This is a genomic window from Corynebacterium sp. HMSC071B10, assembly GCF_001814825.1.
In the GTDB taxonomy this organism is placed as follows: Bacteria; Actinomycetota; Actinomycetes; order Mycobacteriales; family Mycobacteriaceae; genus Corynebacterium.
Window position 1 is genome coordinate 1 of sequence record NZ_KV818006.1, and the last position, 110967, is coordinate 110967.

Here is a 110967-nt window from a genome sequence, read left to right on the forward strand (position 1 = left end):
GATGTGGCGCATTCACCCCTAGACCGGACGCCCGGGGTTCTCGTCATGCGGGTTTCGTCATTTACCGTTTCACCCGCCCCGTAGACTGACCCGTATGAAGATCGCGGCCTTTGACTTCGACGGCACCCTCCACCACCCCGGCGACCCCAACGGCGGCTTCAACCCCGCCGATATCGCCGCCATCCAGGCCTGGCGCGAGGCTGGCCACCTCGCGATCTCCGCCACGGGCCGCTCCCGCTCCGCCCTGGCGTACGGGATGCGCGGCAGCGGGCTTTCCTTCGACTACCAGGTCCTTTCCAACGGCGCGTCGGCCGCCACGGGCGATAACCGCGAGCTGATCTTCGGCTACACCATCGACACGGACGTGCTCCACAAAGCGATCGACGCCTTCGGCGAGCGAGCAGGCCTGGCCGTCTACGGCACGACTATCGGCCCCATCGACGGCGTGTTCGCCGACAACACCGGCGGCATCAGCCACTTCACCGAGCACTTCACTCCCATGACGCGGGCGGACATCCCGGAGCACGAGTTCGCGGTCGTGCCGCTCTGGATCCCAAACAACGAGCCGCTGCGCCGCGAGGTCGTGGCCTGGGCCGAGTCGCTCGAGGGGAACTACACGGTGGCGCAGAACCAGGAGTACGTGGACATCATGGCGCCGGGCCGCACGAAGGGCGCGGGCGTTATCGAGCTCATCGAGCGCCTCGGCTTTGCGCGCGCCGACGTGGAGCTCTACACCTTCGGCGACTCCTGGAACGACATGTCCATGCACGCCATCGCCGACCACTCTTACAGCTTCGCCCACTCGCCGGCCGACGTCCGCGCGGCCACGGACCACGTGATTAGTCGCGTGGCGGACGCGCTGTCACCGCGGTAGGCACCCAGCTCTCGTCGGCCTTCGCGGGCTTACCGCACGAGGGCACAACCCCGGTCACCTCTTTGCGTGCCAGTTCCACGGTGTATGAGGCCCCCTGCTTATCGACGCGCACATATCCTCCATCACCCGTCACCGCCACATCCGCAACTTCCAACTCGCCGTAGCGCACCTGCTCGCCCGCACGCGACAGTTCGGCGGCGACCGCTACCTCGGCCGCCTGGGCGGGTGCACTCAGCGTGCCGCGGCCACGGTTGCCGGGGACGAAGTACTCGCCGCGCAGCGCCGCGTCCAGCATGGCGTCGGTGGCCTCGAAGGTCATCCGGCCGAAGCTGTAGGCCCAGGGCAGCAGCAGCATCGTCGGGGCGAAGCGGTGGCCCTTGATGTGCGAGGTCTCCCACACCACGTCGTTGCCCTGGCCGAACGGGTACTTCTCTACCAGCTTGTTGACCAGGCTGCGGCCCTTGACCGCACAGCAGCGGTCGCGCTTGGCGTGCGTGCACACGAGCAGCAGCGGCTTAGTGCGCGCGACCGCGCCTTCGTTCTTGCCGGGGCCGGACAGGTCGAGACCCAGCAGTTCCTCGGGCGCGTCGATGTGCATGACCTCGGTCGCGCCCTCCTCGGCGAAGACGAGGTAGACGTGGTGATCCTCGATCTGGCGACCCTCCCGCGTCGGGTGGCGGATGAGCAGCAGGGAGGCGTCGTACGCAGCGAGGTGCGCCTTGAGTTTCTCAGTGAGCTCCTCGCCGAGCGTGCCGCCATCGAGGACGTCGTGGGTCCAGGCGTGCGGCCACTCGAAAAGCACGTACGTCGAACCCGGCTTCGCGGTGCCGGGCAGCGACTCAACCTGGACTTCGGAGCAGAACACGTCCGGTGCGCTGGTCAAAGTTTCCTCACTCATGCCCACCACCATACAACCTTTAGGGTGCCCTAATACACAGCCTCGACGCGCCAGCTGCGCCGGGTCCACACCAGCAGCCACGCCTCCACCCCACGGCCCGATTCACCCACGACCTGGAGGCGCGCCACGCGCTGCCCGGACGCGCCCCACCAGCCCTCGTCCACGGGCCAGGGCCCGGCCCAGCCTGTGACCAGGTACTTGTGTTTTCCCCAGGCCAGCGCGTAGGGGTCGGCAGACAGGAGGGCTTCGGCGGTGACGGTGATGGGGTGCGCGTGGGCGTCGATAAGCATGATGCGCGAGGCCGGGTGGTCGATGCCGCCGCCGAGGCGGGCGGGCAGCGGCGCGGGGATCGCGCCCGGCCACGGTTGGGCGGCGGTGGCGGGTGGCTGCTCGCCGAAGGGGGAAAACGCGATGCGTTCGGCGACGCCTCGGCCGCCGACGGCGCGCGGCTGCACCACCGCGTCGATGCCGAGCTGGGACTGCACGCGCTCGATGACGCGGCGGGCCCCGTCGCCTGCGCTGCTGCGGAAGAGCTCGCGCTCCTCTGGCGTGGCCAGCTCGAGCGGCTCCAGGATAAGCGAGGTGATCGCGCCGGCGCCGCCGCGGGTGAGCCAGCCGTCGAGCTGCCAGCGGACGCGGTCTGCGGTCGCGGACTCGGAAAGCGCCTCGCGGGTGCGCCAGACGCGCTCGACGCGCTCGCCGGTGGCCAGCTCCGCGATGACTTTCAGGCACAGACAGCTTGCGCCGCGCTCGGCGAGCTTTTCATGCAGCGTGGCGGCGAGCGCGCGGGCGGCGAAGGCGGCGGCGTCGACGCGCTCGATCGCATCCTCCGGGGTGAGCCCGACGGCGAGGTCAGCGGCCGGGAGCTCGGGCGCGACGCGGCGGTCCGGGGCGGCGCGCGCGATGCGGTGGATGCGCATTCCGCCAGCACCGAAGCGGGTGGTCACCGCCTGCGGCGGCAGCTGCGCGAGCTGACCCAACGTGCTGATTCCCAGCTGGCCGAGCGCGTTGACGGTCGCGATATCCGCCCCGAGTGCCACCTCCGCGACGAGCACGTGCAGCGACTGCTCGGCCAAGAACTGCGCGGACGCCCCCGGGGCGACGAGCTGGGAGCTGCGGGTGGCGATCACGGCGGTGGCCAGCTCGTCGGCCGCACCCACGAAGGCCTCGATGCCGCTGCGCTGGGCGGCATCTAACAGCATTTCCAGCGCCGTGTCCTCGTCCCCGTGGAAGCGGGCGGCGGCCTGCAGGTCCACGGCGACGAGTCCGGGGCGTAAGACCTCGATGGAGGCGGCGACGTCGTCAAGACTGCCGGCGAGCGCGGCGAACATGCGCCCGTCGCGGTCCGGGTTGTCGTCCACCACCGTCAGCTCGGGCGCGAGCGCCTGGGCGTTGCGCACCCGCATCCCGCGGCGCACGCCCGCCCGGCGCGCGGCCTGGGAGCAGACCTTGATCCGGTGCTGGGCGGCAATCGCCACCGGCTCGCGCAGTGTGTCGCCCGCGTCCAGGGTGGCGGCTTGCACGGGCCAGTCAGGGAACCACAGCGCCGCCACCCGCATTTAGGGCACCACCTTCAGGTGGCGTTCGGCCTCGCGCACCGGACCAATACCGAGCGTGAGCGTTGCCGTCGCGCCCGGCCAGCCCTTCGCGGTGGCGCGCACGCGCACGTCGATCCCCCGGATGCGCCCTGTGCCCCGGCCGATGCCGTGGAATTGCGCGACCTGCCCGCTGATGCGCAGCGCGGGCGAGGGCACGGCCACGTTGACCGCCACGAGCGCCGCATCCCCCTTGCGCAGCCGCGCGAGCAGCGGCCGGGCGCGCACGGGGCTTAACTGCAGTTCCGTCCGGGTGCGCAGCACCACCAGGTCGAGGCCCTCGGCGAGCACACCGGCAACGGCGAGGTCCTCGATGCCCGGTTCCGGCACCGCGATCACCCGCTCGAGCGCGCCTGCCGACATGCCCGCGTACGAGAGCTCGGGCCAGCCGATCACGCCCACGGTCCCGCCTGCCCCGGCGACGCGGTCGAGCAGCTCAACCACCAGCGCGGGCATGTCGCTCACCTGTGTGATGGCGCGGCGCGGCAGGCCTCCACCCGGCAGCACCCGCGCCAGCCCGCCGGGCACGGAAAGCACACCCTCGCCCGCCACGACCTGCGGCGCAGCCTCGCCGCCCAGCTCCGCCATCCGCGCGCGCAGCTGGGCGATCTGGGCATGCCGATCCCCGCCGGGGTCAGCAAGCTGTCGAATAGGTGTTCCGTTCACACCGAACAGTATGCACCCCACCCCGAACACGGGCAACCGCCAAGGTCGCAAGCACTTTCGAACATCAAGGCTGTCACCCACGCACACCCACCTGCTACAGTAACTGCCCATGATGCCCGCCGACATCCGCTCCCGTACCACCCCCATCCCGACCCCGCTCGCCGTCCGCGCCGCGGGCGCCGCCGGGGTGGCGGGCTCAGTCGCGATCATGGCCTCGGCTGCCCCGATCGCGGTCCGGGCAGGCCTTGCGCTCGTGTGCATCGCGGTCGCGCTCGGCGTGACGTTTGCGCACCCCTACCGGCGCGAGATGCGTGAGTACGCGGCGCGGAAGGGGGTGTCCACGGTGGCGTCGATAAGCATGCTCGTGCCACTCATCTTGTGGTGGCTGTTGCTCATGCTCGCGCCGCTGATGCTGTGGCCCGCGTGGGGCGCGCTGGTGGCGTTCGTGGGGCTGTTCGCGCTCGCGTGGCTGCTGTTTCCGCACGTCGACGGCTCGCGGCGGCTCGCCTACGCCTAATCCAAGTCGCGGTCCGCGGCCCAGCGGGTGAGCTGGTGGCGGTTGGAAGTCTGCGTCTTGCGCAGGATATTCGACGCGTGCGTTTCCACCGTCTTCACCGAGATGAACAGCTGCTTGCCAATCTCCTTGTAGGTGTAGCCGCGGGCGAGCAGGCGCAGCACCTCGAGCTCGCGGCGGGTCAGCGCGTCGACGGCTGGGTCCTCCACCTTGACCGGCTCGCCCGCCGGGTCTTCGACCACCCCGCCGGAGGCAAACGCGTCGAGGACGAAGCCGGCCAGGCGCGGCGAGAAGTACGCGTCTCCGCCGTGGACGCGGGCGACGGCCTCGGCGAGCTCCGCGCCGTCGATGTTCTTGGTCACGTAGCCGCGCGCGCCGGCGCGGATCAGGGCGATGACGTCCTCGGCGGCGTCGGACACGCTCAGGCACAGAAACTTCACGCCCGCGTCCTCCTGCTGCACCGCGCGCAAGACCGCCAGGCCGCCGCCGTCGGGCATGTGCACGTCGAGCAGCACGACGTCCGGCGAAGTGTCGCGGATGCCCTCGACCGCCTCGGCGACGGTGCCGGCCTCGCCGACGATCTCGACCTTGTCAGCCAGCTCGGCGCGCACGCCGGCGCGGAAAACGGAGTGGTCATCAACTAGAAAGACGCGAACCATACCCATAAGGCTAACTGCGTGACAGGGACAGCTCTACTTCTGTGCCCGCTCCCGGCGCGGAGGTGATCCGGGCCGTACCGCCGACGCGTTCCATACGACCGACGATGGAGTCGCGCACCCCATGGCGGTCGTCGGGGATCGCGTCCTGGTCAAAGCCCGCGCCGCGGTCGCGCACGAACACGCTGAGCTCGCCGCCGAGGTGCTCTGCGTAGACATCGATGGCTTCGGTGCCGCTGTGCTTGGCGGCGTTGACCATGGCCTCGCGCGCGGCCAGCGCCAGCGGCTCGTTGTCCTCCGTCAGCGTCGGGTCGTCGCCCACCGTGACGGGCCTGATCACCACGCCGAAGGCGTCCTCGACCTCGCCGGCCGCCAGGTTGAGCGCCTGGAAGAGGGTGGACGGTTGGGATGCGGCGTGCTCAGAGGCGTCGAAAAGCCAGGCGCGCAGCTCGCGCTCCTGGCCGCGCGCAAGGCGGGCGACCTCCTCGGGATTACCTGCCTGCTTCTGGATCAGGGCGAGGGTCTGCAGCACCGAATCGTGCAAGCGGGCGGCGATCTCCGCGCGCTGATCCGCCACCGCTTTCGCCTCGCGCTCCGCGAGCAGCGACGAGGTCAGGCGCATCAGCAGCGGGATGACCAGCACCGCCACGCCGCACACAGTCACCAGGACGGCGACCACCACGCCGGCGATCCCGGCGCTTTCGCCCAGCAGCGCGATCGCTACTACCCCGCCCATGACCAGCAGCGCGCCCACCGACAGGGCGAGCACGTTGGAGGTCGAGTTCATCTCCCGGTCGTAGGCCTGCAGCGCCAGCACCGCGCCGACGATGAAGAGCCCAACGACGAACACGACCGAGGTCCCCACGCCACTCGACGCCTTCAACGAGACGAGCGCGCCTGCGATCGCCACCGCCACCAGCACCAGGTTCACCACGCGCGACCAGCCCTTCGCCTTCGGAAGCTCAGGCGTAACCACGGGTTCATCGTCCGCGGGCTTCGGCTCCAGCGGGGTGGTCATCCACAGCGCCGCGTAGGCCAGCGCGCCGACACCACCTGCAAACGCGCTGAGGATGAAGAAGAGGCGCACCCAGCGCTCCTCTACCCCGAAATAGCGCGCCAGCCCGGAGGCGATGCCGGCGACCATGAGGTTGCGGCGGCTCCGGGTAAAGCGCGGGTACAGCGCCGGTGGCTCGGCTGCATATGGGGCGGGTTTCGACATGTCCCTCATTGTTCCACCCACACCCACAAAGCGAATCGGGGACAACCCTGAGTTTTACGCACACGCAAAGTTCAGGGCTTTTCCCGATGGTCGCGCCCACGTTTCCCGGCGATAATGGAGGCATGGACACGACGAACACCTTCTCCAAGATGTGGGCAACCCGCCCGCCCCGCATCCCGAAGGACCAGGGCGGCAAAGCGGTCATCGCCGGCGTTGCGGAGGGCTTCGGCGCACGCTTCAACATCGACCCCATCCTCATCCGCATCGCCTTCGTCGCACTCACCCTCTGCTTCGGCGGCGGTATCTTCCTTTACCTGTTGTGCTGGATCAACATGCCCCGCTTCGGCGTCCCATTCAGCCCTTTGTCCGCCCTGGCGACCGGCGAAGGCAATGTCGCTCGCGAGTCGGAAACGGGCAAGGATGAACGCAGCCTCGCCATCTGGCTTCTGATCGGCTTAGTCGTCTTCTTCCCCTCGCTGTCCTACGCCAGCGACGGCACCACCATCTACAGCGCAGCACTCACCTTCGCGCTCTTCGGCCTGGGCTGGTACCTGCTCTACCAGCGCTGTCCCGAGCCGCCCGCAGGTCTGCTCGTGCCCCAGCAGGAGCGCCCGCTTAACGACGCCCACCCGTCCCCCACCACCGACTACGGCACCAACGCCGGCGCCCCATCCGAGAGCCCCTACGCACAGTCCGCCACCGCGAACCTGAGCACGCCGCCGGACTTCCCGCACCCGTCCACCCCGCCGGAGTGGGACCCACTGGGCGCGGCGCCAGGTCTGTGGCACCTGCCGGATCCGGCCGAGCCGACGCCGGAACCTGCGCAAACTAAGAAGCGCTACTGGCTTTGGATCCCTGTCGCTATCGTCGCGACAGCAGCGACCCTGTGGACGATGGCCGTACTTAACTCACTGCGCATCGGCGCAATCGGAGACTACGGGGTTGCAAATGTCTCCGCCTACAGCGCGGAGGCTATGCGGGAATACAAGCACAACATCGGCGAGGCTCGGATCGACCTTTCGCGCATCGAGCCGCTCGATGAGCCCGTGACAATAGAACTGCGCAACGGCATCGGCAAGATCGACCTCAAACTCCCTAACGACGTCCCGTTCGTGGTCAATTGCGATGCCACCATTGGTAGCGCCAACTGCCCAGAAGGAAAGCAAAACGCGGACAAGGACGGCGAGCTTCTCACGATTAACGTGAAGCAGCGCATCGGTTCCGTGTCCGCGGATTACTAAGGGAGGCTCGCGGGAGTTACTCCCACTCGATGGTCCCCGGCGGCTTGGAGGTCACGTCCAGCACGACGCGGTTCACATCAGCGACCTCGTTGGTGATGCGGGTGGAGATCACCTCGAGCGTCTCGTACGGCAGACGGACCCAGTCCGCGGTCATCGCGTCTTCCGAGGCGACGGGGCGCAGCACGATCGGGTGGCCGTAGGTGCGGCCGTCGCCCTGGACGCCGACCGAGCGGACGTCGGCAAGCAGCACGACCGGGCACTGCCAGATCTGGTCGTCGAGACCGGCCTTGGTCAGCTCCTCGCGCGCGATTGCGTCCGCGGCGCGCAGGGTCTCCAGGCGCTCCTGGGTCACCTCGCCGATGATGCGGATGCCCAGGCCCGGGCCCGGGAAGGGCTGGCGGTTGACGATGACCTCGGGCAGGCCGAGCTCGCGGCCGACGGCGCGCACCTCGTCCTTGAACAGCAGGCGCAGCGGCTCGACCAGCTCGAACTCCACGTCGTCCGGCAGGCCACCGACGTTGTGGTGGCTCTTGATGTTGGCGGTACCGGTGCCGCCGCCGGACTCCACCACGTCCGGGTACAGGGTCCCCTGGACGAGGAAGTCGACCTTGTGGTCAGACAACACGTCCGCCACGGCGCGCTCGAAAGAGCGGATGAACTCCGCACCGATCGCCTTGCGCTTCGCCTCCGGTTCGGTCACGCCGGCGAGCTTGCCCAGGAAGGCCTCGCGCTCGTCCACGGTGACGAGCTTCGCGCCGGTGGCGGCGACGAAGTCGTTTTCCACCTGCTCGCGCTCGCCCTGACGCAGCAGGCCGTGGTCCACGAACACGCAGGTCAGGCGGTCACCGATTGCGCGCTGCACCAACGCTGCGGCGACGGCGGAGTCCACGCCGCCGGACAGGGCGCAGATCGCGTGCCCGTCGCCCACCTGGGTGCGAACCTGCTCAATGAGCTGCTCCGCGATGTTGGACGCGGTCCAGTTCTGCTCCAGGCCGGCAACCTCGGTGAGGAAGCGGGTGAGCACCTCCTGGCCGTGCGGGGAGTGCATGACCTCGGGGTGGTACTGCACGCCGGCCAGCTTCTTGTCCACACACTCGAAGGCTGCGACGGGCGCGCCCGGGGTGGACGCGGTCACGGTGAAGCCCTCCGGTGCCTCGGTGACGGAGTCGCCGTGCGACATCCACACCGGGTGCGCCTCCGGAGTGCCGGCGTGCAGCACGCCGCCTTTGACGTCCATGTTGGTGCGGCCGTACTCACGGGCACCGGTCTCGGCGACCTTGCCGCCGAGCGCCTGCGTCATGACCTGGAAGCCATAGCAGATACCGAAGATCGGCAGGCCCAGCTCGAAGATCTCCGGATCCAGCTGCGGGGCGCCCTCGGCGTAGACCGACGACGGGCCGCCGGAAAGCACCAGCGCGGCCGGGTTCTTCTCGCGCACTTCTGCGGCAGAGATGGTGGACGGAACGACCTCGGAGTACACGCGCGCCTCGCGCACACGGCGGGCGATAAGCTGCGCGTACTGGGCGCCGAAGTCGACGACTAATACGGGACGTGTTTGCGGTGTAGTCACGGGACAGATTCTAGCCCACCGGCCCGCCTGCGCGCGGCACCGCCCGGGTGAGCGCCTCACGCACCGCGACCAGTGCCGGGTGCCGCGTCCTCCCTTCCAGCACCGCGGTAAAGAGGGTGCGCGTGGGGTTGCCGGGCAGGTCGGTCACGCGCACGCCATCGACGTACTGCAAAAACATGTCGGAGACCACTGCCACCGCGTGCCCCGTGCGCACCAGGTGGGCCTGCAAGAACGGGTCCGGGGTTTCAAAGGCCACATTGGGCGAAAAACCGCTGCGCTTGGCCAGCGCGTGGACAAAGCGCCCGGTCACCAGGTACTCCGGGTCGACCGCGAAGGGCACGCCGGCCAGGTCCGCGAACTCGAGCGTGGACCACGGGCCCGTCTTTGGGGTGATCAGCACCTGCGGGTCCTCCAAGAGCGGCTCGCGATGCATCCGCTCCGAGGTGATCGGCATCTCGCCGTCGTACTCCTCGCCCAGCACCAGGTCCACCTCGCGGCGCAGAAGTTCTTCCATCGCCTGCTCGATCGGGCGCTGCACCACCTCCACGTGCAGATTCGGGTAACGCTCCCGCAGCTCGGTGAGCGCCTGCGGCAGCATCGAGGACAGCACGGTTTGGAAGCTCGTGACTCGAACCGTCCCCGCGACTTGGCTGGTGGAGGCGGCGAGTTCGGCCTGCGCTTCGTCGATAAGCGCGAGCACGCGGTGCGCATACTCGGCCAGGATGACGCCCTGCTCGGTCAGCCGAAGGCGGCGGCCGTGCTTTTCGTAGAGCGCGACGCCGGCCTCGCGCTCGAGCGCGGTGAGTTGCTGGGAGACCGCAGAGTGCGTGTAGCGCATCGATTCGGCGGCCGCGGTCACGGTGCCCAGCCGGTGCAACTCCGCGAGCGCGCGGAGCCGCTGCAGGTCATACATGCATCTCCCCTTATGTAAGCGCTGCTGACAGGTTATTGCGTGAAAGTTTAGCTTGTCCAACATAAAACCCCGGGTCACAATGTCCGCTATGACCAAACAGACAGAGACTCCCAATGGTTTTGCCATGCTGTGCATCCTGGGCTCCTGCCTCTCGCTCCAATTCGGCGCGTCGCTTGCCATCCAGCTTTTCCCGCACATCGGCACCTGGGCCACCAGCTCAGCGCGCCTGTGCATCGCCGCACTCATCCTGCTCGCCTTCTCCCGCCCCAAAGTCTGGAGGTTTAACCGCGAACAGTGGCTCGCCGTCGCCGCGCTGGGCCTGTCGCTGGGCGCAATGAACGGCTTCTTCTACGCCGGCATCGAGCGCGTCCCCCTCGGCCCCGCCGTGACCATCGAGTTTTTGGGCCCGCTGCTGCTTGCCGCAATCTTGTCGCGCTCGCTTCACGACGCCGCCTCCGTCGCCCTCGCACTTATCGGCATGCTCCTGCTCGGCTTCGAATCGCTCACCGGCGATCCGCTCGACCCGCTCGGCGTCGGCGCGCTCCTGGTCGCCGGGTTCTTCTGGGCGCTCTACATCCTGGCCAACAAGCGTGCTGGCGCGCTGGTCCCCGGCCAGGGCGGGCTCGCCGTCGCGCTCGCAATCGGCGGGCTGGCTACCTTACCCTTCGGCTGGGAAGGCACCCGCGTCCTGGTCACCAGCCCGGACCTTCTGCTCATCGCGGTGGGCACGAGTGTGCTCGCCTCGCTGATCCCCTACTCGCTCGAGCTGATCGCTATGCGACGCCTCCGCCCCCAGGTCTTCTCCATCTTCATCTCTTTCGAGCCCGCCTTCGCCGCGCTCATCGGCTGGGTTGTCCTCGCACAAACACCGTCGCCGCTCAAGCTCGTGGCGATCACCCTGGTCATCGCGGCGTCGGTAAACCAGACGCTCGCCGGGCGCTCCCGCGGCCTACTCCGCGGCCGTCGATCCTATCTGCCCCTGCGCCTGGCCCGCCGCAAGCACAACGCTCAGCGCAACAATGCTGCTGGTCACCACCACGCCGGCGGCGGCAGCCCCGCCGAGATTGAATCCTGAGCCAGCCAGCGCCTGATCCAGCGGGCGCACCACCTCGGGCGGCAGCGCGCGCAGCTGCGCGTCCAGCTGCTCTAACGCAGGCGTGAGCCCCGGCACCGCGGTCTGCTGCGCCAGCGCAATCGGGATGAGCAGCATGAGCGGGCTCACCGTGAGCGCGAGGGCCCTGCTTATCGACGCCCCACTCGACCCCTCCCCAGGCACCACCGGCAGTGACGTCTGCGCCTGGGTCGGCTGGGTTGTCTGGGTTGGTTGCGTCGTCGGCACATCCGAAGGCGCGGTCGGGGTGGTTGGGACGGTTGAGGCCGCAGTCGTTGTCTGCGGTGCCGCGGTGGGCGTCGCCGTGGTTGTAGACGTGCTCACCGTTGCCGACGTTTTCACCGTTGTCGACAGTGCCGGTGCCACACTCGTTGCCGCAGTCGGTGTCGCCGCAGTCGGCGCAGCAGTGGTCGCCGAAGTCGTCGCTGCGCTCGTTTCCGCGCTCGGCGCGGGCGCACTCGAGGTCGACTGCGGCGCCTCGCCGGGCGTGACCTTCGCGTTGAACTCCGCATCCGCGTGGCTGCCATCCGGGAACCACAGCGAGAGCTGCACCGCGGCGTGTTCGTCTACCTTGGCGTTTTCCGGTGGGGTGAGGGTGATGGTGCCGGTGCCGTCGATAAGCGCGATGCCCCACTCGGAAGGGCCGGAGGCGGAGATGGCCGTGCCCTCCGGCAGCGGATCGCCCGTGTTCGCGGCGCGCAGCAGATGCCCGCGCGGGCCGGCGACATCCTCCCAGTTCACCGCGAGGCTCTCTGCCAGCGAGCGTATCCGCACAGTCACCACCTGCGTGTCGGTGCTTTCGTCGCTATAGGTCGCGGTGATGCGCAGGCGCGCCGTATCGCCGGGCTTCGCGTCCGGGCCCGGGGTGACTTCGACGGTGTCGCCGTTGACGGCGGTGTGCCACGACGGAGCGTCGAGAAGCGCTGCCTCGACCACCGCATCGATGGCATCGCCGGAGTTGCGCACCGTGAGCTGCTCGCCCCACGGCGCGGAGGTATCCGCCCACGACGGGTTGAAACGCTCGCTGACCGTGCGCAACGTGACCGGGATTTCCACGATGCGAACATCGCCGCGGCCGTCCTCGGCGTGCACCGGCACCGTGGTCTCCCCGCGCGGCAGTTTCGCGCTCGGGGTGAGTACCACCGTGCCGTCGGGTGAAACCTGCGCCCATTCTGGCGTTGGCGTGCCGTCTGCATCCGTGGCCGGCGCGAACGTCACGTTGCGGACCTGCGGTGCTGGCACCGTCAACGACTCGCCGCGGGTGAGCTCCTGGGCCGGGTAACGCACCGCGTCGACGGTATCGCCCTCCGGCGCAACGACGGTGACGGTGAATTCGTCGGTATCGATGCTTCCAGGCACCGCCTCCGTGGAATCCGGGTACCGCGTGGTCACCGTAAACGTCGCGGTCGTGCCCACCCGGGCGTGCGCCGGGGCTGTGACCTCAATAGCGCCGTCTGGGCGCGCGACGGCTGCAAAGCCTTCCGCATCGGTGCGGGCCGTGACTTGCGCCCCGTCCAGCAGCGTGCCCGACTGCGGCACCTCCAGGCGCGTCGTGCCGCGCGCCACCTGCGCGTTGGCCCACGCGGGCTGCGCCGTGGACGCCAAGGGTGCCACGTGCACCGGCACGTGAAACTCAGGCGAGACGGTCCCGTCCTGGAACGTCACCTGCATCGGCACCTCGTGGTCCCCAAGGTGCTCCGCTGTGCGCGGGCGCGCCACGAGCTGGCCGCTGGCGGCATCCACGCTGACCCAATCGGTGTAGGTGGCACCGTCGCCGTCCAGCACCGAAAACTCCGGGTCGACGGGCTGCTCCGGCAGGCCGTCGATACCCGCGGAGTCGAACGTGGGCAGCGGGATTGCCGCCGTGCGCCCGGTGACCGTCGAGATGCGCTCGGCTGTGCGGACAATGTAGTTGTCATTGTCCGGCAGTCGGTTGAAGAAGACGTACAGCGGCACCACGTCCCACACGTCGCCTTCCGACCACGTGAACTGCTGTCCCTCACGCGGCGACCACCGGAAGCGGATCGGGACGTTGCCTCCGCGGTAGCCCTGGACATTCAGCTCTTCCAACGTCTTGTCCGCGTGGATCTTGAGCTCCTGGAACTCGCCCTCATCGTTGGTAATGACCTCGGTGGTCACGTAATCCAGCAGCGGGTTGTCCACGTGCGGCTGCGGCTCCACGGTGAGATCCGCATCCCACACTCCATTCGGCCAGAAGCCAGGGATTTCGCGCTCGATGCACTTCACGTCTTCGGCACCCGGCTTGTCTCCGCACGTGACCTGCGGGTCCTTCCAGGAAATGTCCTCGCGCGTGAGCGTAAGCGTCTGCCCCGGTGTCAGGTGTAGGGGGCCGCGGGGAAAGCGCGGTTCTTCCAGCGTGGCCGGGTTGTTGTACAGCAAGTAGCTGGTCCAGTTGTTAAACAGCGCGACGGAGATGTACTGCGTCCACGTCTTCCCGTCGGGGAAGTCCACGTCTACGGTCAGCGTATAAAGCTTCTCCGGCACCGCTTTCTTGCTGTAGCGCAGCTTCTTGTACTCAAGCAAATCATTGGTCACGCTCACCCGGCCGGTGTCCGGATCCACGTCCAGCCACTCCGGGCCGTCAACCTTCTTGTACGTAATACCCTTGGGCGGGGCGATCAGCTGGTACTCCGGGGAAAACTTCGCGTACACCGGCGGGCGAAACCCAATGCCCCGCTCCACCTCCGAACGGATCAGATACAGCCAATTGCCAAACTCGGGGCTGTAGGACGCGAACAACGGGTATGCAAAGGTGCCAGTCTGTTCGAGCAGGATGTCGGTGCCGCCGCTAGGCTCCTCCGACGCGATAGCCGTAAACGCAACACTGGTGGGGGCGCACAATGCGCAGGTCGTGAGCACGGCAAGTGCGGAACGGGCAACCCGGGAAACCATCTGCAATTCTCCTGCTCTTCTGCGGCAACGCCTTCACACGCGCGCGAAAAGGAGCTGACGTGTTGGCCACCTATACAAATTAGTAGCAGTTTGCCTAAAACACCATTAAGGGCTGCGGAGTCGACTCCACAGCCCTTAAACGTTTTTGTTGCGTAGACCCTTAGAACACCGCTTTACGCAGGCGCTCGAGCGCCTCGTGTACGCCGTCGACCGACGGGTCCTCGTCCAAATCCCGCGAGGACAGCTGCAGCTGTTCAATGGAGGCGTCGGCCGCCTGGATCGCGTGCTCCACCTGCGTGACCAGCGGATCGATGTTCTCGCCGAAGGGCTGCTTCGCCGTGGACTGCGACCAGCGGCGAATCATCTCCAGCGGCATCTTGGTCAGCTCGGAAATCGAGTTCACCTTCAGCTCGACGCGGTTGGCCAGCGAGGAGTGCAGGAAGACCGCGTTGTCCATGTCGCGCAACGCAACCTCCATCGCCTCGTACAGCATGCGCATCGACTCGATGCGGTCCTCCTCCGCGGAGAAGGTCGCCGTCTGCGCAGCCTGGAGACGCGCCAGCGCGATTGCGGTACGCGCCTTCGCCGCACGCGCCTGCAGCTCTTCGGCCACCTCGGACAGCGACTGCGCGTTCTCGTCGATAATGCCGCGCATCGTTGCCCAGACCTGCAGCGGTGCGAGCAGCAGCGTGCGCGACGCGCCCTCCGCCACCACGTTTTCCATCTCGCTCTTGACCTGGTTGGTCACAGAGTTCTCCTGCAGCAGCGTGTCGCAGGCAACCAGGAGCTCCTCAGCGGACTTCTTAATGGAGGTCTGGATGCCCATGAAGGTCTCCAGCTCCTTGTACAGCGCCGCAGTCGCCTCGTACACCTCGCCTTCGCCCTCCGGCAGGACGAAGCCAGCCTCCTCACGGGCGGCAACCTCGGCGGGGAGCACCTCCGACATGAACGCGTCGTAGTCCGGGACGAGCTCGCAGATCCGCTCCCAGCCCAGCTCCGCGCGGCGACGGCGGCCTACACCGTCGCGCTTGGCCTGGTGCTCGACAATGTTGGCTTCCTGGTACACCGCGGCGGCGGTCTGGAAGTAGTCCGTCATCGGACGGGTACGCACCGACAGGTAGCGCCCGCCCGACAGCGGCGTCACAGTCGCCAGCACGTCGTAGGCAGAACCGCTCTTGGCCAGGTTGCGCACGTAGCCAACGAAGGGCTTGCCTGCCTCGATCCAGTCCCACATGGCCTTGAACACGCCACCGGGCATCTCCACCTGGCGGATGAGATTGTGCGGCTTGCCGATCATCTCTTCCAGCGGATACTGGGCATAGTGCATGAACACTTCGTTCACGTCGGTCATGATGCCCTTGGCATCAGTGACCGAGAAGAAGATGTCATCAACCGCGACCAGGTGCTGCGGACCATCGGTCACATCCCGGTCAATAATCACTTCGTAGGCCATGATTACACAATCTAGCAGGAACTAACAGGATCTTTTTATTTTCGGACAGTCAAGCTTACCTTTTGGAAAGATTTGGCGTCCTCGTATCCGCACTTCGCCATGATCCGGCGCAGACCGCCAACCAGGTTCATCGTCCCGTACGGATCGTGCGAAGGCCCGTGCAGCACCGTTTGCAGCGACTCGCGTTGCTCGGCGGGCACCACCTGGCGCATCTCGCCGCGCGGGAAACGCGGGTGCGCGATCGCGGACTCCCAGTACACGCCCTCTCCCGAGGCCTCGCTGGCACGTGCAAGGGGCTCGCCCAGCATGACCGCGTCAGCGCCCACGCCGAGCGCAACCGCGATCAGCCCGGAGGTGTCCACCGGCGCATTAGCGATGACGTGCACGTAGCGCCCGCCGGTCTCGTCCAGGTAGTCGCGGCGGGCCGCGGCGACGTCGGCAATCGCGGTGGCCAGCGGCACGTCCAGCGACATGCTCTGGTTCGACTGCCCGGAGCCGACAATCACGCCGGCCGCGCCGGAGCGCATCAGGTGCATCGCGGTGCTGTAATCAAACACGCCACCGGCGATCACCGGCACATCCAGCGTGCCGATGAACTCCTTAAGGTTCAGCGGCTCGCCGCCCTGCTGCACGTGCTCGGCGGAGATGATCGTGCCCTGGATGAACAGGAGCTCCGCGCCCGCTTTGACCAACTGCGGTGCCAGCTCGCGCGCGTTCTGCGGGCTCACGCGCACCGCGACGGTCGCGCCCGAGTCGCGCACGCGCGCCATGTGCTCAGCAAACAGATCCATGTCCAGCGGCGCCTGGTGCAGCTCCTGCAGGATGGCGGTCCCGCTGGACTGGGACTTCAGCAGCGATTCCAGGTCATCCCACTCAATGCTTGCCGCGCCGATGACCCGCTTGATCGCGTCCGAGAAAGAGGCATGACGGCCCAACAGCCCCTCGGCGTTCAGCACGCCAAGGCCGCCCTGCTTGCCCATCTCAATGACAAACTCGGGGCTGGCCAGCGCGTCGGTGGGGTGCGAGACCAGCGGCACGTCGAAGCTGTAGGCGTCAATGTGCCAGGTGGTATCCACCACCTTGGAAGAACGCGTGCGGCGCGCCGGAACGAGCGAAAGATCGTGCAGATCGTAGGCGGCGCGGGCCTCGCGACCTTTACCTATTTCGACATATTCGTGCATGGTTGTTGCAGCTCACTCCTAGTGGCGGTAGTTCGGTGCCTCGACGGTCTGGGTGATGTCGTGCGGGTGGGACTCGCGCAGACCAGCGGTGGTGATCTGCACGAACTGCTTCGTCTGCAGCTCCTCGATGGAGGAAGAACCGGTGTAGCCCATCGCCGCGCGCAGGCCGCCGACGATCTGGTGGGTAATCGAGTCCAGGTCGCCACGGAAGGGCACGCGGCCCTCGATGCCCTCCGGCACCAGCTTATCCTCGCTAGTCACGTCTGCCTGGAAGTAGCGGTCCTTGGAGAAGGAGCGCTTCTCACCGGACAGGCCGCGGCCCTGCATCGCGCCCATCGAGCCCATGCCGCGGTAGCGCTTGTACTGCTTGCCGCCAACCACGACGATCTCACCCGGCGCCTCGGTGGTGCCGGCGAGCATGGAGCCCAGCATGACGGTGGATGCACCAGCGGCAAGCGCCTTGGCGACGTCGCCGGAGAACTGCATGCCGCCGTCGGCAATAATCGGGACCCCGGCCTTGTGCGCGGGCACGGAGGCCTCCAGGATCGAGGTGATCTGCGGCGCACCAACGCCGGCGACCACGCGGGTGGTGCAGATCGAGCCCGGGCCGATGCCCACCTTGATCGCGTCCGCGCCAGCGTCGATCATGGCCTGGGCGGCCGAGCGGGTAGCCAGGTTGCCGCCGATGACGTCGAGGCGATCGCCAAAGTCCTTCTGTACGCGCGCGACCATCTCAAGCACGCGGTTGTTGTGTGCGTGCGCGGAGTCAACCACGAGCGCGTCCACGCCCGCCTCGGCCAGCAGGCCCGCGCGGTCGTACGAGTCCTCGCCGGTACCGATGCCCGCAGCAACGAGCAGGCGGCCGTTCGCGTCCTTCGAGGCGTTGGGGTACTGCTCCGTCTTCACAAAGTCCTTGACGGTAATCAGGCCGACCAGTTTGCCGTCCTTAGACACGATCGGCAGCTTCTCCACCTTGTTGGCGGACAACAGCTCGAGCGCCTCTTCCTTGGTCACGCCCTCCTCGGCGACAACCAGCGGCATGGCGGTCATAATCTCGGCGACCTTGCGCTCGTAGTCGCGCTCGAAACGCATGTCGCGGTTGGTGATGATGCCGACCAGACGGCCTGCATCGTCCACGACCGGCAGACCAGAAATGCGGAAGCGGGCGCACAGCGCGTCCACGTCGTTGACGGTCATGTCAGGCGTCGCGGTCACCGGGTTGGTCACCATCCCGGACTCGGAGCGCTTTACCACGTCCACGTTCTCCGCCTGGTCCTGGGCGCTCAGGTTGCGGTGCAGCACACCGATGCCGCCCTGGCGCGCCATCGCGATCGCCATGCGGGACTCGGTCACCGTGTCCATCGCGGCAGACGCGATCGGCATGCCCAGGGTGATGTTGCGGCTGAACTTCGAGGTCGTGGAGACCTCAGCCGGCACGATGTGGGACTCTGCGGGCAGCAGCAGCACGTCGTCGAAAGTCAGGCCACGCAGCGCGACCTTGTTCGGATCATCCCCACCTGTCAGAATGCGTTCATTTGCCATAATTGCTGCTTCTCCTCTCCCGCGCGGGTCGCACCTTTTTACTTTCAGCCATGATATATCCTCACCCCGACTTGTACCTAGGCGGGGGAATTGGCAGGGACTGAAAAAGCACATAGTGTGGGTGGCGTGAACTTTGATGACATGATGCCCAAGGATCCCTTCGCGGACGATCCGAATGATCCGGCGTCGTTTATTGAGGATGACGCACTGCCGGAACCGCTCTCCCCGCAGGAGCGCACCGACGTGCTGCGCGACCTGCAGTACGTGCGCGACTGCCAGCGTCGCCTGCGCCCGCGCGGCATTCGCGGCATTTACTTCATGTGCGAGGACTGCGACCAGTGGCACTACTACGACTGGGACATCATGGAGCAGAACATGCTGGCTACCCTGCGCAACCAGCTCCCGGCCGTGCATGAGCCGAGCGCCGAGATTGCTTACGATGCCTACGTGTCCTGGGATTACGCCCTCGGCTTCCTCGACGGCCTCGAGGCGCGCTAAGGGCCCGCTTATCGACGCCGCGCTGACGGCGCACCCACGCACCACAGCCCCGCACACTTTCCCCAAAAGTGTGCGGGGCTGTTGTGTTACTTCACGCCGCTAGTAGTTCTGCGCCTCGCCCAGCGTGCCGCCACCCGGTGCGGTGTGCTCGGTAGACCCAGGCACGACCGTCTCCTGGGGCGTGTGCCCTTCGTTGCCAGTCTCCTCTGCCCCGCTTTCTTGGGCGGACGTAGGTGCCGAGGGGCTCTCGAGCGGGTTCGGGCGTACCGGCGCTTCCCGCGACTCGCTCGGCTGCTGCGCGGGCGGCTGCGCCTGGCTCGGCTGCGGACTCTGCTCTGCGGGCTGGCTCGGCTGCACCGTTTCCGTAACCACCTGCGGCTCGGGCGGCGGCGGGGTGACAGTCACGGTGCTAACCTTGGTGCGCACGATTGGCTCAGGCGCTTCCGCGTCGCGCCCCTCGCGGCTCTGGTTCGCCCGCGGCTCCATCGAGGCGAGCAGCTTGCGCGCCTGGTCGAACAGTGCGCTGGCCGCGTCGCGGTCACCGGAGTCGTTCGCGGCCTGCAGCTCGTCGAGTGTGGAGGCAAGCTCCACCGCCGCGGTGCGGTCGCCGAAGACCGCGGTCGCCGGGCCCCACAGCGGGGAGCCGGGCGTGGCGTTGTAGAGCGCCGCACCGCTGCCGGTGACCACGGCGGTCGCTGCGGCAGCCCCGACGAGCCCGGCAACCCAGGGGCTCGGCTGGGTACGGCCGCGGCGCGCGCCTGCACTGCGGCGGCCAAACAGCTTACGGCGCAGCGGCACCACGGTGGTGTCTTCTGCTTCTTCGGTGTCCCCTGCCGCTTCTCGTGCCGCCTCCACTCGCGGTGGTGCGGGCATCGGCCGGTCGATGTCCGCCTTCAGCTCAAGCAGCATCGCCGCGAGGGGGTCGTTCCCGTCGGAAGGGTCGACGCCAGCTGCGAGCGCGTCAAGGAACGCGTCCTCGTTCGCCACGGCGGCGAACTCTTCCGTCACGTTGTCCGCCTCGCCGTGCCCGTAGTCGTCTCCGTAGCCATGTCCGTCACTGCGCCGAGTCATCGTGCAACTCCCCTTCCTCCAAATGTTTGCGCAGCGTCGCAAGCGCACGGAACTGGGCGACACGCACCGCTCCCGCGGTACTGCCCACAATTTGCGCCGTTTCCTCTGCGGAAAGGCCCATGAAGACTCTCAGGATGATGATGTCACGGGCCTTATCACTGAGTACATCGAGCAACTCACGCACTCTGTTACTACCATCCGTGACCAGGGCAAATTCCTCTGGAGTTTCCCCGTGCGACTCGGTCTCAGGTACCTCTTCAGTGGGCGTAAGTTTATCCCGCGATAGCGCCCGGTGCGCATCGGCAACTTTGTTAAACGCGATCCCGTAGACAAACGCCATAAACGGCTTGCCCTGATCCCGGTAGCGGTCAATTGAGGTCGCCACTGCCAGGCACACGTCCTGGGCCACGTCCTCGGCGGTAGGCATGCGTCCGCCGCCGATGCGGGCGCGGGTATAACGCAGCACGAGTGGGTGGATCAGGCGGACTACCTGCTGCAGCGCCCGCTCGTCACCGTCGACGGCGAGGGGGACGAGCCGGGCTAACTCGTCATTGACTTCCGGCGTGGCCATCCGTCTCCCTTCCTCCCTCGCAGCTTCCTACATTAAACGCCGCAGCAGCGCTCGCGCCTTCGCGGCAATCATAGGGAGTCTAACCGCAGTCCACTGCACGGGCGACAAGACACCTGCCCAAAAGGAAGTGTTTTCCGTAACATTTCCAAGGTTCCCTTAAAGTTCATTCTCGGTTTACCTTCGGCATTTTCCCAGCTCACACGGGCCCTAAACACGAGCTCGCTGGCAAAGACAGACAGCAGTCACCCACAGGACACCTATCGTTTACCCACGGGGAGAACACTTCGGATTCGGCACCGGCACCGCTCGCCGGCACAAGCATGCACATGTCAATAGTTTCTACAAGGAGTCTCTACCACCATGTCCCTGCCGCAATATCTCCCCGGTCCGAACGCTGACTTCTGGGACTGGCAGCTGCACGGCGCGTGCCGCGGCGAAGCATCCGAGGTCTTCTACCACCCCGACGGGGAGCGCGGCCGCGCCCGCACCCAGCGCGAGAACCGCGCGAAGGCCATCTGCTACAACTGCCCCGTGCTTGAGCAGTGCCGCGAGCACGCCCTGCGCGTTGCGGAGCCCTACGGGATTTGGGGCGGCATGAGCGAATCCGAGCGCCAGGCCATCCTGCGCAGCGGCCACGGCGGTGCCGTGAAGGTCCCGGCCGCCGCTTCCGCGAAGTAAAAACCAAAAAGCGCTGCCGGAACCCTCTTGACAACAAGGGGTTCCGGCAGCGCTTCGTGCGCGAAGAAGAATTAGTGCGCGTGGCCTGCGTGGCTCGCAGCTTCTCCTTCTTCTGCCGGCTTGGTCACCACGGAAGCCTCCGTGGTGAGCACCATGCGGGCAACCGACGCGGCGTTGACCACAGCAGAGTGGGTCACCTTCACCGGGTCGATAATGCCCTGCTCGACAAGGTTGCCGTACTCCAGGGTCGCGGCGTTGAAGCCCTCATCGTTGCTCAACTCGCCGATCTTGGACACGACCACGGAGCCATCCAGGCCCGCGTTGTCGGCGATCCAGAAAGCGGGCTTGCGCAGCGCACGGGCAACGGCCAGCACGCCGGTCTTCTGCTCGCCGGTGAACTCCTCGGCGTACGCCTCGAGCTCCTTGGCAATCTGCACGAGCGCGGAACCGCCACCGGCGATCACGCCCTCCTGCACGGCAGCGCGTGCGGCGTTGATGGCGTCCTCGACGCGCAGCTTGCGCTCGTTGACCTCAGTCTCGGTCGCGGCACCGACGCGGATGACGGCCACACCACCGGACAGCTTGGCCAAGCGCTCTTCCGCCTTCTCGCGGTCCCAGGTGGAGTCGGTCGTCTCGATCTCGCGGCGGATCTGCTCGCGGCGATCCTCGATGGCCTCGAGCGTCCCCGCCCCGTCGACAAGCACGGTGTCGTCCTTCGTCACGGTGACGCGGCGTGCGCGGCCGAGGTGCTCCAGGGTGGCGTCCTTGAGGTTGACGCCCACCTCCGGGTCGATCACGGTGGCCTGGGTGACCACGGCAAGGTCGTCCATGAAGGCCTTGCGGCGCTCGCCGAAGTACGGAGCCTTGACGGCGACGACCTTGAGCGACTTGCGCATCGTGTTGACCACGAGCGTCTGCAGCGGCTCGCCCTCGACGTCTTCTGCGATGATCAGCAGCGGCACCGAGGACTCGGCGATCTGCTCCAGCAGCGGCAGGAAGTCCGGCAGGGAGGAGATCTTGTTGCGCACCAGTAGCACGCGCGCGTCATCCAGCACAGCCTGGCCGGCGTCCGGATCCGTCATGAAGTAGGGCGACAGGAAGCCCTTGTCAAAGGAAATGCCCTCGGTCAGGTCCACGTAGGACTCGATGGACTGGGACTCCTCGACGGTGAGCACACCGTCCTTGCCCACCTTGTCCATCGCGCCGGCGACCATCTCGCCGACCTCCGGGTCGCGGGAGGAGACGGTAGCCACGTTTGCGATCTCCGCGGAAGCAGACACCGGGGTGGCGCGCTCGCGCAGCTCCTCAACGACCTTTTCCGCAGCTGCGGAAATGCCCTTGTTCAGCTCGATCGGGTTCGCGCCCGCAGCGACGTTGCGCAGCCCCTCCGCCACGAGTGCCTGCGCAAGTAGGGTCGCGGTGGTGGTGCCGTCACCGGCGATGTCGTTCGTCTTCACAGCGACGGACTTGACCAGCTGCGCACCGAGGTTCTCAAAAGGATCTTCCAGATCGATGTCGCGGGCGATGGTCACGCCGTCGTTGGTCACGGTCGGCCCGCCCCAGGACTTGGAGAGGACCACGTTGCGGCCACGCGGGCCGAGGGTGACCTTCACTGCGTCGGCGAGGATGTCCACGCCGCGCTGGATGCCCTCGCGGGCCTCCTGGTCAAATGCAATAAGTTTTGCCATTGGTGGCTTCAGCCCCCTTCGCTTACTTTTCGACGACAGCGAGCAGGTCGCGAGCCGACAGCAGGAGGTACTCCTCGCCGTTGTACTTCAGCTCGGTGCCGCCGTACTTGGAGAACACGACGGTGTCGCCCTCCTTCACGTCCGGGGCGACGCGGTTGCCGTTGTCGTCCAGGCGGCCCGGGCCAACAGCGATGACGACGGCTTCCTGCGGCTTCTCTGCAGCGGAGTCCGGGATAACCAGGCCAGAGGCGGTGGTGGTCTCAGCCTCAGCGATCTGCACGAGGACCTTGTCTTCCAGCGGCTTGATATTGACGTTTGCCATAATCGTTTACCTTGGTGACCTTTCGTAGATGTTGCGTTGCAATCCTTATTTAGGATTTGCAGTTGTAACGATTGTCTCGATGCGCAGCCGTCGTCGCGGGTGAACAACTGTGCTCTACACAACCTGTTTAGCACTCTACCCACGTGAGTGCTAAGCCACAACATCACTCCCCCGGCAACGCCAGACTACTGGGTGTGCGTCGCATTGAGCACGGCGTTGCGCCAGAGCTCGTACTCCTCCGGGTTGTCCTCACGGTAGTTCTCCACGGCGCGGATCGCCTGGTCCACCGACGCGATGGTGCGCTCCTCCACGCTCTTGCCCTCGCGGTTGGTAAAGATCACCGGCCCGCAGATCGCGCGAGTGGGATCTGTAAGGAACGCCGGGTTGTTCGTATCCGCCGTATTGCGCGCCAGCGAGGCCACCGGGTTCGGCTCCGCGCCCTGGGCGCGGGCATCCGGGTTGAACAGGGCATGGAAGCGGTTGCCCTCCTGCTCAAACGCTACGTCCACAAAGTCGTCCTCAAAGCCGCCGAGGAAGTTCCGCGCCGTGTCCTCATCAAACACGATGCGGCGGTACGTCAGATCCGGGTTCACCAGGAAGCCGAAGCGCTCCCGGTCCGCCTGCTCCGCGTTCGTCGTGTACTCCGGGGTGTGGGAAAGCTCACTCATGGCCGCTGCAACCTCCGTGTTGTATCAAAAGGGCCTACTCGCTAGTGAACATAGCCGCTTCCACCCACGCTCGCAGTGCATGAAATTTTCCCGCACGTCACGGGCCTAGAGCTAGGCCCCGACGAGCGGCGTTTCCACCTCAAGCGAGGTATCCGTCGCCACCGACAGCGGCGAAGGCTCCGCCCCCTCATAGATAAGCTGGCCGGCCACCGCCGCGATCATCACGCCGTTATCCGTACACAGCCCGAAGCGCGGCACGCGCAGCTCGATCCCGCGGGCCTCGCAACGCTCGGCCGCAAGTGCGCGCAGCCGGGAGTTCGCCGCCACCCCGCCGCCGAGCAGCAGCGTCGACGCACCGGTATCCTCGCAGGCCATCACGGCCTTCGCGGTGAGCACGTCGCACACCGCCTCCTGGAAGGACGCGCAGACATCCTCCAAGCTCACCACGCGGGACTCGCGCTCTGCGGCCTCCACATAGCGGGCCACCGCGGTCTTGAGCCCGGAGAAGGAGAAATCGTAGCGGTGCTCGCCGCGCAAGTCTTGGGCCTTGGACAGCCCGCGCGGGAACGTAATCGCGTCCGGGTCGCCGGCTTGTGCCAGCTTGTCCACCACCGGGCCGCCGGGGTAACCGAGGCCGAGGAGACGGGCGACTTTGTCGTAGGCCTCCCCCGCGGCGTCGTCAAGCGTCGAACCCAGCTCGCGCATCGGGCGGCCGACCGCCTCGACCTCGAGCAGCTGCGTGTGCCCGCCGGAGACCAGAAGCGCCACCGAGTGCGGCAGCGCGGACTCGCCCTCCAGGTTCGCCACCGCGACGTGGCCACCGAGGTGGTTGACCCCGTAGAAAGGCACGCCCCACGCCGCCGCATACGCCTTCGCCGCCGAGGCACCGACCAGCAGCGCACCTGCCAGACCCGGGCCCACGGTGGCGGCTACCGCGTCCGGCTTCTCCACGCCGACTTCCTTGAGCGCGGCCTCCATCACCTGCGGCATGGCCTCAAGGTGCGCGCGCGAGGCGATCTCCGGCACCACGCCGCCGAAGCGGGCGTGCTGCTCCATCGAGGACGCGACCGCATCCGCGAGGACCTCCATCGTCCCGTCCTCATGCAGGCGAATGATGCCCACGCCTGTCTCATCGCAGGAGGATTCAATCCCGAGCACGATCATGGGTGGCACTTACCTTTCTGTCTCGTTGCTAGCGCTCTTGCGCGGGCGCATCATCGCGTACGCGTCCGCGCCGGAGGCCTGGTAGTAGTTCTTGCGCACGCCGGTGGTGACAAAACCGTAGTCCTCGTACATGCGCAGCGCGGGCACGTTATCGGTGCGCACCTCTAGAAACATGGGCCCGTCGAGCAGGTCCGCGGTGTGGACGAGCTGGTCCATCAGCGCGCGGCCCACGCCGCGGCGCTTGTAGGCAGGGTCCACGCCGATGGTGTGGATCTCAAACTCCGGATCCTCTTTCGGCCCCAGCATGGCCACACCCGCGTAGCCGACGAGCGTCTCAGTACCGTCTTCAAAGGCACCAACGTAGAAGGTGTATCGCTGGGAAAGCTCCGCGCGCACCATCGATTCCGTCCACGGCTGGTCGCCTTGAAACAGGAGCGCCTCTAGCTCCGCGATGCGCGGGGCGTGTGCAGGGCCAAGCTCGCGAAATTCCACGGCTAGCCCAGCTTCTTTACGTCAACGTCCGGCAGGGCGGGCGAGCGCGGCTTCTGCTTCGGCGGCACCGCGTCGGGACGGCGCAGGTAGTGCGGCACGAGCGGGGCAGGCGGCACCGAAAAGTCTGCGGCGGCGACCAGACCAGCCGTGTGTGGCGGAAGGTAGGTCACCTCGCCCGCGTCGACGCCCAACTGCGGGGCGAGCTGCTCCGGGACCGAGCACACGGCCACGGGCGGGCAGTCCAGCTCCGCGGGTTTGACAACCTCGGGTCCGGCGACGCGCTGGCCGCTCTCGTAACGCGCCCAGTACACCTCGCGCCGGCGGGCGTCGGTGACGATTAGCGCAGACTGTGCGTCCACGCCGTGGGCCACCGCGTCGTGGGTGACCACGCCGTAGACCGGGATCCCCAGCGCCTGGCCCAGCGCGGATGCTGTGGACATACCGACGCGCAGGCCGGTAAACGGGCCGGGGCCGCAGCCGACCACGATCGCCTCGAGGTCCGAAAAGGCAAGGCCCGCGCCCTCGAGCAGTTCCTGAATGGTCGGAATAAGCAGCTCGTTGTGGGCGCGGGTGGAGACGACCTTCTCGGCGATAACGTCGACGGCGTTTGGCTCGTCGACGCCACCGGATACGGTGGCGGAGACGTTGGCCAGGCCCGCGACAAGCTCGGTAGTGGCCGTGTCGAGGGCGAGCACCCGCATTACTGCGTCAGCCCCAGGACCCACTGGCCGTTCTGCTTCGCCACGATCAGCGGGCTCTGCAGCGGGTATGCCGCCATTGCGGGCTGCTGGCAGATATCGATGTTGCGCAGGTCGACCTTGTCAAAGTCGGCCTTGGCGTTCTCGTCGGCAGGCAGAAGCACCATGTAGCCGGTGTTCTCGTCCAGCTCGAGCTCGTCAGCGGTGGCGTGGAAGGCCTCCAGCTTGCTGTCGCGCAGCTCCTGCGGCTCGGCCGGGCACAGGGTGGTGAATCCGACGTACTTCTCCGCGTCGTACACCCGCGAGGCGTCGATCATCTGCGCAGCCAAGGCGTCGCCCTGCGGGTTGAGCTGGGAGACGGAGCGCGTCAGGGAGTTCGTCGGCGTGACGCCTGCGGCCTGCGCGTTCTTGTTGGACAGAGGAATGAAAATCATGGCGACGAGCAGCACGACCCACAGAGCGCAGGCAAGCGCTACCCATCCACGACTGGTGTTGGAGAGCTTTAGCATGGGCTAAAGCCTACATCCCCGTTGCCTTATCGCCAGTTTTCGGTGTGCCCTGCCACTGCCAGGTGATGATGCGACCTTCCGACTCCGGGTTCTCGCGCACCAGCGTTTCGCGATCCAGCGATACAAGAAGATACGCGGAGCTGAGCTGTTCGATCAGTCCCCCGCCCCACTCGGCGACCACCACCGCGTGGTCAAGCTCCGTGTCCAAGTCCAGCGCGTCGAGCTCGCCGAGCGGGTCGCCGCTGGAGCCCTCGCCAAGCAGCCGGTAGGCGTCCACGTGGATCAGCCCCGGGCCGCCGGTCCGCGAGGCGTGCTCGCGCGCGATCACGAAGGTCGGGCTGGTCACCCGCCCCTTCACCCCGAGCCCCTCGGCGATGCCCTGCGTCAGCGTCGTCTTGCCCGCACCCAGCGGCCCGTCCAGGATCACCACGTCGCCCGCGCGCAACGATTCGCCAAGCTCGCGGCCCAGGGCCTTCGTCTCGGCCGCAGTCTCACACACTCTTCGCACGTGTCCTCCTCGCTGTTCGCTTCTCGACGCCCCGTTTACCCCCGCCCAACATACTCCCGCACCGTCCTGCCCTTGGGCGCGCACAGCACCTCGTAGCTGATCGTGCCGGTAGCAGCGGCGAGCTCGTCGACGTGCATGCCGCCGGGGCCGAACAGGATCGCCTCGTCGCCGGCGCGCACCGGCGCTTCCGCGGTGCCCAGCCACACGACGATCTGGTCCATGCACACCCGGCCGACCTGCGGGTACCACTGCCCGCCGATAGTCACCCCGAAGCGGCCCTGCCAGGCGCGGCTAATCCCGTCTGCGTACCCGGCCGGGATGAGCGCGGTGTAGCCATCCTCCGGGGCCTGCCAGGTGAGTCCGTAGCTCACGGACTCGCCGCGCGAAATCGGCTTGACCGCCACCACGCGCGCCACCCAGCTCATCGCGGGGCGCAGCCCGTGGTCCTGGCCCGCGACCGGCTCGCTGCCGTACAGGCTCACCCCGGGGCGCACCTGATCCAGGTGCGCGTCCTTTCGCGTCCACACCCCGGGCGAATTGGCGATGTGGGTGACCTCCGGGCGCAGGCCCGCGCGATGCGCGGCCTGGATGGCGCGCTCGAAGGCATCGAGCTGCTCCTGGGTAAAAGGGTGTTCCGGTGTATCTGCGCAGGCGAGATGGCTCATTATTCCCTTTACCCACAGCGTGCCTGCGGCTTCCGCCTCTGCTGCGAGCGCAAAGGCCTCGTCCCAGGCTTCCTCGTCGATGCCGGAGCGGTTCATCCCGGTGTCCACGACGAGGTGGACCGGAATTGGGGTGGGGAGGGTTGACGCGGCGTCGATAAGCGAGCGCACATGCGCGATGCTTGGGGCACCGACCTCGATACCGGCGGGGATCTCCTCCCCTGGTGCCCACAGCCAGGCGAGCACCGGCTTAGTGGTGTGGCGGGCCACCTCGCGAGCTTCGGCGAAGGTCGCCACGCCGAAGGCATCGGCGCCGTTGGCCTCCATCACGGGCACGCAGGCGTCGACGCCGTGGTTGTACGCATCCGCTTTGATCACGCACATCAGCTGCCGGTCGCCGACGTGTGCTTTGATGCAGCGGGTGTTGTGCGCAATCGCGTCCAGATCAATCCGAGTAACCAGAGGGTGCATGGCCATATTGTGCACCATCGCGCGCCTAGATCAGGTGGAGCACACCCAGAAGGATCAGCATGGCAGCAACGGCCCAGGTAGCAAACAGGGTGACCGGACGCGGATTGTTGCGCGCCCACGCGAACCCGCGGCCTGCCGCGCTGTCCGGCTTCGCGCGCACCCAACCCACGAGCAGCGCCGAAACGGTCGGCAGGGACAGCGCCACCGTGGCGTACAGGATCAGGGAGGTGTAGCGCAGTGCCGGGTCGATGCCCGCGGCCGACAGCAGGGCGAGCCCGCCGTAGAAAGGAATGGAGGTGGCCGACTGCACCAGACCCAGGATGAAACCGGTGAGTACTGTCAGCGCGTTCGGCTTGCGCAGCGGGCGCAGCACTGCGGCGATGAGTTTGGAGTTGTCCCCACCCTTGAGCGCCAGCAGCCCGGTGAGCAGGCCCGTGACCAGCAGGAGGATGCCAAAGACGGGGCCTTCGACGAAGCTTTGGACGACGGGCCCGAGGCCGTCGAAAATCGCGAGCATAAGCAGCGCCAAGCTGGCCACCCCAAGCCAATCACCCGCGATCAGCAGCGCCACGGTAGCGGCGTATCTTGGCTGATGACGCGGGATGAGGATCCCCACCGCCACGATCACGCCGATGAGCAACAGATTCACCGAATCCACAAACGCTAGCGAAAGCGCACCAAGCATCAGCGATCCTCCAATCATTTTCCGGCCCACACTAACCTACGCGTTGCCCACGCGCCCAAGCGTGCTCGAGTAGCATTGTCTGCGTGTCTGCGAAGCTGAAGAATTTCTCCGAACTGTCCAAGCGCGGCCCGCACCGCGTCCTCGAAGGCGACCTGGGCTACACCGGGCTGCCCGGCAAGGTCTACACCCCCGCCGAGGGGCGCGACCTGCCCGCAGTCGCCTTCGGCCACGACTGGACGAAGAACGTCGACGATTACCACCGCTTCCTGCGCCACCTGGCCAGCTGGGGCATCGTCGCCGCAGCACCGAACACGGAGACGGGGCTGCGCCCGGACCACGCCGGATTCGCCGCCGACTTAGAAACCGCACTGCAGATCTGCGCGGGCGTACGCCTGGGCAACGGCAACATCACCGTCTCGCCGCTCAAACTCGGCATCGTGGGCCACGGAATGGGCGGCGGCGCTGCCGTCCTTGCCGCAGTGGACAACGAGAAGGTCCGCGCCGTGGCCTCCATTTACCCCGCCAACGTCGCCCCCTCATCTACGCAGGCGGCGCGCTCCCTGTTTGTCCCCGGCCTGATCATTGGTCCGGGCGCGGACGCGGATGCCCTGTTCAACCCGGGCAACCCGGCGAAGCTGGCCTACAACTGGGCCGGTGAGGCCTGCTACCGCACCATTAAGAAGGGCGACCAGCAGGAGTTCTCCGAGGACGGCCTGCTCAAGCGCGTCCTCGGCCTGGGCAAGTCCAACCGCGACGTGCAGGAAACCGCGCGTGGCCTGGTCACCGGCTTCTTACTGCACCAGCTCGCTGGCGAGAAGAAGTACGCCGCCTACTCCGACCCCGAGGCTGCGGGCAGCGGCGTCGAGTCGCTGGTGGGCGACGACTTGGCGGAGGCCGCCGGGCTGAGCCGCGACGACAGCGGGTTCTCGCTGTTTTAGGGTTTTAGGGTTTCGGTTTTCGCGCGGGTTTCTCGTGAGCCCGTGAAAGATTCAACATTTTTCTGGGCCGTTTTTGTATAACCCCAGCTCGCGAGAAACCCCTCGTCGAATCTTTCACGCCTCTACCGTGGACGCCTCCCGTTCGGTGGTTCCCTTCGCAGCACCGCACGGATCGGCTTCTTGCCGTCTTCCGGAGGCTGCAGCAGCTTCGAGTTCCGTAGCGGGTAGCTGTACTCGCCGCGCGGCACGACCAACGGCGGCTTGTCCGGGTTCGCCTGCGCCATCGCGTGGTACTTCGCGGTCTGGGCCATTTTGCGTTGGTTGTCACGAAGCATCGCTTCGAAATCCAGCATGCGCTTCTCTGTACGTCGCCGGTACTGCTCGGCAAACTCTGCGAAATCCATCACCATTCCCCTGTCTTCTTCATGGCCCACGGCTCCGCAGAGTCCGCAGCTGCCGGTGTGTCGTTGTCAGTGTGTTCGGTCTGCTTGGTGTCTTCGGTTGCATCGGCCGGTGCCGGATCCGGCGGCACCTGGGCCACCTCAGTCGCTGGGCTCTCGATGTGTTCCAGCTTCTTCGGCGGCGGAGCCGGTTCCTCTACCTGTGAAAGTTCAGGCGGCGGAGGGATCACACCATCCTTGGGAACAGGCTCGGGCTCCGGTTCAGGCTCCGGCTCCGGGCACTCCGGCTCGGGCTCAGGTGCTGGCTCAGGCTCAGGCTCTGGTTCCGGTTCAGGACATTCAGGCACATCGTGCGTGCAGCACTCAACCCCTGGGCACTCCACGACCGCTTCCAGCGAGGTGGCGAAGCAGTCCAGCCCCTCGAGTACTGCCGCCGCACCGGTTTGCACCAGCGTGCCCACCCACGCGGCGGTCTCAGTCTGCGGTGCCGGAGGCTGGAACTGCTCTACTGTCTCGCAGTCAACGGTTTCAAGACCTGCGTTGATTGCGCCGTCGATGTCGAAGTTGAAGTTGAGCTCAACATTGACCGGCGCGGGCTGTCCGACCAACCCCGCAACGGCGGAAGCGGCCGCGGTGCCAACACTTGCGGTGTCGACGCAGCGCGTTTCCAGCCGTGGGCACTCCGTCACCCGCGGCTCCGGCGCTGGCTTCGGCTCCGGTGCCGGAGGCGCAGGAGGCGGTGCTGGCGGATCAACAGGCGCAGCGGGCTTGGGCGGCGGCTCCGGCGCAGGCTCAGGCACTGGCTGCGGCGCTGGGTTCGGTGCGGGCGTCTGCGCCGGCTCGGTCGCTGCTGTACCGCCACCCTCGCACTCGCAGCTGCCGTCGTACTCCACCGGCGGCTCGGGCTGCTGCACGGCGACGTCTTCCACGCACTTCGCGATGGCCTCGAGGCAGTCCTCGATGACGCAGTTGCGGTCCTTCGCCGTGGCGTTCGCCTGGGTGAGTGCGCTGATTGCCACGTCGATGACCTGGTCGGTCAGCTGCGGGAACCCAAACTTCACAATCATCTCCAGCATCCGGCACGCCGGTGAGAGGATTTCCTGCATAGCGATGTCGCCGGTGGTGCAGACCTCCTCGATGGTTGTGCAGCACGCCTGGATCTGGCAGCCGACCTCATCGACGTGGTTGAAGTGCTCGGCCTCGCGGTTGGCGTCTTCGGCCTCGCGCTGTGTGATACCCAGCTCTTCGAACCAGCGCTCCTCGGCACCCGGGTTGGCCCCGGGCTCGCCGAAGATGAAGTCCGCGATCGGGCCGTCAGCCCTGGTTTTCGAGCGATCCAGGCCCGTGTATACCGAGCCGCTCCCGCTGAGCTGGAAACGACCTTGCAGCTGCGCGCCCGTGGAGGCGAACCCACTCAAGTTCTGACCGCGCAGCCGATCGATCTGTTGCAGGAGATCGTCGGCTATCCCCTGCGCCACCGCCTGCTTCCCCGGCGAGGCGGGAGCCGCGCAGATCAACGACATGACGCGCTGTACTTCTGCTTCAACGGCACTCACAGCTGCGCCTCCCCGAAAGCAAAGCTGGCGGCGTTACCTGTATCGGCATGCGCGACGTCACCGCTCAGCCGCACGATCTGTTCCCAGTTCCGCGCCCGCGCGGACAGGTAGGCAGCAGTCGTTTCGTCCATGCGCGACAGCGCCGCCGCGATCCGCGCGCCCTGGTGCGTAAAGCCTTGCCCGAAACTGTCCGGCGCGACCTGCGCCGGGTTCGCCGCGAGTTCGTCCCTGGCAGCGCGATAGGCACCGATAGCGCGTGTGTAGCGTGCGCGTACTGCGTCGACGTCGACATCAACGCCACGTTGCGATGCGCTCATAGTTCCACCCCCGATATTCCCCCGGCCCACCATTGTGGGCTCTATCTAAAATTTTTCCTGGCCCTTATTAGACGCAGCCAGACCCCCTGCGGTTCCCTCGTCCCCGAAAAATTTTTCTTACACCCCCCATAAACGCTTTACGGGGACGAGGTCCTTATGCCCGCAGACTACACTGCGGCGACGACCGCCGCGAGGCGACCGGCGACCTCGCGGGCGTGCTTCTCGTCGGAGGCCTCCACCATCACGCGGAACAGCTCCTCGGTGCCGGACGGGCGCAGAAGGACGCGGCCGGTGTCGCCCAGCTCAGCCTCGGCGGCTTCCTTCGCCGCGATGACCTCCGGGTCGCTCATGATCGCGGACTTATCGGAGACCGGTACGTTGATCAGCTGCTGTGGCAGGACCTGCATGACAGCGGCGAGCTCGGCGATCGTCTTGCCGGTTTCCGCCATGCGGGCCATGAGCAGCAGGCCGGACAGCGTGCCGTCGCCAGTCGTGGCGTGCGAGGGCACGACGATGTGGCCGGACTGCTCGCCGCCGAGCGAGAAGTCGCCGCGGTTGAGCGCCTCGAGCACGTAGCGGTCACCCACCGCGGTCTCCTCGACGTGGATGCCCTCGCGCTCCATGGCGAGCTTCAGGCCCAGGTTGCTCATCACGGTGGCGACCAGCGTGTTGTCGGTTAGCGAGTTGCGCTCCTTCATACCGGTGGCCAGGATCGCCATGATCTGGTCGCCGTCGACAATGTTGCCCTGCGCGTCGACGGCGAGGCAGCGGTCCGCATCGCCGTCGTGGGCGAGCCCGATGTCAGCGCCGTGCTCAACGACGGCGGCCTGGATCTGGTCCATGTGCGTGGAGCCGGAGCCGTCGTTGATGTTGAAGGCGTTCGGCGTGTTGTAAATGGCAACCACCTCGGCGCCCGCGGCTGCGTAGGCCTTCGGCGCGACCTCGGAGGCTGCGCCATTAGCGCAGTCCACCACGACCTTGATCCCGGTCAGGTCCGTGGTCATCGCCTCGGCCAGGTGCGCCAGGTAGCGCTCCTGCGCATCGGGGGCCTCTTCGATGACGCGGCCGATGCCGGTGCCGGTCGGGCCGGTCTCGTCGAGAGTAGCCATGGTCTGCTCGATCTCGTCCTCCACGGCATCGGGGAGCTTCTTGCCGCCGGCGGAGAAGAACTTGATGCCGTTGTCCGGCATCGGGTTGTGGGAGGCTGAGATCATGACGCCGATGTCGGCGCCGTAGTCGTCGGTAAGAAATGCCAGGCCCGGGGTGGGGATGACGCCGACGCGCAGCACGTCGACGCCCTTCGAGGCCATGCCCGCCGCCATTGCCGCGGCCAGCATCTCGCCGGAGACGCGCGGGTCGCGCCCGATCAACGCAGTTGGGCGGCGCTTGGTGGAGCGTCGGTCGCGGGTGAGCACGGTCGCGGCCGCCGCGCCGAGCTTCATTGCCAAAGACGCCGTGAGCTTCTCGTTTGCCAGCCCGCGGACGCCGTCAGTTCCAAACATTCGAGTCATAGGCACAATTATGCAGTACTGGCCGACACTGGTCAGGCACGGGGCCTGCCCAGGCAGCCCAGGAACGGCAAAACGCCGCCGACCCGGTAAGCGGGGCGGCGGCGTAGCACCTGGCAGTGGAAGCGATTAACGCTTGGAGTACTGCGGTGCGCGACGGGCCTTGTGCAGACCTGCCTTCTTGCGCTCGACGGCACGTGCGTCACGGGTGAGCAGGCCAGCCTTCTTCAGGGTCGGGCGCTCAGCCGGGTTGTACACGTTGAGTGCGCGGGCGATAGCCAGACGCAGTGCACCAGCCTGGCCGGTCGGGCCGCCACCGTTGAGGGTGGCCTTGATGGTGAACTGGCCCTCGCGCTCGAGCAGCGTCAGCGGGGACAGGATGTCCTGCTGGTGCAGCTTGTTCGGGAAGTAGTCCTCGAACTCGCGGCCGTTGACGGTGATGGGGCCGTCGCCCTCGGTGACGGTCACACGAGCGATCGCGCGCTTACGGCGACCCACGGTCTGGATCGGGCCCTCGTGCAGGTTCACCGGCTCGGCGACGGCCTCCTCGGACTCGTCAACCTCGGGTGCGACTGCATCGCCGATGGTGTAGTTGAACTCCTCGGTTGCGGCGGTGGCGGCGTCGATGTCGCCAGCGTCTGCAACGTTGTTCTCTGCGTTGGTGTTCGGCTCGGTCATTACTGTGCCACCTGCTTAAACTCGTAGGTTTCCGGCTTCTGAGCAGCGTACGGGTGCTCATCGCCGACGAAGACGTGCAGCTTCTTGATGGACTGACGGGAAAGCTTGTTGTGCGGCATCATGCCCTTCACAGCCTCCTCGATCACGCGGTCCGGACGCTCGTCCAGTGCGCGGCCCAGGGTCATGGACTTCAGACCACCCGGGTAGCCGGAGTGGCGGTAACGCATCTCGCGATCGCGCTTGTTGGAGGAGATGTGGATCTTGTCGGCGTTGATCACGATGACGTGATCGCCGGTGTCAACGTTCGGTGCGAACTGCGGCTTGTGCTTGCCACGCAGGATGTCAGCTGCGGTGGAAGCAAGCTTGCCCAGCACCACGTCGGTTGCGTCGATGACGTACCACTTACGGGTAATGTCACCGCTCTTCGGGTGGTAAGTAGACATGCATGACTCCTTAAAGTCTGTCTAGATGGCTGCCGGCCAGAGCTTGCTGCGCCCACACTCCCAACGGCGGCCGGTGGAGACCCGATGGACGTGGTGCCAACTTCGAAGTTGGCAGGACACACAGGGGCATAAGCTTACGCGATGTCCGCGCAAGCTCCAAAAAGGGCTTTTGCTTCTCGACGCCGCGCTGTCCCGGCAATACCTACCTGCGGACAGCCCGACGCCGCCGCGGGATCCCCCAATCCCAGCGGCGGCGCCGAAGCTATGTTTACAAACGATCAATCGCAGTAGTGTGTACCCGCGCTCTTCCCCCGCAGCAGCGCGAGTGTAGGCCTCACCTCCTCTCTACTTGTCCAGCCCGGCGAGCAGTGAAGGCGCTAGCCCCAGCTGTTCGCCGCGGCGTTGTTGACTGCGTGCATGGTGTTGTTGCCGTCCTCCACCGTGTTGGCGATCTGGTTGAGGATCTCGTTGAGGTCGGCTGCCGCCTGGTCCCACTTGGCCTGGTGTGCCATGTAGCTGGTGGCCGCCTCGCCCTCCCAGGTCTGGGTCATCGGACGGATGACCTCCTTGAGCTCGTTGAGCTGGCCGTTGATGTTGGCCGCGGAGCTGCGGATGTCTTGCGCAGTGTTGCCGATCTGGCCGAAGTCGTACTTGATGTGCATGTCAGCAGTGTCCTTTCGGTGCGTGTGTGTTCTTGGGTTACAGGGCCAGGCCAGCGGAGCCGGAGAGGCTGTCCAGGCTCTCGGTCGTAGAGACGTCGGCGTGCTCGTAGTGCTTGGCGTTGTCGCGGATGTTGTGCGAGATGTCAGTCAGTGCCTCCGTTAGACGACGCTGAGCGTCGTCATAACGTGCCATCAAGCCATCGAAGCTGCGCTGAGCGCTGCCCTGCCAGAAGGTACGGACAGACTCGGCGACCCCCTGGATGCGATCGATCTCACGGTTGACGTCGGCGTTCACGTTGTCGGCGTGGTCCGCCGTGGAGCGCATCACATCGGCTTCGGTCTGAAAATTGCTCATGGTTCCCCCTCATAGAAAGCGTGGAATGTGTGTGGTTGTAAACAGTGGCCGCCGGCGGCGGTTTCCCGTTCATATATTGGACGTTGAAAAACGCCCTGCGGTTCCCTCTCAAGGCGAAAAATTTTTAACCTTCCAAGGCAACCACCCCCTCATCGGCCTCTGAGCTGCGATTTTCCGGAGCAAAGCGGGCAGAATTCATCGCCATCGTGCACGTCGCCTGCTGCACTTTGGTGGGCTCGTACCGCGTATGGCAGCCCACCGAGAGCTGCACGGCACCGTCGGGCCACGTCTTCCACAGCGCCTGCGAGCCGTCCGCCGCGCGCTCCAGATAGGTCACTGCGTGCCCGTCGGTGCCTACTAGTTCCACCTCGGGGTCGCGCTCGATGTCCTCGCGCAACTGCTCCGCGAGCGCTTGGGCGGGCACGTTGTAGCGCTCGTCCACGCTCAGCTGCAGGCGGAAGTTGGGGTCCGGGCCTACCGCCCGCCACATGTCCCCGTCCTCCTCAATGTGGAAGCCGGCGGGCAGCTGCACGCTCAGCCCGTCCTGTTCGAGGACTTCCGGTTCCGGCTCCGGCTCAGGCACCGCTGAGCTCGGCGGAGCGGGAGCTGGCTCCTGGGCGGTCTCGTTATCGTCGCTAAGCGAAGGCCCGAACGTCCACCACAACACGAGCCCGCAGGCGGCCGCCACCACGACGACCAGGCCGGCGATGAGCCACCCGGCGCGCCTTGATTCGTGCTCCTCGCGGGTATCAAGCGGGCGCGCGACCGGCAGCGGCTCGGGCGTGTGCACGGCGGGCATCGTGGTGGTGGGTGCCTCGTCGCTGGGGAGCTCGGCGGTGAGGTGGATGCCGTAATCCGCGAGCGCCTGGTCGATGAGATGGATGACCTGCTCCTCGGCGATGAGGTGCACGTGCGCGCCGTGCGGCTCGTCGCCGAAGACGCTGCGGATATAGGTGGCGATCTCTAAAGGTGTGGGCGCGTCACAGCGGCGCAGGTTGGCGGCCCCGGAAAAGACGGTCGTTTCCTCAGTGACGCGCACTTGCAAAGTGGCTGTGTCATGGGTGGTCTCGGCGCGGGTCATAGGGTTGCTCCTTCCTCGTAGGGCGCGCACAGTTGCACGGTGCCGACTGTGGACCCGGCCTGCACGAGCGTCGCGCGGCCGGGGGCCTGCGGCTGCGGCTTCACGCCGAAGAGCGCGCCCTCCTCGCGAGTGCCGTCCATAATCAGCACGTCCGGGTGCGTGTCCTTGAGCGCACCGAGGAAGCCGCCGAACATCGCGCGCGCCACCCCGCCGAACTTGCGGGCGGCCACCACGTGCAGGCCGATGTCGCGCGCGTGCGGCAACAGCGCGACCACCTCACGCAGGTGTTCCTCGCCGACGAGCTCGAGATCGTCGATGACCAGAAAAATGTCGGGGCCGCTCCACCAGGAGCGCTCGGCGAGCTGGGCGGGCGTCACGTCCGCGCCGGGTAGCCGCTCGCGCATCGTGGTCACCAGTGCGCGGATCGCCTCGGCAATTGCGGTGGAAGAGGCGGCGTAGGCGGCAGTCATATCTTCGTCCGCGCGCCCAAGGTGGGCCCGGCGCGGGTCGCAAATGACCATGCGGGCATCGTCGCGCTCCATCGCCTCAATCGCGGTAATCGCGCTGGCGATCACGGTGGATTTGCCCGCCCCGCCGGACCCGATAGCCAGCAGGTGCCCGGACTGGCTGTGCAGCGGGGCGAGGCGCGGCCCGCCGATACCGATCGGCAGGGCGTGCGGTTGCTCCTGAAGCAACTCCGCGGTACGCACGTGCGCGGGCAGCACCTTGAGCTTCGGCACCGGCTCCTGCCCGGCGGCGGTGGCAGCGATGTGCGCGAGGTCCTGCGCGTTCGTGTGCGCGAACAGCAGGTGCGTGCCGTCGGGGGTCAACCCGTGGCCCGGCTTCGCGGACAGCTTCTGCTGCAGCTTGCGGTCGATCAGCGAGTCCATCGGCTCGGTCAGGTGCAGCTCGTAGCGGGTGCCGATCAAATCGCGCACGTTCGGCCGGATCGCGTTCCAGCGCTGCGTCGTCACCGCCAAGTGCACGCCCGCGGCAGGCCCCTCGGAGGCGATGCGCGCCAGCGGCTCCTTCAAGTCCTCGAATTTGGAATCGGGTGCGCACAGGGTGTGCCAACCGTCGAGAAGCAGCAGCGTGTGCTTCTCGACGCCACCACGCCCCTCCCCCGCGTCCAACAACTCCACCACCTCATCGACGACGCGGCGCACACGCTCTTCGTCCGTGCGCAGCGCAACGCCCGCAACGTGCGGGAGGCGCTCCAGGTCGTCGAGGCCACCGCTACCTGCGTCAATGCCGTAGATGGCGAGCTGGTCAGTCGTGTGTGCAAGCGCCAGCGCCGCGGCGATCGTGCGCAGCGCGGCGGACTTGCCGGTCTGCGGCCCGCCCGCAATCGCGATGTGTCCGCCAGACGCGCCGAGGTCGATGACCAGCGGATCCTGGCGCTGGCGGTAGGGCAAGTCGATGAGCCCGACGGGCGCGGTGAGCGCCTGACCTTCCGGCGCGTCGGGGCTCACCGCGTGCAGCGCGAGCGTGTCCGGCAGCGGCGGCAGCCACACCTGGTGCGCCCGTATCCCGCCTGCGGCGGCGAGCTCGCCCGCCTTGGCCACGATCGCCTCAAAGGTCGTGCTCGTCTCCACGGTTTCCACCGTGTCCACTTCGTCCACTGCCGCCGCTTCGGCGGCTGCCGTCTCCCAGCCGTCAAAGAGACGCACTGCCGGGGCTTCCGAGTGACCCCGCGCCGCGACGCGCCGGGTCAGTGGGCCGGAGACGTAGGAGGCGCGGAAGCGCACCAGGTCCGGCGAGCCCGCCTTGAGAAAACCCGAGCCCGGCTCGCCCGGCAGCTCGTAGGCATCCGGCACACCAAGGACCTGCCGCGACTCGCCGGCGGAGAAGGTCTTCAGGCCAATACGGTACGACAGGTGCGAATCCAACCCGCGCAGCTTGCCCTCCTCCAGGCGCTGCGAGGCCAGAAGCAAATGCACCCCGAGCGAGCGGCCCAGCCTACCCACGGCCACGAAGAGCTCCGCGAAGTGCGGGTGCTGGGTGAGCAGCTCGGAGAACTCATCGACGATGATCACCAGCGCGGGCAGCGGATCGAGGTCCTCGCCGCGCAAGCGGGCGGCGGTGTAGTCGGTGATGTTCGCGTAGTTGCCGGCGTTGCGTAGCAGCTCTTGGCGACGGTGCATCTCCCCCGAGATCGCGTCATACATGCGCTCGACAAGCACGGCCTCGTCCTCCAGGTTGGTGATCACCGCAGCAGTGTGCGGCAGGCCCTCGCAGCCTAGGAAGGTCGCCCCGCCCTTGAAGTCGACCAGCACCAGGTTGATCTCGTCTGGCGAGTGCGTCGCCACGAGCGCTGCGACCAGGCTTTTCAGCAATTCCGACTTCCCGGATCCCGTAGCACCAATACACAGCCCATGCGGTCCCATGCCGCCGTGGGCCGCCTCCTTCAGGTCCAGGTAGACGGGCTCGCCCTCGGGCGTCGCCCCGATGGGAACCGTCAACCGCTGGCGTGTGCCCTCTCGGCCCGGCCACATGGTGGGCGCATCGAGGACGTCGATGTCGTCGATGCCCAGCATGGCGAGCAAGTCGCCGCCGGTTTTGCGCGTGCTGCTGGTACCAGTAGGGCGTCGATAAAAGGCCAAATGGCGCGCGATCAGCGCCGCCTCCTCGGCACTAAAAGGATCGGGCACGCCCAGGTACTCACGGCCCGACTCGGTGACCGCGGCCAGCTCGTCCGTGCACACGACGTGGAAGGCGTGCTCGCTGACGAAGGCCTCCGGGTCCTCGTCCACCGTGATCACGCAGTCGGCGCTGGCATGCGCGGGCGCGAACGCCGCATCGTCCGCACCCCGGCGCGCCTCGGCGACCACCACGCGGAACTGGGCGCGCTCCGGCTCGCGCGTGTGCGGCAGCCACTTCGCCCACGGCATTGCCGCGTGCTCCAGCTCAAGACCGACAGCCTCCGGGCCGTGGAAGAAGGCTAGCTGCGACACCACAGCACTCGCCACATCGTGGGCGCGCGGGCCCGCGAGCGTAATCGCGGGGAAGGCGGCCAGCTGCACCACGATCGGCATCCCGGGCACCGTCCCCACCGCCGCGACCGCCCGACGCAGGCTCACCGCGCACACCGGGTCGAGGTCCTCCGGTGAGCCCGGATCCTCCACCTCCACCGGAGTACATAGCGCCATCGCACCGGTGCCGAGCCGCACCTGCAGCGCCTCTGGCGTGCCCGCGCCGCGCTCCCACACCCGGGCGCTGTCCACCCCGGTCAGAAGCATCGCTGGCTCCGGGTGCAGGTAGGAAAAGTGGGCGCGTTGCTTGACCGCGTTGGCGCGCGCCCGCTTGGTCAACGCGTCCAGGTGGCGCAGGTAGACCCGGCGCGTCTCGTCGATATCGCTCTGCTGCTCCTGCGGCTGGAACATGGCGATGAGACCGAAGGCCATCATCAGCGGGAAGATCAGCATCATCGGCCCCATCGCCCTGCCAGAGAGCAACATCAGCGCCATGACCGCGCCGACGGCCACGATCATCACGATCGGCAGCAGGATGCGCAAGAGCGGCAGCGGCTGGTGCTTCTGTGCATTGGGCACAGCTTCTGCATGCAGTGCGCCGCTGGGCAGCGGCGGGGCGTCGGCAAGCGGCATGCGTGTGGGCACGAGTACCGGATTGTGGTCGACTCCAAGCACGAAAAATTCCCCCCAAGGTCTGCCACAGCCGCTGGTTCCCCCGAACCAGACGTGCGAGCTGTGGACGTGCCCGGCAGTTTACGCCATACTTGGAAACACCGCGCGGCAAATGGGGGTTCGCGCACACACTTTTCGGGGGTTTTCCTTGGTAGCTACATCTGCCCATCACATTGTTCGCATGACGGTGCGCGTTTCCGCCGTGTCCTTCCACCGCGACATCGACCTGGTACTGCCCACCTCTTCGACCTTCGCGGAAGTGCTGCCTGAGCTGGCCACATTCGTCGACCTGCCGCGCATCCACCGCCCGTGGGAGGCCACCACCGTCGGCGGCGCGCCGCTGGATATGCACACCCCGCTGCACAAGCTCAAGCTTCGCGACGGCGCCGTGACCGTCCTTCGGCCTCAAGAGTCAATCGAGCCGCCAGTGGTTCGCGACGCCGCCGAGTCGCTTGCCGCGGCAGCCGCCGATAGTCGCGATACCACGGGCCTGGCGCACCTGGCCAGCTTCGCGGGAGTGCTCGGACTGACTGTCCTCGCCGGGATGTTCACCTCGCTTCCCGTCGCGCTCGGCGTGGGCGCGCTCGCCGTGTTCGCGCTGGCGGTGCTGTCGCGCTCCACCGCGCTGTTCGCCCCGCTGCCGGGGGTTGCGGCGATCGCGGTGGCCTGCTGGGTCGCGGGTGTGCCCGGCGCGTGGGAGCCCGCCGATGTGGCGCTCGGCGTCTTCGCGGGAGCCGCCACCGCCTGCGCGCTTGTCGTGCTCGGGGCCGTGCTCGGCTTGGCTGGTCCTTTCGCCTCCGCATGCACGGTCACGCTCAGCGTCCTGCTCAGCATCGGCACGAGCGGGGTGTGGCTGCCGAGTGCGCAGGCACCGGCAGCACTGACGGTGCTCGCCGGACTGCTCACCGTGCTGTCCACCCCGGCCGTGGCCACCCGCGCTGCGGGCCTGAAGGTCCCCCGCGTGCCCACCGCGGGCGAGGCCTTCGCAACTGCCGACGGCTACCAGCCAGATGTCGACGAGCGCAGCGCCCGCGCGATCACACTCGTCGCCGCCATCTCGTGTGCGGTGGCCGCCAGCATGCTGCCTGCACTTTTTGCCATAGCTTGGGCCGGCGGGGCATGGGTGTGCGCGCTTGCCGTGTGCACCGCCGGGGCGCTGGGCATCTACGCTTCTCGCCACCACTACCCGGTGCCGCGGGCGGCACTCGTCACCGCCGCACTCGGCGCGGTGTGCGCGTGCGCGCTCGCCGTGGCGCGCACCGACAACCCGCACCCCGTGGCAATCGCGGCGGCACTGCTGGTCACACTCACCGCCGCGACCGCCGCGATCTGGGTAGCGAAGGTCCCGGAGCTGGAACCCACCACCGTGGTGTGGTTCGAGCGTGCGGAGACCGCCGCCATCATCGCCGCACTCCCGCTCGCGCTCCACGTCGCCGGGCTCTTCACGCTGATCCGGGGGCTGTGAGCATGAAACGCTTCACCGCAATTGCCACAACCGCGCTGCTGTGTGCCCCGCTACCGCTTGCCACAACTGCGTACGCTCAGGACTACGCCTGCGCCGTGCCCGTTCACGCCAGCCCGTCGGCACCGCTAAGCGTCGATGAGCAGGCCCGGCAGGCGCGCACCGACCCAGTCGCCCGCGCGCACCGCTTCGCCACCGGCTCTGGGGTGCGCGTTGCCGTCATCGACACCGGCGTCCACCCGCACCCCGAACTCGCCCGCCTTGACCCGGGACGCGACTTCGTCGACCACGACAACCCCGACCCGTTTGCCGACTGCGACTCACACGGCACCGTCGTCGCCGGCATCATCGCCGGGAACACCCACGGCGTTGCCCCGGACGCGGAGCTCATCGCCATCCGCCAGACCTCCGCGCACTACCGCGACCGCGAAAGCGACGACCCCAGCGCAGGCTCGCTGGCCACGCTTGCCGACGCTATCCACAACGCCATCGACGAACGCGCCGACATCATCAACATCTCCGTCGTCTCCTGCCAACCGCCCGAGCTCGCTGAGGGCATCGACACCCAGCCCCTGGACATTGCTCTTGCCCGCGCTGAGGCCGAAGGCGTGGTGGTCGTCGCCGCAGCCGGCAACGAATCCGGCGAGTGCGCCCAGGGCTACACCGTCTTCCCCGCACACTCGCCCACCGTGCTCGCCGTCGCCGCCCGCGAGGGCTCACACGACATCGCGGGCTACTCCATCCGCGTGCCCGGTCCGGCGCTGTCCGCCCAGGGCACGGTCCCGCTCGCGCTGGCTTCCGACGGCACCGGGTTTGCCACCGGCACCCACAGCGACAACGGCCCCGCCCCGTACGCGGGCACGAGCTTCGCCGCCCCGGTCGTTTCTGGCACTGCGGCTCTGCTCATGCAGCGCTACCCGCACCTGCACCCCGCCGAGGTGCGCGCGCACCTCTACGCCGCATCCCAACCCAGCGGGGGCGCGCTCGACCCGTTCGCCGCGGTCACCCAGCTGCCGCCGACATCTTCTTCGGACGCGGAGCCGGTCACCTTGGACCCAGCCGCTGAAGCGGTGCCGGCGTCCATTGGCAAGCTGGGCAACGTGCTACTCGCCGCGGCGATGCTCTTGATCTGCCTGTTCGCAGCGCCGCTAGTGCGAGCCCGGGTGGCGGGGTAGCAACCTGTCCTATGAAGAGGTCGATTCCCGTTTTAGCTACCTCTAGTGGTTTTGCTGCGAGAGTGGTGCAGGTGGTGTGGTCTGAGCACCGTGTGCGGCTGCTACCTCTCGAGATTCGAGATCTCGCTGGGTGAAAGCCGAACGGAGATCACCCTCGCCTCGTCTTCGTCACGCGGTTTCCTCCCTCGACGACGAAGCGTGGCAACGTCGTAGCCTTTTTCGGCTTCGGCCACCCACGCATCCATTTGTTCTTTGCTGACTGGTCGCCCGTTGATGGTCTTCACACCCGGCAGCGTAATACGGATTAGCGACGAGTGGTTGGGGTCAAACGGAGCTAGCTCCATTTAGACCTGCGCCGGTTGTAAAAGCCCAGGTCGCGGGTCAACGATCTTCCTAAACGGAGCTAGCTCCATTTAGACCAGCACCAGATGTAAAAGCCCAGGTCGCGAGTCAACGAAGTTCCTAAACGGAGCTAGCTCCATTTAGACCAGCACCATCGGGTGTGCGCTGTTAACCGTTTCCGGCCGCGGAAGACCCCATAACCGCCCCAAAACTTCGGCACTAATTTGAGCCAAGTCAAGACTCAGTACGTCGCCGTAAGCGCCGCCGAACGTTCCAGCGCCTCCCCACGCGGCAGCAGCTGCACCAGCCGCCACGGCACCTGCTCCACCTTGGCGGCACCGATGGCCTCGAGGGTCGCCTCATCGGGTACCCCGTGGCGCAGCCCGGTCTGGTCCACCACGTGGTAACCGTTGCCGGTGTCCACCGCTACTGCGCCGGACGGCAGGCCGACAAAATACGACGCCGGGCCTGCACCGGAGAGGCGCACGTGGCCAGCCATCGCCTCCGGAACCGGCAGCATCGCCACCCCACCCGCTTCGGTCACACAGGTCGCTTCCGCTTCGTCTGTAGGCTCGCCCGCTGGGTCGAGCAGGCGCATACGGTGCTCGGGCAAGCGGATCGGCGCTGGGTTCTCCGCGTCGGGCTTCTCCGCCACAGCCTGGGCGGGCACCTCCGTGACTTGCGCGCCCGCCTCCAGCAGAATCTCCGCCTGCACGCTGGTAATCGGTTGCACGCCGCCGGAGGTCTCAGCCCATTCCCGCTCGCCGGTACGCAGCACGCGCGGCAGCGGATCCGGCAGCGCAAACGACGGCTGCTCCTGCAGCGCACCGAAAAGCTGCGCGGGCGGACGCCAACGCGGTGTGGACGCATTAATCCCTAAGACGCGACGCACGATCCGGCCGTCCGGGGTTGTCGACGGCGGCAGCTGGGTGCGCCCCTGCGCGGTGACCAGCCAGTCGCGATGATCCACCTCCGCCACGATCGCGGACTCCGGCCCGAGCGACGGCACCTGCGCGTCCACCGCGCGCACCACTACCTCGGGCTCCGCGTCCGACCCCGGCACCGTGCACGCCGACCAGTACGTCTCCGCCGCGTCCTCCGGCGCGAACACCGAAGGTGCCACCCCGATGCCAACGGGCACGCCGCGGGCGAGCGTCGCCAAGTGCTCATCGCCCGCCCGCACCGGATCCTCCGGCCCGCCCACGATCAGCCGCGCCGAGGTCAGGTTGGTGACCGGGTGCACGGTCTCGTCCACTCGGGCGAAGAGGCTCCCGTCTGCCGCGCGGATAATCGCCGCCTCGCCCGGGTTCGGGTTCGGCCGCATCCAAGCGAACAGCCCCATGACACCGGAGATCATCACCACCGCCACCACCCCGAAAATCATGGCGCGACGCCGCGAGGAAAGCGGGTCGTGAATCATGCGGATATCACCCAGGATCAGGCCGTGCTCCACCCTGCGTCGCAAAAAGCGGTGCCCGGAAACCTGTGTTTTTGTTGTTGGCAGCAAGCGCGCCATAGGTCTTGTCCCCCGATGCGTGTTGTGCGGTCACTGGCTCCCCCCGAGCCAGGCCGCTTCATTTTACTGCAGGGGCGCAAACTCCGCAGTGCCAGCAGGTGCCTCAACGAAGAGGTCGTCGGAGCCGTGCGAGCGGGCGTCGGCAAGCATGCGCTCAAGCTCGTCGTGGGTGAACTCCTTGTTCACCGCGAAGATCACCACATCGCCCTTGCGGTAGACCGGCGTGAGCCCGCGCGAGGTCCAGAAGCCGCGCTGCATCTGCAGCCGCTCGAGCTGGAACGGCCAGAACGCTGACGGGCTGACCATGTAGAACTTGATCCCCAGCTCGGCCGCGGCGCGATCCACCACGTTCTCCGCGTCCGCGTCGCCGCGCAGGCCCTCGCCGATCTCGCGCGCCTGCCAGTACGCAATGTCCGTATTCGACCCACGCCCGCCGGTCGGCCACAGGTAGTGCCGCGACAGCATCGGCAGCCCGTTGTAGGCGTACCCCCAGCTGTGCCCGTCGGCGGGGTCACCAAAGATCGTGCCCTCCCAAGCTGCAGGCTGCGTGGCCAGCCAGTCCCAGGCCGCCCGGTCGTCGTCGCTGACCATGCGGTCGACCACCCGTGCGTCCAGAAACGCCGACTGCGCGCCAGCCACAGCGGTGTCACGCACCGTCGGCGCGGCAATCATCGCCACCACAAGGGCCATGCTTATCGACGCCACACCTGTCCCCCGCTCCCACGCCTTGGACCCCAAGCGTGCAGCAACCGGCGCGAGTGTGAACAGGCGCACCATAGCGGCAACTCCGATCGCGGCAGCCACCAACACGCTGAGCACCACCGGGAAGATCAGGCGGTGGGCGGTGTTGTAGTGCAGGTTGCCCGCCAGCGTGAGCAGACCGCTGAGCGGGCCCGCCACGGGTGCGATCGCGTTGGCGGTAATGGTCAGCGACAGGGCGTAGAACAGCGCAGGCCACACCTGGCGGCGCCACAGCAGGCACACCAGCGCGCCGAAACCGGCCAGCCACAGCCACACGGTGGCGTCGTAGTCCGGGAAGAACTCGTGGACGTGGCGGGTCTGCATGGAAAAGGCGATGTCCCACCCGCTGTCGAAGTCCTTGCTTTCCTTCGTCGCCCAGCCGGAAACTTCCCCGGCCTGTTCCGAACCGGCGAACACCTGCGGGAGGTACACAAACGCGGCGACGGCACCGGGGACGGCCATCCACACGGTGTCGGAGAGGCGGCCGCGCTCCGGGCTGATGAGTGTCGAGGTCAGCCAGTACAGGCCCACGCCCAGCACCACGACGGTCAGCGCCGCCGGGTGCGCCGTGAGCACGCCGAGCAACCCAACGGTGGCCGGCAGGGCACCCGCGTGGCGGGCGGGCACGCGCGTGAACTGGTAGATCACCATGCCGGTCAGCGACATGGCGAACAGGTAGGGCCACATGCCGACGAAGTCGCCCACCCAGGCAAGCTGCGGCGCGCCGTAGACGAAGATGGCAGCGAGCCCGGCCGCGATCTGCGCCGTCAGCCCGCGTGAAGCGGTAAACGCGAACGCCAGGCACGCCGCGGTGATCGGCAGCGCGATGCCGGTGAGCACGATCATGCCTATGTTCAGCGTCGGGATCGGGTCCAGCCCAGCCGCTTCACCGAACAGCGCGATGCCGGTGTGGAACGCGGAAGGATACAGCAGGTTGGCGTGGGTCTCGACGTTCTGCAGCTCGCCCATCCGCGTCGGCGAAGCCACGCCGGTGTCCATGATGAAGCGCACCAGGTTCGCATGCCACTGCACGTCCCAGCCCTGCACGATGTTGTAGGCGCCGTGCGGCGAGCGCACCAACCAACCTAAACGGTCCGAGATAAGCATCCAGGATCCGCCGACGACACCGGCCGTCGGCAAGAGCCAGAAGGGGTCGAGGATACTGCCCTTCTTCCACTTGCCCGGAAACAGCGCGCGACGCCACGAGATGCGCCCGCCGCGCCGCGCCTTCCGCGCAAAGGCGTAGCGCCACGCCGCAGCCGCCGCGAGCGCGAACACCAGGCTCACCGCGTAAGTCCACAGGTTCAGCGGTGCAGAGGTCAGGCCCCATATCCAGGCGCTCATGCCGAAAATGCCAAAGCTGACCGGCAGCGCCATCGCCAACGCGTGCGGGCCTTTTACCCCGGCGACGAGGTTAAACGCCAGGCCCGGGAGGAGGAAGAACGGTATGGCAAGCACAGCTACTGCCGCAGGTGTCATTGTCCCTCCTCGGATATGTGTGCGTGAAAAGTATTCTAGGCCTTTAGTCCTCCGGCAACGTGCGTCGGTCGCGTGTCACGGCGGTCCGCTTCGCAAAGGCATCAGGGTGCGGGTACTCCACCCCGGTCAGCGTTAGTCCGCACGCCGGGGCGAGTGGCACCTGCGAGTCCCGCTTCGTCGCCTCGAGCAGCTGCGCGACCCATTCTTCCTGCCGCTTGCCCTCCCCTATCTTCAGGCAGGTCGCGACCAGAGCGCGGACCATGTTCCAGCAGAAAGCATCTGCGGTGATGCGGGCCTCGTAGACCTCGAGCTCGTGCTGCGTACTCACGTCGTGCCAGGTAAAGGCGTGGACGTCGCGGATCGTGGTCGCGTGCGGCTTCGGCTTGCAGAAAGCCGCAAAGTCGTGCAGCCCGACGAGCAGGTCCGCCGCCTGCTGCATGCGGTGAAGGTCGACAGGCTTGCCCCAGACGGCGGTGTCGGCGCGGCGCGTCGGCAGGGCACCGGCGGGGCTGGTGGTCACGCGGTAGGTGTACGACCTGTGCAGGGCGGCGAAGCGGGCGTCGAAGGCTGGTGGTGCCTCGTGGACGTCGAGCACCCGCACGTCGGCGGGCAAAAGTTTGGCTAGGCGGCGCACCAGTTTGGTGGGGTCGCCGTCGATGGAACGCTGCTCGAGCGCGGCCTGCGAAATATCCGTGTGCGCGACCTGCGCGCTCGCGTGCACACCGGCGTCGGTGCGACCGGCCACCGTGAGCGACACCGGGGTGCGCAGTACGAGCGCGAGCGCGTCCTCGATGGTCTCCTGCACGGTCCGCACGCCCGAGGTTTGGCGAGCCCAACCGTGGAAGTCCGTGCCGTCGTAGGCGATATCCAGGCGCAAGCGCATGTCCGTGCCCGATGCTGGCGGTGTGGTCATTCGGATAAGGCTAGCAGGTGGGGCATGGGATGGACCGGCTCACTGACGACACGGCTCAAGAAGTGCAAAAGCGAGACCATCGTGGTCTGCTTTTATGCACTCTAGTGCATAGAGTATCCCGAACATCAATAGAATTAGTAATCCCTTTAGCTATTCTTCAGCAATCAGCCCACTTCAGTAGCCATTTGTCAGCGATACTTAAGTGTTGCCAGGTGATTGCCAAGCAAATATAATGCATTGGCTGGAAGCCATGATTTTTCTCGCGCACCGCGCATTCTCCCCCGAAAGCTGAGTCCCATGACCACACGTGCCGCCCGTTCTCTCATCGCTGCTGTTGCCGCAACGTCGCTTTTCATCGGCGGCGTGGGCGTTGCCCCGACTGCACTCTCTCAGCCGGTTCCGCCGGCGAACTCCGTTGCCCAGGGTATCCCCGCTACCGGTAACCTGCAGATCCACAAGATCCTCGGCCTCCCGCAGAATACCCAGGCAGACGGTACCGAGAAGACCGTTGCCGGAGATCCGGGTGCGGGCATCACCTTCACCGTCTCACGCGTGAACAACGCCAACGGGCCGATCGACCTGACTAAGCAAGAAGGCTGGACGGCCATTTCCGGCATTCAGCTGCAGGACAACGGCTCCCTGCCTGACGGGTTCACCAAGGGCGAGACCACGACCAAGAAAACCGTCAACGACGGCACCGCCGCCTTTTCCGACTTGCCCGCCGGCCTCTACTTGGTAGAGGAGCCTGCCAACCAGGTGGACTCGAACGGCAAGGCCGTGACCCCATCCGCCCCCTTCCTAGTTACTGTGCCGATGACAAACCCGGGCGGCGACGGCTGGCTCGATACGGTGCACATCTACCCCAAGAACCAGGTCACGGAAGCGCCCACCAAGAAGATCAACCAGATCATCGATAGCAACACCGGTCCCGGCCTGCACGTGGGCGACTCCATCCAGTACCAGGTTGACTCGACCGTGCCGGTCATCTCCGCGCCTTCCCAGGGCCAGGATGGCAAGTTGCAGCCGGGGACGGCGCTGCCCAAGGCCTTCACGATCACCGATAAGCTGCCCGCAACGCTGGGTGAGCCCACCAACATCAAGGTGAACTTCGCTGGCACCGAGCTGCAGAATTCGCAGTTCGCCACCGAGGCCCACCAGGTTGATGGCCGCTGGGTGCTGCGCGTGCAGATCAACCCAGCCGAGTTGAACGGCACCAACGCCGTGGAGGCCAAGCAGCTCAGCGTCACTTTCGACGCGCCTGTCACCGAGATTCCGGAAACCCTCGACAACGTTGCCTGGGCCCTGCCGGATGAAATTACGGATCCCGAGCCGTGGGACCCCGAGAACCCAGGCGACGGCACCAGGCCGGGTACCACCACCAGCGCTCCGGCCACGTTGAATTTCGCGGACATCGCCGTCAACAAGCTCGACGCCGCCAATGCACAGACCAAGCTGGCTGGCGCCGAGTTCCAGCTGCACCGCTGCGACGCTGACGGCAAGGCGGTCGGTGATGCCCTCACGCTGGGGGCTACGGACACCTGGACCACCAGCGATCAAGGCACCTTGCTCATCAAGGATCTCACCTACAACCGCGTGGACTCCACGGGCAACGCCGATGACTTCTGGACCAGCATTAAGGGCTTTGAGAACACCACCCAGTTCTGCCTGGTGGAGACCAAGGCCCCCGCCGGCTACGCGCTGTCCTCCGCACCGGTGCTGCTGACTTTCACCGCTCCCGTTGCGGACGATGACACCGCAACCCCGGTGAACGAGGCCCGCTACAACGCCACCGCCGACATCCAGAACGCGAAGACCAGCGGCATCCTTGACCGCCTGCCGCTGACCGGTGGCTTGGGTGTCTGGCTCATCATCGCCTTTGGCCTCGCATTGGCCGCCATCAGTATCGCCCTGTCGCGCAAGAAGGCCTAAGCGCCTCCGCGTGGTCGGCGCTACGCGACAACATTATAGGAAGGAAAGGGAGGGGATTTCCCCTTGAGCAGCGCACTTGTTGCCGGATCCTCCCCTGCGGAGACATCGCGCGGCCGTGGCCGCTCGATGCTCTCCGTCCTGTTTCTCATCGCCAGCCTGCTCGTGCTGCTCTACCCCGTAGTCACCACCTACTACCAGAATGAGAAGCAGGCCAGTATCGCGGATGCCTACCGCAACTCGACGGTCAAGGGCAAGGATTTCACCGAGCTTATCGACGCGGCGCACGCCTACAACAAGGAAAATGCCGGTGCCCCAATCCTTGACCCCTGGCTGGCCCGTGTGGCCAAAGACAACCGCCCCTACCAGGACTACCTGGAGCAACTCAACGTCACAGGCGACCCGGAAGATCCCATGGGCGTGATTGCCATCCCCAGCATCAAGGTCAAGCTTCCCGTCTACCACGGCACAGAGCCCGAGGTGCTGGAGCGAGGCATCGGCCATCTTTATGGCTCCCCGCTGCCGGTCGGTGGTGAGGGCATGCATTCGGTGCTCACCGCCCACACGGGGCTTGCGCACGCCACGCTTTTCGACGACCTGGACAAGGTCATCGAAGGCGATCGCATCTACCTCAACGTGGCGGGTCAGCAGATGACCTATCAGGTCCACAGCATCGAGACCGTGTTGCCAACGGAAATCTCTTCCCTGCAGCCGGTTCCCGGCAAGGATCTCATCACGCTGATTACCTGCACTCCCTACGGCATCAACTCGCACCGCCTGCTCGTGCATGCCCGTCGCGTTCCCAACGATCCGGCCGCCGAGGATGCCTTTGACAGCAAGAACAGCATCCAGTGGTGGATGGTCCTGGTCCTCGTCCTCATCGTCCTGATTGTGCTGGCGTACTTTGCTCGAAGGAGGATGAATGCGCGCCAAGATTCTGCCGACAGCAGCACTCGTCCTGTTGCTTAGCGCTACTCCGGCCGCGGCCACCGTCGTCAATGTCGAGCTCGACCCCGGCAACCCTAATGGTGACGCTCCCCAAATCAACGTCGAGGACGTGCCCATTGTGCTTATCGACGCCTCCGGCAACCGCACCACTCTGCGCACCGTAGGCGGTGCCGTGGACTTTCAGGATGTCGTCGATGGGCATTACACGCTCACTTTCCCCGAAAACCCCGAGTACCGCTCCGTGGATTTCTCCGTGCCTGTGCGTGATCCCCAGACCGGTAAAGCGCTCGCCGGTGTGAAGGTCTACCCCAAACACAAGAACCTCCCTGGCGGCAGCGGCGGGGAGCAAAAGCCCACGCCAACCATCCCGTCGTGGGCGGAGCCTAGCTACCCACAACAACCAAGTTCCTCGAGGCCTGCCACCCCCCCCGCCTCTTCCACCACCAGTCTGGCGCAAACGCCACCCGGCACACACGGTGGTACGCGCTGGTCGGACCGGTTGGCTTCCACCGGCACCAACGTGTGGTGGCTGCTCGCAGCGGCAGGCCTGGCCATCCTTGTCGGTCTCGGCCTGGTGAGTAGAGGCACACGGGACACAATGCAGACAGGAGACCAACGATGAAACGCATACAGACGCTCAGCGCGCGGATGATGGCGTTGTTCGCTGTCATCGTCCTCAGTATTGCCGCTGTTTTCGTCGTCCTGCCCTTCCCCGGTAGCTCTGCTCCCACCGCACAAGCCCAGCAGAATCCCCCGGCAACCCCGGCTGCGCAGCCGTGGGACAAGCCGAATACTCGCTGCGGCACGTCCACCGCGGTGGTCATCGACGCTTCCCACAGGATCGGATTAGACTACCTGCACTTTGGCACTTTTGAGTACCCCCAGCTGTTTTCGCGCATGCTCGAGCCGGGTCTCGAGTCTCTTCTTCAGAAGGACCCGGCAGCCAAGGTCGGTATCTACACTTATGATTCGGTATCCCCGGCAACGCTGGTTAACTCACCCAACCTGAGCGAGACGCCTATTGCAGATCCCCACAATCCCGGCAAGCTCAATCCAACACTCGCGAATAGGCTGTCAGACACTCGGCGTCGCGGTTCCAATGAAACACACAACATGCACGCTGGCCTGGTAGCGGTACTTAATGACATCAACAAGGGCGCCCGCTATGACCAGGTCATGGTGTTCACCGAGTGGGGGCCTACCGCCATGCTCAACCCGGACGGCACTGTCAACGACGGCGGCAGCGCGCGCGGAGTGGATCAGCAGGAGCTCGACGCCACCAAGGACATCATTCGTAAGTTGGCCGCCAAAGGCGTGCAGGTGATCCCTGTGGGCTTCGGTAATCAGCACTATCCCGATGAGCCAGGTGTCGCGGTTCCTGGGTACTACGACCGCAGCCCCAGGGATGCGAACCCCAACAGGGGTGATTCCTACGGCTTCAAAATCTTCCAGTCCGACAATTCGGCGCTGTACTACCTCACTGGGCCTAGCTTGCTGAAGGAGTTGGCCTCGGCCTCCATCGATGGCAACGCCTACTACAGCGTGTGGGTTCCTAGTGATCCAAAAATCCAGACCAGCAACACCGGCCGCAAAGGCGAACAGTTCAGCATCGCGGACTTTGTCAGCCCGTGTCTTACCGCCAGCGTCAACGTGGTGGACAAAAACCAAAAGCTCGTCGAGCGTGTCTCGGGGCGCGACGTAGAGATCGTTCCCAACCCCACGAAGCCTTTTACGGCTATCGTTCCTACCGATCCCGCAGATGGTTTTGCCCGCGAGTCCATCCCAGGCAACCAGCCCGCCTCGCAGGCCACGATGTCCTACACGCTCAATGCGCCGCTGGAAATGCACGCGGACGCGCAGTGCTTCGCCCAGCAGCCGGGGCAGCCGGAATGGACTGAAGTCAGCGGTGAAAAGGTCGAGCGTAACGGCGACAAGCTCACCGTGAACTTCACACGCGAGCGCAACGTCAGCTATCACTGCGCTTTCCTACTCCGAGAAACCACGCAGCTATCCATCTCCAAGCTCATCCAGGCCACCGGACCGGTCAACCACGCACTCAATTCCGAAGAGTACGGGCAATTCCACTTTGCTTACCGGTGCACCGACACCGGCGCGCCTTACTCGGAAACACACCCCTTCACCCTCAAGGGAATACTTTCGCCCGCGTTTGCTGAGGACTCCCCGTTGGCTGGTGCCTTCGATGGAGGCACCACCTTGCCCTACACTATCGACGAGCGCATCCCAGTCGGCGCGAGCTGCACCGTCACCGAGCTCGAGCCACGCACCCGACCGGGATACTTCTCCAGCACGACCAACTGGGAACTCAACGGCAAGGAAGTCCCCGGGAAACTCACTCGCGATGTGGCTGGAGAGGGGTACCAGTGGTACGTCGATAAGCAGCTCCAGCCTTACTCACCGGCAGAGGCCGCCCAGCACCCGCAAACCGCCTTCGAAGCGATGCCCGCCCAGCGCGGCGGTGCCGTAGCGCTCAAGGCGACCAACGTGTATGACTCGCCCCACGTCACCCAGAAGGTCAACATCACCGTAGACAACCCCGAGGTTTTCCGGGGTGGAAACACCGACCTCGCACCGAGGAGTGTGTGGGTCAACTACCGCTGCCGCTATATTCCGGACGCCGGCGACCGCCCCGAAATCGCCGATAACCCGAGCCTGTCCCCCATCTTCGTGCCTGGCGACGGGGAGAACCCCATCCAAGTTCCGCTCAGCGAGTCCAACGGCACGCTCAGCGGCCGCGCCACACTCGGTTCCTTCCCCGTGGGGACGCAGTGCCTCTACGAGGTCACCGGCAAACCCACCGCAGACGGCTCCTCCGCAGCCCCCATTGCCCAGGGCTTTTCCCTCGCTAAGCCGCAGTGGTCCTCGCAGGCATGCATGAAGGACACCGCTGCGTCCCCGGGCTACACCCCGAACTCGCGCGAGTGCCCCGGTAACTACTCCTACGTCTACCCGGAGCTCAATGACAAGAGCGAAGCCCTCACCATGTCCGCAAACCTGGAGTTCCGCAGGAATCTGCGGCAGGTGGACGTGGCCAAGGAGCTCGCGGGCGCTGCGGGAGGTGAATTCCACGGAACCGACTTCCCGGTCACCATGGCCTGCACCCAGGCAGGTGACAGTACCTGGCAGGTCTTTGGCCCGAAGGACTTCGCCATCAACTCCGCCAAGCAAGTAGAGATCGCGGATGTCCCGGCCGGATCCACCTGCACCATCGAGGAGAAGATGCCGGAAGGCTTTGACTCCGAAGCCTACGACTTCACCCTGCCGGGACCCGTCACCGTCGACATCCCTGCCGACGCCGGGGCCGCATCCGCAGAGCCGATCACGGCCACCGTGAAAAACACCATCGAGGATAACTACGGCCAGCTCACCCTCAGTTACAGCGTCAACACCGACAACGTCAATGCGAGCAACACCAACGACCTCACTGGTGTGGAAGGCAACGTCAACGCAGTGTGCACCTTGCCCGATGGCAACCCCCTCAAGCTGGTGAAATCGCTGCGCCACGGCGACTCCTGGGAGGTGCAAGCCCAGGATGGAATGAGCGAGCGCTACGACGCCGCCCGCGGCCTGCCCGTAGGCACCAAGTGCAGCATCAGCGTGACCCCCACGGAGGACCTCGAGGATCTCGAGGTGGAACAGAAGCCGGGCACCGCGCTGCAGTACCCGGAATACACCGTGCACGCAGGACCCAACGACCTCGACGTCGAGCTGGTCCTGGCTGAGCCGGCGAAGGTGCTCGAAATTGCTTTCTCCCGGGCGCTGCTGCAGGCACCCGACGCCGACGTCTACCTGCCGCGTGAGTACACGGTGAACTACGTCTGCACGCCCAACGACGGCTCTGCACCTAATGTCGGTAGGGAAACCGTCTTTGCTTCTGCGGCCGACGGCCCCCAGTCCGTCATCGTGGACAACGTGCGCGGTGGTGACTACTGCACAGTGACCGTGGAAGAAGGCAGCGCTGACAAGCCGTACACGGACGTCTTCTCCCGCGAGGTGCTCTTCACCGCTGGTCCTCCGCTCAACACGGAGGAAACGCTCACCGCTGACGGGCCGGCCCGCTTTCACCTAACCGTTGGGAGCGGAAACCAGAGTGAGCTGGTTCGAGCGCAGTTCACCTATACCCCGGTTTTCGCGGAGATGAACCTGTTCAAGGCGCTTCACGTCACCCAAGATGGTGCCCCCTTGGCGTCGGATTCTCCGGTCTACCAGGCGATTTTCAAGGACCCGCTGTTCAGTTCCTCGGTCGTGTGTACTCGTAATACCCACACTGTGCTGCAGACCGCAGCAGAGTTTGGACCGGGTTCGCCTGCGGCGCTGAAGGTGCCGGCGGGCAGCGAGTGCACGGTCACCGAAGAGGCGAAAAGCACCGTCTACTCCGGGGCACCGGAGGTCAGCATCGACGTCGGCGGCACCACTACGCAGGGCAACGAGGCCACCGTGCAGGTTGGCACCGGCACAAGCGCCATCGCTCCTGCTGTTACTGTGACCAACGCCTACGACATCAAGTCCGCTTCGATGCACGTGAAGAAGAAGGTCGACGGCACCGGCATGCCCTCCGTCTCCGCCGAGAAGCAGTTCCCGGTGGCGTGGACCTGCACCCTCAACGGCGTGGAGGTCGGCTCCGGTGTGCTCCGCATGGGCCGCTTTTCCGCAGCCGCCGATAGCGCGATCGAGGGAATCCCGGTCGGCGCCAGCTGCCGCCTCAGCGAGGATCCCGCCAAGGTCAAGGACCCAGAAGCCAACGCCCCTGAGCAGCAAGGTGACGCCTTCTACTCCACCTGGCGTCCGCGCTGGGCGGTCGACGAAAGCGAGACCGGTTTTGCCACCGAAAACCGCTGTAGCGATGTCGATCAGTGCGCCGTCGTTCCGGGTACTCCGCACGCCGCGACCTATGAAATCCGCAACGCCGGTTTCAACTACACCGCCGTTCTGTGGAACAGCTACGACTTCTTCACGGTGCCGGTCAGCGTGCACAAGCAGCTGGACAAAAGACAAGGTCAGAAGCTGGCCCAAAACACTCAACTCGCGCCCGCAACGGGTACGCTGCGCTGCACGGATCCTTCAGCCCCGAAGCACCCCTTCATTGCAGACCCCACCCGCACCGCGTCCGTGAAGTTCCCGCCGGGTGGCGGTCAAGGCGAGCTGACGTATGTCCCGGCCTCCACTACCGACGGTGCTTCCCAGGTCACCAGTGACACCATGGAGGTGCCCGCCAATTTCGTCTGTACCTTCATCGAGGACGAGCCACAGACGCAGTTCGAGGTCCCCGGCGCCAACGGCACCCTCGTGACGGTGGGCAGCACGGTCGAAACCAGCTTTACTACGACGACCGTGGACAACGGAGCTGCACCGCAGCCTGGGCCGGTCCCCTCCCCTGCCGAGGGCAAGCGCGGTGCCACGTTTGCCGTCGACAGTGAACTGGTGCGCAACAACGCGGACCTCTCTGGCGAGGCGGAGGGTGACCGCCACACGCTCCAGGTGACCAACTCCTACACGCTGGACACCACGACCATCACCGCGGAATTTGCCAAAGACCGGGTAAGCAGTGGTGATGTTTCCGAGTGGCTGCCGAATATCTTGAAGCCTTCCGTGGTGTGCGCGGATCCACTACTCGGCACCAGGGAAGAAAAGTCCGTGACTCTGGTGTCCGGGGCGCCGGCCACCCCAATCGGTGACTTCACCGTGGGCACTGCCTGCGAGGTCACGTCGAATGCGGAGGCCCTGGCCGCAGGGTACGACTTCGTCAACGTGGACGGGCGCAGCGTGCACACCCGCGGCGATGCGACCACCGGGGTCATCGCCAGCGCCGCCGTAACCGAGCCGCTCCAGGTGCAGACCCAGGGCTCCGGCACTGATCGGGTCATCATTGCACCCACGTACACGGTGCTGCAGCTGGCTCCTGCGGTGTCCAAGGACTTCGCTGGGTACAAGGTGTCGGAAATCGTTACCGGCGCAGACTCCTTCGAGTTCACCTACGCCTGCACCTTTAAGAACCTCGTTGGCGGCCAGCCCGAGCCTTTCCCCTCCACGGGAAGCTTTACGCTCAGCCGCCAGGATGGCAACTGGGCTGCCCCTGCCACGATGCCCCGGGGCTCCGAGTGCATCGTTAAAGAGCAGGCCCCGCCACAGGAGGTACAAGAAAGGCTCGATGCAGAGAACCTGCGGATGACCCCTTACTACACCACCTATGACGATCAGGGCGAGGAATTCCTCCACGCAATCGGCGCGGAGGGCGTCGCGCTGAACGGCGAGCTGCCTACTGCCGCAATCACCAACGGCATCTACCGCAAGGACGCCGAAGTCCAGGTCCAAAAAGTCCAGGCAGACCTCATCACCGCCCTGGGTGGTGCAAAGTTCTCCATCTACGGCACGGCTGCCGACGGCTCCCTGGCTGACAAGGTCTCCGAGATGACCACCGTCGATGGCGCGGCCGGCGAAGCGAGCAACACGTTCACCACGCGCCTGGAGCCGGGAACCTACATCCTGGTGGAAACCAAGGCCGGCAATGGTGCCTCACTCCTGCCCGGTGCATGGAAGTTCACCGTCGCAGCGGCGAACGACCCGGCCCTCGCGGACCTGCGAATCTCCATCGCTGGCCTAACGGAGAATTCCGGACTCATCACCCTCGTCGAAGCGAAGCCGGAGGCTCACAAACCGGCCATCATTCAAGTGGCCAACGTGGAGCAAGGTGCTCTGCCCCTCACCGGCAGCAGGGCCTTGGTGCTGTGGTTGCTGGCCGGAATCGGTCTTGCTGGCATAGCGTTCCGGTTGAGGAAACGCGCCTAGAGCGGCAGCTAGGGCGAAGCGGGCAAGCGTGCTCGTTTCGCCCCCAACCCGCCGACCGGACGCTGGGCAACAGGCTCGCGGATTGCGCGCGGGCGTGGGTTGCGCGTTTTCGCCGCTGCGGCTTTACGGGCTGTGGCGGCGTTATTCTTTGCGCGCTGCCCGGGCTGTTCGAGTGTGTCCGCGCTAGATGTCGAGACCGGCAGGTCGAGATCATCGGTTTCTGCACGGGTGATCGACAACCCGGTCTCGACATTTGCGGTCGTTCCACGCAGTTAGCGCAAGTAGGACAGCGTTTATCCCTGTTTGGGGACCGACAAACGCTGTCCAACTTGCGCTATCTAGAGACGCACAAAGGCCCCACCCGAACGTGTCGGGTGGGGCCTAAGCCACAAGGCGAGAAGGAACTAGTCCTCCTTGGCCTCGGTTTCAGCCTCAGAAGCCTCAGCGGACTCGGCCTCCTCGGCCTTCTCCTCTTCAGCCTTCTTGGAAGCTGCGGCGCGGGCGGTGCGCTCAGCCTCGTTGGCGGCAGTCTGCTCGAGGACGAGCGAGATCTGCGTCATCGGAGCATTGTCGCCCGGACGGTTCTCCAGCTTGATCAGGCGGGTGTAGCCGCCCTCGCGGCCCTCGAACATCGGGGCCAGCTGGTTGAACAGGTAAGCGACGATCTCCTTGTTCGGCAGTTCAGCGGCAACTGCGCGGCGGTCCGCGATGGTGCCCTTCTTTGCCTTGGTGATCAGCTTCTCAGCGTAGGGACGCAGCGTGCGTGCCTTCGCATCGGTCGTGGTGATAGCGCCGTGCTGGAAGAGAGCCATAGCCAGGTTGGACAGAATGTGCTTCTGGTGGCTAGCGGACCCTCCGAGACGGGCACCCTTCTTCGGGGTAGGCATTTTCGTACTCCTCGTGTGCGTTAGTTGAGCGCGTGCTCTTTTATGGACTCGGCTTTACTCGGTCTCGTCCCCGCTCGGGTCAACGAAGTCGCCGGTCTCGGCGTCGTAGCCCTCGATCTGGGTCGGGTCGAAATCTTCCGGTGCATCCTTCAAGGTCAGGTTCTGCGAAGCGAGCTTGATCTTGACCTCGTTGATGGACTTCTGGCCGAAGTTGCGGATATCCAGCAGCTCAGACTCGGTGCACTCTGCGAGCTGACCGACGGTGTGGATCTCCTGGCGCTTCAGGCAGTTGTAGGAGCGGACGGTGAAGTTCAGGTCCTCGATCGGCGTGTTGTACGCGGCAATGTACTCGGACTCCTGCGGGGAGGGGCCGATCTCAATGCCCTCGGACTCCGTGTTCAGCTCGCGGGCCAGGCCGAACAGCTCCACCAGGGTGGAACCTGCCGACGCCAGCGCGTCGCGTGCTGCCATGGAGTTCTTGGTCTCCACGTCGATGATCAGCTTGTCAAAGTCGGTGCGCTGCTCGACACGGGTCGCCTCAACCTTGTAGGCGACGCGAGTGACCGGGGAGTAAATCTGATCGACCGGGATACGGCCGGGCTCCCCGCCCGAGTTCGGCATGGCCGGGACGTAGCCGCGGCCGCGCTCGACGACAAGCTCCATCTCCAGACGAGCGCCCTCGCTCAGGGAGGCGATGTGCAGATCCGGGTTGTGGATCTCCACGTCAGCAGGCGGCTCGATGGAGCCCGCGGTGACGTCGCCGGGGCCCTCAACCGACAGGTACATAACGACCGGCTCGTCGGAATCCGACGACAGGACCATGTCCTTGATGTTGAGGATGATCTCGGAAACGTTCTCCTTCACGCCAGCGATGGTGGTGAACTCGTGGAGCACACCATCGATCTTGATGGAGGTCACGGCCGCGCCCGGGATGGACGACAGCAGCGTGCGGCGCAGGGAGTTACCCAGGGTGTAGCCGAAACCAGGCTCGAGCGGCTCGATGACGAACTTCGAGCGGTTGGTATCGATGTACTCCTCGGTCAACTGCGGACGGTGAGAGATGAGCATGAACTTCTCCTTTGTCGGCTCCCGCTATATGAAGCCGGTAGGAACGGATGATGTTGGAAGTTTTCGCGCCACGCTTCGTCGATAAGCAAAGGGCGCGAGACGAAGTGATTACTTCGAGTAAAGCTCGACGATGAGCTGCTCCTGCAGGGGCACCTCAATCTGAGCGCGCTCGGGCAGCTGGTGCACGAGGATGCGCAGGGTGTCCGGAACGACCTGGAGCCATGCCGGGACGACGGCGTCGAGCAGGTTGTCCTGAGCATCCTCAAACCAGAGCATGCTGCGGGACTTCTCGCGGACGTCGATGATGTCGTACTGGGTCACCTTGAACGACGGGACATCAACGCGCTTGCCGTTCACGGTGAAGTGACCGTGGGAAACAAGCTGGCGAGCCTGGCGGCGGGTGCGAGCCAGACCAGCGCGGTAGACGACGTTGTCCAGACGGGACTCCAGCAGGATCAGCAGGTTATCGCCGGTCTTACCGGGGAGACGGTTGGCCTCCTCGTAGTAGCGACGGAACTGCTTCTCCATCACGCCGTAGGTGAAGCGAGCCTTCTGCTTCTCCTGCAGCTGGAGCAGGTACTCGGACTCCTTGATGCGAGCGCGGCCAGCCTGCCCCGGGGGGTACGGGCGACGCTCGAAGGACATGTCACCGCCGACGAGGTCGACGCGGAGGCGACGGGACTTACGGGTAGCAGGGCCGGTATAACGAGCCATGGTGTTTTACCTCTTTTCCTTTCTGCCTTAAACGCGACGACGCTTCGGCGGACGGCAGCCGTTGAACGGCTGGGGCGTCACGTCCGAGATCGAGGACACCTCCAGGCCAGCAGCCTGGAGAGAACGGATAGCGGTCTCACGGCCGGAGCCGGGACCCTTGACAAAGACGTCAACCTTCTTCATGCCGTGATCCATTGCCTTGCGGGCAGCGTTCTCGGCAGCCATCTGCGCAGCGAACGGGGTGGACTTACGGGAGCCCTTGAACCCGACGTGGCCGGAGGAGGCCCAGGAGATGACAGCACCGTTGGCGTCCGTGATGGACACGATGGTGTTGTTGAAGGTGGACTTGATGTAGGCGTGGCCTGCGGCCACGTTCTTCTTTACGACGCGACGGCGCGCGCCGGAACGAGTCTTCGGTGGCATAGGTTACTTCTTCTTTCCTGCGATAGTCTTCTTCGGGCCCTTGCGGGTACGCGCGTTGGTCTTCGTGCGCTGGCCGCGGACGGGCAGGCCACGACGGTGGCGCAGACCCTGGTAGGAGCCGATTTCAATCTTGCGGCGGATGTCTGCCTGCACCTCACGACGCAGGTCGCCCTCAACGGTGTAGGAGGACTCGATTGCGTCGCGCAGAGCTGCGAGCTGATCGTCGCTCAGGTTGTCCGTACGCAGGTCGGGAGAAATGCCGGTCTTTTCGAGCAGTTCCTTAGCACGGGTAGCCCCGATGCCGTAAATGTAGGTGAGAGCGATCTCCATACGCTTGTTGCGCGGGAGATCAACACCAGCGAGACGTGCCATGTGGCTACGTTCCTTTCGGGTTGTTACGGTGGTTTTCTCCCTACCCGTCCACGCCAAACAACGCTTTGTCCGGGCCGAGCCGGAGGATGGGTTGTGGTTCACGCGGCTCCAGCCACCGTGGCCGGAGGTAGACGACGCGACACTTCATGTGCCGCGCCTGGGTAAGGAGGCTTACGTACTTACTTGTAGCGGTACGTGATACGTCCCTTGTCCAGGTCGTACGGGGAAAGCTCCACGACGACACGGTCCTCAGGAAGGATGCGGATGTAGTGCTGGCGCATCTTGCCACTGATGTGAGCAAGGACGGTGTGCCCGTTATCAAGCTCAACGCGGAACGTTGCGTTCTTCAGCGGCTCGATTACGCGGCCTTCGACCTCAATTGCGCCTTCTTTTGCCATTCAATCCACTTCCTACTGCCCCGCATTTATGCAGGTACTAGTCGTTTTTCACGTCTGCTACACGGTGCCAAACATAGCGAAACATGCAGTGCTTGCACACCAAACGACAACTATAGCCATTTACCTGCGACAACACAAACCCCGCCTCCCGGTTGTGTCCGCGGGAGGCGGGGTTTTGCGTTCAGGCGCGATTAGTAGACGAAGACCTTGTCGCCGATCTGCAGATCGTTGAAGTAACGCTGCGCGTCAGCTTGGTACATGCGGACGCAGCCAGCGGACAGGATCGTCGGGTCGCCCTGGTGGAAGGCGATGCCGTTGTAGGTGAAGTAGGTCGCGTACGGCATCGGGGCGTTGTTGAACTCGTAGGAGATCTCGTCCTTGACCTTGCGGTTGACGTAGAAGGTACCGCGCGGGGTCTCCTGACCCGGGCGACCGGGGCCGACGAGGTCAGCGGTGTAGTAGACCTGGCCGTTGTTCTGCAGCCAGGAGCGGCGACCGTCAACGTCCACGCAGGCCTTGGCATCCTTCGGGCACGGGCCGTAGTCGAAGGCCGGGCGCTGCTGCTGGGCCGGAGCCTGCGCCGGGGCGGGAGCCGGCTGCGGCTTCGGCTTTGGCTTAGGCTTCGGCTTCGGGGTGCGCTCGGCGATAAGCCCCGGGAAGAGGCGCTCAACGGTCTGGTCGATCGACGCCTTGGCCTGCGCCGGCAGGTCCGGGTTGATCGCGGCGAGGCCGTCAGCCTGGGCGCGCAGGCTGTTGCGCAGGTTCCAGGCCGCGTCACGCACTGCCTGGTCGGTGCTGGAACCCAGGTTCTCCAGCTGGGTGTTCGCGCTCTTCAGGAACACGTCCAGGCCGGAGTTGGAAGACAGCTGGGCGATGGAAGACCCGCCGACAGGCTGCTGAGGTGCCGGCGCGGCTTCTGCGGTGGTCGGGTTGACAGCAAGCGAGGCAAACACGCCTGCGGCAGCGGCGAAGGCGGCGGCACGACGCTTGGTGGCCGAGGGCTTCGCGTGACGAGGTTTGTAAGACATAGACAGCAGTCTAACCACCTTCTGGCAGTTTTGAACAGTTAGGCGCGCGGAGAGTTTGCCTCGCGCGGGGTCAGGATGCGGGGACCCTGGGCAGTGGCGGCCACGGTGTGCTCCCAGTGCGCGGCGGGTGAACCGTCGGCGGTGACGACCGTCCAGTCGTCGGCAAGCACGCGCGAGTCGAACTCGCCGCCCAAGATGAGCATCGGCTCAATCGCGAGCACGGAGCCGTCCTGGATGACCGGGCCGCGGTGCGGTTTGCCCTCGTTGGCCAGGAACGGATCCTCGTGCATGGTGCGGCCGATGCCGTGGCCGCCGTAGCCGTCGAGGATGCCGAGGGTGACACCGAAGCGCTCCTCGGCACGGTAGGTGGCCTGCTCGAGCGCGTGCGAGACGTCGGTAAGCCGGTTGCCCGGCACCATTGCCTTGAGCCCCTCGTGGAGCACCCACTCGGTGGCGCGGTTGAGCGCGTCGACCTCGGGGGCGAGCGCACCCACACCGAAGCTCAGCGCCGAGTCCCCCACCCAGCCGTCGAGGGTGGCACCGCAGTCGATGGAGACCAGGTCGCCGTCCGCGAGCACGGTGTCCGCATGCGGGATGCCGTGGACGACAACCTCGTTGACCGAGGCGCAGATGGAGGCCGGAAAGCCCTGGTAGCCCTTGAACGTCGGGGTTGCGCCGTGCTCGCGGATCACGGACTCGGCCACCTCGTCCAGCTCGAGCGTGCTTACCCCGGGGCGGGCGGCCGCCTTGACTGCGTTCAGCGCCAGGCCGACGATGCGTCCGGCGGCCTCCATCGCGCCCAACTCCGCGGCCGTCTTCGCGGCAATCTTGCGCTTCCGGAATCCCATTGTCCTGCCTTCCTTTAAGTCGTGAAAACGAAAAACGGGGCCGGTGTAGGCGATACACCGGCCCCCTTCTTTGACGCTGCTACTTCAGCGCGTTCAGCTTGTCCATCGCGCGGGCGTTGATCTCGTCCACGTCGCCGACAGCGTCGATGGAGATGATCTCCTCGCCGTAGTGGTCGATCAGCGGGGCGGTCTCGTCGCGGTAGACGCCGAGGCGGGTGCGGATGGTTTCCTCGTTGTCGTCAGCGCGGCCGCGGGCGAGCATGCGCTCGACCACCACGTCCTCGTCAACCACGAAGTTCAGCACGCCGTCCAACTTCTGGCCCGCCTTGGTCAGCAGCTCGGTGAGGATCTCCGCCTGCTCCACCGTGCGCGGGAAGCCGTCGAGCAGGAAGCCGTCCTTCGCGTCTTCCTCCTGAAGGCGGGACTCCACCATGCGCGCGGTGACGTCGGTAGGCACGAGCTTGCCGGCGTCGATGTAGCTCTTGGCTTCTACACCCAGCGGGGTGCCCTCGCCGATGTTGGCGCGGAACAGGTCGCCGGTAGAGATGTGCGGGACGCCGAGCTTTTCGGAAAGAATTGCGGCCTGGGTGCCCTTGCCAGCACCAGGGGGGCCAAGAAGTACGAGACGCATTATCGCAGAAGTCCTTCGTAGTTGGATTGCAGGAGTTGGGATTCAATTTGCTTGACCGTGGTCAGGGCCACGGACACCATAATCAGGATAGCCGTACCGCCAAACGCGCTCATACCCATCTGGCCGGAGCCGGCCAGACCCGCGTCCAGCGCCAGGTTCGGCAGAACCGCGATGAAGGCCAGGTAGAGCGAGCCGACGACGAGCAGGCGGTTCATCACGTACGCCAGGTACTCGGCGGTCGGGCGGCCCGGGCGGATATCCGGAATAAACCCACCGTACTTCTTCATGTTCTCCGCCTGGTCGACCGGGTCGTACTGCACGGAGACGTAGAAGTAGGAGAAGAAGATGATCATGACGAAGTAGGCCACGATGTACTGCCAGGAACCCGGGTTCTGCAGCCACGCCATCACGTTGTTCATCCACCAATTATCCGGCGGGGTGGGGTCATTCATGGTGACGATCTGAGTGATCAGCACCGGCACGTACATCAGCGAGGACGCGAAGATGACCGGGATCACGCCCGCCTGGTTGACCTTCAGCGGCAGGTAGGTCGCGGACCCGCCGTACTGGCGACGGCCCACCATACGCTTGGCGTACTGCACCGGAATGCGGCGCTGACCCTGCTCGATGAAGATGATGCCGACAACCAACACGACGAGCGCCGCGATCACGATGGCGAGTGCCACGCCGCCGGAGTTCTGCAGAATGATCGCGCCCTCGGACGGCAGCTTGGTTGCGATACCGGCGAAGATGAGCAGGGACATGCCGTTGCCCACGCCCTTTTCGGTGATGATTTCGCCGAGCCACATGATGATGATCGCACCGGAGGTCATGACGATGATCATCATCACGAGGGTCCACACGTTGCGGTCCTCGATCAGCACCGGCATGCCCTGGCCGAGCAGCTGCTCGCGGTCCGCCAGCGCCACGATGCCCGCGGACTGCAGCAGCGCCAGCGCCACGGTGAGGTAGCGCGTGTACTGCGTCATCTTCGCCTGGCCGGCCTGCCCCTCCTTCTTCAGTTCCTCGAACTTCGGGATCACCACGGTGAGCAGCTGGACGATAATCGACGCCGTAATGTACGGCATGATGCCGATCGCGAAGATCGACAGCTGAAGCAGCGCACCGCCGGAGAAGAGTCCGATGATGGAGAACATCGTCGCCTGGTCGCCCTGGGAAATATCCTGCAGGCGGGACTGGATCAAGCTGTAGTCCACGCCCGGGGTGGGGATTTGGGCACCGACGCGGTAGAGAATCATCAGCGCAAGGGTGATCAGAATCTTGCGGCGCAGATCATGGTCCTTAAACGCCTGAAAGATAGCGGACACAAAGCCTCCTGGCTCCCACTGCAAACTTAAGCAGGAGATCGCGAACAGAATTCGTCACGAGCTGGCCCTACCTACCAAAAAGGCATGCAAAAGCTCACCCGTACATATTTGACCCCACTACCCTACCAGCCCGAACACGAAACCCAAGAGTCGAGTCACGGTTTAAGGCTGCTCCAACCTCACCCGAAGCGGGCTAGCACTTTTTCAGGTTGCGGCAAGGTGGGGCGTGTGGGCGTCGAGATGCAAAGGCCCGTGGTAGACCGAGCTGTCTTGAGTTTACATACCAAGAGGTTTATCATTCCGTATGTTGAGAATAGAACTTCCTTTGAAAGGACCAACATGCTGAAGAAAATCGCAGCACTGACCACCGTCACCGCACTTACGCTGGGCCTGGCCGCCTGCGGCGATGAGTCGAGCGACACCGCCGAGGGCGATTCGCAGACCATCCGCGTCGCCACCTCGCCGGGGCCCTACTCCGAGCTTTTCCAGGACGCCGTGGGCCCGATCCTGGAGAAGGACGGCTACACCGTCGAATACACCTCCTTTACCGACCTCACCCAGGCCGACATCGCGCTCAACGAGGGTTCCGCGGACCTGAACGTGGACCAGCACACCGCGTGGATGAACGTGTTTAACGAGGAAAAGGGCGGCAACCTCGCCTCCATTACCGAGGTTCCGACGGTCCCGGCGGGCCTCTACTCGGACAAGTACACCGATATCGAGGAGGTCGCCGACGGCCAGACCGTGGGCATCCCGATGGACGGTTCCAACAAGTCGCGCGCCCTGCACCTGCTTGTCGACGCCGGCTGGATCACCCTGCGCGACGACGCCGACGAGACCCTCCTCGCCGAGTCCGACATCGCGGACAACCCACACAACCTCGAGATCACACCGATGGACTCGGCCAACCTCTCGCGCTCCCTGCCGGACTTCGACTGGGCGGTCATCCCCGGCTCCATGTCGTACTCCGCGGGCCTGGACCCCAAGCTGCAGGTCTTCCAGGAGAACCTGCGCCCGGAGCTCATCCTCGTGGCCGTGACCACCGAGGACAAGGTCGACGAGCCGTGGACCGAGGCCGTCGCCGAGGCCTACCGCTCCGACGAGTTCAAGGAGTACTTCGACGCCAACAACGAGAACAACTACTGGTTCCTGCCGGAATCCCTGCAGTAGCCTGGAAAGGTAGCTCATGACGCACTCCCCCGGCACCGCGGTCGCCCTCGAGCACGTGTCCAAAGTCTTCGACACCGCGAAAGGCGAGTTCACCGCGCTGGAAGACATCACCTTCACCGTGCCCACCGGCGGCATCTCCGGAGTCGTGGGCACCTCCGGGGCGGGCAAGTCGACCCTGATCCGCACGGTCAACGGCCTGGAGACGCCCACCTCGGGTACCGTGACCGTGCTCGGCCGCCAGCCCGCCGAGCTGAGCCCGAAGCAGCTGCGCGAGCTGCGCCGCGAGGTCTCCATGGTCTTCCAGAACTACAACCTTCTGGAGACCAAGACCGTCGCGGAGAACGTCGCGACGCCGCTGCTGCTGTCCAAGACGCCGAAGGGCGAGGTGAAGCGCCGCGTCGCCGAGGTCCTCGAGATGGTCGGGCTCTCCGACCGCGCGGACCACAAGCCGCGCCAGCTCTCCGGCGGTCAGCGGCAGCGCGTCGGCATCGCGCGTGCGCTCGTGACCAACCCGAGCATTTTGCTTTGCGACGAGCCCACGTCCGCCCTCGACCCACTCACCACCACCCAAATCCTCGAGCTCCTGCGCGACATCAACGCGAAGCTCGGCGTGACCATCCTGCTGATCACCCACCAGATGGACGTGGTGGCGCGCCTGGCCGACTCCGTCGCCGTACTCGAGGCCGGCAAGTTGGTCGAGTCCGGGCCGGTGGCCGAGGTCTTTGCCAACCCGCAGGCCACACTTACCCAGCGCTTCGTGGAGACGGTGATCCCCCGCGCAGTCCCCGACAGCGTGCGCGCCACGATTCACCGCGGCGACTACGACGAGGTCGTGCAGCTGATCCACACCGGCAGCGCCGTCGCCGACGTCTTTAGTGAGCTAGCGCGCCGCTTCGACACCGAGGCGCACCTGTTGTCCTCTGCCGAGACGGAACTCGCCGACACCAGCGTCGGTGCCACCATCCTCGGCCTCCGCGCGGGCGGCCCGCTTAACGACGCGGTGGCTTGGCTGGAGGGCCTCGACGGCATAACCGTCAACCGCATCACCGGAAAGGACGCTTAAACCCATGGAACAGCTCAACTCCTGGTGGCGCGACACCACCGGCTCCCGCGTCACCCCATCGATGTACGTCGACTCGTTCGGCGAGACCGTCTACATGGTCGGCATCTCCCTGTTCATCGGCGCACTCATCGGCATCCCGCTGGCGCTCGCGCTGGTGATCACCCGGCCCGGGGGCTTAAAGCCCAACGCGGTGGTCTACGGCATCCTCAACGTGGTGGTCAACGTGATCCGCTCGCTGCCGTTTATCATCCTGCTCGTGGCGATTTCGCCGTTTACGCGCGTCATCGCCGGTACCGCGATCGGCACCACCGCCGCGCTCGTGCCCCTGACCTTGTACATCGCGCCATTTATCGCGCGACTGATCGAGCAGTCCCTCCTCGAGGTCAACCCCGGCATCACCGAGGCAGCCGACTCCATGGGTGCCAGCATGAGCCAGACCATCCGCTACTTCCTACTCCCCGAGGCGAAGTCCTCCATCATCCTCGCCGTGACCACGGCGACCGTCGGCCTGATCTCCGCCACGGCCATGGCCGGCACCATCGGCGGCGGTGGCGTGGGTGACCTGGCGATCTCGTATGGCTACCAGCAGTTCGACTCGGTCGCCATGCTCACCACGGTGGTCATCCTGATCATCGTCGTCCAGGCGATCCAGTCGCTGGGCAACAGGCTCGCGCACCGCGCGCGGGCGTAGGTGGGCTGCGGCGGCGTTTTGCTTTGCGGGTCTGCTTGGTCGGCGCTGCTTGACCGTAGCCGCGCTAGATGTCGAGAACGGGATGTCGAGTTCATTGGTTTTTGTAAGCGTTCTCGACAACCAGGTCTCGACATTTGCGGTCGTTCCACGCAGGTAGCGCAAGCAGGACAGCGTTTATCCCGGTTTGGGACCGACTAACGCTGTCCAACTTGCGCTGTCTAGCCGCGCCCGGCGACCCGACCCGCACGCGCCCACCCCGCGGCAACCTCACGCGCAATTCGCTACGCTGCAGGGGCATGAGCTCCCACGCCATGACCACAAGCAAATTCCCTCCCGCCGACGGCATCTACGAGGCCGACGAAATCACCAGCCAGATTTCTCTCATGCTCTGCCACGGATGGCACCCCGATGAAATCACCGCGTGGCTGGAGGACGACATGGACTCCGACCCAACACCCCTGGTAGAGGAAGTCAGCGCAGAATACGCCTGCCTCGTGCCGGAGGCCTCCGAGGACGCCAAGCGCATCGAAGCCCTGCACGAAGCGCTGGCAAAGCGCAACATCTCGTTCTCCTTCGACGAGGGCTACACCAAGGCCGAAGCCGTTGAGGGCGGCGGCAGGGCCGCCGAAGAGGACGGCCACCGTGGCTATGCCTACTGCACCCAGCAGGACGTAGACAGCCTCATCCACAGCGGGCTGCTCTACTTCGGCTTCGGGGACAGAGAAAACCCCAGCCTGGAAACGGATGCCGAGGTTGCCACCCTAGTCGTCGAAGCGCTCAAAGAGATTGGCCTCAACCCCGTGTGGGACGGCAACGCAAATGCACGTATCACGTGCGAGAACCTTGTCTTTGAGCTGCCACTCAACCACTAACCCCCAACGCAAAAAGCCCGCCACCCCTTACACAGGGGCGGCGGGCCTTAAAGCGTTCTCAGACCCTGAGAGGCGCTTACGCCTCAGTGATGGAGCCGCCAGCAGCCTTGATCTTCTCGGCTGCGGACTTGGAGAACTTGTTGGCGGTGACGTCGAGCTTGACGTCGATGTCGCCGTTGCCCAGGACCTTGACCGGCTGGTTCTTGCGAACCAGGCCAGCTGCGACGATGTCCTCGATGGACACGGCGCCGCCGTTCGGGAAGGCCTTGGCCAGGTCGTTGACGTTGACAACCTGGAATACGACGCGGTTCGGGTTCTTGAAGCCCTTCAGCTTCGGCAGGCGCATGTGCAGCGGCATCTGGCCGCCCTCAAACGCTGCGGAAACCTGGTAGCGAGCCTTCGTACCCTTGGTACCGCGGCCGGCGGTCTTGCCGCCCTTGCCGGCTTCACCGCGGCCAACGCGGTGCTTCGGCTTGTTCGCACCCTTTGCCGGGCGCAGATCATGAAGCTTGATGATGTCAGCCATGTGCTATCTACTCCCCTGCAACTTCTTCGACGGTGACAAGGTGACGAACCTTGAGCACCTGGCCGCGAGTTGCGGCGTTGTCCTTCTTGATCACGGACTGGCCGATCTTGCGCAGACCAAGAGCCTCGAGGTTCTTGCGGGTCTGCGGCTTCTCGCCAACCTTGCCGTGGTGCAGTGTGATCTTCAGTGCCATTGTGGTTTACGCCTCCTGTCCTGCACGTGCGCGCAGCATACGGGCCGGAGCGACGTCCTCGAGGTCCTTGCCACGCTTTGCGGCGACCTCTTCGGGGCGCACCAGTTCCTTCAGGCCGGCAACGGTTGCCTGAACCACGTTCAGGGCGTTGTCGGAGCCGAGGGACTTGGCCAGGATGTCCTGGACACCTGCGCACTCGAGCACCGGACGGACTGCGCCGCCGGCGATCACACCGGTACCGGGAGCTGCCGGGCGCATCATGACGACGCCTGCGGCCTCTTCGCCCTGGACCGGGTGGGGGATGGTGCCGGCAATCATCGGGACGCGGAAGAAGTTCTTGCGAGCCTCTTCTGCACCCTTCTGGATTGCGGCGGGGACTTCCTTTGCCTTGCCGTAGCCGACGCCGACCATGCCCTGGCCGTCGCCGACGACTACGAGCGCGGTAAACGACATGTTGCGGCCACCCTTAACGGTCTTTGCGACGCGGTTAATGGTGATGACGCGCTCGATGTACTTATCGCGGTCGTCGTTCTGGTTGCGGCGGTCGTCGCGGCGGCCGCGGCCACCGCGCTCGTTCCTGTTGCCCTTGTTGTTCTGGTTGTCGGCGGAGCGTCCGCCGTCACGCCGTTCACGTTCGGCCATTACGCGATCCTTCCGTTGATGGTGATGGTTGCGGTGATCATTAGAACTTCAGACCACCTTCACGAGCTGCTTGTGCAAGAGCTGCGATGCGGCCGTGGAACTTGTAGCCGCCGCGGTCGAAGACAATGGCTTCGATGCCGGCTGCCTTGGCACGCTCTGCGACGAGAGCGCCTACCTTGGCTGCCTTGTCCTTCTTGTCCCCGTCCAGGTTGCGCACGTCCGGCTCCATCGACGATGCGGCAACGAGGGTGTGGCCGGCGAGGTCGTCGATGACCTGGACGTGGATGTGGCGGGAGGAGCGGTGCACGACGAGACGCGGGGTCTCCGGGGTGCCACGCAGGGTCTTGCGAATACGGTTGTGGCGACGTGCGCGGGCCTCGCGGCGGCGGGACGAGATGTCCTTGCCGACCGGGGTGCGCTTGGTGTTCTCTGCAGTATTGCTCATGATTACTTACCCGTCTTTCCGACCTTGCGACGTACCTGCTCGCCTGCGTAACGGATGCCCTTACCCTTGTACGGGTCATCCTTGCGCAGACGGCGGATGTTCGCCGCAATCTGGCCAACCTGCTGCTTGTCGGTACCTTCGATCGAGAACTTGGTGTTGCCGTCGACAGCGAATGCGACGCCCTCCGGAGCCTCGATGAGGATCGGGTGGGAGTAGCCGAGGGAGAACTCGAGGTCCTTGCCCTTCTGCTGGACACGGTAACCAACGCCGAAGATCTCCATGTTGATCTTGTAGCCCTCGGTCACGCCGACAACGAGGTTGTTGATCAGCGAGCGCGACAGGCCGTGCAGCGAGCGGTTCTTACGGTGGTCATCCGGACGAGACACCACAATCTGGCCGTCCTCGACGGCTGCGGTGATCGGGGCCGGGATGTCGACGGTCATGGTGCCCTTCGGGCCCTTCACCTCGACGGTCTGGCCGTCAATCTTGGTCTCGACGTTGTTCGGGATTGCGATGGGTGCATTACCTACACGCGACATAGTCTATTCAACCTCCCCTTTACCAGACGTAAGCGAGGACTTCCCCGCCTACACCCTTCTCTTGGGCCTGTCGGTCGGTCAGGAGACCGTGGGACGTGGAGATGATGGCCACGCCCAGGCCGCCAAGGACCTGCGGCAGGTCGGTGGACTTTGCGTACACGCGCAGACCCGGCTTGGAAACGCGGCGCAGACCGGCGATGGAAGCCTCGCGGGTCGGGCCGTACTTGAGGTCCAGGGTCAGGGCCTTGCCCACCTTGGCGTCCTCAACCTTGTAGTCAGCGATGTAGCCTTCCTGCTTCAGGATCTCGGCGATGTTCACCTTGATCTTGGAGGACGGCATGGACACGGTCTCGTGGCGCGCGTTATTTGCGTTGCGCACGCGGGAGAGCATGTCCGCAATCGGATCAGTCATGGTCATAGCGAGTGACCGGTTCCTTTCTCGTTGCGGTTCCCTGCGATTTTCATCAACCCACCTGACCCATAAAGGTCGCGTTTTCCGCATGGTCTGTCGGGGGCTACTTCACGCTCCCCACGCTCAGTAACGTGGGGCGCTCGCCGCCTCCCTTGCACGCGGTCCGCAAATCGGGCGGGGGGCCTGCAACAAAGTTGGATGTACATTTGGTCTTGTCGGCTTGTGGTTTTCACACAAGTCCGACGGATAACCCTATACGCAGGCCACCGTGCAGGGCAAATCGCTTATCGACGCCCACGCGTACACTCTCCCACATGAGCCCCCAGCCCGCACTGCAACCAATCCTCAACCATCTCGACAGCACCCGCGAGGCACGCGAAGCGGCGTACCGGTGGTTCCACCAGCACCCGGAACTGTCGATGCAGGAAGTTCAAACCACGCAGCGCATCGTGCAAGAGCTCGAGGCTGCCGGAATTTCGTTCACCCAGCCGAGTGAGACTGGCGTCGTCGCCACCATCGAGAACGGCCCTGGCCCCGTCGTCGCGCTACGGGCCGACATCGATGCGCTGCCGGTCCGCGAGACCTCCGGCAAGGAGTACGCCTCCACCGCCACCCAGGTCGACGAGGCAACCGGGACGGAGTACCCGGTCGCGCACGCCTGCGGCCACGACGTCCACCTCATCTCACTGCTGGGCGCGCTCGAAGCCTTCCACGCGCACCGCGACGCGTGGTCGGGCACGCTTGTCGGCGTGTTCCAGCCCGGGGAGGAGACCGCCTCGGGGGCTCGCGCCATGGTGGAGGCCGGCATCGCCGAGGCCATCCCGCGCCCTGACGTCTACCTCGGCCAGCACGTGCTCTCCTCGCTGCCCGGCGGCACCGTCGGCACCCAGGTCGGGCCGGTGCTGTCACAGGCGTTCTCCGCAAAAGTCACGGTGCACGGGGCCGGCTCGCACGGCTCGATGCCGGAAAAGAGCGTCGATCCGGTGCTGCTCGCCTCCACCATCGTCACCCGGCTGCACCACGTGGTCAGCCGCGAGATCGCCGCGGCGGAGACGGCGGTGCTGACCGTCGGGGCGATCAACGCCGGCTTCAAGTCCAACATCATCCCGGACTCCGCCACGCTGCTCATCAACACGCGCGCGTACTCGCAGGAGGTCAGCGACCACCTCAAGGAGGCGATCGAGCGCATCGCGCGCGCGGAGTGCCTTGCTGCACGCAGCCCCCCGCGAGCCCGAGTTTGAGTACTACGACGTCTACCCGCTCACCAGCAACGACGAGGCTGTCACCGAAAGGGTACGCACAGCGTTCGAGGCCCACTTCGGCGACGAGGTCGCCGACCTGGGACCGGTGCCGGCCTCGGAGGACTTCTCTGTCATCCCCGACGCGCTCGGGGTCCCCTACAGCTACTGGGGCCTGGGCGGATTCGCCAGCTACCCAGGTGCGCCCGGCAACCACTCGCCCGAGTTCGCGCCCGACCTGCAGCCCACCCTGGACCGCGGGACGGAGGCGCTCATCGTCGCGGCGGGGGCCTGGCTGGCCCGAACCTAACGCCCGAAACTAGCGCATCAGAACGGCAGCGCAGGCCGCGCCGCCACCCGCTGCTGCCCGATGTCGGAGGCGTCGCCCGCCTCGTGTCCTTGCCGGTAGGCGTCCGGGTCGAAGGAGCGCTTCGAGGTGTCCGCGTGCAGGTGGAGGCCACGGTCTGCGGCGAAATTGGCGAGGGCGTTGCGGGCCTGCTCGGCATCGTCGATAAGCGCAAGCGCGTAGGCCTGCGAAGTGTCGGTGACGCGGCGCTCGGACTGTGCGAGGCGCTGGCCGATGCGGGTGGCGAAGCCGGTCATGTACGAGCGGCGGGTCACGATGATGGATTCGCCCAGGTGCGTCGCGTGCAGGCGGCGGGCGCCCGACATCATGACCGGAACGAGCAGGCTGTAGAGCGCGTCGACTCGCGCCAGGTGGTCGGTGTGGCCGAAGAGCGTGGCCTGCTTGACGCGCGTGGAGTTGTAGGCGCGGTGGTAAAAGCCGGTGCAGTGCAGGCTGTCGGCGATGGCGAAAAGCAGCTTGGCCTGCATGTCGGTATACGCGCCGCTGATGTCGTAGGTGCGGCGCTCGATCGCGTTGCCCTGGCCAACACTGGTCACGTCGCGCTCGCTCAGCCCGTAGGCGGCCATGAGGTCGAAGGCCTTGGCGTAAAAGGAGTCGCCTTCCGGTGTGCCTTCCCTATCGGCTGCCTGGCGCAGCAGCTTCTGGACGCGTGCCTTGAGCTTGTGAATGTCTTTCATGAGCTTTACCTTTCGTACGTTATGGTTGGTGCGTTTATTTTTACTACACATCGCCTATTCGCGCTACCCCTACGAAAAGCGCGCCGGTGGCTACTGTGGGAGACACACGATCAACGAAAAGGAGCACCCATGGCACGAGAGGAAAGCCTCCAATCCACCCACGCCTGGCTCGCGGCGCTGGCAGAGGAGTTCGACATCTCGCCGACGCTGGTGCGCGAGCTCGTCGGCGACATCCTGGAGCTGACTGCCGACGTCGCCCACAACGGCCCGTCGCGCCCAGCCGCGCCCACCACCGCCTTCCTCGTGGGTCTCGCCGCAGGCCAGGCCGGCCTACCCCAGGACGACACCGCGCAGGCAGAGCAGGTCCGCGCCCTGATCGCGCGCACCAGCGAGCTGCTCAAGCGCTACGACACGGGGAGCGCGGATGAGCAGGATTAACCGCCGTTTCGCCGTCACCAAGGTCACGGTCCCCGAAGAGGGGGAAGACGGGCCGAAGTTCTACACGGACACCCGCGCGGACACCGTCACGGTGGAAGAGCCCCTAGAGATCCGCGCGCAGGGAAAAACGCTGACCTCCACCATGCGCACCCCGGGGCATGACGTAGAGCTCGCGCACGGGTGGTGCTTCGCCGAAGGGCTGATCACCTCAGCGGAAGACGTGCGCACCGCCCGCTACTGCGCGGGCGCGGTCGGCGCGGGCGGGGAAAACACCTATAACCTGCTGGACATGGAGCTCGCCGAGACGGCGCAACCTGTCACGCCGGAATTCATCCGACTCACCCCCACCACCAGCGCGTGCGGGGTCTGCGGCACCCAGTCCATTAGCGAGCTACTCCACAAGGTGCGCACTCCGATTACACCAATCGAGCTGGACCCAGAGCTGATCGTCGAGCTGCCCGAGCGGCTGCGCGCCGAGCAGAAACAATTCCGCAAAACCGGCGGCATCCACGCCGCCGGGGCCTTCGACTTGAAGGGCAACCCGATCGTGGTGCGCGAGGACATCGGCCGCCACAACGCAGCCGACAAGGTCATCGGGCATTTGCTTCTCGACGGCGCGCTCCCGGCCCGCGACATGATCCTGGTCATGAGCTCACGTGCGTCCTTCGAGCTCGTGCAGAAGGCGGCGGTGGCGGGCTTCCCCGCGCTCGTGGCGGTCTCCGCGGCCTCTTCGCTCGCGGTGGAGCTGGCGCGCGAGGCGAACATGGCGCTCGCCGGCTTCGTGCGCAACCGCAGATTCAACCTGTACGCGGGCAACTTGCGTTCAGTAGAATCATAGGCATGACGCCCCGCCACGTACCCAAAGAAATCATCGAGATGTTCTACCCGCCTATGCAATTCTTGCGGGACAACACCGACCCGGACCACGCCCACCTGGTGTGCGTGCGGGCGACGGCGGTTAACGGGTGCCCGGTATGCACTGCGATTCACCGCCGCAACGCGCGCGAGCACGGCTGGAGCGAGGACTACATCCTCAAGGTGGAGCAGTGGACTCGCCACGCGCGCGAGTTCAGCGAGACCGAGGCGCTTGTCCTCGAGCTGGCGGACGCGCTGACGGAGTTGGAGGACACGCCTGAGTCCTTGTCCGAGGACCTGTGGGAGCGCGCGACGGAGGCTTTCGGCGAGGAGTACGTGCGCGCGCTGATCGTTGGCGCGGTCGGGGTCAACAGCTACAACCGCCTCGGCATCGCCTTCCAGCAGGACCCGAAGAAGGTCCTGCGCGTGACGGAGTTCGATTTGGTGCCGGCGGAGGAGCGTTAGGCGTCGATAAGCGGGCGGGCGCTTAGTCCTTGTAGACGGTGTTGGTCTTGTTCAACCAGGCGTAGACCGCGCCGATGCCCAGGCCGCCGCCGACGAAGTTGCCGACCCACACGATGATCCAGTTCAGGGCGACTGCGCCGAAGGTGAAGCTCTCTGCCTGCGGGTCAGCGAACAGCTCCATCCCCATCAGGCAGAAGTTCGCGATGACGTGCTCGAGCCCGAGGCCGACGAAGATGGCGATCATCGGCAGGATCACGATGAACTTGGAGATGACCTCCTTGGACAGCAGCGCACCCACGATAGCCATGTTGACCACGAAGTTCGCCAGGACCGCCTCGATGAACGTGCCCCACGGACCCTTGTTCAACTTGCCCTCCACGAGGGTGGAGATCAGGTGTGTGTCATCCAGCGAACCGAACTTGGCCGACTGGCTTAAGATCCAGGCGATCAGCAGCGCGCCCACCAGGTTGCCCACGGTCGCGACAACGACGATCCAAATGCCTTTCCCCCAGGAGAACTGTCGCACGGTGGCGGCCCAGGAGGAAAACATCATGTCGCCGGTGGCCAGCTCGGCCGCGAGCACGACGATGGCGAACAGGCCGAGGCCGAAGAGCATGGCGAAGACCACTGCGCCGGAGCCGGGGAAGAGCTGCTCGGTCATGTTGCCCACCACGGCAGCGAAAGCGGTGCCCACCATGAGGTAGATACCGCCGAGGATCGAGCGCACGAAGAAGCGGGCGGGCTCGTTGTCCAGCAATTCCTCCTTCTTGCCTGCACCGGCTTGAATTGTGTCGTTGAGCGCCATCGCTCCTCCTTAGCTCGCGTACGCCCCAGTTTGCGTACATATGCGTGTAATACAGTGCATGATGCTAACGCATCGGCCGCCGATCCTTCGCCCGCAGCAGGGGTATCCGCGGGGGTGATCCCACCAGCGTGACCGCGCGGGTCCGTGCCCGCGCCCCTGTGCCAGAATGGTGGGCGTGAGCACTCCCCAATCCCCCGCCGAGCTGATCGCCGCAGTGCGCGAGCTGCGCGAGGCACTCGCCGGCACCGCGCTGCCGAGCGATCCGGCCGCGGCTGCCGACGCCCGCGCCGTGGTCAACCAACTCGACGATTACATCCTGCCGCGTCTGAGCAACCTCGACGCCCCGCTGCTCGCCGTCATCGGCGGATCTACCGGCTCCGGCAAGTCCACGCTGGTCAACGCGGTACTGCGCGAGCGCGTCTCCAACCCGGGGGTGATCCGCCCCACCACTCGCCAGCCGGTGCTGGTGGCCAACCCCGCCAACGCGGACTGGTTCAACTCGCCCGAGGTCCTGCCAGGTCTTGCCCGCTCCCACGGCGCGGGCGACGAGCAGTCCACCACGCTGCGGGTGGTGGAAACAGCCACCATCCCCGCAGGGCTCGCGCTTGTCGACGCCCCCGATTTCGACTCCATCGACGACCACAATAGGGCCCTGGCCTCTCAGCTTCTCGCCGCCGCCGACCTGTGGATCTTCGTCACCACGCCAGCACGCTACGCGGATCAGCTGGTGTGGAACTTCCTCCACGACGCCGCCGGTCGCGGCATCGAGGTCGTCGTCGTGCTCAACCGTCTCGACGAGGCCTCCGCCGAAACCGTGCCGTCCGACCTGCGCCGCATGATGGACGAGGCGGGCCTGAGTGGTGCGACCGTCTTCGAGGTCCCCTTCGTCACCGACCTCGGCGGGCAGGCAGGCGGGGAGTTTCTGCCGGATGAGCTGGTTGCGCAGCTGCGCGACTACCTCAACCGGCTTGCCGGGGATACCGCAGCGCGCCGCGAGGTGGCGGGCAAGACGGTGGCAGGTGCGCTGGGCGGGGTGCTGGTGCGCGTCGAGAAGCTTGGGGCACGCCGCGAGCAGCAGGAGGCCTTCGCTGCGCAGATCGACACCGCGATCGACGCGCACTACCGCAGCGCCTGCGACCACGTCATCGACGCCACCAGCGACGGCAAGCTTCTGCGCACCGAGGTCCTCGACCGCTGGCAGGACGTGGTGGGCACCTCGGACGCCTTCCGCGGGGTGGAGCGCTGGTTTAGCCAGGCCGTGGACAAGGTGGGCAGTTTCTTTACGGGCCAGCCCGCGCCGCTGCGCGAGGTGGAAACCGAGATCGAGTCGGGCCTGCACGCCGTAATCGTCGACGCCGCCGAAACCGCCGCCGCGAAATCCTGGTCGCACGTGGGTGCCGTCGCCCCCGAGCTGCGTGCGCAGGCCGCGCCCGAGCTGGCCCGGGCGAGCGAGACGATCTCCGAGGACGCCGCAGCACTTGTGCGCCAGTGGCAACAGGCACTGCTGACACGCATCCAGGAGACCGCAGGCCAGAAGCGGCAGCGCGCCCGCGTGATGTCTTTCGGCCTCAACGTGCTGACCGTCGCACTGATGCTCGTGGTCTTCGCCTCCACCGCCGGGCTGACCGGCGGCGAGATCGCCATCGCGGGCGGCTCCGCCGTCGTCGGCCAGAAACTCCTGGAGACCATCTTCGGCGAGGACACCGTCCGCCGCATGGCTGCGGACGCCCGCGCCGATCTCAACGAGCGCCTCGAAGCGCTGCTTGGGAGCGAGCGCGAGCGCTACCGCGAGATCACCGCGCCACTGCACGCTGGTACCGACGCCGCCGAGCTGCGCGCGCTTTCCGCCGAGGCTCGCACACAGGCCAGCGCGCGTTTCCCCGAAACGATGCCAGCAGCAGCGGCCGTGCCCGCGGTTGCTTCCGCGCCCGCGCCCGCTGCAACGCCCGACGCCGAGGCCGACTCCAAGCTGCGCGGCCTACTCGACCAGCTGCGTGGCACGTTTACCCGCCCGGCCCCGGAGGGAGACGCCAATGGCACTGCTGAGCGCTAAGCCCACCCTCGGCGAGCGCCTCACCGCGCTCGAGGAGGCCGCTGAGATCGGCCGCGGCTACCTCTCCCCCGCCCAGCGCGAGCGGCTGGAAAAGGTCGCCCGCGCCGGTGCCGAGCGTCGCGCGCTGTCCGCAGAGCACACCGTCGTCGGTTTCTTCGGCGCGACCGGCTCTGGCAAGACCTCGTTGTTTAACGCCATCGCCGGCGAGGACCTGGGCAAGGCCGCTGCCCGCCGCCCCACCACGTCCTCCCCGCTCGCCGCGATTTGGCAGCCCGCCGGCTCCGAGGAACTGCTCGACTGGCTCGGCGTGGAGGATCGCCGCGCCCGTCCGGGCGAGTTCGCCCCCGACGCCGGCCCGCTCATCCTGCTCGACCTGCCCGACTTCGACTCGGTCGAAGCTTCCAACCGCGCGATCGCGGAGCGCCTCGCCGGCCAGGTCGACGTGCTCGTCTGGGTCTCCGACCCCGAAAAGTACGCCGACAGCGTCATCCACGAGCAGTTCATCCGCCCGCACGCGGGCCACGCCGCGGTCACGCTTGCCGTCCTGAATAAGTCCGACTTGCTGGCCTCCGGCGACGTCGACACCGTCAGCGCGTCCTTCAAGGAGCTTTTGCTTGACGACGGCCTGTCCAACGCCCACGTCGTCCCCACCTCCACCCGCACCGGCGCCGGGATCGATGACCTACGCGGCGCCATCACTCGCGTCGCGCGCGCCCGCACCGCGCAATCCGCCCGCATCGAGGCGGACATCCAGTCCGCGACCGCGGACTTACTCCCGCCCGCCACCGGTAAGCAGCTGGCCAAGCAGGAGAAGAAGACGCGCCCGGACAAGCAGGCCAAGCGCGACATGGACGCCACCCTCGCCGAAGCAGCGGGGGCCGACCGCCTGGCCAACAACGCCGCCGCCGCGTACCGCAAGCGCCTGCGCGAGCGCACCGGCTGGCTCCTGACCTCCTGGATCACCCGATTCCGGCCGGACCCGCTCAAGCGCATGGGCGTGCGCGAGCAGTCCGACGAGGTGGGCGTACACCGCTCGTCCATGCCTGAGCTGGACGCCGCGTCCAAGGCCGTGGCCAACCGAGGTGTGCGCGACTACGCGAAAGCCATCGCGGTCGGGCTGCCCGAGCAGTGGGCCGCGGCCGTGACCGACCGCGCGGGCCAGGCTTCCGAGCAGGTACCCGAAGCACTCGACCGGGCGGTCGCGCGCACCCGCGTCCCGGCGCAGCCGTCGAATGCCTGGTCACTGCTGACTATCGTGCAGTGGCTCGCCCTGGTCGCTGCGCTGATCGGCGTGCTGTGGTACTTGCTCGTGGCGTTTGTCCCCGGCATCCTCACTCCCCTGCTCGGCACCGACCTGGTCCCGGATGTCGAGGGCTGGCCCATCCCCACCCTGCTGATCATGGCCGGGCTCCTCACCGGGCTGATTATCGGCCTGATCAGCGCCGTTTTCGGCGGGATGCTCGGCTCCGGCGTGCGCAGGCGCACCAAGGCGGCACTACGCCGGGAGATTGCCATCGTTTCCGAGGAGACCGTGGTGGCCCCGCTCAGCGAGGTCCGCGAGGACTACGCGCGCTTTGCGCAGCGCCTCGCCTTCGCGCGCGGGTAGCGTGAAATTTTCCGCAGCGCGATCTTGCCGGTTCCTGCTGACCTGGGAAAATTGAATATAGCTAGTCTAACTATGCGAAATCTTTCACAGCCTGCGCCGATACCTTCCACTATCCGCACGGTGGGCGCAAAATATCTCTCGTATGCCAGACACCCAGTGGTAGGGTGGGCCGCACTTGGCAAGAAACCGAGGAGACCAACGGCAGAAATGTTTTACGACGAAGCAATCCAAAAGGCCGGTTCCGCCACCACGAAAGCCCTCGGTGCCCTCCAGACCGCGAAGGTGTTGCTCCACGGTTTCGCCCGCCCTTGCACGGCAAGGTGGCCGGAGGTCACCGCCATTATCAACAGCATCGAGTTCGATGAAGCGACAAAGGATTTCTCGCTTTCCGAAGCAGCCCAGGAGCGCATGGACGATTGCTATGAACAGCTCGACAAGGCGGCAGATGATGCATGGCCCGAAGACCCAGACCCGTCTGATCTCATAGCCACAAATGCGTTGGATGCCGTCGCAAATCTCGCTTCAAACACGGTGAAGTATTGGGAGCAGTTAGGGGTGGCATTGTCGCCCGATAAAGACGACCACCTCCACTTCCTTCGCCTGCTTGCCGCCGCACGCAGCCGGGTCACCGGGGAAACGCTCCACTTCGCTGAGATCGACAACGTGGGCAACGTGTTTGTCTTCGAGGAGTTCCTTCCCCCGGCACTGGCGGAGGCGGCTGGGGGCGGGAGCGCGACGTCGACAAGCACGCGCTTGGCCGACGTAATGATCAAGCGCGCAGACATAGAAGCAACCACCATCGCTGTCGCCGCTGAACCGGGAATGGTCTCCATCGTCGGAGACGTCAACACGGCGCGGGCCATCTACGACGCAAACTTGGAAGCCGAGGCAGCAGCACGCGCCAAACCCCCTGTTCAACCAGCCGAAGAGCGGGCGAACTACGAGCCACTCGTCGACTTCACCACCGACGCCCCGTTGAGTTTCAGGGACGTATTACACGCGATGGGAAATCCTGAGCCGAAGCCCATCATCGACCGTATGAATTGGAACACATTCCTCGGAAACGGATACCGGGCAAGCGTAACCGTCGGCGGGCACAAGTTTGCCGCCCAAGCAACCGAAAAGGACGGTGTGGTGGCTGAGTTGGAGATCAGCCCGGAAAACAACGCTAGTTTCCTCGGAATCCCGTTCCACATCCCCACGTCGAGGTTTACCGAAAAACTCGACGCCCTCGGCATACCGTGGGCCGACGATGGGCGATCAGGAATTGTCCTTTACGAGCACTGGGTAACGCTCTACAACGACGAGGGGCGGATCGAAGCCGTATTGTGGTACAACCCTGCAACGCTCACCGATATTGAACTGCTCGATATCGCGTTTCCGCCCGACTCGCAGAAAAGTTAAGTAAGCCGCATACACGAAAAATGCCCCCGGTTCTTCTAGTGAACCGGGGGCATCTGTGGAGCGCTCAAGCGAAGGCTTAAGCCTGCTTCATCTTGCCGTCCTTGTCCGCGAACGGGAAGCCGAGGTGGGTCAGCAGTGCGCGACCCTCTTCATCGTTCGTGGCGGTGGTGACGACGGTGATGTCCATACCGCGCGGGCGGTCGATCTTGTCAATGTCGATCTCGTAGAACATCGTCTGCTCGGACAGGCCGAAGGTGTAGTTGCCTGCACCGTCGAACTGCTTGTCGTTCAGGCCGCGGAAGTCGCGAATACGCGGGAGAGCAACCGTCAGGAGACGGTCCAGGAACTCCCACATGCGGTCGCCGCGCAGGGTGACCTTCGCGCCGATCGGCATGCCCTCGCGGAGCTTGAAGTTAGCGATGGACTTCTTTGCGCGACGGATCTGCGGCTTCTGGCCGGTGATCGCGGTGAGGTCCTCGAGTGCGCCGTTGATAACCTTGGAGTCGCGCGCAGCGTCGCCAACACCCATGTTGACAACGATCTTGGTCAGACCCGGGATCTGCATGACGTTGTCGTAGCTGTACTTGTCGTTCAGCTTGGTGCGGATCTCGTCCTGGTAGCGGGTCTTCAGACGCGGAGTGTAGTTCTCGCTCATGCTAGATGTCCTTCCCGTTCGACTTGGCAACGCGGACCTTCTTGCCGTCCTCGTCAAAGCGGTAGCCGACGCGAGTCGGGTTGCCGTCGGAGTCCAGGAGCATCACGTTGGACACGTGGATTGCTGCTTCCTGGGTGACGATGCCGCCGGACTCTGCGCCGCGCTCGTTGTAGGAGTTTGCGACGTGCTTCTTCACACGGTTGACGCCCTCGACGAGGACCTTGTCACGCTTCGGGTAAGCCTCGATGACCTTGCCCTGTGCGCCCTTGTCCTTACCGGCGATGACCTGGACCATGTCGCCCTTCTTGATCTTCATTAGTTAGATCACCTCCGGTGCGAGAGAAACAATCTTCATGAACTTCTTGTCGCGCAGCTCGCGGGCCACTGGGCCGAAGATGCGGGTGCCGCGGGGCTCGGTGTCGTTCTTAATCAGAACGGCAGCGTTCTCGCCGAAGGAGATGTAGGAGCCGTCCGGACGACGGGTCTCCTTGGTTGCGCGGACGATGACCGCCTTGACAACCTCGCCCTCCTTGACGTTGCCGCCCGGGGCAGCTTCCTTCACGGTGGCGACGATCGTGTCGCCGATGCCGGCGAAGCGTCGAACAGAGCCGCCGAGGACGCGGATGCACAGAATTTCGCGTGCGCCCGTGTTGTCGGCGACCTTCAGACGCGATTCCTTCTGAATCACAGTTGGTCTCCTGACCTGGATCGATGTGCGCCAGATTTCCGTCCTGTGCGCACGTGGTCATGTGCTCATTGTGCCTTCGCTTATCGACGAACCACGTAGATGGTCGAAGGGTCTCGGACTTTCAGCTCGGAAACGCGCTGCGAGCCCGACCAGCGGAAGACAACTGCAGTATTAAAGCATGTGTGGTGCGGAAACACCAAATCCCAACCGCCCCATTCTCGGTGGCAGAAATCACCAACACACGATTGGTACCCTCAATCAAGACCACGTATGGTGTTACCTATGAACTTTGACAGCACGTTGGCCGAATCAATCGGCTTTAAGGCGTACCTCTTCAACAACGAACTCCCCAAGTTCGCCGTACGCTCCATGCTCGCCGGGCTGTTCCTCACAATCATTACCGCGTTCGCCGCCGTCGCGGCCACAGCGGTCGAGGCTGAGGCACCTGGCTTCGGCAAATTCGTCTTTGCTGCCATCTTCGCCACGGCACTTTACGTGATGGTTGTCCTTGGCGCCGAACTGGCCACAGGCAATATGATGTTTGCCACGTACGGATCGACCACGAAGCGACTGGGCTGGCTTAATGGCTTCGTCCTCGTTGTTGTATGCACCCTGTTCAACTTGCTCGGTGTACTCCTCACCGCATACTTCATCACCAAATCCACCGCGTTTGAGGCAGTCGACCCCGAAAACTTCCTCGCCGGACTCACCAGCGTCAAGCTAGCCAAGGATCCCTGGCACCTCTTCTTGGAGGGCATCTTCGCCAACATCGTGGTGAACATCGGCATCCTCATGGCGGTACAGGCTGGCAAGGACTACACCGCCAAGCTCATCGCCATCGTTCTGGTAATCCCAGCTTTCGCTGCGATGGGTTACGAGCACTCGATCGCGTCCTTCGTCATCTTCTCCCTGTCCGGTTATGGCATCGGCCCGGAGCACTTCGAGGGCTTCACCTTGGTCAACGGCCTGTCTAACTGGCTGTTCGTATGGCTGGGCAACTACGTCGGCGGCGGCCTGCTCATGGGCGGCGTCTACGCCTGGCTGAACAAGGGTGCCGCGCCTAAAGTCCGTTCGAACTAACCTCAAAGCGCCTTAGACAAACTGCCGCACCAGCGCGACCAACGCAACAACGACGATAATGCCGCGCAGCACGGAGTTTGGAAGGCGCTTTGCTATCTGCGAGCCGCCAATCCCGCCGATCAGCCCGCCCACGGCCACAATCGCCACCCCGGCCCACACGATCTCCGCACCATAGAAGGCCCAGGCCACGAGGTAGACCACGGCCGCGGTGACGTTGACAAAGAGCGAGAGGAAGTTCTTCACCGGGTTGACGTCTTTGAGCGAGCGCCCCGTGGCCACCGACATGATCGCCATGTACAAGATGCCCTGGGCGGCGGTGAAATAGCCGCCGTAGATGGCGGCCGCCCCCATCGGCGCGATCAGCTGCGGGCGCTTCCATGCCTCACCGACCGGCTCCCCCGCCGCAGCCGCCCCCACGGTGGTGCGCCGCGACAGCCACGCCGTCAGCTTCGGTTGGAAGACCACCATCAGAAGCGCCACCACGATCAGCACCGGTACGACGAAGTCGAGCGTGCTGGACGGAGAAGCCAGCAGCAACAGCGAGCCCGTCGCCGAGGCCACGATGGTGACCACCACCATCGGCCCGAGGTAGGGCAGCTCCCGCGCAATCTCTTTGCGGTAGCCCAGCACCGAACCGACGGAGGCGAACACCATACCGGTCGTGTTCGTACGCACCGCCACTCCAGGCGGCAGCCCCACCGCCATGAGCACCGGCAGGGTGAGCAAAGAACCGGAGCCCACCGCTGAGTTGATCGCCCCCGCCATAATGGCCATCACAAACAGCAGCAGCGCGCTGACCGGTTCCATCTGTTCCTACTCCTTTGTTGCTCCCGCCGGTTTTTCGGCAGACTCAGCCGCCGGCTTGGGTTCTACGTTAAAGCACGCCTCACCAAAAGCGAGTTTCCCGGGGAGGTGGACCGCGGGGTTGATCGCGCCGACACGCTTGGTGTTGGACACCACAATTGGGGTGGTGACCTCGTAGCCTGCGTCCACGATCGCGTCGATATCAAAGGTGGCGAGCAGGTCGCCCGCGCGCACCTCGTCACCCTTCTTCACATGCGCCGTGAAGTGCTCGCCCTTGAGGTTCACGGTGTCGAAGCCGATGTGCATCAGCACGTCGACAGCCTTGCCGTCGGTGCCTGTACCGCGGATGGCGTAGGCGTGGCCAGAGGGGAAGGTCACGGCCACCTTGCCGTCGAGAGGCGCGCGCAGCTCGCCCACGGTCGGCACAATCGCGATGCCTTCGCCAAGCTTGCCCTGCGCGAACATCGGATCCGAGACCTGCGCCAGCGCCACTGCCTCGCCCGACAGCGGGGAGACCACGCGCAGCGCGTCCGCAGAGGGTGCAACCAGCGGGGTCTGCGCTGGCTCCGCCTGCTCCGGCGCATCCGGGTCGATGGTGCCGTTCTTACCCACCAGGTAGCGCCCGTAGCCGTAGGCCGCACCGAAGCTCAGCACGAAAGTCACCACCGCCAGGACGAGGAAGATGCCCATGTCGCTCGCGCGCATCGAGACCACGCCGATGAAGCCCGCGGCTCCGAGGGCCATGGCCTTGACGTCGAAAATCGCGATGAGCATTGCGCCTATCGACGCCGCGCCCATCCCCACATAGAACGGCCACCGCAAGCGCAGGTTCACACCGAAGATCGCAGGCTCAGTAATACCGAACACCGCCGAGATACCCGAGGAGCCCGCCAGGCCCTTGAGCTTCGCGTTGCGGGTGAGGAAGTACACGGCCAGCGCCGCCGCGCCCTGTGCGATATTCGCCATCGAGGCGGTGGCGAAGATGAAGGAGCCGCCCTGCTTAAAGAGCTCGAGCTCGATGGGCGGGAAGGACTGGTGCAGGCCGGTAATCACGATCGGCGAGTAGACCAGACCAAAGAGGAAACCGCCGATCGGACCGCCGACCTCGTACAGGTTGGCCAGGCCGTGGATGAGCAGGTCGCCGAGCCAGCGCACAGCCGGACCGACGGCGATGAAGGTGATAAACCCGGTGATCAAAAGCGTCGCCAGTGGGGTGACCAGGAAGTCGACCGTGCCCTTGAGGCGCTTGTGGAACCACTTTTCTATCGTGGCCAGGATCCACGCGACCGCCAGCACCGGCAGCACCGCGCCCTGGTAGCCGGCCTGGGCGACCGGGAAGCCGAAGAGGTCCCAGTAGGTCATCGAGCCGTCGGCCATGGCATTTGCCACGTCGTAGCCGTTGATCAGCTCCGGGTGCACCATCGCCATACCGATGCCCGCGCCGAGGTACTCGTTGCCGCCGAAGCGCTTCGTGGCGGAGAAACCAACAAGCACCGGCAGGAAGGCGAACGGCGCGGAGGCCAGCACGTTGATGATCTGGGTGAGCCCCTCGATCGCGGGGAACATGCCCACGAGCGACTCGGGTCCAAACAGCCCCTCGGCGGTGAGCACGTTGTTTAGCGCCATCAGCAGACCGCCGCCGACCAGGATCGGGATCAGCGGCACGAAGATGTCGGAGAAGACCTTGATGAATCGCGTGAACCAGTTGCCCTGGTTCGCCGCCACCGACTTCAGCTCCTCGGTGGACACCGCAATGCTTTTCGACGTCAGCGCGTCCAACTCTTTAAACACCAGGTCCACATCGCCGGGGCCGACGATGATCTGGAACATGCCGCCGGTTTCAAACACCCCCTTGAGGTCCGGGTCGTCCTCCAGTGCGGCGGTGTCCGCCTTGCTCGGGTCCTTCAGCACCATACGCAGGCGGGTGGCGCAGTGGGCGGCGCCGACAATGTTGTCCTCGCCTCCCACCCCCTCCAGCACCCGGCGCGCGACAGCAGCGTGCTCCATAGCGTGGTCCTTTCCGGCAGGGGCTTACCCCCTGCTCATCTGGGAAAAGTAGGTTCTTCCCCAGTCAACCACGCGAGTGTCATACCTTCGCTGAACAAACTATAAAGTTCCCCTATTCGGGGCTATACGGAACGAAACAATGCCCATTCGCTTCCGTTTGGCGCGAAAACGGCGGAGGAGAACGCCACTTCCCCGCCACCGGCGGTCAGCTCCACGGCCGCGCCGTCGGCCGTGCACACCAGCTCGCCAGGCCCGCACTCAGCCCAGCGCACCAGCCCGTCCACGGTCAGCGAAAGCGTGCCGCGCCCTGTGCCCTCCTGTGGGGTCCACGCAAGGGTCGCGCCGACGTTGTCTTCCACGTCAACCAGTTCGACCTCCAACGGATCGGACCCGAGCTCGCAGCGCCAGACCACCATCTCGTCCTGGGCTTTGGGGAGACAGAGGGAGGTGTGCAACGTGGCGTCGATAAGCTTGAGCTCCCGCGGCAGGGTGAGCTGGTGGACCCAGCCCTCGGCCTGAATCGTGGGGGTGTCGTCGCGCGCGGGCAGGCCCATCCAACCCAGCATCAGTGCGCCGGAGCGGTAAGGGATGAGCTGCGGGGCGTAGAACTGGTGGCCGTAGTCCAGCGGGGTGAAACCGGTGATGACTTCGAAGCGCAGGCCGTCGAGACGGCCGACGACGTAGCCGCACTCGTCGGAATCCAGGAATTGGGGACAAAACACCAGCACATCAAGTACTTCGCCGGTGGTCTGGTCCTCCATGCGCATAAGGTTCGGGCACTCCCACATGTAGGCCGAGGCCGTGTTGTAATCCAGCCCGATGAACTCGATTGGGCCTGCCAGCTCCCAGGTATCCAGGTCCTGGGAGGTATAGACCACCACCGCGCCCGTGTTGTTCTCCCGGCGCGCGCCGATGACCATGCGCCAGGACCCGTCCGGGGCCTGCGTCACATGCGGGTCGCGGAAGTCTGCGGTAAAGCCCTCCGGGAAACCCTCGATGACAGGATTGTTCTCGCGGCGGCGGTACACCCCGCCCAGCGGGCCCTGCACATCCTCCACATCGACGATGTTCTGGCTGGTCACTCGCTCACCGTCCACCTTCAGGTTGCCGGTGTAAAACAGCCGCATCCGCCCCTCGTGCACCACCGAGGAGCCCGAGTAGCAACCGTTCGCGTCATAGGGAAAGTCCGGGTAGAGCGCATCCGGCAGGTGAAAATAGCGGCCGTCGCCCAGACGCGTGACCGCGTGCCCCCACCCGGTGCGCTTCGGGGTGCGCGGGAACGAGGGGTCGTGCTGGTAGAACACGTGCAGCTCGTCGCCGATCAGGGTCAGCCCGTTCGGGTCGTTCAGGCGCCCCTGCGGCGGAGTGAGGTGGAATTTCGGCCGGTACGTCATGGTGCATAGTCTACGGTGGGAAGCATGATTACTGTGTACGGCGAAGCGCTCGTCGACCTCGTGCCCACCTCTACTGACCCGCTCGCCCCGCTGCAGCCCGCGCTCGGCGGCGGCCCCTTCAACGTCGCCCGCGCGCTTGGCCGCCTCGGCGCGGATGTGGAGTTCCAGTCCCGGCTCTCGTCAGACGCCTTCGGCACCGCGCTTAAGCGCTCGCTTCTCGACGCCGGCGTGCACCTTTCCAACTGCCCCACCGGCCAAGAGCCCACCACACTCGCCGTGACCGCCCTGGCCGCGGACGGCTCGGCCACCTACACCTTCTACGTCGACGGCACCGCCGACCGGCTCGCCACCCCCACCCCGGTAACCGGTGGCTACGCCGTCTTCGGCACGCTCTCGCTCGCGCTCGAACCGGCCTCGCTGCGCTACGCCGAGGCAGCCTCCGCCTCAGCTAAGGCGGGTGCCGTAGTTTGCTTGGATCCGAACATCCGGCCCGCCTTCGCCTCGGAGAAGCACCGCCTGTTCCTGCGCGGCATGCTCGACGACGTCACCGTGCTCAAACTCTCCGACGAGGAGGTCGACTTCCTGGGCGACACCTCGCGGGTGCCCGTCGTAGTGACCACCCTTGGTGGCGAGGGCATCAGCGTGCGCGCCCCCTTCGGCACGTGCACTGTGCCTGCGCCAAAAGTGCAGGTGGCCGACACGATCGGCGCGGGCGACACCATCATGGCCGCGCTGACCTACCAGTTCCAGCACCGCGGTCTCGACCGCGCGGGCCTGCTCGAGCTGAACGAGCAGCAGTGGGAGGAAATCCTTAGCTTCGCGGTACACGCCGCAGCACTGACTGTCTCTCGTACCGGCGCAGAAACGCCCCGCTTGGAAGAAGTACTTTCCTTCCAGCGGGGCGAGTAAAAGCTCGCGGCGAACTACTCCACGGTCACGGACTTCGCCAGGTTGCGCGGCTGGTCCACGTTCAGGCCGCGGGCCTCTGCTACCGCGCAGGCGAAGATCTGCAGCGGCACCGTCGACAGGATCGGCTGCAGCAGACCTGCGGACTCCGGAATGCGGATGACATCGTTGGCGTAGTCGGTGACGTCCTCGTCGCCCTCCTCCGCGATCACGATGGTCACGGCACCACGCGCGCGCACCTCCTGGATGTTGGAGACGACCTTCGCGTGCAGGTTATTGCGCGAGTGCTTGGACGGCACGATGATGAAGACCGGCTGGCCCTCCTCCACCAGCGCGATCGGGCCGTGCTTGAGCTCGCCGGCGGCGAAGCCCTCGGAGTGCAGGTACGCCACCTCCTTCAGCTTCAGCGCGCCCTCGAGCGCCACCGGGAACCCGACGTGGCGGCCCAGGAAGAGCACGGACTTCGAGTTCGCCAGGTCCTTGCCCAGCTGCTTGACCTGATCCTCGTTGTCCAAAACCGTCTGCAGCTTGTCCGGCATCGTCTGCAGCTCGTTCACGATGGTGCGGATCTCGTCCGCGTACTTGTTGCCGCGCACCTGCGAGAGGTACAGCGCCAGCAGGTAGGAGGCGACGATCTGGGAGATGAACGCCTTCGTCGACGCCACGGCGATCTCCGGGCCCGCGTAGGTGTAGAGCACCGCGTCGGACTCGCGCGGGATGGAGGACCCCACCGTGTTGCAGATCGCGATGACCTTCGCGCCCTGCTCGCGGGCGTGGCGCACCGCCATGAGCGTGTCCATGGTCTCGCCCGACTGGGAGACAGCCACCACAAGCGTCTGCTCGTTGACGATCGGGTCGCGGTAGCGGAACTCGTGCGCGAGCTCCACCTCCGTAGGAATGCGGCACCAGTGCTCAATGGCGTAGCGCGCCACCTGGCCCGCGTAGGAGGCAGTACCGCAGGCCACGATGACGATCTTGTTGATGGAGCGCAGCGTCGACTCGTCGATACGCAGCTCGTCCAGCGTCAGTGCGCCGTTCTCGTCGAAGCGGCCGTAGAGCGTGTCGCGCACTGCCGCGGGCTGGTCGTGGATCTCCTTTTCCATGAAGGAGTCGTAGCCGCCCTTCTCCGCGGCGGTGACGTCCCACTCCACGCGGAAGGGCTTGCCCTCCGCCGGCTCGCCGTCGAAGGTGGTGATCTGGTAGTCGTTCGCGGTCAGGGTAATGACCTGGCCGTTATCAATCTCAACCGCGTCGCGGGTGAACTCAATAAAACCGGAGACATCCGAGCCGAGGAAGTTGCGGCCCTCGCCCAGGCCAATGACCAGCGGGGAGTTCAGGCGCGCAGCGACGATGCGATCCGGGTGATCCTCCTCGATCGCCAACAGCGTGAACGCGCCCTCGAGGCGGTTGGCGGTCAGCTGCATCGCCTTGGTCAGGTCGCCTGCGGCCTCGTTGTCGTAGGTGTCCAGCAGCAGGGTGGCCGCCACCTCAGAGTCCGTATCGGAGATGAAGGTGTAGCCCTTGGCCTCGAGCTGGTTGCGCAGGGTGGCAAAGTTCTCGACGATGCCGTTGTGCACCACCGCGAGGCGGCCACCGCCCACCACGTGCGGGTGCGCGTTCGCATCGGTCGGCCCGCCGTGGGTGGCCCAGCGAGTGTGGCCAATGCCGAGGTGGGAGTCCGGCAGTGGAGACTTTGCGATCTCCGCCTCCAGGTCGGCCACCTTACCGGCCTTCTTGCGGCATTCAATGGAGCCCTGCCCCATCACCGCGACACCAGCCGAGTCGTAGCCGCGGTACTCCAGACGACGCAGGCCTTCAATGATGACGCCCAGCGCGTCGTGCTCACCCGACGCCGGGTCACCTACATATCCAACGATTCCACACATAACGACCACGATACACGGGGCAGACCTTTTCCCCGATTTCGCGCGCGCCTAATGGAACCTAATTGGACACGACCACCTTCGCCTCTTCCCCTTCGCCGTCCAGGCGCACCTTGAAGGTGGCAAGGGCGTGGTCATCGCCCTGCAGCGACGCCCCGTCGTCAAGGAAGAACTTCTGCTTCAGCAGCGGCGAAGCAATCGTGGGACGCCCATCAACCTCGCCGACGATCCCGCGCGAGATCACGCCCACGCCGGTGTAGGGGTCCACGTTGTCCACTGCGAACAGCTGCTCGCCGTCCGCCGTGTGCAGCCGGAAGATCGCCACTTGCTGCTCGCCGGGCAACAGCGCTGCCGCGCCGACGCCCACCGAGAGATCCCGCAGTGCGCAAATTACTGTGTCAGCCATTTTTCTTGTACTCCCTTGCTCTACTTCGCGCCGACGGTCGGGGTCATCAGCGGCACCTTGCGGCCGCCCTGCGGGTGCTCTTCGAACTGCACCGTCGGATCCGGCGTATCCGGCGCGTTGATGAAGGACACGAAGCGCTTGAGCTTCTCCGGGTCATTGAGCACGTCCTGCCACTCGTCCGAGTAGTTGGCCACGTGATTATCCATGAAGGCCTCCAGGTCATCGGCGATGCCCAGCGAGTCATCCACCACGACGTCGCGGATGTGGTCCAGGCCGCCCTCGACGTCCGCCTGCCAGGCCGCGGTGCGCTGCAGCCGGTCCGCGTTGCGGATGTAGAAGGCCAGGTAGCGGTCGATGTAGCGAATCAGCGTCGTATCGTCCAGGTCTTTGGCCAGAAGCTCCGCCTGCCGCGGCGTCGCACCGGCGTTGCCGCCCACGTACAGGTTCCAGCCCTGCTCGGTGGCGATCACGCCAATGTCCTTACCACGCGCCTCCGCGCACTCGCGAGCGCAGCCGGACACGCCCATTTTCAGCTTGTGCGGCGAGCGCAGGCCGCGGTAGCGCAGCTCCAGGTTGATCGCCATGGCCACCGAGTCCTGCTGTCCGAAGCGGCACCAGTCCGTGCCCACGCAGGACTTCACCGCGCGCAACGACTTGCCGTAGGCTTGGCCGGACTCCATGCCGACGTCGATCAGGCGACGCCAGATCTCCGGCAGGTCTTCCGTGCTCGCGCCGAACATGGCGATGCGCTGCGCGCCCGTGATCTTCAGGTACAGGCCGAAATCCTCTGCAATGCGCCCCATCTCCTGCAGCTGCGCCGGCGTGACGTTACCTGCCGGCTGGCGCGGAATGACGGAGTAGGTGCCGTTCTTTTGCATGTTGCCCAGCATGCGGTCGTTGGTGTCCTGCAGACCCGCGGTCTCGCCCTCCAGCACGTGGTTTTCCGTGTGCATGGAGGCCACGATGTTGGCAAAGGTGGGCTTGCACACCTCGCAGCCGCCGCCGGTGCCGAAGCGCTCGATGAAGGTGGGGAAATCCGTAATGCCGGTGGAACGGGCGATCTCGAAGAGCTCAGCGCGCGACTGGCTAAAGTGCGGGCACACCGCCTTCGACTGCTCAATCCCCTCGGCCTCCAAAATGCCCTTCATCAGCGGGATGCACGACCCGCACGAGGTGCCGGCGCGGGTGGCGCCCATCAGCGTTTCGACAGAGTGGCAGCCCTGCCCGATCGCCTCACGCAGGTCCCCCTTGGACACGTTGTTACACGAGCAGATCTGCGTGGCATCCGGCAGGTCGCCCGCGCCAATCGCTGTGGTGCCCGTGCCGGTCTCAGGCGCGATCAGGCTCACCGGGTCCCCCGGCAGCTCGGAGCCAACCATGGGACGCAGCACCGAGTAGTTCGACGCCTCGCCCACGAGGATGCCGCCGATGAGTCGCTTGCCTTCCGCGTCCAGGATGAGCTTCTTGTACACACCAGAGACCGGGTCCTGGATGTGCAGCTCCTTGTGGTCGGCGGCGGTAGAAAACGCGTCGCCGAAGGAAGCCACGTCCACACCCATGAGCTTGAGCTTGGTGGACATGTCCGGATCCTCGAAGTCAGGGCCTTCCTCCCCTGCGAGGCGCTTGGCCACGATCTCGGCCATGGTGTTGCCGGGCGCGACCAGGCCGTAGGTCTTGCCGTCAACGGCCGCGCACTCGCCGATCGCGGAGATGTGCTCGATCGAGGTGCGGCACTGCCGGTCGGTGAGGAAGCCACCGCGCGGGCCGAGCTCCAGACCTGCGTCCGGGCCCATCGTGTCGCGCGGGCGGATGCCGGCGGAGAAGATCACCAAGTCCGTCTCAATCACGCCGTCCTCACCCAGGTCCAGGGTCACCGCGCCTTCGCGCTCCGTGGAGGGCGTAATCGAGCGGGTCGTCGCGCCGACGTGCACGTCCACACCCATCTGGCGGATCGCCTGCGAGAGCATCTCGCCGCCCGCGTCGTCTACCTGCAGCGGCATCAGGCGCGGCGCCATCTCCACCACGTGCGTTTTTGCGCCCATGTGCTGTGCCGCACCAGCCGCTTCCAGCCCGAGCAGGCCACCGCCGATAACCACCGCGGTCGCCTCGCCGTGCTTGCCCACCACGCCCTCGATCGCGGCGCGGATGCCGTCCATATCGTCCAGCGTGCGGTAGACGTGCACCTGCGGCAGGTCATTGCCCGGCAGGCGCGGCACGAAAGCGCGGGAGCCGGTGGCGAGGACGAGTTCTTCGTAGGAGAACACGTTGCCGTCGGCAAGCACGAGCTCGCGCACCTCCGGCTTGATCGACACCGCGCGCCCCGGCACAACCGTGACGTTGTCCGGCAGTGTGTCAAGGTAGAGCGCCTCGCGGTCCCAGTTGCCCACATAGCTGGACAGCTGCACGCGGTCGTAGGCGTAGTCCTCAGTCTCGCGGTTGATGATGGTGATCTGCGCCTCCGGGCGGCGCTGCGCAAGCTCCTGGGCGAAGCGATGGCCTACCATGCCAAAGCCGACGACCAGGATCTCTGCGGGGTTGGTCTGCGTAGTCATGAATCTGTCCTTCTCGATGTCGGGGGACTTACTCCCGACTCTACCCAGGTAAATGGTCGTACGCTTGGGGGCTGCTTAGCCCACCGCGCCCGTGAGGCGGCCGTGGAAGGCGCTCGCCTGCTCGCTCATGCCGACAAACCGCACCCGCTTGTCGTACTGCGCGTAGCGCTGCTCAATGGAGTCCAGCGCCGCGATGGTCGAGGCGTCCCACAACGTGGCCTCAGTCAAATCCACTACGACCTCTTCCGGATCGGAGGAGTACATAAACAGCGTGGTCAGGTCGTTCGAAGACGCAAAGAGCAGCTGGCCGCGCACCGCGTAGTGGGCCACGCCGTCGATCTCCTCGCGCGTCACCTCCACCAGGTGCGCCACGTTGCGCACAAACACCACCGACGCGACCAGCACACCGACCACCACGCCGATCGCCAGGTTGCTGGTCACCAGCACTACCGCCACGGTGATCAGCATCGTGACGGTCTCAGAGACGGGCAACTTCCGCAGCGTCGCGGGCGTAACCGAGTGCCAGTCGAAGGTGCCCACGGAGACCATCACCATCACCGCCACCAGCGCGGCCATCGGGATCTGGCCGACCAGGTCGTTGAGCAGCAGCATGAGCCCCAGCAGGAATGCGCCGGCGAAGAACGTCGACAGGCGCGTGCGCGCCCCGGAGGCCTTCACATTGATCATGGACTGCCCGATCATCGCGCAGCCGCCCATGCCGCCGAAGAGCGCGGAGACGATGTTCGCCGTGCCCTGTCCGAAGCCTTCGCGGGTTTTGTTGGAATGGGTGTCGGTGATCTCGTCGATAAGCTTGGCTGTCATCAGCGACTCCATCAGCCCCACCAGCGCCACGCCCAGCGCGTAGGGCGCGATGATCTGCAGCGTCTCCCAGGTGAGCGGGACGTGCGGAATCACCAGCTCCGGCAGGGTGTCCGGCAGCTCGCCGCGGTCGCCCACTCGGGGCACGTCGATACCGAAGGCCATGCACAGCGCCGTGACCACCACGATCGCCACCAGCGGCGCGGGCACCACCTCGGTCAGCTTCGGCATGCCCACCATGATCGCCAACCCCAGCGCCACCAGCGGGTAGACGGCAAAGGGCACGCCGAACAGCTCGCCGAGCTGCGCGGAGAAGATCATGATGGCCAGCGCGTTGACAAAGCCGACCATCACGCTGCGCGGGATAAACCGCATGAGCTTCGCCACGCCGAGCACCGCCAGCACAATCTGAAACACGCCGGCGAGCATGATCGCGGCCAGCATGTACTCGTAGCCGTAGTCGCGCACGAGCGGCGCGATGACCAGGGCGACTGCCCCCGTGGCGGCGGTAATCATCGCGGGGCGACCGCCCGTAATCGCCACCACCATCGCCATGATGAACGAGGAGTACAGCCCCACCTTCGGGTCCAGCCCCGCGATGATGGAGAAGCTAATCGCCTCCGGGATCAGGGCGATGCCCACCACCAGCCCGGCCAGCACCTCTTTGCTCAAGATTCGCGGGTTTCGCAGGGCCTCGCGCACGGTGGGCCGTGGCGCGTAGCGCACGCCCTCCTGCGCAGTCAGCACGGTGGCAGCCATGATCTCCTCTTTGGTAGCGGGTACAACGACCCACATACTCTAGCCCCGCCCGCTTATCGACGCCCGCGCTCACCCCGCCTTACGCAAGTAGTAATGCGGAGACTCCGCGTAGAGCAGCGTGTTGCCGGTGAGCCCGCACCAGGCGCGCAGGTCGATGTCGATGGCCTCGTTGACCGAGCGCAGATGGAGCACCTCGCCTGCGGCAACCTGGTCGCGGAACAGCAGGAAGAGCCGCACAAGCACATCTCCGCACGCAATGTCTTGCGCGTCCCAATAGTGCTGCGAGGCGGGCGGCTCCTGCTGCGTTTTCACTGCTGCGCGTCCCCCGCTTGGTGCAGGTAGGTATCGCGGGCCTCGACGATCTGCGCCAGCTGCTGCTGCGCCAGCGTATCGGCCACGATCGGGTTATCCGCAAAGGTGGCGAACCCGCAGTCGGTGCTCAGCAGCACGCGCTCTTTGCCAAAAGCCTCCACGGCAGCTGCGATGCGGGCCACGACGTCCTCGGTCGGCTCCAGCACTTGCTGCTTCTGGTTGAGTACGCCGACGCAGACGCGCTGGTCCTCCCGGATCCCGTGCAAGGCATCCAGGCTGCCAGCGCGTGGTGTGGCCAGCTCGAGCGAAAGCGTGCCCACGTTCAGCGCCGCAAACAGGTCGACGAAGGGGGCGAAGTCGCCCTCGAGCGCGGCCGACTCGTCCGTGGTCCAGTTGCCGCGGCACACGTGCAGTGCGAGCCGCTCTGGGTCGAAACCCTCGGTGAGCTGGTCCAGCAGCGACTGCGCAAAGGCGAGCTCCTCGTCCACGCTGCCGGCAAGCTCGTCGAGCGCGCCGCACATGAAGGTGCGCCCGCCGCCGTCGTGGCGGCCGTAGACCACCTCGGTGAGCACCGGCTCGTCGATCTGGATCATGGCGGTGCCCAGCGAGTACAGCTCGTGGAGCTCCTCGCGCAGCACGCGCACAATGTCGGTGGCCATCTCCTCGCGGGTTTCGTACGCCCGGTCGGAGACGCACTCCATCCACATCGTGCGGGTCAAAAGGTAGGGCCCCGGCAGGCACACCTTCACCGGCGCATCGGTGATGGACTGCAGGAAGCGCACTTCGTGCGCCACGAGCGGCTTGTCGCGCCCGAGTGGGCCGAACACCGCGGGGTGGCGGACCTCGCCGGCGGGCACGTCCAGGGCACGCAACTCGCGCTCGAACTCCTCCGGGTCCTCCACGTACGGCAGCAGGTCCGTAATGGGTATGAGCTGGAGGTTTTGCAGCCTGCCCGCGACGAAGCTGGAGTAGTTGTCGCGGCGCATCTCCCCGTCAGTGACGACATCAACGCCCGCGCGCTTTTGCGCAGCGAGCACGAGCTCAACCGCGTCGTCTGCGGTGGCCTGAAACTCCTCTTCCGGCATCCGGCCCGCCAGGTGCTCGTGGACCGCGTGGAGCAGCCAAGGCTTGCGCGGCCACGATCCCATGGTCACGACCGAAAGCGGCGCGAGCTTCGGTGCGGGTGTAGGTGCCGGGAACTCGGTGGGCACCGTCGGGGTGACTACTTCTTGGGTCACCGGCATCTGCGGGCGCTTGCGCTGCTTCTTTGCGCGCTTCTTCGGCGCGGGCTCCGGCGTGGCCGGTGTTTCCGTGGGCGCTTCCGTAAACGCCCCCTTGCACACCAAAAAGCGCCAGCGAGCCTGGTCGGGTTCCTCGATCACGTTGACCAGCTCGTTGCCGGTGAGCCGGCACCACGAGGGCAGGTCGACGGGCACGGTCGGCTCGTAGGAAATGATCTCTAACAGCTGGCCCGGATCGAGCGGGTCAATGTGCTGGCGGATCAACAGCAGCAGGCCGTTGCCGCAGTCGAGGTCTCCCCCGTCAAAGCTCGTGTGTGGCGGGTACGGGTGTTGAGTCTGTGGCACTTGCTGCGCGCCCTAGTAGGAGACGCTCGGCGTACCGTCGGCGAGGAACTCGACAAGCTTCGCGCCGCCGACGATCTGTGCGCCCTCAATGAGCTGGTCCTCGGTGTAGCCGCGCTTCTTGATGCACGGTGCGCACACGTAGAGGGAACCGCCGGCGGCGATGAAGTTGTCGATGAGCTCCTTGAGCGGGGCGAAGCCCTCCTCGTGGATGTCGTCGGCGTAGCCGTCGACGGCCAGGTAGGCACCCTCGGAGGAGAGGAAGACCATGGTGTCCTGGGCAGAGCCGACCGCAGCGTTCGCTACGACGAAGCCGACGGTGGCCAGGTCAGTGTCGTTCTTGGCGTGGGCAATGGTGACGCAAAATTTTCCGGTAGACATGCGTCCCACCATACGCAGAAAACAAGGGACGTGTGGGCGTCGATAAGCATGCAAAAAGCCGCACCCCCAAAACTGGGGGTGCGGCTCGGGCTGGCTAGAAACTAGCGAGCCTTCTCGACGATGTCGACGAGACGGAAGTGCTTGTCCTTGGACAGCGGGCGGGTCTCCTCGATGAGGACGAGATCGCCGACACCGGCGGTGTTGTCCTCGTCGTGGGCCTTGACACGCTTGGTCGTACGGACGATCTTGCCGTAGAGGGCGTGGGACTTACGGTCCTCGACCTCGACAACAATGGTCTTGTCCATCTTGTCGGATACGACGTAGCCGCGGCGGCGCTTCTGCACTGCCTTCTGGGTGTTCTGTTCAGTCACGTTTGCCTCACTCATGATTAAGCCTCAGCTCCCGGGACGACGGACAGGCCGAGCTCACGCTCGCGCAGCACGGTGTAGATGCGTGCAATGTCGCGCTTCACGGTGGAGATGCGGCGGTTGTTGGTCAGCTGGCCGGTCGCGAGCTGGAAGCGCAGGTTAAACAGCTCTTCCTTCGCGTCGGACAGGCGGCTCTTCAGCTCTTCATCGGTGAGTTCGCGGAACTCAGATGCGGGGGTACCGTTCGCCATTAGTACTGGTCCTCCTTCTTGATGATGCGAGTCTTGCACGGAAGCTTCGCAGCCGCACGGCGCAGAGCCTCGATAGCAACCTCGTCATTCGGGTAGGACATCTCAAACAGGATGCGACCCGGCTTCACGTTGGCAACCCACTTCTCCACCGGGCCCTTACCGGAACCCATACGCACGCCGAGCGGCTTCTGGGTCAGCGGGCGGTCCGGGAAGATGTTGATCCAGACCTTGCCGCCACGCTTGACGTGACGGTTGATGGCAATACGGGATGCCTCAATCTGACGGTTGGTGATGTAGGCCGGCTCGAGTGCCTGCAAAGCCCAGTCACCGAAGTTGATGGTGTTACCGCCCTTGGACACGCCACGACGAGTCGGGCGGTGCTGGCGGCGGTACTTCACGCGCTTAGGGATAAGCATGTGTTTAGCCCTCCTTCTTCTCGGCGCGCTGGCGGCGCTGGCCGCCACGACGCGGGCGGCGGTCGCCGCGACCACGGCGCTCGTTGGACGGAGCGTTGAGCTCAGACTCGCGGACACCGCCAACGACGTCGCCCTTGTAGATCCAGACCTTGACGCCGATGACGCCGAAGGTGGTGTGGGCTTCTGCGGTGCCGTAGTCGATCTCCGCACGCAGGGTGTGCAGCGGCACACGGCCTTCGTGGTAGCGCTCGACGCGGGACATTTCTGCGCCGCCCAGACGGCCAGAGGTCATCACCTTGATGCCCTTGACCTGCGGGTTGCGCATAGCGGACTGGATGGCCTTGCGCATTGCGCGACGGAACGCGACGCGGTTGACCAGCTGCTCAGCGATGGACTGAGCAACGAGGGTCGCGTTGGCGTCAACGTTCTTGACCTCGAGGATGTTCAGGGCAACCATCTTGCCGGTGAGCTTCTCCAGCTCGCGGCGGATGCGCTCTGCCTCGCTGCCGCGGCGGCCAATCACGATGCCCGGGCGGGCGGTGTGAATGTCGACGCGGACGCGGTCGCGGGTGCGCTCGATGACGACGTCGGCGATGCCGGCGCGCTCGAGGCCCTTGGACAGGAACTCGCGGATCTTGATGTCCTCGTGGACGTAGTCAGCGTAGTTCTTGTCGGCGTACCAGTGGGACTTGTAGTTAGCGGTGATACCCAGGCGCAGGCCGTGTGGGTGGATCTTCTGGCCCATTACTTAGCCCCTTCCTTGGACTCGACAACGACGGTGATGTGGGAGGTGCGCTTCCGGATCTGGAAAGCACGGCCCTGGGCGCGCGGCTGGTAGCGACGCATGGTGGGGCCTTCGTTGGCCCAGCACTCGGACACGACGAGCGTGCGCGGGTCCAGACCGAAGTTGTTCTCAGCGTTGGCGGCTGCGGATGCAACAACCTTCGCGACGTCCTTCGCAGCACCCTGCGGTGCGTACTTCAGGATTGCGAGGGCCTCGGAGACGGACTTCCCGCGGACGAGGGCCAGCACGCGGCGGGCCTTCATCGGGGAGGTGCGGACGAACTTGGCAGTCGCGGATGCAGTGGTGATTGTGTCAGCCATTGCTTATCGACGTCCCTTCTCTGCCTTAACGTGACCCTTAAAGGTCTTGGTGGGTGCAAACTCGCCGAGCTTGTGACCGACCATGGACTCGTCGACAAACACCGGGACGTGCTTCCGGCCGTCGTGGACGGCGAAGGTGTGTCCGATGAAATCGGGGAGAATGGTCGAGCGGCGGGACCAGGTCTTGATGACCTGCTTGGTGCCGGCCTCGTTCTGAGCATCCACCTTGTTGAGGAGGTGCTCATCGACGAACGGGCCCTTCTTCAGGCTGCGTGGCATGTCTGTTTACCTCCTCTTAGCGCTTCTTGTTCTTCGAGCGACGACGGCGCACGATCATGTTGTTGGAGTAACGGTTCGGGTTGCGGGTACGGCCTTCCTTCTGGCCCCACGGGGAAACCGGGTGACGGCCACCAGAAGTCTTACCCTCACCACCACCGTGCGGGTGGTCGACCGGGTTCATGACAACACCGCGGACAGTGGGCCTCCAGCCCTTCCAGCGCATACGGCCGGCCTTGCCCCAACGGATGTTGATCTGGTCTGCGTTGCCCACCTCACCGACGGTTGCGCGGCAGCGGATGTCCACGCGACGAATCTCGGAGGACGGCATACGCAGCACGGCGTAGGAACCTTCCTTACCCAGCAGCTGGATGGAAGCACCAGCGGAACGGGCAAGCTTGGCGCCAGCACCGGGCTTGAGCTCCACAGCGTGGATGGTGGTACCGGTCGGGATGTTGCGCAGCGGCAGGTTGTTGCCAACCTTGATGTCCGCGTTTGCGCCCGACTCGATAACGGTGCCCTGCTTCAGGCCCTTCGGCGCAATGATGTAGCGCTTCTCACCGTCAAAGTAGTGGAGCAGTGCAATGTTTGCGGTGCGGTTCGGGTCGTACTCGATGTGAGCGACCTTCGCCAGCACGCCGTCCTTGTCGGAGCGGCGGAAATCGATCACGCGGTAGCGACGCTTATGGCCGCCGCCGCGGTGACGAGTGGTGATGTGGCCGTGGGTGTTACGGCCACCCTTCTTCGGGAGCGGGCGCAGCAACGACTTTTCCGGAGTCGAGCGAGTGATCTCCTCGAACTCGGAAACGGAGCTGGCGCGGCGACCCGGGGTTGTCGGCTTGTACTTACGAATAGCCATATTGTGTCCTTTTCTATCGAGTCTTCTTAGGCAGTTGCGCCGAAGATGTCGATGGAGTCGCTGCCCTCGCGGAGAGTGACGTAGGCGCGCTTGGTGTCCTTACGCTTACCGAAACCGGTGCGGGTGCGCTTGCGCTTGCCCTCGCGGTTGACGGTGTTCACCGAAGCAACGTCAACGCCGAAAATCTCTTCCACGGCGATCTTGATCTGGGTCTTGTTTGCAGACGGAGCGACGTAGAACGTGTAGGTGTTCTGCTCCATCAGCGCGTAGGTCTTCTCAGAGAGGACCGGAGCGATGATGATGTCGCGCGGGTTAGCAGTCTTAGCCATTTACTTCTCCTCCTCCGCTGCGGTGGCGGATGCCTTCGCCGCGTCGCGGTTAATGAAGGTGTGCAGTGCCTCGACCGAGAAGACCACGTCGTCTGCGTTGAGGACGTCGTAGGTGTTTAGCTGCCCCGGCTCAAGGATGCGAACGCCCGGCAGGTTCCTTGCGGAAAGACGGGAGTTGACGTCCTCACGGCCGATGACCAGCAGAACGGACTTACGGTCGGTCAGGCGCTCGATGAAGGCGCGTGCAGACTTGGTCGAGGGCTTCTGACCCGGGACCAGGTCCTCAACGACGTGGATGCGTGCGTTACGCGCGCGGTCGGTGAGGGCACCAACGAGAGCTGCCTTAATCATTTTCTTCGGGGTGCGCTGCGCGTAGGAACGCGGCTGCGGACCGTGAACGGTGCCGCCACCGGTGAACTGCGGAGCGCGGATGGAACCCTGACGGGCACGACCAGTGCCCTTCTGGCGGAACGGCTTCTTGCCACCGCCGCGCACATCGGCGCGAGTCTTGGTAGCGTGCGTTCCCTGACGTGCGGCTGCCAGCTGTGCGGTCACAACCTGGTGCAGCAGCGGGATGGAAGCTTCGCGGTCAAAAAGTTCTGCCGGAAGCTCTACGGAACCGTTGGTCTTTCCGTCAGCGGTGTGGACGTCAAGCGTCAGGTTCGTCATGCGTGAGCACCGCCCTTCACTGCGGTCTTGACGGTAACAACGCTGCCCTTGGCACCCGGGATTGCGCCCTTGACCAGGATCAGGTTGTTGTCGCCGTCGATGCGTTGGATCTTCAGGTTCTGGGTAGTAACGCGGTTACCGCCCATACGGCCAGCCATGCGCTTGCCCTTGAAGACACGGCCCGGGGTAGCAGCGCCACCGATGCCGCCGACGCGGCGGTGTGCTGCCTGGTTACCGTGTGCGGCACCCTGGCCGGCGAAGCCGTGGCGCTTCATAGCGCCGGCGTAGCCCTTGCCCTTGGTGGTGCCGACGACGTCGACGTAAGTGTCGCCGTCGAAGATGGTCGCGTTGTACTCCTGGCCGACCTCGTACTCGGAGGTGTCGTCCATGCGGATCTCCGCAACAACGCGGCGCGGCGTCACGCCAGCCTTCTTGAAGTGGCCGGTCTGCGGCTTGTTGGACTTACGGGGGTCAATGTCGCCGTAAGCAATCTGGATGGCGCTGTAGCCATCGGTCTCTTTGGTACGAATCTGGGTGACCACACACGGCCCAGCCTCGACGACGGTGACCGGAATTACACGGTTCTCCTCGTCGAAGACCTGGGTCATGCCGAGCTTCTTGCCCAGAATGCCCTTGATCTGGTTCTCAGACATGTATTGGTTCTCCACTACTTAAAAGTTCGGGGATCTCTACTGCTTACTGGATGTTCACGTCGACGCTTGCCGGAAGGTCGATGCGCATGAGCGCGTCAACGGTCTTCGGCGTCGGATCGAGAATGTCGATGAGGCGCTTGTGAGTGCGCATCTCAAAGTGCTCGCGAGAGTCCTTGTACTTGTGGGGAGAACGAATAACGGCGTACACGTTCTTCTCGGTGGGCAACGGCACCGGTCCAACGACGCGGGCACCCGTGCGGGTGACCGTAGCAACGATCTTCTTCGCAGATGCGTCGATCGCCTCGTGGTCGTAGGCCTTGAGCCTGATGCGGATCTTCTGTCCCGCCACGCTTACCTCTTCCTCGCATCCCCACGTTCAACTCCTCGCCCCGCTCGAATGTCGATCGGAGTGAGAAACGAAATCGAAGCGGTGGGGTTTGTAGCTTCTAGTTTCTCTATAACGTTGTCCGGGCTGGGCCCATGGCTCAACGCCAGTGTCGTTTCATTGACTTCTTGACACTTCCGGAAGATGAAAGGCACCGCAAATAACTGCTGCGCAATCAGTGCTTCCGCCGCGACCCAAAGGCCGGGGTGCAAGACTCGGAAGGGTGCGTGACCCTTGCGTACTGCCGCTGTTTATTTGCCATGGCGCCTTCTCCGGCCCTCCCCAAGGGGAAGGTCCTTCTACCGAAGGTGTCATGTTTGCCGGACCATCGCGCTTGCGCGCCATGTTTCGGCAACCCGAGTATTAAAGCACGTCGCGCTATAAAGCGCAAGCTCAGCTTTTCGACGCCCACCCGTTCCCCATCACCCGTCGAGAAGAATGTTGCGAAACGGTACCAATTCGCTGCCGGCACTGCTCCATCCCGAGCGAGGTGTAAGAATCTGTGTAGAGTTGATGAAAGCCCGGGTCCCCGAGGATTGCGGCGTTCGCAACGCCGATGTACCGGGCCCTTATATATAGGAACAAAATCCGCAGTGAAGGAAGGACCGTCATGGCCGATCACACTCTGAACGACAACACCCTCGCAACCACCGATTCCGCTACCGGCGTCGACGCTGAGCAGACCCGCCCGCGTAACGAGAACCTGGAGTCCGACAGCGGCACCACCGTCATCGACGACAACGTTGTGGGCAAGATCGCTGGTATCGCGGCCCGTGAGGTCTCTGGCGTGTACAACCTGGGCGGCGGCGCTGCCCGTATGTGGGGCGCAGTCCGCGAGTCGCTGACCTCCTCCACCAACGTCCAGCAGGGCGTCAACGTCGTCGTGGAGGACGGCCACACCTCCGTCGCCGTCGCCATCATCGCTGAGTACGGCGTGGCAATCCACGAGCTGGCAAACGCCATCCGCGAGAACATCACCGTCGCGCTGACCCGCATGACCGGCCTGATCGTCGACCGCGTCGACGTCACCGTGCACGACGTGCACCTGCCGGAGCAGGAGACCAACGCTGATCAGGACGAGTTCCAGCCGAACAACCAAGCACTGGGTCAGTAGTCATGGCGCGGACCCCCATCACCCTTGAGGTCGGGGAAGCCGTCCGCGACAGTGCGCTCGGCGTTCCTGGTGTCGCCGGTCTGCACCGCGGCCGCGTCGGCGAGGTGGCCCTGCTGCTCCCCAATGCCCGCATTGACGGGCTGCGACAGGCCTACCGAGACGGCGAACGGGGCATCGAAGTACACATCGTCTTTGATACCGCCTCGGGGCGCGACATCCAGTCCGTAGCTACAGATGTCCGCTCCGCGATTCTGGACGCGGCGGATCTCCCGTTCGTCGACATCGTCGTCGCTGACGCGCAGTAGGCACCCGACCCCACCCGCGGCTACGCGCCCCTCCCCTCTCTCCATTTGCGGGGGAGCCGCGCGCGGCCACCAATACCTCCGAAATGTGGTTTTAATATGAATGCTTTTTCCAATAAGGCGGTAACCGGTGCCCTTATCGGCGTGGTTATCGCGTTCTTTGTGACCTTCGGCGGTTGGCTGGGTCTTCTGTGGCTGCTGCTGTTTAGCGTGGTCGGCGGCGTCATTGGTGCGCAGCTGGACGGCCGCCTCGACATTGCCGAGATCTTCAACACCAACTCCGGCAAAGGCCGTAGCTAATGGGTACGACGTTCTACCACATCAGCGAGCGCGCGGTAGAGCGCGTTGCTGAGGTGGCGGCCTCGTCGGTGCCAGGCACCCTTGCGGTGGACGCGAAGCTGGCCGGACTTGCCGGCCGCAGCTTCCCCAGGATTGATGTCCACCTCGACCGACAGTCGGGTGTCGCGGCGATCGAGGCCGAGATCGCGACCGCTTACCCAGCACCCATTGCGGCGATTACCGACGCCGTTCGCGCGACCGTCATCTCACACGTGCGCACCCTGACCGGCCTCGACGTCTCGCGCGTGAACGTCTCCGTCGCCAGTGTTGAGGCCCAGGGCCTCGACGGACGTGTGACCTGGGACGAGGTGGCGAGCCACTCCGCGTTCGCCATCCCCACCCCGATCCGCGTCCACCAGTTATCGGTGGAGTCCCCGCGCACGAAGCAGCGTGCGCCGCTTACGGAGATCCACGCGCGCTCGCTGGCAGACGACATGTGGGAATTCAACGCCCCTCGTCCGGCTGCAGTGCAGAGTGTGAAGGCACCTCGTCCGGCGAAGGTGCGCACCGAGGGCTTCGCGCCGGACGCAGTCCGGGTGTCCTCCGTGGACACGCCCACTCCGGCCAAACCGTGGACGCCGCACACGCCCGAGCCGCGTGTACCCGCGCCGTTCACCGTCACGCCGACGCAGCTGCGCCGCGTACGCGTGCCGGAGCCCGCGGCAGTTCGCCGCGCCGAATTGCCGCCGCGCCGCCCGCTGACCAAGGTGTCTGCTACCGCCCCGGCGCAGCTCACTCCGGTGCGCACCGCGCCGAAGCGCCCGTTGACCAAGATCAAGGTCAACGCGACGCCGCTGCGAGAGGTTGCACCTCCTGCACCGGCACCGCTGGCGCGCCCGCGTGCACCGCGCCCGGCACCGCTCAAGCAGATCTCTATTATTCCGGTGGTGAATGACTATGACCGCACCCGCTAACGCTCAGCCCGCGGGCCAGCCGGAGCCAACGCAGCCGGTCGGCCCGCACCCGGGCGATGAGCCCCGCGCGAACCCGGCCGCCCGCTGGCTCACGATCCTCATCGCGATTGTGTTGCTCGCCTGCGCCGGCGTCGTTGGCCGCGACCTCTGGTACTACTTCCAGAACGACGACTCATCCGACTCCTGGCTACGCCCCGTCTTCGAGTTCGTTGGCCGTGCGGTTATCGACGTCCCCGCAGTCACCGTCGGCATCATCATCGCCATCGTGGGGCTGTTCCTGATCATTTACGCTTTCATGCCGCGGGCGCACACCCACGTGCGTGTGAACTCGCCGGCCTCGATCTGGACCCGCCCGGTGGACATCGCCCGCAAGGCGACGCACGTGACCCGCTCCGAGGTAGGCAACTCCCGGATCCAGTCCCGCGCGGACCGCAAGAAGCTGCGCGTCCAGGTGGAGGACGACGGCACAGGCGCATCCCTACAGGAGCGCCTCTCCTACACGCTGCAGAACGAACTCCAGGGGCTCAAGACGCCGCCGGCGATCTCGGTCAAGGTGCTCCCGAAGGCACAGGACCCAGCTGCTGCAGCCGGCGCGCCTGGCACGTCTGCCGGGGCTGATGCGGCCGGCACGCCTGCTGCAGCAGACGCAGGGTCCACCGCGGTCCAGCCGCTTCCAGAGCAGACCCAGGGGGTACAACGATGAGCAAGACACTTTCCTTCTTTGACCGGCTGGTCGTCTTCCTGACCGGTCTGCTGCTCCTGGTCGCAGGCCTGGTCCCCGTGGCCTACTACTGGGAGATCCCCTACGTCAGCGAATACCTCAATCGTTTCGATCGCGAATCGCTCGGTTATATCCCTGACGAAACCTGGTACCGCAACGCGCTGATCGCCGCCTTCCTGGTGCTGCTGGTGCTTGGTGCGTGGTTCTTCCTGGCCAACATTCGCAGCCGTGCCTTCAGCACCCGCGAGATCCTTACCGCGGACTCCCAGCACGGCGAAAGCACGATTAACGTCGCGCGCGTCGCCGCTGCCGCGTGCGAGTTCTTGGAGAAGTCCGAGATGATTAACCAGGCCAAGAGCAAGGTCGCGGTAGTGGGCAACCGGCCCACCGCCCGCTTCACGGTCACCGCAGACCCCAGCTACTCCTACGAGGACCTCACGCGCTTCCTGGAGGGCGCTGACGAGGACTTTCGCCTGGCCAACCACACGATGGAGATCGACACCGTGTGGGAGCTACAGCTCGACCGCATCACCGCCTAGAGGCCACCCCGCACTACGCGTGCTACCCGCCCCAGCGAGACCGGCTCCCCGCCGGCCGCTGGGGCGATGTGTTTCACAGGGTGCATGGCGCAGGCACATATCCCATGGCGTTTTCTTCTCGCTGGCTAGCGCGCCGCACACATTCCACCAACAGTCGCCTCAGTCACGCACGCTCACAGCTTCGCTGGGCAGCATGCGATCTCCAGGAGAGCGTGCCGCCAGCCGGGCCCCCATTGCCGGTGAGAAGACAAGAACAGGCCTGCGTCTCATCGCGAGAAACAGACCTGTCATGTTTGAGTCGACTATACACTCGTCAATATCTACGGGGCCAAGGGCCACCAATGGCTCTAGAGAGAATCCCTAGATGTAGACGCACACACAAGCCTCCTCAGCGTTAAGACCACAAGGCACTTTCTTCACGAGTGACTGAGACCAATTCCGCCCCATACGCGAAAAGCACGCTAAGCAGTAATGTTTCCTCCACCGCCCACCGTCTAGAGGTCAACCAGCACGACGTGCGCTACCCGCCCCAGCGAGACCGGCTCACCGCCGCCTGCTGGGGCGATGTACATCTCAGCCCCCTGCTCGCAGGAGAATATGCGTGCAAACTTATACGACTCCTGCGACGTCGCCCGTCGGCCCTCTGGCCTCCACAGGGTGATCCGCTGTCCAACAATCGCGCGGGATCCGTCTTCGAAGCCCACAAACCACCTAGCTCCACCGACGTCTGGCTGTTCCAGGCCTTCCAGCGGAGGCACCTCGTCGGGATCCAAAGCGTGCACAAGCGTGACGACACCTAACCTGTGCTCGATGCCTTCCGAGTCCGTCACGATGAGGCTTCGCCCGGGGCCGACTGCACGGAAGTGTGTCGCTTTCCACGCGCTCGGCATCCTTGCGTCCTCCCCCACAGGCCGCACGACGACGTCCGAACCGCTTAGCGTAACCCGCTGCTCTGGTGCAGTGGTTTGGACCGTCATAGGTGTCTCCGCGGGCCAGCGAACCAGCGATGGGTGCTCGGCCTCCATCGCGTTGAGAATCTCCAACATCTCTTCGTCGCTCGTCCCCCACCCGGCTCCGCGGTTACGCAGGGTGCCGAGTAGCGCGGAGAGGCTTAGATCCGGCTGGCCTTCCCAGACCCGCTGAAGCGCGTCGATAAGCTTCGGGATGCGTGTTGGGTCGTAGTTTTCCACGCCGGTGAATTCTAGCGGGCTCTCGTTGGCCCCAGACGCCGAGATCCAGGCATGCGAAAAGGGCCGCTCCCTCGCGGGAAGCGGCCCTGTTTCTATGCTCTGGTCAGTACCAGATCAGCGGCTGGAATTAGCCGAGGATCTTGGTGACGCGGCCAGCGCCAACGGTGCGGGAGCCCTCGCGGATAGCGAAGCGCAGGCCCTCGTCCATAGCGACCGGCTGGATGAGCTCAACGGTCATGTCGACGTTGTCGCCCGGCATAACCATCTCGGTGCCCTCCGGCAGCTTCACAACACCGGTCACGTCGGTGGTGCGGAAGTAGAACTGCGGACGGTAGTTGTCGAAGAACGGGGTGTGGCGGCCACCCTCGTCCTTGGACAGGACGTAGACGGAACCCTCGAACTTGGAGTGCGGGGTGTATGCGCCCGGAGCGATGATGACCTGACCACGCTCAACGTCCTCACGCTTGAGGCCACGGAGCAGCAGTGCAGCGTTGTCGCCAGCCTCAGCGGAGTCGAGGAGCTTGTTAAACATCTCGATGGAGGTGACGGTGGTCTTGGTGGCCTTGTCGCGGATACCGATGATCTCAACCTCGTCGTTGACGTTGAGGACACCGCGCTCGACACGGCCGGTCACGACGGTGCCGCGGCCGGAAATGGTGAAGATGTCCTCCACCGGCATCAGGAACGGCTTGTCGGTCTCGCGCTCCGGATCCGGGATGGAGTCGTCGCAAGCCTGCATGAGGTCAACGACGGACTGTACCCACTTCTCGTCGCCCTCGAGGGCCTTCAGAGCGGAGATCTGAACGATCGGAGCTTCCTCGTCGTAGTCCTGCTCAGCCAGCAGCTCGCGGACCTCCATCTCGACGAGCTCGATGATCTCCTCATCGTCAACCATGTCGCACTTGTTCAGTGCAACGAGGATGTACGGAACGCCAACCTGGCGAGCGAGCAGCACGTGCTCGCGGGTCTGCGGCATCGGGCCGTCGGTCGCAGCGACAACGAGGATCGCGCCGTCCATCTGTGCCGCACCGGTGATCATGTTCTTGATGTAGTCGGCGTGGCCCGGGGCGTCAACGTGTGCGTAGTGGCGCTTCGGGGTGTTGTACTCAACGTGGGAAATGTTGATGGTAATACCACGCTCGCGCTCCTCCGGAGCCTTATCGATCATCGCGTAGTCGAAGGCCTTGTTCTCCTCCGGGTACTGGTCTGCCAGCACCTTGGTGATCGCGGCGGTGGTGGTGGTCTTGCCGTGGTCGACGTGACCGATGGTGCCGATGTTCACGTGCGGCTTAGTGCGCTCGAACTTTTCCTTTGCCACTGATTGTCCTCCTGGACTTCATGGTGGCTACGACCTTCGCAGCCACGTAGTTTACATTTGCCCTGCCCTTGGCGGCGTTTTCACGCATCCGAGAGCAATGACCATTTCACAATGTGCCAGTTACCTGATCCTAGATAGTTCGTGACCGTTTTTCAAACCGGCCGACCCGAGAAAATCCGGATCCACCTAGTGCGTAACGGCCGGCTCAAGCTCCAACGCCGCAGCTCATAAGAGCGTTGAGAGCCTCAGCCCGACCGCTACCCACCGGCGAGTTGTGTCTACCCCCGTCACCCGGCCCTACCGCTGGCACGCGGTTGGGCCGTCAGGGAGTAGCACTTTCGGGCGAACGACTAGTTGCCGTTGCGCTCGTCGATGATCTCCTGCGCGACGCTCTGCGGAACCTCAGCGTAGGAGTCAAAGACCATGGTGAAGTTCGCACGGCCAGCGGTCGAGGAACGCAGGTCGCCGATGTAACCGAACATCTCGGACAGCGGAACCTTTGCCTTGACGACCTTCGCGCCGGAGCGGTCCTCCATAGCGAAGACCTGGCCACGACGCGAGGAGATGTCACCGTTAACGGTACCCATGTACTCCTCAGGGGTGACGACCTCGACAGCCATCAGCGGCTCGAGCAGGACCGGCTTCGCCTTGGCGACAGCCTCCTTGAGCACCTGGGAGCCAGCCATCTTGAAGGCCATCTCCGAGGAGTCAACCTCGTGGTAAGCACCGTCTTCCAGGGTGGCCTTGATGTTGACCAGCGGGAAGCCTGCCAGGTAACCGTACTGCATTGCGTCCTGGATACCAGCGTCGACCGACGGGATGTACTCCTTCGGCACGCGACCGCCGGTGACGGCGTTCTCGAACTTGTAGGAAGCGGACTCGCCCTCCTCCAGGGTCTCCGGGTCCGGGTTGT

General features: G+C 65.4%; 112 protein-coding genes and 2 pseudogenes (1 of these 114 only partly in view). 32 read left to right on the forward strand and 82 right to left on the reverse strand.

The annotated features are described in order from the left end of the window. Positions 1 to 94 precede the first annotated feature (94 nt). Positions 95 to 874: an HAD family hydrolase gene (locus HMPREF2990_RS05860; RefSeq protein ID WP_070763175.1), complete on the forward strand. Its 780-nt coding sequence runs from the start codon at positions 95 to 97 to the stop codon at positions 872 to 874. Here the strand turns inward: HMPREF2990_RS05860 and HMPREF2990_RS05865 are convergent. Genes HMPREF2990_RS05865 through HMPREF2990_RS05875 form a run of 3 tightly spaced genes read right to left on the reverse strand, consistent with a single transcriptional unit; the run spans position 840 to position 4033 of the window. Further along, complete coding sequence (locus HMPREF2990_RS05865; RefSeq protein WP_083317048.1) at positions 840 to 1772, reverse strand: sucrase ferredoxin; 933 nt, start codon at positions 1770 to 1772, stop codon at positions 840 to 842. The two genes, HMPREF2990_RS05860 and HMPREF2990_RS05865, sit on opposite strands and share 35 nt — an antisense overlap. Before the next feature lie 29 nt (positions 1773 to 1801). Then, positions 1802 to 3331 carry a Y-family DNA polymerase gene (locus HMPREF2990_RS05870; RefSeq protein WP_070763179.1) on the reverse strand — a complete coding sequence of 510 codons (1530 nt, stop codon included), beginning with the start codon at positions 3329 to 3331 and terminating at the stop codon, positions 1802 to 1804. Beyond that, entirely contained in the window at positions 3332 to 4033 is a 702-nt protein-coding gene (locus HMPREF2990_RS05875; RefSeq protein ID WP_246817461.1) for a hypothetical protein, read from the reverse strand. It lies immediately after the preceding gene. A gap of 109 nt (positions 4034 to 4142) precedes the next feature. On the opposite strand from HMPREF2990_RS05875, the gene HMPREF2990_RS05880 reads away from it, so the two are divergent. Next, a complete protein-coding gene (locus HMPREF2990_RS05880) occupies positions 4143 to 4550 on the forward strand; it encodes a hypothetical protein (RefSeq protein WP_070763183.1) in 408 nt (135 codons plus the stop codon). Here HMPREF2990_RS05880 and HMPREF2990_RS05885 read toward each other — a convergent pair. Beyond that, positions 4547 to 5206 carry a response regulator gene (locus HMPREF2990_RS05885; protein ID WP_070763436.1) on the reverse strand — a complete coding sequence of 220 codons (660 nt, stop codon included), beginning with the start codon at positions 5204 to 5206 and terminating at the stop codon, positions 4547 to 4549. The genes HMPREF2990_RS05880 and HMPREF2990_RS05885 overlap by 4 nt on opposite strands. Positions 5207 to 5216: 10 nt before the next feature. Further along, positions 5217 to 6422: an ATP-binding protein gene (locus tag HMPREF2990_RS05890; RefSeq protein ID WP_070763185.1), complete on the reverse strand. Its 1206-nt coding sequence runs from the start codon at positions 6420 to 6422 to the stop codon at positions 5217 to 5219. Between the two features lie 122 nt (positions 6423 to 6544). Between HMPREF2990_RS05890 and HMPREF2990_RS05895 the strand changes: the two genes are divergently transcribed. Continuing rightward, on the forward strand, positions 6545 to 7663 hold the full coding sequence (locus tag HMPREF2990_RS05895) for a PspC domain-containing protein (RefSeq protein ID WP_070763187.1): 1119 nt from the start codon (positions 6545 to 6547) through the stop codon (positions 7661 to 7663). Between the two features lie 16 nt (positions 7664 to 7679). On the opposite strand, the gene guaA is transcribed toward HMPREF2990_RS05895, so the two are convergent. Continuing rightward, on the reverse strand, positions 7680 to 9233 hold the full coding sequence (guaA, locus tag HMPREF2990_RS05900; RefSeq protein WP_083317035.1) for a glutamine-hydrolyzing GMP synthase: 1554 nt from the start codon (positions 9231 to 9233) through the stop codon (positions 7680 to 7682). Between the two features lie 10 nt (positions 9234 to 9243). After that, positions 9244 to 10146, reverse strand: a complete 903-nt coding sequence (locus tag HMPREF2990_RS05905; protein ID WP_070763189.1) for a LysR family transcriptional regulator — start codon at positions 10144 to 10146, stop codon at positions 9244 to 9246. 88 nt (positions 10147 to 10234) lie between these two features. Here HMPREF2990_RS05905 and HMPREF2990_RS12430 point away from each other — a divergent pair, with 88 nt between their 5' ends. Then, a complete protein-coding gene (locus tag HMPREF2990_RS12430) occupies positions 10235 to 11221 on the forward strand; it encodes an EamA family transporter (protein ID WP_141757818.1) in 987 nt (328 codons plus the stop codon). Between the two features lie 534 nt (positions 11222 to 11755). Here the strand turns inward: HMPREF2990_RS12430 and HMPREF2990_RS13240 are convergent. From HMPREF2990_RS13240 to guaB, 4 genes and pseudogenes are all read right to left on the reverse strand, one after another. Further along, positions 11756 to 14170: pseudogene (locus HMPREF2990_RS13240) on the reverse strand (Rib/alpha-like domain-containing protein); the annotation flags it as partial. A 160-nt stretch (positions 14171 to 14330) separates the two neighbouring features. After that, complete coding sequence (locus tag HMPREF2990_RS05920) at positions 14331 to 15623, reverse strand: PAS domain-containing protein (RefSeq protein ID WP_051904725.1); 1293 nt, start codon at positions 15621 to 15623, stop codon at positions 14331 to 14333. Positions 15624 to 15658: 35 nt separating this feature from the next. Next, positions 15659 to 16804, reverse strand: coding sequence for a GuaB3 family IMP dehydrogenase-related protein (locus HMPREF2990_RS05925; RefSeq protein ID WP_038588547.1), 1146 nt, complete (start codon positions 16802 to 16804; stop codon positions 15659 to 15661). 18 nt (positions 16805 to 16822) lie between these two features. Next, positions 16823 to 18346 carry an IMP dehydrogenase gene (guaB, locus tag HMPREF2990_RS05930; protein ID WP_070763195.1) on the reverse strand — a complete coding sequence of 508 codons (1524 nt, stop codon included), beginning with the start codon at positions 18344 to 18346 and terminating at the stop codon, positions 16823 to 16825. A 117-nt stretch (positions 18347 to 18463) separates the two neighbouring features. Between guaB and HMPREF2990_RS05935 the strand changes: the two genes are divergently transcribed. Next, positions 18464 to 18844: a DUF5319 domain-containing protein gene (locus HMPREF2990_RS05935; RefSeq protein ID WP_095066744.1), complete on the forward strand. Its 381-nt coding sequence runs from the start codon at positions 18464 to 18466 to the stop codon at positions 18842 to 18844. 99 nt (positions 18845 to 18943) lie between these two features. Here the strand turns inward: HMPREF2990_RS05935 and HMPREF2990_RS05940 are convergent, their stop codons facing one another. Next, positions 18944 to 19915: a hypothetical protein gene (locus tag HMPREF2990_RS05940; protein ID WP_070763197.1), complete on the reverse strand. Its 972-nt coding sequence runs from the start codon at positions 19913 to 19915 to the stop codon at positions 18944 to 18946. Then, the gene (locus HMPREF2990_RS05945) at positions 19899 to 20486 is read right to left on the reverse strand and encodes a sigma-70 family RNA polymerase sigma factor (RefSeq protein ID WP_070763199.1); all 588 of its coding nucleotides are present in this window, start codon (positions 20484 to 20486) and stop codon (positions 19899 to 19901) included. The genes HMPREF2990_RS05940 and HMPREF2990_RS05945 overlap by 17 nt, the downstream gene beginning before the upstream one ends. 360 nt (positions 20487 to 20846) lie before the next feature. Between HMPREF2990_RS05945 and HMPREF2990_RS05950 the strand changes: the two genes are divergently transcribed. Beyond that, positions 20847 to 21164, forward strand: coding sequence for a WhiB family transcriptional regulator (locus HMPREF2990_RS05950; protein ID WP_070763201.1), 318 nt, complete (start codon positions 20847 to 20849; stop codon positions 21162 to 21164). Between the two features lie 71 nt (positions 21165 to 21235). Here the strand turns inward: HMPREF2990_RS05950 and groL are convergent, their stop codons facing one another. The 10 genes from groL to HMPREF2990_RS06000 all read right to left on the reverse strand — a co-directional run bounded on the left by groL (position 21236) and on the right by HMPREF2990_RS06000 (position 29031). After that, on the reverse strand, positions 21236 to 22852 hold the full coding sequence (groL, locus tag HMPREF2990_RS05955) for a chaperonin GroEL (RefSeq protein WP_070763203.1): 1617 nt from the start codon (positions 22850 to 22852) through the stop codon (positions 21236 to 21238). Positions 22853 to 22874: 22 nt separating this feature from the next. Continuing rightward, positions 22875 to 23174 (reverse strand): co-chaperone GroES, encoded by a 300-nt coding sequence (groES, locus tag HMPREF2990_RS05960; protein ID WP_038588532.1) that lies wholly within the window; start codon positions 23172 to 23174, stop codon positions 22875 to 22877. A gap of 185 nt (positions 23175 to 23359) precedes the next feature. Then, positions 23360 to 23842 carry a hypothetical protein gene (locus HMPREF2990_RS05965; RefSeq protein ID WP_246817462.1) on the reverse strand — a complete coding sequence of 161 codons (483 nt, stop codon included), beginning with the start codon at positions 23840 to 23842 and terminating at the stop codon, positions 23360 to 23362. A 111-nt stretch (positions 23843 to 23953) separates the two neighbouring features. Then, positions 23954 to 25006, reverse strand: coding sequence for a tRNA (adenosine(37)-N6)-threonylcarbamoyltransferase complex transferase subunit TsaD (gene tsaD / locus HMPREF2990_RS05970; protein ID WP_070763205.1), 1053 nt, complete (start codon positions 25004 to 25006; stop codon positions 23954 to 23956). A gap of 9 nt (positions 25007 to 25015) precedes the next feature. After that, positions 25016 to 25498 carry a ribosomal protein S18-alanine N-acetyltransferase gene (rimI, locus tag HMPREF2990_RS05975; RefSeq protein ID WP_070763207.1) on the reverse strand — a complete coding sequence of 161 codons (483 nt, stop codon included), beginning with the start codon at positions 25496 to 25498 and terminating at the stop codon, positions 25016 to 25018. 2 nt (positions 25499 to 25500) lie between these two features. Further along, positions 25501 to 26199 carry a tRNA (adenosine(37)-N6)-threonylcarbamoyltransferase complex dimerization subunit type 1 TsaB gene (gene tsaB / locus HMPREF2990_RS05980; RefSeq protein ID WP_070763209.1) on the reverse strand — a complete coding sequence of 233 codons (699 nt, stop codon included), beginning with the start codon at positions 26197 to 26199 and terminating at the stop codon, positions 25501 to 25503. Further along, positions 26199 to 26705, reverse strand: a complete 507-nt coding sequence (locus HMPREF2990_RS05985; protein WP_070763211.1) for a hypothetical protein — start codon at positions 26703 to 26705, stop codon at positions 26199 to 26201. The genes tsaB and HMPREF2990_RS05985 overlap by 1 nt, the downstream gene beginning before the upstream one ends. Positions 26706 to 26715: 10 nt before the next feature. Then, the gene (gene tsaE, locus HMPREF2990_RS05990) at positions 26716 to 27213 is read right to left on the reverse strand and encodes a tRNA (adenosine(37)-N6)-threonylcarbamoyltransferase complex ATPase subunit type 1 TsaE (protein ID WP_070763213.1); all 498 of its coding nucleotides are present in this window, start codon (positions 27211 to 27213) and stop codon (positions 26716 to 26718) included. 35 nt (positions 27214 to 27248) lie between these two features. Next, positions 27249 to 28346, reverse strand: coding sequence for an alanine racemase (gene alr / locus HMPREF2990_RS05995; protein WP_070763442.1), 1098 nt, complete (start codon positions 28344 to 28346; stop codon positions 27249 to 27251). Positions 28347 to 28371: 25 nt separating this feature from the next. Then, positions 28372 to 29031, reverse strand: a complete 660-nt coding sequence (locus tag HMPREF2990_RS06000; protein WP_070763215.1) for a hypothetical protein — start codon at positions 29029 to 29031, stop codon at positions 28372 to 28374. Positions 29032 to 29114: 83 nt separating this feature from the next. On the opposite strand from HMPREF2990_RS06000, the gene HMPREF2990_RS06005 reads away from it, so the two are divergent. After that, a complete protein-coding gene (locus tag HMPREF2990_RS06005) occupies positions 29115 to 29969 on the forward strand; it encodes a poly(ethylene terephthalate) hydrolase family protein (protein WP_070763217.1) in 855 nt (284 codons plus the stop codon). Between the two features lie 122 nt (positions 29970 to 30091). On the opposite strand, the gene HMPREF2990_RS06010 is transcribed toward HMPREF2990_RS06005, so the two are convergent. The 10 genes from HMPREF2990_RS06010 to eccCa form a co-directional block, all read right to left on the reverse strand. Further along, entirely contained in the window at positions 30092 to 30373 is a 282-nt protein-coding gene (locus HMPREF2990_RS06010; protein WP_141757819.1) for a hypothetical protein, read from the reverse strand. After that, positions 30373 to 31926, reverse strand: a complete 1554-nt coding sequence (locus tag HMPREF2990_RS13115; RefSeq protein WP_210399965.1) for a hypothetical protein — start codon at positions 31924 to 31926, stop codon at positions 30373 to 30375. Before HMPREF2990_RS13115 ends, HMPREF2990_RS06010 begins: the two co-directional genes overlap by 1 nt. Next, entirely contained in the window at positions 31923 to 32243 is a 321-nt protein-coding gene (locus HMPREF2990_RS06020; RefSeq protein WP_070763221.1) for a hypothetical protein, read from the reverse strand. The genes HMPREF2990_RS13115 and HMPREF2990_RS06020 overlap by 4 nt, the downstream gene beginning before the upstream one ends. Before the next feature lie 167 nt (positions 32244 to 32410). Beyond that, the gene (glmM, locus tag HMPREF2990_RS06025; protein WP_070763223.1) at positions 32411 to 33754 is read right to left on the reverse strand and encodes a phosphoglucosamine mutase; all 1344 of its coding nucleotides are present in this window, start codon (positions 33752 to 33754) and stop codon (positions 32411 to 32413) included. Positions 33755 to 33880: 126 nt separating this feature from the next. Further along, the gene (rpsI, locus tag HMPREF2990_RS06030; protein ID WP_070763225.1) at positions 33881 to 34429 is read right to left on the reverse strand and encodes a 30S ribosomal protein S9; all 549 of its coding nucleotides are present in this window, start codon (positions 34427 to 34429) and stop codon (positions 33881 to 33883) included. Continuing rightward, positions 34429 to 34872, reverse strand: a complete 444-nt coding sequence (gene rplM, locus HMPREF2990_RS06035) for a 50S ribosomal protein L13 (protein WP_038588493.1) — start codon at positions 34870 to 34872, stop codon at positions 34429 to 34431. The genes rpsI and rplM overlap by 1 nt, the downstream gene beginning before the upstream one ends. Positions 34873 to 35249: 377 nt before the next feature. Continuing rightward, positions 35250 to 35534: a WXG100 family type VII secretion target gene (locus HMPREF2990_RS06040; protein WP_038588490.1), complete on the reverse strand. Its 285-nt coding sequence runs from the start codon at positions 35532 to 35534 to the stop codon at positions 35250 to 35252. A 37-nt stretch (positions 35535 to 35571) separates the two neighbouring features. Beyond that, complete coding sequence (locus HMPREF2990_RS06045) at positions 35572 to 35889, reverse strand: WXG100 family type VII secretion target (RefSeq protein WP_070763227.1); 318 nt, start codon at positions 35887 to 35889, stop codon at positions 35572 to 35574. A 124-nt stretch (positions 35890 to 36013) separates the two neighbouring features. Further along, positions 36014 to 36970: a type VII secretion-associated protein gene (locus HMPREF2990_RS06050; RefSeq protein ID WP_070763229.1), complete on the reverse strand. Its 957-nt coding sequence runs from the start codon at positions 36968 to 36970 to the stop codon at positions 36014 to 36016. After that, the gene (eccCa, locus tag HMPREF2990_RS06055) at positions 36967 to 40617 is read right to left on the reverse strand and encodes a type VII secretion protein EccCa (protein WP_070763231.1); all 3651 of its coding nucleotides are present in this window, start codon (positions 40615 to 40617) and stop codon (positions 36967 to 36969) included. The genes HMPREF2990_RS06050 and eccCa overlap by 4 nt, the downstream gene beginning before the upstream one ends. Positions 40618 to 40795: 178 nt before the next feature. Between eccCa and eccD the strand changes: the two genes are divergently transcribed. After that, on the forward strand, positions 40796 to 42079 hold the full coding sequence (gene eccD / locus HMPREF2990_RS06060) for a type VII secretion integral membrane protein EccD (protein WP_070763232.1): 1284 nt from the start codon (positions 40796 to 40798) through the stop codon (positions 42077 to 42079). A gap of 2 nt (positions 42080 to 42081) precedes the next feature. Next, a complete protein-coding gene (gene mycP / locus HMPREF2990_RS06065; protein ID WP_070763234.1) occupies positions 42082 to 43251 on the forward strand; it encodes a type VII secretion-associated serine protease mycosin in 1170 nt (389 codons plus the stop codon). 101 nt (positions 43252 to 43352) lie between these two features. Here mycP and HMPREF2990_RS12435 read toward each other — a convergent pair whose 3' ends face one another. From HMPREF2990_RS12435 to truA, 4 genes are all read right to left on the reverse strand, one after another. After that, positions 43353 to 43535: a CopG family transcriptional regulator gene (locus HMPREF2990_RS12435; protein WP_210399966.1), complete on the reverse strand. Its 183-nt coding sequence runs from the start codon at positions 43533 to 43535 to the stop codon at positions 43353 to 43355. A 299-nt stretch (positions 43536 to 43834) separates the two neighbouring features. After that, positions 43835 to 45109, reverse strand: a complete 1275-nt coding sequence (gene eccB, locus HMPREF2990_RS06070) for a type VII secretion protein EccB (RefSeq protein WP_070763236.1) — start codon at positions 45107 to 45109, stop codon at positions 43835 to 43837. Between the two features lie 63 nt (positions 45110 to 45172). Then, positions 45173 to 47329, reverse strand: coding sequence for a DUF6541 family protein (locus tag HMPREF2990_RS06075; protein WP_070763238.1), 2157 nt, complete (start codon positions 47327 to 47329; stop codon positions 45173 to 45175). A 43-nt stretch (positions 47330 to 47372) separates the two neighbouring features. Further along, positions 47373 to 48242: a tRNA pseudouridine(38-40) synthase TruA gene (truA, locus tag HMPREF2990_RS06080; RefSeq protein WP_246817463.1), complete on the reverse strand. Its 870-nt coding sequence runs from the start codon at positions 48240 to 48242 to the stop codon at positions 47373 to 47375. 297 nt (positions 48243 to 48539) lie between these two features. Here truA and HMPREF2990_RS06085 point away from each other — a divergent pair, with 297 nt between their 5' ends. The 4 genes from HMPREF2990_RS06085 to HMPREF2990_RS06100 all read left to right on the forward strand — a co-directional run bounded on the left by HMPREF2990_RS06085 (position 48540) and on the right by HMPREF2990_RS06100 (position 57920). Then, the gene (locus tag HMPREF2990_RS06085; protein WP_070763242.1) at positions 48540 to 50171 is read left to right on the forward strand and encodes a SpaH/EbpB family LPXTG-anchored major pilin; all 1632 of its coding nucleotides are present in this window, start codon (positions 48540 to 48542) and stop codon (positions 50169 to 50171) included. A gap of 63 nt (positions 50172 to 50234) precedes the next feature. Continuing rightward, complete coding sequence (locus tag HMPREF2990_RS06090) at positions 50235 to 51137, forward strand: class C sortase (protein ID WP_246817465.1); 903 nt, start codon at positions 50235 to 50237, stop codon at positions 51135 to 51137. Continuing rightward, positions 51091 to 51738, forward strand: coding sequence for a hypothetical protein (locus HMPREF2990_RS06095; protein WP_070763244.1), 648 nt, complete (start codon positions 51091 to 51093; stop codon positions 51736 to 51738). The genes HMPREF2990_RS06090 and HMPREF2990_RS06095 overlap by 47 nt, the downstream gene beginning before the upstream one ends. After that, a complete protein-coding gene (locus HMPREF2990_RS06100; protein ID WP_070763246.1) occupies positions 51735 to 57920 on the forward strand; it encodes a DUF5979 domain-containing protein in 6186 nt (2061 codons plus the stop codon). Before HMPREF2990_RS06095 ends, HMPREF2990_RS06100 begins: the two co-directional genes overlap by 4 nt. 404 nt (positions 57921 to 58324) lie before the next feature. On the opposite strand, the gene rplQ is transcribed toward HMPREF2990_RS06100, so the two are convergent. The 10 genes from rplQ to secY form a co-directional block, all read right to left on the reverse strand. After that, positions 58325 to 58807, reverse strand: coding sequence for a 50S ribosomal protein L17 (gene rplQ / locus HMPREF2990_RS06105; protein WP_070763247.1), 483 nt, complete (start codon positions 58805 to 58807; stop codon positions 58325 to 58327). Between the two features lie 54 nt (positions 58808 to 58861). Beyond that, a complete protein-coding gene (locus tag HMPREF2990_RS06110; protein WP_070763249.1) occupies positions 58862 to 59875 on the reverse strand; it encodes a DNA-directed RNA polymerase subunit alpha in 1014 nt (337 codons plus the stop codon). Positions 59876 to 59983: 108 nt separating this feature from the next. After that, positions 59984 to 60589, reverse strand: coding sequence for a 30S ribosomal protein S4 (gene rpsD, locus HMPREF2990_RS06115; protein ID WP_038588446.1), 606 nt, complete (start codon positions 60587 to 60589; stop codon positions 59984 to 59986). A 27-nt stretch (positions 60590 to 60616) separates the two neighbouring features. Further along, entirely contained in the window at positions 60617 to 61012 is a 396-nt protein-coding gene (gene rpsK / locus HMPREF2990_RS06120) for a 30S ribosomal protein S11 (RefSeq protein ID WP_038588443.1), read from the reverse strand. Positions 61013 to 61015: 3 nt separating this feature from the next. Beyond that, positions 61016 to 61384 carry a 30S ribosomal protein S13 gene (gene rpsM / locus HMPREF2990_RS06125; RefSeq protein ID WP_038588440.1) on the reverse strand — a complete coding sequence of 123 codons (369 nt, stop codon included), beginning with the start codon at positions 61382 to 61384 and terminating at the stop codon, positions 61016 to 61018. Positions 61385 to 61563: 179 nt separating this feature from the next. Then, positions 61564 to 61782 (reverse strand): translation initiation factor IF-1, encoded by a 219-nt coding sequence (infA, locus tag HMPREF2990_RS06130; RefSeq protein ID WP_038588435.1) that lies wholly within the window; start codon positions 61780 to 61782, stop codon positions 61564 to 61566. 191 nt (positions 61783 to 61973) lie between these two features. Next, positions 61974 to 62810 carry a L,D-transpeptidase gene (locus HMPREF2990_RS06135; RefSeq protein WP_038588430.1) on the reverse strand — a complete coding sequence of 279 codons (837 nt, stop codon included), beginning with the start codon at positions 62808 to 62810 and terminating at the stop codon, positions 61974 to 61976. 38 nt (positions 62811 to 62848) lie between these two features. Continuing rightward, complete coding sequence (gene map, locus HMPREF2990_RS06140) at positions 62849 to 63658, reverse strand: type I methionyl aminopeptidase (RefSeq protein WP_038588425.1); 810 nt, start codon at positions 63656 to 63658, stop codon at positions 62849 to 62851. Between the two features lie 79 nt (positions 63659 to 63737). Beyond that, a complete protein-coding gene (locus HMPREF2990_RS06145; RefSeq protein ID WP_038588421.1) occupies positions 63738 to 64289 on the reverse strand; it encodes an adenylate kinase in 552 nt (183 codons plus the stop codon). Next, positions 64289 to 65617: a preprotein translocase subunit SecY gene (gene secY / locus HMPREF2990_RS06150; protein ID WP_038588416.1), complete on the reverse strand. Its 1329-nt coding sequence runs from the start codon at positions 65615 to 65617 to the stop codon at positions 64289 to 64291. Before secY ends, HMPREF2990_RS06145 begins: the two co-directional genes overlap by 1 nt. Before the next feature lie 339 nt (positions 65618 to 65956). On the opposite strand from secY, the gene HMPREF2990_RS06155 reads away from it, so the two are divergent. The 4 genes from HMPREF2990_RS06155 (at position 65957) to HMPREF2990_RS06170 (ending at position 69413) form a co-directional block, all read left to right on the forward strand. Then, entirely contained in the window at positions 65957 to 66787 is an 831-nt protein-coding gene (locus HMPREF2990_RS06155) for a MetQ/NlpA family ABC transporter substrate-binding protein (protein ID WP_070763251.1), read from the forward strand. A gap of 16 nt (positions 66788 to 66803) precedes the next feature. Then, on the forward strand, positions 66804 to 67850 hold the full coding sequence (locus tag HMPREF2990_RS06160) for a methionine ABC transporter ATP-binding protein (protein ID WP_070763253.1): 1047 nt from the start codon (positions 66804 to 66806) through the stop codon (positions 67848 to 67850). Between the two features lie 4 nt (positions 67851 to 67854). Beyond that, a complete protein-coding gene (locus HMPREF2990_RS06165; RefSeq protein WP_070763255.1) occupies positions 67855 to 68541 on the forward strand; it encodes a methionine ABC transporter permease in 687 nt (228 codons plus the stop codon). Positions 68542 to 68837: 296 nt separating this feature from the next. After that, complete coding sequence (locus tag HMPREF2990_RS06170; RefSeq protein ID WP_083317037.1) at positions 68838 to 69413, forward strand: DUF6891 domain-containing protein; 576 nt, start codon at positions 68838 to 68840, stop codon at positions 69411 to 69413. A gap of 76 nt (positions 69414 to 69489) precedes the next feature. On the opposite strand, the gene rplO is transcribed toward HMPREF2990_RS06170, so the two are convergent. The 6 genes from rplO to rpsH are packed head-to-tail and all read right to left on the reverse strand — an operon-like array spanning position 69490 to position 72176. After that, positions 69490 to 69939 carry a 50S ribosomal protein L15 gene (gene rplO / locus HMPREF2990_RS06175; protein WP_070763257.1) on the reverse strand — a complete coding sequence of 150 codons (450 nt, stop codon included), beginning with the start codon at positions 69937 to 69939 and terminating at the stop codon, positions 69490 to 69492. 7 nt (positions 69940 to 69946) lie between these two features. Then, complete coding sequence (rpmD, locus tag HMPREF2990_RS06180; protein WP_038588398.1) at positions 69947 to 70132, reverse strand: 50S ribosomal protein L30; 186 nt, start codon at positions 70130 to 70132, stop codon at positions 69947 to 69949. A gap of 6 nt (positions 70133 to 70138) precedes the next feature. Then, positions 70139 to 70774 (reverse strand): 30S ribosomal protein S5, encoded by a 636-nt coding sequence (gene rpsE / locus HMPREF2990_RS06185; RefSeq protein WP_070763259.1) that lies wholly within the window; start codon positions 70772 to 70774, stop codon positions 70139 to 70141. Positions 70775 to 70814: 40 nt separating this feature from the next. Continuing rightward, entirely contained in the window at positions 70815 to 71219 is a 405-nt protein-coding gene (gene rplR / locus HMPREF2990_RS06190) for a 50S ribosomal protein L18 (protein WP_038588393.1), read from the reverse strand. Positions 71220 to 71221: 2 nt separating this feature from the next. After that, complete coding sequence (gene rplF / locus HMPREF2990_RS06195; protein WP_038588390.1) at positions 71222 to 71758, reverse strand: 50S ribosomal protein L6; 537 nt, start codon at positions 71756 to 71758, stop codon at positions 71222 to 71224. Between the two features lie 19 nt (positions 71759 to 71777). Then, the gene (rpsH, locus tag HMPREF2990_RS06200) at positions 71778 to 72176 is read right to left on the reverse strand and encodes a 30S ribosomal protein S8 (RefSeq protein ID WP_038588387.1); all 399 of its coding nucleotides are present in this window, start codon (positions 72174 to 72176) and stop codon (positions 71778 to 71780) included. 308 nt (positions 72177 to 72484) lie between these two features. Here rpsH and HMPREF2990_RS06205 point away from each other — a divergent pair. Then, positions 72485 to 73718, forward strand: a pseudogene (locus HMPREF2990_RS06205) (amidohydrolase). Between the two features lie 17 nt (positions 73719 to 73735). On the opposite strand, the gene HMPREF2990_RS06210 reads toward HMPREF2990_RS06205, so the two are convergent. Continuing rightward, positions 73736 to 74452, reverse strand: coding sequence for a DUF2786 domain-containing protein (locus HMPREF2990_RS06210; protein WP_070763261.1), 717 nt, complete (start codon positions 74450 to 74452; stop codon positions 73736 to 73738). A 129-nt stretch (positions 74453 to 74581) separates the two neighbouring features. Here HMPREF2990_RS06210 and HMPREF2990_RS06215 point away from each other — a divergent pair, with 129 nt between their 5' ends. The 3 genes from HMPREF2990_RS06215 to HMPREF2990_RS06225 are packed head-to-tail and all read left to right on the forward strand — an operon-like array spanning position 74582 to position 76210. After that, the gene (locus tag HMPREF2990_RS06215; RefSeq protein ID WP_070763263.1) at positions 74582 to 74890 is read left to right on the forward strand and encodes a DUF6457 domain-containing protein; all 309 of its coding nucleotides are present in this window, start codon (positions 74582 to 74584) and stop codon (positions 74888 to 74890) included. Then, positions 74877 to 75728 carry a formate dehydrogenase accessory sulfurtransferase FdhD gene (gene fdhD / locus HMPREF2990_RS06220; protein ID WP_070763265.1) on the forward strand — a complete coding sequence of 284 codons (852 nt, stop codon included), beginning with the start codon at positions 74877 to 74879 and terminating at the stop codon, positions 75726 to 75728. Before HMPREF2990_RS06215 ends, fdhD begins: the two co-directional genes overlap by 14 nt. 2 nt (positions 75729 to 75730) lie before the next feature. Further along, positions 75731 to 76210, forward strand: a complete 480-nt coding sequence (locus tag HMPREF2990_RS06225) for a carboxymuconolactone decarboxylase family protein (RefSeq protein ID WP_070763267.1) — start codon at positions 75731 to 75733, stop codon at positions 76208 to 76210. Positions 76211 to 76232: 22 nt separating this feature from the next. Here the strand turns inward: HMPREF2990_RS06225 and HMPREF2990_RS06230 are convergent, their stop codons facing one another. Next, positions 76233 to 77015 carry a formate/nitrite transporter family protein gene (locus HMPREF2990_RS06230; RefSeq protein ID WP_070763269.1) on the reverse strand — a complete coding sequence of 261 codons (783 nt, stop codon included), beginning with the start codon at positions 77013 to 77015 and terminating at the stop codon, positions 76233 to 76235. Between the two features lie 175 nt (positions 77016 to 77190). On the opposite strand from HMPREF2990_RS06230, the gene HMPREF2990_RS06235 reads away from it, so the two are divergent. From HMPREF2990_RS06235 to HMPREF2990_RS06245, 3 genes are all read left to right on the forward strand, one after another. After that, the gene (locus tag HMPREF2990_RS06235) at positions 77191 to 79068 is read left to right on the forward strand and encodes a GTPase family protein (protein ID WP_246817467.1); all 1878 of its coding nucleotides are present in this window, start codon (positions 77191 to 77193) and stop codon (positions 79066 to 79068) included. After that, complete coding sequence (locus tag HMPREF2990_RS06240) at positions 79049 to 80674, forward strand: GTPase (protein WP_070763271.1); 1626 nt, start codon at positions 79049 to 79051, stop codon at positions 80672 to 80674. Before HMPREF2990_RS06235 ends, HMPREF2990_RS06240 begins: the two co-directional genes overlap by 20 nt. 207 nt (positions 80675 to 80881) lie before the next feature. Further along, entirely contained in the window at positions 80882 to 82078 is a 1197-nt protein-coding gene (locus tag HMPREF2990_RS06245) for a hypothetical protein (RefSeq protein ID WP_070763275.1), read from the forward strand. Between the two features lie 76 nt (positions 82079 to 82154). On the opposite strand, the gene rplE is transcribed toward HMPREF2990_RS06245, so the two are convergent. From rplE to rplN, 3 genes are read right to left on the reverse strand one after another with little or no spacing between them, the layout of a single operon-like run. Further along, entirely contained in the window at positions 82155 to 82733 is a 579-nt protein-coding gene (gene rplE, locus HMPREF2990_RS06250; protein ID WP_070763277.1) for a 50S ribosomal protein L5, read from the reverse strand. A gap of 1 nt (position 82734) precedes the next feature. After that, positions 82735 to 83049: a 50S ribosomal protein L24 gene (gene rplX, locus HMPREF2990_RS06255; protein ID WP_038588348.1), complete on the reverse strand. Its 315-nt coding sequence runs from the start codon at positions 83047 to 83049 to the stop codon at positions 82735 to 82737. 3 nt (positions 83050 to 83052) lie between these two features. Continuing rightward, entirely contained in the window at positions 83053 to 83421 is a 369-nt protein-coding gene (gene rplN / locus HMPREF2990_RS06260; RefSeq protein WP_038588343.1) for a 50S ribosomal protein L14, read from the reverse strand. 282 nt (positions 83422 to 83703) lie between these two features. Between rplN and HMPREF2990_RS06265 the strand changes: the two genes are divergently transcribed. Next, the gene (locus tag HMPREF2990_RS06265; protein ID WP_070763280.1) at positions 83704 to 84501 is read left to right on the forward strand and encodes a formate/nitrite transporter family protein; all 798 of its coding nucleotides are present in this window, start codon (positions 83704 to 83706) and stop codon (positions 84499 to 84501) included. 12 nt (positions 84502 to 84513) lie between these two features. Here HMPREF2990_RS06265 and HMPREF2990_RS06270 read toward each other — a convergent pair whose 3' ends face one another. The 3 genes from HMPREF2990_RS06270 to HMPREF2990_RS06280 form a co-directional block, all read right to left on the reverse strand. After that, on the reverse strand, positions 84514 to 85308 hold the full coding sequence (locus tag HMPREF2990_RS06270; RefSeq protein WP_070763282.1) for a sulfite exporter TauE/SafE family protein: 795 nt from the start codon (positions 85306 to 85308) through the stop codon (positions 84514 to 84516). Between the two features lie 6 nt (positions 85309 to 85314). Beyond that, a complete protein-coding gene (locus HMPREF2990_RS06275) occupies positions 85315 to 87312 on the reverse strand; it encodes a sucrose-specific PTS transporter subunit IIBC (protein WP_070763284.1) in 1998 nt (665 codons plus the stop codon). A gap of 122 nt (positions 87313 to 87434) precedes the next feature. Beyond that, on the reverse strand, positions 87435 to 88706 hold the full coding sequence (locus HMPREF2990_RS06280) for a glycoside hydrolase family 32 protein (protein ID WP_070763286.1): 1272 nt from the start codon (positions 88704 to 88706) through the stop codon (positions 87435 to 87437). A 24-nt stretch (positions 88707 to 88730) separates the two neighbouring features. Between HMPREF2990_RS06280 and HMPREF2990_RS06285 the strand changes: the two genes are divergently transcribed. Beyond that, the gene (locus HMPREF2990_RS06285; protein ID WP_070763287.1) at positions 88731 to 89615 is read left to right on the forward strand and encodes a carbohydrate kinase family protein; all 885 of its coding nucleotides are present in this window, start codon (positions 88731 to 88733) and stop codon (positions 89613 to 89615) included. A 14-nt stretch (positions 89616 to 89629) separates the two neighbouring features. Here the strand turns inward: HMPREF2990_RS06285 and glmS are convergent, their stop codons facing one another. The 18 genes from glmS to rpsJ all read right to left on the reverse strand — a co-directional run bounded on the left by glmS (position 89630) and on the right by rpsJ (position 103581). Then, positions 89630 to 91498, reverse strand: a complete 1869-nt coding sequence (glmS, locus tag HMPREF2990_RS06290) for a glutamine--fructose-6-phosphate transaminase (isomerizing) (protein WP_070763289.1) — start codon at positions 91496 to 91498, stop codon at positions 89630 to 89632. Between the two features lie 58 nt (positions 91499 to 91556). Then, on the reverse strand, positions 91557 to 91901 hold the full coding sequence (gene nirD, locus HMPREF2990_RS06295) for a nitrite reductase small subunit NirD (protein WP_070763291.1): 345 nt from the start codon (positions 91899 to 91901) through the stop codon (positions 91557 to 91559). Positions 91902 to 91921: 20 nt separating this feature from the next. After that, positions 91922 to 94453 carry a nitrite reductase large subunit NirB gene (gene nirB / locus HMPREF2990_RS06300; protein WP_070763293.1) on the reverse strand — a complete coding sequence of 844 codons (2532 nt, stop codon included), beginning with the start codon at positions 94451 to 94453 and terminating at the stop codon, positions 91922 to 91924. Positions 94454 to 94528: 75 nt separating this feature from the next. Next, positions 94529 to 96031, reverse strand: a complete 1503-nt coding sequence (locus tag HMPREF2990_RS06305; RefSeq protein WP_070763295.1) for a SulP family inorganic anion transporter — start codon at positions 96029 to 96031, stop codon at positions 94529 to 94531. A gap of 69 nt (positions 96032 to 96100) precedes the next feature. Then, positions 96101 to 96343 carry a sulfurtransferase TusA family protein gene (locus HMPREF2990_RS06310; protein WP_070763297.1) on the reverse strand — a complete coding sequence of 81 codons (243 nt, stop codon included), beginning with the start codon at positions 96341 to 96343 and terminating at the stop codon, positions 96101 to 96103. Continuing rightward, a complete protein-coding gene (locus HMPREF2990_RS06315) occupies positions 96340 to 97929 on the reverse strand; it encodes a 5-methyltetrahydropteroyltriglutamate--homocysteine methyltransferase (RefSeq protein WP_070763298.1) in 1590 nt (529 codons plus the stop codon). Before HMPREF2990_RS06315 ends, HMPREF2990_RS06310 begins: the two co-directional genes overlap by 4 nt. 12 nt (positions 97930 to 97941) lie before the next feature. Continuing rightward, on the reverse strand, positions 97942 to 98307 hold the full coding sequence (locus tag HMPREF2990_RS06320) for a DsrE family protein (RefSeq protein ID WP_070763300.1): 366 nt from the start codon (positions 98305 to 98307) through the stop codon (positions 97942 to 97944). 101 nt (positions 98308 to 98408) lie between these two features. Beyond that, positions 98409 to 98693: a 30S ribosomal protein S17 gene (gene rpsQ, locus HMPREF2990_RS06325; RefSeq protein ID WP_070763302.1), complete on the reverse strand. Its 285-nt coding sequence runs from the start codon at positions 98691 to 98693 to the stop codon at positions 98409 to 98411. A 2-nt stretch (positions 98694 to 98695) separates the two neighbouring features. Further along, positions 98696 to 98926, reverse strand: coding sequence for a 50S ribosomal protein L29 (gene rpmC / locus HMPREF2990_RS06330; protein WP_038588270.1), 231 nt, complete (start codon positions 98924 to 98926; stop codon positions 98696 to 98698). After that, positions 98926 to 99342 (reverse strand): 50S ribosomal protein L16, encoded by a 417-nt coding sequence (gene rplP / locus HMPREF2990_RS06335; protein WP_070763303.1) that lies wholly within the window; start codon positions 99340 to 99342, stop codon positions 98926 to 98928. The genes rpmC and rplP overlap by 1 nt, the downstream gene beginning before the upstream one ends. A gap of 4 nt (positions 99343 to 99346) precedes the next feature. After that, positions 99347 to 100087: a 30S ribosomal protein S3 gene (gene rpsC, locus HMPREF2990_RS06340; protein WP_038588264.1), complete on the reverse strand. Its 741-nt coding sequence runs from the start codon at positions 100085 to 100087 to the stop codon at positions 99347 to 99349. After that, positions 100087 to 100446, reverse strand: a complete 360-nt coding sequence (gene rplV, locus HMPREF2990_RS06345) for a 50S ribosomal protein L22 (RefSeq protein ID WP_038588261.1) — start codon at positions 100444 to 100446, stop codon at positions 100087 to 100089. The genes rpsC and rplV overlap by 1 nt, the downstream gene beginning before the upstream one ends. A gap of 3 nt (positions 100447 to 100449) precedes the next feature. Continuing rightward, the gene (gene rpsS, locus HMPREF2990_RS06350; protein ID WP_038588258.1) at positions 100450 to 100725 is read right to left on the reverse strand and encodes a 30S ribosomal protein S19; all 276 of its coding nucleotides are present in this window, start codon (positions 100723 to 100725) and stop codon (positions 100450 to 100452) included. Between the two features lie 16 nt (positions 100726 to 100741). Continuing rightward, a complete protein-coding gene (rplB, locus tag HMPREF2990_RS06355) occupies positions 100742 to 101581 on the reverse strand; it encodes a 50S ribosomal protein L2 (RefSeq protein WP_038588255.1) in 840 nt (279 codons plus the stop codon). A 26-nt stretch (positions 101582 to 101607) separates the two neighbouring features. Beyond that, entirely contained in the window at positions 101608 to 101910 is a 303-nt protein-coding gene (gene rplW / locus HMPREF2990_RS06360; protein ID WP_070763305.1) for a 50S ribosomal protein L23, read from the reverse strand. Then, entirely contained in the window at positions 101911 to 102579 is a 669-nt protein-coding gene (rplD, locus tag HMPREF2990_RS06365; RefSeq protein WP_070763307.1) for a 50S ribosomal protein L4, read from the reverse strand. Beyond that, complete coding sequence (gene rplC, locus HMPREF2990_RS06370; protein ID WP_070763309.1) at positions 102576 to 103232, reverse strand: 50S ribosomal protein L3; 657 nt, start codon at positions 103230 to 103232, stop codon at positions 102576 to 102578. The genes rplD and rplC overlap by 4 nt, the downstream gene beginning before the upstream one ends. Before the next feature lie 43 nt (positions 103233 to 103275). After that, the gene (rpsJ, locus tag HMPREF2990_RS06375; protein ID WP_038588232.1) at positions 103276 to 103581 is read right to left on the reverse strand and encodes a 30S ribosomal protein S10; all 306 of its coding nucleotides are present in this window, start codon (positions 103579 to 103581) and stop codon (positions 103276 to 103278) included. A gap of 646 nt (positions 103582 to 104227) precedes the next feature. On the opposite strand from rpsJ, the gene HMPREF2990_RS06380 reads away from it, so the two are divergent. The 6 genes from HMPREF2990_RS06380 (at position 104228) to HMPREF2990_RS06405 (ending at position 107546) form a co-directional block, all read left to right on the forward strand. Beyond that, complete coding sequence (locus tag HMPREF2990_RS06380) at positions 104228 to 104731, forward strand: Asp23/Gls24 family envelope stress response protein (RefSeq protein ID WP_070763311.1); 504 nt, start codon at positions 104228 to 104230, stop codon at positions 104729 to 104731. Between the two features lie 2 nt (positions 104732 to 104733). Then, entirely contained in the window at positions 104734 to 105036 is a 303-nt protein-coding gene (locus HMPREF2990_RS06385) for a hypothetical protein (protein WP_070763312.1), read from the forward strand. Positions 105037 to 105132: 96 nt separating this feature from the next. Next, the gene (locus tag HMPREF2990_RS06390) at positions 105133 to 105333 is read left to right on the forward strand and encodes a hypothetical protein (RefSeq protein WP_070763314.1); all 201 of its coding nucleotides are present in this window, start codon (positions 105133 to 105135) and stop codon (positions 105331 to 105333) included. Further along, complete coding sequence (locus HMPREF2990_RS06395; RefSeq protein ID WP_070763315.1) at positions 105333 to 106286, forward strand: Asp23/Gls24 family envelope stress response protein; 954 nt, start codon at positions 105333 to 105335, stop codon at positions 106284 to 106286. Before HMPREF2990_RS06390 ends, HMPREF2990_RS06395 begins: the two co-directional genes overlap by 1 nt. Then, the gene (locus HMPREF2990_RS12940; RefSeq protein WP_070763317.1) at positions 106270 to 106989 is read left to right on the forward strand and encodes an Asp23/Gls24 family envelope stress response protein; all 720 of its coding nucleotides are present in this window, start codon (positions 106270 to 106272) and stop codon (positions 106987 to 106989) included. The genes HMPREF2990_RS06395 and HMPREF2990_RS12940 overlap by 17 nt, the downstream gene beginning before the upstream one ends. After that, positions 106986 to 107546, forward strand: a complete 561-nt coding sequence (locus HMPREF2990_RS06405) for an Asp23/Gls24 family envelope stress response protein (RefSeq protein ID WP_070763318.1) — start codon at positions 106986 to 106988, stop codon at positions 107544 to 107546. The genes HMPREF2990_RS12940 and HMPREF2990_RS06405 overlap by 4 nt, the downstream gene beginning before the upstream one ends. Positions 107547 to 108040: 494 nt before the next feature. Here the strand turns inward: HMPREF2990_RS06405 and HMPREF2990_RS06410 are convergent, their stop codons facing one another. The 3 genes from HMPREF2990_RS06410 to fusA form a co-directional block, all read right to left on the reverse strand. Then, positions 108041 to 108736, reverse strand: coding sequence for a hypothetical protein (locus tag HMPREF2990_RS06410; RefSeq protein WP_070763320.1), 696 nt, complete (start codon positions 108734 to 108736; stop codon positions 108041 to 108043). Between the two features lie 127 nt (positions 108737 to 108863). Then, positions 108864 to 110054 (reverse strand): elongation factor Tu, encoded by a 1191-nt coding sequence (gene tuf, locus HMPREF2990_RS06415; protein ID WP_070763322.1) that lies wholly within the window; start codon positions 110052 to 110054, stop codon positions 108864 to 108866. Between the two features lie 350 nt (positions 110055 to 110404). Next, on the reverse strand, positions 110405 to 110967 hold the final stretch of the coding sequence (fusA, locus tag HMPREF2990_RS06420; RefSeq protein ID WP_070763324.1) for an elongation factor G. Its footprint extends 1558 nt past the window's final position; only the last 563 of its 2121 coding nucleotides appear in the window; its start codon lies beyond the right edge, outside the window; the stop codon is at positions 110405 to 110407.

Coding starts and splice junctions, on each gene's coding strand:
- HMPREF2990_RS05860 (WP_070763175.1), top strand. CDS start 95: ATGAAGATCGCGGCCTTTGACTTCGACGGCACCCTCCACCACCCCGGC.
- HMPREF2990_RS05865 (WP_083317048.1), bottom strand. CDS start 1,772: ATGAGTGAGGAAACTTTGACCAGCGCACCGGACGTGTTCTGCTCCGAA.
- HMPREF2990_RS05870 (WP_070763179.1), bottom strand. CDS start 3,331: ATGCGGGTGGCGGCGCTGTGGTTCCCTGACTGGCCCGTGCAAGCCGCC.
- HMPREF2990_RS05880 (WP_070763183.1), top strand. CDS start 4,143: ATGATGCCCGCCGACATCCGCTCCCGTACCACCCCCATCCCGACCCCG.
- HMPREF2990_RS05885 (WP_070763436.1), bottom strand. CDS start 5,206: ATGGTTCGCGTCTTTCTAGTTGATGACCACTCCGTTTTCCGCGCCGGC.
- HMPREF2990_RS05890 (WP_070763185.1), bottom strand. CDS start 6,422: ATGTCGAAACCCGCCCCATATGCAGCCGAGCCACCGGCGCTGTACCCG.
- HMPREF2990_RS05895 (WP_070763187.1), top strand. CDS start 6,545: ATGGACACGACGAACACCTTCTCCAAGATGTGGGCAACCCGCCCGCCC.
- HMPREF2990_RS05905 (WP_070763189.1), bottom strand. CDS start 10,146: ATGTATGACCTGCAGCGGCTCCGCGCGCTCGCGGAGTTGCACCGGCTG.
- HMPREF2990_RS12430 (WP_141757818.1), top strand. CDS start 10,235: ATGACCAAACAGACAGAGACTCCCAATGGTTTTGCCATGCTGTGCATC.
- HMPREF2990_RS05920 (WP_051904725.1), bottom strand. CDS start 15,623: ATGGCCTACGAAGTGATTATTGACCGGGATGTGACCGATGGTCCGCAG.
- HMPREF2990_RS05925 (WP_038588547.1), bottom strand. CDS start 16,804: ATGCACGAATATGTCGAAATAGGTAAAGGTCGCGAGGCCCGCGCCGCC.
- guaB (WP_070763195.1), bottom strand. CDS start 18,346: ATGGCAAATGAACGCATTCTGACAGGTGGGGATGATCCGAACAAGGTC.
- HMPREF2990_RS05940 (WP_070763197.1), bottom strand. CDS start 19,915: ATGACTCGGCGCAGTGACGGACATGGCTACGGAGACGACTACGGGCAC.
- HMPREF2990_RS05945 (WP_070763199.1), bottom strand. CDS start 20,486: ATGGCCACGCCGGAAGTCAATGACGAGTTAGCCCGGCTCGTCCCCCTC.
- HMPREF2990_RS05950 (WP_070763201.1), top strand. CDS start 20,847: ATGTCCCTGCCGCAATATCTCCCCGGTCCGAACGCTGACTTCTGGGAC.
- groL (WP_070763203.1), bottom strand. CDS start 22,852: ATGGCAAAACTTATTGCATTTGACCAGGAGGCCCGCGAGGGCATCCAG.
- groES (WP_038588532.1), bottom strand. CDS start 23,174: ATGGCAAACGTCAATATCAAGCCGCTGGAAGACAAGGTCCTCGTGCAG.
- HMPREF2990_RS05965 (WP_246817462.1), bottom strand. CDS start 23,842: ATGAGTGAGCTTTCCCACACCCCGGAGTACACGACGAACGCGGAGCAG.
- tsaD (WP_070763205.1), bottom strand. CDS start 25,006: ATGATCGTGCTCGGGATTGAATCCTCCTGCGATGAGACAGGCGTGGGC.
- tsaB (WP_070763209.1), bottom strand. CDS start 26,199: ATGCGGGTGCTCGCCCTCGACACGGCCACTACCGAGCTTGTCGCGGGC.
- HMPREF2990_RS05985 (WP_070763211.1), bottom strand. CDS start 26,705: ATGCTAAAGCTCTCCAACACCAGTCGTGGATGGGTAGCGCTTGCCTGC.
- alr (WP_070763442.1), bottom strand. CDS start 28,346: ATGCACCCTCTGGTTACTCGGATTGATCTGGACGCGATTGCGCACAAC.
- HMPREF2990_RS06000 (WP_070763215.1), bottom strand. CDS start 29,031: ATGCTTGGTGCGCTTTCGCTAGCGTTTGTGGATTCGGTGAATCTGTTG.
- HMPREF2990_RS06010 (WP_141757819.1), bottom strand. CDS start 30,373: ATGGATTTCGCAGAGTTTGCCGAGCAGTACCGGCGACGTACAGAGAAG.
- HMPREF2990_RS06020 (WP_070763221.1), bottom strand. CDS start 32,243: ATGAGCGCATCGCAACGTGGCGTTGATGTCGACGTCGACGCAGTACGC.
- glmM (WP_070763223.1), bottom strand. CDS start 33,754: ATGACTCGAATGTTTGGAACTGACGGCGTCCGCGGGCTGGCAAACGAG.
- rpsI (WP_070763225.1), bottom strand. CDS start 34,429: ATGACCGAGCCGAACACCAACGCAGAGAACAACGTTGCAGACGCTGGC.
- rplM (WP_038588493.1), bottom strand. CDS start 34,872: ATGTCTACTTACCACCCGAAGAGCGGTGACATTACCCGTAAGTGGTAC.
- HMPREF2990_RS06040 (WP_038588490.1), bottom strand. CDS start 35,534: ATGCACATCAAGTACGACTTCGGCCAGATCGGCAACACTGCGCAAGAC.
- HMPREF2990_RS06045 (WP_070763227.1), bottom strand. CDS start 35,889: ATGAGCAATTTTCAGACCGAAGCCGATGTGATGCGCTCCACGGCGGAC.
- HMPREF2990_RS06050 (WP_070763229.1), bottom strand. CDS start 36,970: ATGACCCGCGCCGAGACCACCCATGACACAGCCACTTTGCAAGTGCGC.
- eccD (WP_070763232.1), top strand. CDS start 40,796: ATGACGGTGCGCGTTTCCGCCGTGTCCTTCCACCGCGACATCGACCTG.
- mycP (WP_070763234.1), top strand. CDS start 42,082: ATGAAACGCTTCACCGCAATTGCCACAACCGCGCTGCTGTGTGCCCCG.
- eccB (WP_070763236.1), bottom strand. CDS start 45,109: ATGGCGCGCTTGCTGCCAACAACAAAAACACAGGTTTCCGGGCACCGC.
- HMPREF2990_RS06075 (WP_070763238.1), bottom strand. CDS start 47,329: ATGACACCTGCGGCAGTAGCTGTGCTTGCCATACCGTTCTTCCTCCTC.
- truA (WP_246817463.1), bottom strand. CDS start 48,242: ATGACCACACCGCCAGCATCGGGCACGGACATGCGCTTGCGCCTGGAT.
- HMPREF2990_RS06085 (WP_070763242.1), top strand. CDS start 48,540: ATGACCACACGTGCCGCCCGTTCTCTCATCGCTGCTGTTGCCGCAACG.
- HMPREF2990_RS06095 (WP_070763244.1), top strand. CDS start 51,091: ATGCGCGCCAAGATTCTGCCGACAGCAGCACTCGTCCTGTTGCTTAGC.
- HMPREF2990_RS06100 (WP_070763246.1), top strand. CDS start 51,735: ATGAAACGCATACAGACGCTCAGCGCGCGGATGATGGCGTTGTTCGCT.
- rplQ (WP_070763247.1), bottom strand. CDS start 58,807: ATGCCTACCCCGAAGAAGGGTGCCCGTCTCGGAGGGTCCGCTAGCCAC.
- HMPREF2990_RS06110 (WP_070763249.1), bottom strand. CDS start 59,875: ATGCTCATCTCTCACCGTCCGCAGTTGACCGAGGAGTACATCGATACC.
- rpsD (WP_038588446.1), bottom strand. CDS start 60,589: ATGGCTCGTTATACCGGCCCTGCTACCCGTAAGTCCCGTCGCCTCCGC.
- rpsK (WP_038588443.1), bottom strand. CDS start 61,012: ATGCCACCGAAGACTCGTTCCGGCGCGCGCCGTCGCGTCGTAAAGAAG.
- rpsM (WP_038588440.1), bottom strand. CDS start 61,384: ATGGCACGTCTCGCTGGTGTTGATCTCCCGCGCAACAAGCGTATGGAG.
- infA (WP_038588435.1), bottom strand. CDS start 61,782: ATGGCAAAAGAAGGCGCAATTGAGGTCGAAGGCCGCGTAATCGAGCCG.
- HMPREF2990_RS06135 (WP_038588430.1), bottom strand. CDS start 62,810: ATGTCTTACAAACCTCGTCACGCGAAGCCCTCGGCCACCAAGCGTCGT.
- map (WP_038588425.1), bottom strand. CDS start 63,658: ATGGGATTCCGGAAGCGCAAGATTGCCGCGAAGACGGCCGCGGAGTTG.
- HMPREF2990_RS06145 (WP_038588421.1), bottom strand. CDS start 64,289: ATGCGTCTCGTACTTCTTGGCCCCCCTGGTGCTGGCAAGGGCACCCAG.
- HMPREF2990_RS06155 (WP_070763251.1), top strand. CDS start 65,957: ATGCTGAAGAAAATCGCAGCACTGACCACCGTCACCGCACTTACGCTG.
- HMPREF2990_RS06160 (WP_070763253.1), top strand. CDS start 66,804: ATGACGCACTCCCCCGGCACCGCGGTCGCCCTCGAGCACGTGTCCAAA.
- HMPREF2990_RS06165 (WP_070763255.1), top strand. CDS start 67,855: ATGGAACAGCTCAACTCCTGGTGGCGCGACACCACCGGCTCCCGCGTC.
- HMPREF2990_RS06170 (WP_083317037.1), top strand. CDS start 68,838: ATGAGCTCCCACGCCATGACCACAAGCAAATTCCCTCCCGCCGACGGC.
- rplO (WP_070763257.1), bottom strand. CDS start 69,939: ATGGCTGACATCATCAAGCTTCATGATCTGCGCCCGGCAAAGGGTGCG.
- rpmD (WP_038588398.1), bottom strand. CDS start 70,132: ATGGCACTGAAGATCACACTGCACCACGGCAAGGTTGGCGAGAAGCCG.
- rpsE (WP_070763259.1), bottom strand. CDS start 70,774: ATGGCCGAACGTGAACGGCGTGACGGCGGACGCTCCGCCGACAACCAG.
- rplR (WP_038588393.1), bottom strand. CDS start 71,219: ATGAGCAATACTGCAGAGAACACCAAGCGCACCCCGGTCGGCAAGGAC.
- rplF (WP_038588390.1), bottom strand. CDS start 71,758: ATGTCGCGTGTAGGTAATGCACCCATCGCAATCCCGAACAACGTCGAG.
- rpsH (WP_038588387.1), bottom strand. CDS start 72,176: ATGACCATGACTGATCCGATTGCGGACATGCTCTCCCGCGTGCGCAAC.
- HMPREF2990_RS06210 (WP_070763261.1), bottom strand. CDS start 74,452: ATGAAAGACATTCACAAGCTCAAGGCACGCGTCCAGAAGCTGCTGCGC.
- HMPREF2990_RS06215 (WP_070763263.1), top strand. CDS start 74,582: ATGGCACGAGAGGAAAGCCTCCAATCCACCCACGCCTGGCTCGCGGCG.
- fdhD (WP_070763265.1), top strand. CDS start 74,877: ATGAGCAGGATTAACCGCCGTTTCGCCGTCACCAAGGTCACGGTCCCC.
- HMPREF2990_RS06225 (WP_070763267.1), top strand. CDS start 75,731: ATGACGCCCCGCCACGTACCCAAAGAAATCATCGAGATGTTCTACCCG.
- HMPREF2990_RS06230 (WP_070763269.1), bottom strand. CDS start 77,015: ATGGCGCTCAACGACACAATTCAAGCCGGTGCAGGCAAGAAGGAGGAA.
- HMPREF2990_RS06240 (WP_070763271.1), top strand. CDS start 79,049: ATGGCACTGCTGAGCGCTAAGCCCACCCTCGGCGAGCGCCTCACCGCG.
- HMPREF2990_RS06245 (WP_070763275.1), top strand. CDS start 80,882: ATGTTTTACGACGAAGCAATCCAAAAGGCCGGTTCCGCCACCACGAAA.
- rplE (WP_070763277.1), bottom strand. CDS start 82,733: ATGAGCGAGAACTACACTCCGCGTCTGAAGACCCGCTACCAGGACGAG.
- rplX (WP_038588348.1), bottom strand. CDS start 83,049: ATGAAGATCAAGAAGGGCGACATGGTCCAGGTCATCGCCGGTAAGGAC.
- HMPREF2990_RS06265 (WP_070763280.1), top strand. CDS start 83,704: ATGAACTTTGACAGCACGTTGGCCGAATCAATCGGCTTTAAGGCGTAC.
- HMPREF2990_RS06270 (WP_070763282.1), bottom strand. CDS start 85,308: ATGGAACCGGTCAGCGCGCTGCTGCTGTTTGTGATGGCCATTATGGCG.
- HMPREF2990_RS06275 (WP_070763284.1), bottom strand. CDS start 87,312: ATGGAGCACGCTGCTGTCGCGCGCCGGGTGCTGGAGGGGGTGGGAGGC.
- HMPREF2990_RS06280 (WP_070763286.1), bottom strand. CDS start 88,706: ATGACGTACCGGCCGAAATTCCACCTCACTCCGCCGCAGGGGCGCCTG.
- HMPREF2990_RS06285 (WP_070763287.1), top strand. CDS start 88,731: ATGATTACTGTGTACGGCGAAGCGCTCGTCGACCTCGTGCCCACCTCT.
- glmS (WP_070763289.1), bottom strand. CDS start 91,498: ATGTGTGGAATCGTTGGATATGTAGGTGACCCGGCGTCGGGTGAGCAC.
- nirD (WP_070763291.1), bottom strand. CDS start 91,901: ATGGCTGACACAGTAATTTGCGCACTGCGGGATCTCTCGGTGGGCGTC.
- nirB (WP_070763293.1), bottom strand. CDS start 94,453: ATGACTACGCAGACCAACCCCGCAGAGATCCTGGTCGTCGGCTTTGGC.
- HMPREF2990_RS06305 (WP_070763295.1), bottom strand. CDS start 96,031: ATGGCTGCCACCGTGCTGACTGCGCAGGAGGGCGTGCGCTACGCGCCA.
- HMPREF2990_RS06320 (WP_070763300.1), bottom strand. CDS start 98,307: ATGTCTACCGGAAAATTTTGCGTCACCATTGCCCACGCCAAGAACGAC.
- rpsQ (WP_070763302.1), bottom strand. CDS start 98,693: ATGAGTGAGGCAAACGTGACTGAACAGAACACCCAGAAGGCAGTGCAG.
- rpmC (WP_038588270.1), bottom strand. CDS start 98,926: ATGGCGAACGGTACCCCCGCATCTGAGTTCCGCGAACTCACCGATGAA.
- rplP (WP_070763303.1), bottom strand. CDS start 99,342: ATGCTTATCCCTAAGCGCGTGAAGTACCGCCGCCAGCACCGCCCGACT.
- rpsC (WP_038588264.1), bottom strand. CDS start 100,087: ATGGGCCAGAAGATCCACCCACACGGCCTGCGCCTGGGTATCACCGCT.
- rplV (WP_038588261.1), bottom strand. CDS start 100,446: ATGGCTGACACAATCACCACTGCATCCGCGACTGCCAAGTTCGTCCGC.
- rpsS (WP_038588258.1), bottom strand. CDS start 100,725: ATGCCACGCAGCCTGAAGAAGGGCCCGTTCGTCGATGAGCACCTCCTC.
- rplB (WP_038588255.1), bottom strand. CDS start 101,581: ATGGCTATTCGTAAGTACAAGCCGACAACCCCGGGTCGCCGCGCCAGC.
- rplW (WP_070763305.1), bottom strand. CDS start 101,910: ATGGCTAAGACTGCTAACCCGCGCGACATCATCATCGCTCCGGTCCTC.
- rplD (WP_070763307.1), bottom strand. CDS start 102,579: ATGACGAACCTGACGCTTGACGTCCACACCGCTGACGGAAAGACCAAC.
- rplC (WP_070763309.1), bottom strand. CDS start 103,232: ATGTCTGAGAACCAGATCAAGGGCATTCTGGGCAAGAAGCTCGGCATG.
- HMPREF2990_RS06380 (WP_070763311.1), top strand. CDS start 104,228: ATGGCCGATCACACTCTGAACGACAACACCCTCGCAACCACCGATTCC.
- HMPREF2990_RS06385 (WP_070763312.1), top strand. CDS start 104,734: ATGGCGCGGACCCCCATCACCCTTGAGGTCGGGGAAGCCGTCCGCGAC.
- HMPREF2990_RS06390 (WP_070763314.1), top strand. CDS start 105,133: ATGAATGCTTTTTCCAATAAGGCGGTAACCGGTGCCCTTATCGGCGTG.
- HMPREF2990_RS06395 (WP_070763315.1), top strand. CDS start 105,333: ATGGGTACGACGTTCTACCACATCAGCGAGCGCGCGGTAGAGCGCGTT.
- HMPREF2990_RS12940 (WP_070763317.1), top strand. CDS start 106,270: ATGACCGCACCCGCTAACGCTCAGCCCGCGGGCCAGCCGGAGCCAACG.
- HMPREF2990_RS06405 (WP_070763318.1), top strand. CDS start 106,986: ATGAGCAAGACACTTTCCTTCTTTGACCGGCTGGTCGTCTTCCTGACC.